The following is a 109,975-nucleotide window of genomic DNA, read 5'->3' as shown; positions in this document are numbered from 1 at the left end:
AAGCCGATCAGGCTTTCACCGGCCTGCACGTCACCGCCACCACCAAAACGCACCACCACGGTATCGATGGCATCGGCCACGCCTCGCTTGAGCGACTTGGACTTGATCGCGTCCTTCGGTATCGAGCCGGTGCCAATGGCGTTGATACGGCCGCACATGACGCGCTGCACGGTGTCGCGCGTGGCCTCACTGGTGACACCGGCGGCCCAGCCGACCACTGGCTTGGCGAACACGCGGCCCGGCCAGTCGTTCGGGTAGCGGCCAGTCAAGTGCATCGCGCTTTCAAAGCCAGCCGACCAGGTCTTGCCCAGCTGGTTGCCGGCGATCAGTAGGCGCTCGCGGAACGTTTTGCCAGCGGCATGAAACTCGGCTTGCTTTGCATAGGCTTGGTAGTTCGCCAGCTTGTTCTCGCTGCTGTAGCGCCGCTTCAACTTCAACAACTCCAGTGCGCGGCGGCGCTGATCCGGGCTCAGCCTGGCGATGTTGATGCCAGACAGATCGATGTCAGCCACCGCCACTGCCCAACAACAGGGCCAGCTCCTGGTCCACATCTTCTTGCGACTGCGGCGCTTCGGGCGGCTGGCCACGACTCAATGCCGCCAGGCGACCGGGCATCTCGCCCGATATGTTCGCCAACTTCTGCAGCGCGGCGAACGATTCAAGCTGCGCTCTGGTCTTCATCGGGTCAACTTCATCGACCAACTCGAGCTGCTGGTTCGCCATCCGCGACAAGCGGTGCGACGATGCGGCGCTGATTTCGGCGGCCGATGCCATGTGCTCGCTGGTGTTCGTCAGCTTGCGCGCCAGGTCGGAAACGATCTGTTGCTTAGCGAACGGCAATGCGCCGAGCTGTTCGGCAAAATGCTTTGCCTTAGCATCGACCTCAACCTTCATTTCAGCTAGAGCCTGCAACGATATCGAGGCTTTTTTCGGCTCGGCTTTATTCGGCTTTATTCTTCGGCGTAATGACGATTCGTTGACGCCGAACTCCTGCGCCAGCGCGTTAATCGAAATGCCGTCGACCAGGTGGCGCCGCTCGATCTCCACCCACTGGTCATCGGTCAGCGACGATTTGCGACCCATGACCAGTTCTCCTATGAAAAAAACACGCGCAGAATGCAAAAAGCCCGCGACCATTTCTGGTAGCAGGCTTATTTCCGGGCGCACGAAGCCCCGACAGAACGGAATATACGCGGCTTTTTTCTTGGTTGCAAGCCCCTTTCAGCAGACGATGCGGCTTTTCAGGCTCCCGAACAGCGATTCGATGGCCAGATCAAAAACAACTTCAAAGTCCGCGCGCCAGGCGTTGAACGTGTTCAGCCCATAGTGCGAAAGTACGGCCGTGCGCTGCAAAACAGGCAATTCCCACACGGCAGAATCGACTGCGCGCACTATGAGCTTGTCCACTTCGACCTCGATATCCTCGATGGAGTGGATACGGGCGTCGGGCGCGCCCAGGCACTCGCGGCGCGCTCCTTCGCCAACGGCGCCGCCGACGCTCATGCACTCAGCCCAGCGGTCGAGCATGTTTTTGATGCTGTCGTAGTGTTCTTGTCGCATCGAATTTCCTATTTTCAGTCTATTTTTAATTGCACTTTTCGCCATTTTCCATGGCGGTGCGCTGGATTTGTACCGATGACTACCGATAATCGTGCTATTCAGGTTTCATGCGGCTTTGCGGGGTGGCGTTCGCCAGTTTTTCGCCGGGCTGCTTTTCTTGCGGCGCGGTCATGATTTTCATTCTGGTTGCTCCGGGAAGGTGATATCGGCAGGCTTGCGCGGGGTTGGGTCGCCCACCAGGTAGATCGTCGTGTCGATGCCGCCGCCGTGCACCTGCGGGTGCATGCTGTGCAGGAAGTGCTGCTTGCCGTTGACCAGCACGGCCTGGCAGGTGTACAGCGCGCGCAGCAGTGCGCGATCGTGCTTGTAGGCGGCTTCGGCAGGGTTTTCTGGTTCAAGGTGCGGGTTTGGGTGCTTCATGTGGCTGCCGCCTCATCGGCGAAGCCGATCTTGTCGGCGATCTGCTGCTGCGCGCGCACGGCGATGTCGAGGTTCTTCTCCAGGTAGGCCATGGTGGTGCTGGGGCTCTTATGGCGCATCACCTTCTGGATGGTCTGGATCGGCACGCCTGCTTCCGACAGGAGGGTAGCGAAGCTGCCGCGCAGGCGATGCGGCGTGATGCCTTTTGTCTTGCAGTGGGCGTTAGCGGTGGCGATCGGGCGGCGGGCGAAGCCGGGCGGCTGCTGGCTGCCGTCCTTTCGCGCGGTGATCAGGCCTTCGGCTTGGCGCCGATGTTGCAGGTAGTCGACCAGCCAGGCGGGCATGGGCACGGGTTCGGCCTCTTTGCCCTTGGTGATGCCGGGCGTATAGGTGCGCCGCTCCCAGTCGATCCATTCCCAGCGTGCGCTGGCAGCTTCGCTCTCGCGCAGGCCCAGGCCGAACATGAAGCGGATGGCCGTGCTGACGGCGGGCGAGCGGCGGCCAGCGCAATCGATTGCGTCCAGCCACTGCATGGCGACGTCGAGCGGCAGGATCTTGCGCGGGCGTTTCTGCGTGCTGAGCATGGCCACGTTCCACGGCCGGCGCGTCAACATGCCTTGCTCGACGGCCCAGTTCGTGATCAAGCGCATGATGCGCAGCCAGTGGTTGGCGGTTGCCGGTTCGCGCGCTGCCAAGTGTTCGTTGCGGGCCAGCTCGATGTGGCGCGCAGTGATCTCGCTCACTGGCATGGCGCCAAGGTCGTACAGGTGCAGGCGCATGCAGGTATCCACGCTACGCACGTGGGCCGCGCTCGATACCGGGCCGCGCACCAGCAGCCATTCACGGAACAGCGCCGCCAGCTGCGGCACTGGCTTGCCACCGTTGGTGCGCACCACTTCCTCGTCGTAGGCCCGGGTGGCCGCCGCTTCGGCGCGCGCCTTGTTCCGTTCGCGGGTGCTGCGTTGGACGCGGGTGCCGGCCAACTGGAAGCGGTAGTGCCAGATTTTCTTGATCTTGAACAGGGCGAATGTCATGCAGGTAGTCCTTTTTGCTAGAGGTGCTCGGCCAGGCCGCGCTTGTAGGGCTGCGTCGGCGCCGCCGGGCGTGGGCGGTTGTTATCGGAAAAGCGGGTGTACATGCCCTCGTAGGACAGCAGCACGTCATCGATGCGACCCTGGCGGTTCTTGGCGACGAAAATATCGGCGCAGCCGCGCAAATGGCTTTGTGGGTTGTCCACCTCGTCGCGGTGCACGAAGATGACGATATCGGCGTCCTGCTCGATAGCGCCCGAGTCGCGCAGGTCGGATAGTTGCGGGCGCGCCTTGTTGGCGGCGTTGCGTGACAGCTGCGACAGGGCCAGCACGACGATGTTGAGTTCCTTGGCCAGCGCCTTCAAGCCGCGCGAGATTTCCTCGATCTGGCTGTTGCGGTTGTCGCCGGCGCCGCTCATCAACTGCAGGTAGTCGACCACCAGCAAATCCAGGCCATGCTTGCGCTTCACCAGCCGCGCCTTGCTGCGCACGTCAAGCAGCGTCAGCGCGGGCTGGTCGTCCAGGTGCAGGCCCATAGCATTCAGCTTCACGTTGGCCACGGTGAAATTGCTCCAGTCGGCGTTGTCGAAGTCGCCGCGGATCACCGTGCTGAGCGGGATGCTGCCCAGGGCGGCCACGGCACGGTCGAGCAGCTCGCCGTTCTGCATTTCCTGCGACAGGAACAGCACCGAGTGCGTCTCGGCTGCATTGGTGGCGATGTTCAGGGCCAGCGCGGTTTTGCCCATCGATGGGCGCGCGCCCAGGATCACCAGCGCACCCCGGTTCGGGCCGCCGTTCAGCAGCGCATCGATGTCGGCAAATCCTGTGGCAATGCCGGTGTACTTGCGCTCAGCGCGGTCCCCCAGCACGTCGATGTGCGCCATCATGGCGGCGCTGGCGGCAATTGGTTCGCGCAGCGTGCGTGTTTCGGCCAGCGTGGCCAGGGCAGATTGGGCAAGGTCAAGCACGTCGCCGGCGCTGCGCCCGTCCGGCTTGAAGGCCATTTCGGACATGTCGGCCGTGGCCGCCAGCAGCCCACGGCGCAGCGCGCGGTCGCGCACCAGGTCGGCGTAGCGCCCGATATTGGCCGCGCTGGGCATGCTTTGCGAGACCGAATTCAGGTAAGCCATGCAGTCCGGCATGGCCTGCGCCAGCGCAGTGCCTGCCGAGATCACGTCGCATTCGATGCCCAGCGAGATCTGGCGGATGATCTCCACGAAAATCGTACGGTGCTCGTGGCGGAAAAAGTGCGCGGCACGCAGGTCCCCCATGCGGTCCACGGCGCCGTTGTCGCGCAGCAGCGCACCGATGACCGACTGTTCGGCCTCGATGGCGGCCGGCATTGCGTGTTCTTCGGTCATGCTGCCTCCAGGGTTTCTTGAAATTTTTCTGCCTGCTTGCCGGTCGAGGTCAGGAAATACTGACCCTCACGGTCGATAGCCCACAGCTTGAAATAATTGTTTTCGACGTACTTGCGGAATGTGCCGCGCCAGTCTTTTTGGCGCTTGTCCGGCTGCGTGCCGCCAGGCAGGAAGCGACGGCGGAACTCGGCCCACGCCAGCGTCACCATGTCGAGCGGTAGCTTGGCGCCCTGCTGGTAGGTCCACAGCGGGGCGTAGTCGCGCAGAGGCCGTTCGCCCTTCGCCTGGCATTCGTCGAGAAAGGTCTGCAAAGCGATGGCCGATAGGCGAGGCTTGGCAGCAGGCCCCGCGTCAGCGGGGTTTGGGGGCTTTTCCTTTGAAGATGAAGATGAAGATGAAGATGACGGGGCTGCGCGTGACGCCTGCGCACACGAGAAAGGTGATGGGTTAGGTGAGTCCTTTGGTGATGGCTCGGGTGTATCCTTTGGTGTGGGCTTTGGTGCTTCACCAAAGGGGGGCTTTGGTGAATGGTTTGGTGAAGATTCTTGCAGCGCGTTTGGCACACCTCCGGCATCACCTCGCTGGATGCGCTTGTATTCATCGATCACCATGCGCGACGAATACCATAGCGGGCCTTCCTGGCCGGCCAACAAAGCGATGGGCGTGCCGTTTCTGCGGCCGGAGCGCGGCACATACACCAAGGGCGCTTCCAGCGCGCCAGCATCCACGCCCTTGAGCACGCCCTTGTTGATCAGGCCCTGCAGCTTCTGCTCGGTGCAGCCGACTGCCTGGGCGATCTCAGCCAGCGGCCAGCGGCAGACGCCGTATTCGGACTGGTCGTGCAGCAGGCACAGCACGTCCAGCCAGATACCCTTTTCCTCATGTGTACAACGACGCAGATTGCTGTTGGCCTGCCAGTCGGCCGGATAAAATTGAAACGACGGGCGGATCATGCGCAGCTCTCAGGGTGAATGGTTTCGGTTGTCTGCCCGGCGTGGACGGCGCGGCGCACAACGGTGACGGGCTGCGCCTCGCTCGGGCCGCGATGGTGCGCCGTGGCCACGCTACAGGCGCTTGGCGCCGGCTTGCCTTGCAGTGCCAGGCGCGCAGCCGTGGTCAGGGAATAGGTGATGTTGTCCAGCTTGATCTGGGCCAGAAGCAGGTTGCCGAAGGTCTCGCGCATGCGGCACTCCACATCCGGCTGCTCCAGGTCGGCGCCGATACGTTCGCAGATTTGGTAAAAGGTGCCAGGCGCTTCCAGCAGCGCGCGCAGCACCAGGTATGGGCGGGAGCCTATGCGATGCATCAAGCGCGCCGTCATGGCTGCACCTGTACGGCCAGGGGCTTCTTGGATAGCAAGGAGTATGTTATTCTTGGCATGTTCGTTTTATGTAGTGGTTTTGGGAAGCCCGCCTTGCTCGCGGGCTTTTTTTCGTCTCAAGGTACTGGCGCCGCTACGACGGCGGATCGGGCGTATCCATGTAGGCATCTACCGCTTGGCGCAGCTTTTGCGTCTCACGAAACAGCCTGTTACCCGCCCGCCATCGCGCCTTGGCATCCAGCTGCTTCTTGGCCGCCAGATCCACCTTGTCGCTCTGGCGCCACACGCATGCCGCCTGCAGCGCGTAGTCCGCTGCCGTCGTGCTCTGCTCTTTCTTCATCCTGTCCCTCGTCTTTCTGCGCCGGCTCAACTGGCCGGCCTATCGGTCTGATTTCGTACATCGGTTCCGCCTCTATTCCGTTAAACCCGCATGTGCATCTTGGGGATGACGCCAAAACTCGGGCGGCATGGCAGCAACTGGGACCGGCGGCGCGGGCCGCCATTGGGCCCTTCGCGGCGCTCGCCAGGCTGGCTACCATGACGTTGTTGGCGCGCCCAGTGCAACAGGCTCTGGCGGGCCTGGTCGCTGCGCGTGACGCCAGCTGCAGCGCATGCCTGCATGATGGTTTTCTCTTCCTCGGGGTCGAGGTAGGTTTTCAGCAACTTCGTGCGGGTGGTGGTGCTCATGGGTTTCCTTTTAAAAGTGGATCTGGACTACGGGTGATGCGGTACTAAAAAGGGTGGGAAATTCCTTCGTGCTACATTGCTATCTCCACAACAACAATTTGAAGGAACCTCCCATGGGCTATCCAATTGCTACAAATTTTGTTTCTATCGAACTAAGTCCCGAACCTCTCGAACACGGACAAACGGTTTTCAAAGCATCGGTGACGCTGCAAAGTACTGCTGGCCCTATTCCTGAGCATGTAATTTTCACCGTCGCGGTCAAGGCTGGAAATCGCACCATTGTGGAAATTCACAAAGAGGCCATCAGCCGTGCTGCCTTGATACTCGCGAGCGTCAGTGGGTTAGGCCATCCACACCCAGAGGACGCTGTGGCGGCATGGGCGCAGCTGGCTGAGGACCTTCCTCGAACGCAGATAAGCCAGCCTTAAAGGCAGCCGCTGCAGCTTTGGCTGTGCCTTCCGGATCTTTCACGAAGACGCAGCTCGAATTTGCGATGACCTGCGTCAGCAGCACTACCAGTGCGGCGCGGTCACGGTCCGGCTGATAAGCGCTCGAAGCGCATGCAGCGAACTGGTAGCCAACTTGGCCGCCGGTTATTTCTTCCGGGCGCGGCGGGTTGGCCAGCTGCGTGCGGTTCGAGCCAAAGGGCAGGCCTTCCACCTTGATCAGCACGCCGAACAGCTTGGCGACAAGGTGGACGGGGAGGATGCGCCAGCGCGCGTGGGTGGTGGTGCGGTTCATGGCTTTTCCTTTGGTTCGGATGAAGGGGCGCTGGTGGACAGCACGACGCAGTGGGCTGGCACGGTGTCCAGGATGTTGCTGGTGGAGGGGGGCTGGCGACCGGGGTGGCCGGGGGGCGGCACAGGGTCGGTGGTGCGGCGGTGGGCGACAAGTCCGGGCGACTGGCTTAGGCGCAAATATTCCCAATCAACCTTCGCATTGAGTGCCTCGCACCGTGAAGCACCATTTGAAAATTTTTCAATTTCAGGACATTTGTCCGCCGGAGCGTACCCGCGTTTGATCCACTCATAAACCGACACTGGACTGATCCCAAAATGGGCGGCCACTGCCGCAACACCCCCAGCGCGAGCAATGGCTTCTTTGACTTGGGCTTGAGCTTGTGTATTCATAGGCTAATTATCAGGTTAAACCTAATAATTAGTCAAGGTTAAACCTTCTTTATTTTTGATAGGCTATGCCTTATGAAATTTCCTGAAATATTGCGGGCGCGCCGTAAAGAACTGGGACTTACCCAGCAAGACATAGCCGATATCTGGGGCATAAAATCCGTCAACGTTTCCGACTGGGAGCGAGGAAAGGGTATGCCCGAAACGGCACGCCTCGGCGCACTAGCCAAACGCCTAGGAATGACCATCTCGGAATTGATGGGGGAAGCTACGCCTCGCCTTGACGTAAAGGATCGCACTGACGGCTTACATGGAGCATCAAAGGTCAATGCGATTCACCCTGACGACCCGATGGACGATGACGTGGTCTACGTCCCGGAGTCGCGGATTGAATTTGCTGCAGGCAATGGCCGTAATGCCGTGTATGAACTGATCGAGGATCAGGAGCCGGCAAGCTATCGCCTATCCTGGTTCCAAAAATACGGAATTAACCCCGAGCGCGTGCGTCGTTTCCGCGTTTCCGGCGAAAGCATGGAGCCGATGCTATTTGATCGAGATACCATCCTTGTCAATACAGACGAGGTCAATATTATTGATGGGAAAATGTACGCCATTCGATATGGCGACGAACTGCGGGTAAAGTATCTTTTTCGGAAACTTGACGGCACGCTGACGCTTCGCAGTGTCAATCCACTGTTTAAGGACGAGGAAGTACCACCGCAGCTTGCGAATGATCACATTTCCATAATAGGTAGGGTTCGCGACCGCAGTGGAACAGGCGGGCTGTGAAATTTTCCGCGACAATTCGATAGATTTCCACATGGAAATATTTCATATAATGCAGCGGTGTAACGTTGCGCCGAATGCCAAGCATAGGGAATGAGATGAGTAAATTATTCGTAGCAATCGCAGTGCTTTTTATCTCGGGATGTGCCACGCAGACGGGAGTCATATCCACCGGGCAGGATTCATATATGATCATCAACCAAGGCACAGGCTTCTGGGCATCGCCGAGCACGTTAGTTGCAAATGCCACCCGCGAAGCTGGAAATCATTGTGCGAACCAGCGCAAACAACTGGAGATTCTATCGACACAAGAGCGCCCCTTTGGATTACGACCTGGCGCCTACCCTGAGGGCGAAATTCGTTTCACCTGCAAATAAAAACACCATGCCCGTGCTAGTACGGACAAGGTACAACAGCACGTCACCATGTTGATAGCTAGAAAGTCAAAATGAAAATAATCGCTGTATTTCCGATTGTCGCCGTGCTCGTAGCCTGCCAGTCGGTCAGTGATGTTGTGCCAGCTGGGCAAGATACCTACTTGGTCGGCGCCACCGTCCGTGGTGGCATGAGCTCAGATGCCGAGGTAACTGCCATCAGCATCCGGCGTGCCAACGAGTTTTGTGTCGCCAAAGGGAGACGCTTCGAGATTATGAATGCCGCCAACTCCGGGACACAAGGATGGACGCCGCAGCAGTCGCAAGTGATGTTTCGTTGCGTGGATGCGCAGATAGGCAGCCCTCTATGAGGTCAGGAGCCTCTAAATAGTCGATTCATGAACCCACGCAATGTGGGTATTTTTTCGCCCATTGATTCGGGTGTGGAATTATTTTCAACAAAATTCCCAGCAAGCTAAGGCAAAACCTTAATTATTTTTAGGTTTGGCCTTGCAATTAATTAAGGTTTAACCTAATATCCAATCCATCGATGCACCACATCAACCGATGGAGAGAAAATGTCACACACCGCCAGCCCCACCGCCACACCTTCCACCGCCAGCGCCACGGCCGCCGCACCCGGCGCGCCATCCTCCGCCATCGATCTCGTTGCCGACAAGCTGCTCGACGCCGAATTGTGGCCAGAAGACGGCGAGATCGTCGCCGAGATCCGTGCCATGTTCATGCACAACTGGGGCATGGATGCCACCCAGGCCGACGCGCGCATGTCGCGCTTCGATTTCAAGGCCGCTCTGGCCAGCCTCGCCGCGGTGGAAGGTGGTGCAGCATGAAATTCAATATCTACCTCGTCATCGCCGTGGCCATCATCAGCGCCATCGCCGGCAGCCTGGCCATGAGCCTGGGCGAAATCGAGCCAGCGCTGACCGCAGCCATCATTCTGCTGTCCGTGCTGGTCCTGGGCTGGGGCGCCGGCGCCATGTCGTCGCAAGCCGAGATCGACCGCCTGACCAGCATCGAGGCTGGCGCCCGCATCCGGGCCAGCTGCCTGATCACCACACGCAACCGGCTGGAGCGTGAGCTCGAGCAGCTGCTGGACGTGAAAGGCGGTGTGCTGTGAGCGCCGCGATCCTTGCCCTGCCAGCTGAGCACGCGAACATCATTTTCGACGCCTTGATCGATTCCCGCTGCTTCAATCATGAAATGGGCCGCATGCCTGGCGCGGATCTGCGTTACTGGGAAGAGAAAAAGAAGGCCATCGACGCCGCCTACTTCGCCCTGCAGCTGGCTACCGGGGCACTGCCGAACGTCGCCACTACTGCCTCCATCACCATCGGCGCCGCATTCGCCGGCGGAATCTACGCCGGCATCAGCCGCGGCGTCGACGGCGCGCCAGACGAACACCTGGTGCTGCTGCCTGGCGAGGCTGTCGATATCGACTGGGAGGCCGCTGGCACCTTTGCTGCTTCCGCCGGCGGCGTGCTGCCGACCCGTGCCGAGCAGGCGCTGTTATACGAAAACCTGAAGCACGAGTTCGAGCCGAACTGGTACTGGTCAAGTGAGCAGGCCGGCCCCTCTGACGCGTGGTTTCAGTATTTCTACTATGGCTACCAGCTCAGCTACTACCGCTCGTACGAGGGCCGCGCCCGCGCCGTCCGCAGATTGCCAATTTAACGATTTATCAATTTATTTTTCTCGTCCGCCCGCAACCACTATAGGAGCCATCCATGAGCATCAGCACCGCAGCAGCAACTGAAACAGCCGTCACTGACATTCCCCATGCCAAGACCATCCCCGCCGCCATCGGCGCCGCATTCGCTGGCGGCACCTACGCCGGCATCAGCCGCGGCGTCGACGGCGCGCCAGACGAGCACCTGGTGCTGCTGCCTGGCGAGGCGGTCGATGTCGACTGGGATGCCGCCCGCGCCTTTGCCACCAGCATCGGCGGCGAGCTGCCGACCCGCGCCGAGCAAGCGCTGCTGTTCGGCAACCTGAAGGACCAGTTCCAGCGCGACTGGTATTGGTCCGGCGAGCAGGCCGGCCCCTCTAACGCGTGGGGTCAGGTTTTCTACGATGGCTACCAGTTCGGCAACGACCGCTCGTACGAGGGCCGCGCCCGCGCCGTCCGCAGATTGCCAATTTAATCCTTTATCAATTTCAACCTGAGAACCGCCATGTCGCTCGCAAATATTGTTTCTATTGCTGCTGCCGGCGCGCCGGCCAGCGCACCACTGACTGTCCGTCGTGTGGCCTTGGTCATGCCGGATCGGCGGCTGCGCCTGGCCGTCGGCCCGACGTTCAGTGTGACCAATGGCCGCGGCGAGCGCATCGCGCTGGTGTCGGTGGTGCAGCGCGGCTTGGGCAGCGCCCGTACCGCTGCGGCACGCATGGCGTTTTCCGCCGAGATCACCGGCGCGCTGCGCCTGGCGAGCATGGATTACGAGCAGACCGGCGCTGTGTCGCCTGAAACCATCAGCCTGATGCGCCGGCTGCTCGATGACATAGGTGCTGCATGAGCGCCAGGGACTTGCTCGACATGATCCGCCAGTGCGCCGTCGACGCGCGCATCAAAGAATCGGGCGATGTGGAGGCGCGGGCGCATGCCTTCATCGCCATGTTGTCCGGATCGCTGGAGCAGTACGACGCGATCGGCGCGGAGGTGGTGTTTTTGCTTTTGCAGCCCGCCGCCGGTGGTTCTCAATGATCGCCTTCATCGTGATCGTGCGGCGCGCCGGCCTGGTCGTGGCAACTTACAACGAAACCGCCATCGACAGCAGCACGGCGGTGATGAATGCGCAGGTACGTTACGGCGCCTGCGCCGTGTTCGTGCAGGTGGCATGACATGGCGCGCGTCGAGCCGGACCGCGCGGCGCTGCAGATTGCTCACAGCCTGTTGCGCAGCACCTGGTCCCTCGACGACATGCTCAAGGTTCCCAGCCTGAAATTGGTGCTGTACGTCACGGCGCGCCGCCACATGAAGCGCCGCGAACGGTTCGACCCGAAAAAAATGCAAGCGAACGACAACGACTGACCCATCAACTGAAGTAATTTTATGAAAGACCCTCTCATGGCACAGAAAGCATTCGCCGTGTTTTTGCAAGACCTGCGCGACGGCCGCGCTCATTCGGAACTGTCCAGCATGCTCGGCGAGCTGCTGGCCAAGGTGAAGGAAACCGGCAAGGGCGGCGCCCTGAGCCTGAGCATCAAGATCAAGCCCGCCGGCCGTGGCCAGGACGTCGACAAGGTCACGATCTCGGACGAGGTCAAGTTGACCCTGCCGAAACCCGAGCGTGGCGACGACTTCTACTGGCTCACCGAAGACAACGATCTCTCGCGCAATCACCCGAAACAAGGAAGCCTGGAGCTGCGCGAAGCTCCAGCTCCAACCCCATCCACCTTTAAGGAAGTCGCCAAATGAACCACAACACCACCTCGGGCGCTGACGCTGCGCCGACACCCGTTCCAGCCGTCGAGCATCTGCATATCGATTCGTCGGTGATCGACAAGCTGGGCGCGCTGACGGCGGCCGCCAGCGCCGTGCGGAACGTCGGCGACGCCAGTTATATCCTGGTGCCGGAAGGTTTCGAGTTGAAGGATGTCACCGCTGCGCTGGAAAAAGTGCAGGCGACTCCAAACCGCAAGGCTGGCACGGTCCACCTGGGCGACCTGGACAGTTTCCTGACGTTTGTGGGCGTGCAGGGCGCCGCCAGTGACTGCTATATCTATGCCGACCTGGACACCCGCACCCTTACTGCCGTGCTCAACGATCACCGCCATCTGGCCGACCATGAACAGCCGGGCTGGCGCGACTTCCGCGCCACCTACAAGGCCGAGCTGAGCCGCGAGGCCACCATCTGGCTGACGCACGACAAGAAGCTGAAAGAGCAGGAAGAGTTTGCCATTTTCCTCGAAGACAACATCGCCGACGTAGTGCCGGGCGAAGGCCTGCCTACCGGCGACACGCTGCTGGCGGTGGCGCTGACCCTGCAGGCAAAGACCGAGGTCAATTTCAGTTCGCACAAGCGTCTGGACAATGGGCAGACCCAGCTGGCCTATTCCGAAACCATCGACGCCCGTGCCCAGGGTGGCGCCATCGAAATCCCACGCGAATTCGCCGTCGGCGCGCGCCTGTTCAAGGGTGGCCACGGCTACCGCATCAAGGCGCGCCTGAAGTACCGCCTGGGTTCCGGCAAGGTGAAGTTCTGGTACGAGCTGGACCGCCCGGAAAACGCCATCGAGGAAGCGTTCAGCGAGTACGTCGAGCAGGCGCGCGCCAGCGGCTTTACCGTGCTGATGGGCAAGCCGTAACCAAGGCCTAGTGATGCGACGTCCACTTCCCGCAGGCAATGTGCCGATGATGACCGAAACCCAGCGACTACTGGCGCTGCAGCTGCGCATGGCTGTCGAGGCGATTATCGGCGCGCCATCGGTCGACACGTTCAACACGCTGTCGAAGATATTTGCCGCTCTCTGCGCATGCGGGATGGTGGGTGATGCAATCGATCTGGCCACCGAGACCATGTGCGTGATCTGCGATCGCTACGAGCGCGTGCAGCGTGTCGGCGTCAAGGATGACGAAGCGGCAGCGCTGCGCCTGGCCGCTGACGGCATCGACGCCAGGCTGTCGATGATCCCGATCAACAAGCTGCACCGCGCGATTGCGGAAGTAGAAATCTTTTGCGCCAGCGTTGGCGCGTGACATCAACCGATAGGACAACCATGAACACCACCACCGCAGCAGCACTTGCAACCATCCCGGCCGCCATCGGCGCCGCCTTCGCCGGCGGTATTTACGCCGGCATCATGCGCGGCGTCGACGGCGCGCCGGACCAGCACCTGGTGCTGCTGCCGGGCGCCGCCGAAGACGTGAGCTGGGAGGCCGCTGGCGAATGGGCCAAGGCCGAGGGCGGCGAGCTGCCGACGCGTCGCGAGCAGCGCCTGCTGTTCATCAACCTGAAAGACCAGTTTGAAGAGGACTGGTACTGGTCCAGCGAGCAGGCCGGCCCCTCTGGCGCGTGGTTTCAGGGTTTCCTCAATGGCACCCAGAACGGCAACCACCGCTCGTACGAGGGCCGCGCCCGCGCCGTCCGCAGATTGCCAATTTAACGATTTATCAATTTTCTTTCACTTCGAAAGCCCAGCATGAGCAAACAACAATTCATGGCCGAGAACCTGCAGAAAGGCGAGATCTACGCCGGCCTGGTCCTCGGCAAGGACGGCGCCGCCGACTACCACCTGTTCCTGCAGCCCGGAGCGGCTACCGGCGTGACGTGGCAGGCAGCCATGGACTGGGCCAAGAAGCTCGGCCACAGCCTTCCCTCGCGCGCTGAGCAGGCGCTGCTGTTCGCCAACCTGAAGGACCAGTTCGAGCCGCGCTGGTACTGGTCCAGTGAGCAGGCCGGCCCCTCTTACGCGTGGCTTCAGGGTTTCTACCTTGGCTCCCAGTTCATTCTTCAGCCGCTCGTACGAGGGCCGCGCCCGCGCCGTCCGCAGATTAGAAATTTAACCCTTTAACCATTTCAACATGGCCAACCATACCGACCTGCCGATTTCCAAAGTTGCATACGACCTGCTGGTCGTGGCGACCGAGCTGACCAAGAACATGCCCCGCGACTTCAAGGCATCGATTGGCAAGGAAATCCGCGACGAGTGCGTGCGATTGACGGTGCTGATCTTCCGCGCGAACGTCGCGGGCGACAAGACACCGTATCTCGACAATTTGCTCGAGCGCGCGCAGGTGATCGAGTTGCTGCTCCGGCTGTCTAGGGACTTGCGCTTTATCTCGGTCAAGCAGTATGCGGCGGCCATCGCACTGACCAGCATGATCGGCAAGCAGGCCGGTGGCTGGAAGAAATACACCGCATCGTCGCCTGCCGCATCCCGGTCAAGGCCGGGTTGACTGTGCGAATTTTTTAATCTGGTCGTGCCGCTGGCTCACAAGGCCACCGCTATGCGCACCATAGGAACCGACCGGCGGTGTCCGGACAGGCCTGGCGCAGTTTCCCCGCTGATCGGCATAGCCTTCGGTGGGGCGACGTAGATAGCACGAATTGACGCAGGCCGGCCCCTCTAACGCGTGGAATCAGAATTTCAACAATGGCAACCAGAACAACAACAACCGCTCGTACGAGGGCCGCGCCCGCGCCGTCCGCAGATCATCCCGATGCGCACTTTACGCTCGATCAGCTGGCCGTCGCGTATTTCGACTGCCGTCGCACCAAACGCAATACCCCCAGCGCCCTGGTGTTTGAGCAGCACCTGGAGCGCAACCTGATCAACCTGTTCGATGACCTGCAGGATGGCAGCTACCAGCCAGGCCAGTCGATCTGCTTCGTCGTCACGCGCCCCAAAGCGCGCGAGGTGTGGGCGGCCGACTTCCGCGATCGTGTGGTGCACCACCTGCTGTACAACAAAATCTCGCCGCGCTTTTACGCTTCGTTCATCAAGGACACCTGTGCTTGCATTCCCGGGCGCGGCACGATGTATGCGGCCAAGCGGCTCGAAGCGAAGATCCGCAGCGTCACGCAGAACTGGGCCCGGCCTGCCTTTTACCTGAAGTGCGACCTGGCCAACTTTTTTGTTGCCATCGACAAGGACGTGCTGCGCGGCCAGATCGCCGCGCGCGTCAGCGAGCCGTGGTGGTTGCGCCTGGCTGAAACAATCCTGTTCCATGACCCGCGCGAGAACTACCAGCTGCGCGGCGCGCCCGAGCTACTGGCGCGTGTGCCGGCGCACAAGCGCCTGGTCAATCAGCCGGCGCACCTGGGCCTGCCGATCGGCAATCTTTCGTCGCAGTTCTTCGCAAATATTTATCTGGATGCGCTGGACCAGCACGCCAAGCACCGCATCGGCGCCAAGCATTACATCCGCTACGTTGACGACTTCCTGCTACTGCACGAATCGCCGCAGTGGCTGGGCGCGGCGCTGGCCAGCATCAACGAGTTCCTGCCCCGCGTGCTGCACGCCAACCTCAATCCCACCAAGACGATCTTGCAGCCGATCGCGCGCGGCGTGGATTTCGTCGGCCAGGTCATCAAGCCCTGGCACTCGCGCACGCGGCGCCGCACCGTGCACGAGGCCACCAGCCGTATTGCCGGCATACCGGCCGACGACGTATTCGCGGCGGCCAACAGCTATTTCGGCCTGCTGCGCCAGGCGGACAGCAGCCATGCCGACCGTGCGGCGCTGGCGCGCGCGGTGATGCGGCGCGGGCATTGCATCAACGGAGCTCTCACAAAAACCTATAGGAAATCATCATGATGTACGACCTCGCACGCGTTGAACGCCAGCATTTGGCCAACAAAAAAGGGCCCGTATTTTCGCTGATCCGCAAGCTCTGCGCCTGTGGCAAGGCCAGCACTGCTAAGCATCTGGCCCAGCACGGCAAATGCGCCGCCTGCGCGCTGGCCGCCGTCCGTGACGCAATCCTGCCTGGCGACTTCGCAAAGCTGCAGCACATGCTGGGCGCCGTGAAGCAATACCCGAAATCCAAATGGGGCTGGCGTAATTACTTTGCCGCCGGCAGCGGTCAGCAGCACGAGGCCATGCAGCGCCTGGCGGCTGCCGGCCTGGCCACTGCTGGCCGCGCATGCGGCGACATTACCTATTTCTATGCCACCCGCCTGGGCTGCAAGGCTGCTGGCCTCGATGGCGCTGGCATCAAGCGCGCAATGGAGGATTGACGATGAACCAGTCCGATATTTTCTCCGCCGGCGCCCAGCGCCTGCAAATGACCGACTCGATCGATCTGACGATCCAGTCGCTGCTGGCCTACGGCGCTACGCACGAACACTGGGGCATTGCCTGGTCCGGCGGCAAAGATTCCAGCGCCACGCTGACGCTGATCACCTACTTGCTCGACACCGGCAAGATCGCGCGCCCGAAGTCGTTGACGGTGTTTTACGCCGACACGCGCCAGGAACTGCCGCCGCTGGCCATCGCGGCGCGCCAGATCATGGACGAGCTGGAAGAGCGCGGCATCCGCGTCGAGGTCGTAACGGCGCCGATGGACAAGCGGTTCATGGTCTACATCTTGGGCCGTGGCGTGCCACCACCGAACAACAACACGCTGCGCTGGTGCACGCGCCAGATCAAGATCGACCCGATGGAGCAAGCGCTACGCGACCGCCTGGACCAGCTCGACGGCCAGATCCTGATGATCACCGGCGTGCGCCAGGGCGAAAGCGCTATTCGTGATCGCCGCATCGAAATGAGCTGCAGCAAGGACGGTGCCGAGTGCGGCCAAGGCTGGTATCAGCAGGTGCTGCCGAACGCCAAAGGCCTGCGCGGCCGCCTGTCCACGCTGGCACCGCTGCTGCACTGGCGCGTCTGCCATGTATGGGAATGGCTTCGTCACTGGGCGCCACAGGCTGAATTCGGCGACTGGAGCACGGCGATCATTGCCGACGCCTATGGTGGCGACGAGGCAGAGGAGGTCAATGCGCGCACCGGCTGCATCGGTTGCCCGTTGGCGGCCGAAGACAAAGCGCTCGATACCATCCTGCTGAACCCACAATGGGCTTACCTGGCGCCGCTCAAGGGTATCAAGCCGCTGTGGCGAGAACTGCGCGAGCCGCAGCATCGCTTGCGCAAGGCTGGGCGCGAAATCCTCAAATCCGGCGCCGTGGCGGCCAACCCGCAGCGCATGGGGCCGCTGACGTTCGAGGCGCGGCTGATGGGCCTTGATCGCATCCTGACCATCCAGGCCACGGTCAATGCAGTGGCGCGCGCCACTGGCCGGCCGGAGATCGACCTGATCAACGCCGAAGAAGAAGCACGCATCCGCGAACTGATCGCGCTGGAAACCTGGCCGCAGGGCTGGGACGGTGACGAGCCGATCGCCACGACCATCATGGATACGGTCTATGCAAATGGCGCTGTGCAACCGCGGCTCTTTTCGGAAGCTGATATATGAAGATTTACATCGCGGGACCTATGACTGGTCGACCGCAGTTTAACTACCCGGCGTTTCACCAGGCGGCAGCACTCCTGCGCGCCGCCGGCCACGTCGTGATCAACCCGGCCGAGAACCCGGCGCCAGCGTGCGGCAGCTGGATCGGCTACATGCGCATGAGCGTGGCCCAGGTGGCCAGCGTCGACTGTCTGGTGATGCTGCCAGGCTGGCCACACAGCAAGGGCGCACGCATTGAATTCATCCTGGCCAAGCTGCTCGGTCTGGCCACCTACCCACTGAAGAAAAAAGGGAGCATTCCGGTATGAGCGCGACATTCCTTGAGCCAAATGAAATTTGCGAACTGACCGGCCGCAAGATGAAATCGAAGCAGATCGATGCGCTCCGGCGCGCCGGGCTGCCGTTCTTCGTCAATGCCACCGGCCACCCTATCGTGGCGCGCGCAATTATCGAGGGCCGCACTGCAGCACCGGCGGCGGCGCCAGCGCGAACAAAACCTGTACCACGTCTCTACATCGGAAATTAAGCATGGGTCGTACCCCCACCAGAAATAAAAACCTGCCATCAGGCATGCGCGCACGCCACCGCGGCGCCAAGACCTACTACTACTTGGACACTGGCGCGGTGCCGCGCAAAGAAATCCCGCTGGGGCAGGACTACGTGCTGGCGGTGCAGAAGTGGGCCGAGCTGACGGTCAGCAGTGCGCCACCTGGTGCTGTCATCACCTTTCGCCATGTGGCCGAGCGCTATGTGCGCGACGTACTGCCGGGGAAGGCACTGGCCACCCGCAAGGACAATCTGCGCGAGCTGGCCAACCTTTACCGCATCTTCGATGATCCTCCATTTGCGCTGGAGGACATCGACCCGGTCGACGTGAAGAAGTATCTCGATTGGAGGAAGGATGCGCCAGTGCGGGCCAACCGTGAAAAGGCCCTGCTTTCTCACATTTGGAATTTCGCACGCGAGACGGGCCTGACCAACCTGATGAACCCATGCGCAGGCGTGAAGGGATACCGCGAGACGGGACGCGACACCTATGTCGATGACGTCGTCCTGCGCGCGGTATGGGATGCCGCTGAGCAGCCGCTGAGGGACGCGCTGGATCTAGCCTATTTGACGGGCCAGCGGCCGGCGGACGTGCTGAAGCTGTCGAGGGATGATATTGCCGACGGTGCGTTGACTGTCGTGCAGAACAAGGGCGGCAAGCGCCTGCGCATTGCCGTGGAAGGTGAGTTGGCAGCAGCGATTGAACGTGCCACAGCGCGCCCGTCGATGGGCCGCACGCTGGTCAACACGATGGACGGCTATGCGATGACGAAATTCGAGCTGCGTGGCGCGTTTGACCGGGCCAGGCTGGCGGCGATCGAGGCGCGGCCCGAACTGAGCGCCAAAATCCGCGCCTTCCAGTTCCGCGACCTGCGCGCCAAGGCTGGCACCGATACCGAGGAACGATCAGGCATGGCGGCGGCAAAGGACCAGCTGGGACATTCTTCGGAAACGATGACTGCGCAGTATGTCCGGCACCGCCGGGGAAAGCTGGTCAAGCCCACAAAATGACCGAGAATCCGTTCCGCAAACACGGATATGGCGCGCGGTCCTCATAGGGAATTTAAACGTGTCGCACACACCTGTATGCGGAACGATATAAGCAGATAGCGCTTTGATTTTATTCAATATTGCCACGGACTCAAAATCCCGCGCTGGAAACAGCGTGCCGGTTCGATTCCGGCTCCCGGCACCATGATCATGTATTACACCGTCTTACCAAACATCAAAACCCGCATGCTTCCAAGCTTGGCGGGTTTTTTGTTGTCCGTGTTTGTCCGTCGGCGTACAGTCAAAGCCATGCACGTTGTTGGTACTTTTTGCTGGATTCAGGATTTTCTCTAAAAAGTACCATCAGGAAGTGCGCCATGCCACTGTCCGCCCTGTTTGTCCGCCGTGCTCTACGAGGGCACGCCCAGCAGCGACAAGTATCCCGGTTAGGTTGCCGTATCTGCACGGGACTATTTTCCCAAAAAAAACATTTCCTTTAATGTATGATCCTCGATGGGTCTGATACCGCGTCGATAACTTTCCGACAATGGAAAGAAAAGGCATCAGTCAACCGTCTGGCGCCTGGATTTGACCGGCATGCTCATGCCGAGCCGAATAAAATTGCAAATGAAAAGCAAGGTTGGATCATGAATAAGAAATTCGCTCTCTTTTTTCTTTTGAATATTTTCGCGTTTTCTGCCTCGGCTCAGTGGAAAGCGACGACGAAGCAGGAATGTACCAAAAGGTGTGTCGAATCGGATGCTGGCAATCCCAGGAAAACGGTATTTGAAGAGAAATTAAGGCAAATCCGCGAGAAGAAAAAAATAGAGCAAGATGACGATAAACTTCAAGGATTGCTAAAAGAGGAAAAGCAAGAGATCGAAAATTACAAGGACAACGTCGAAAAGATATGTACGTCCATTTGCAAAGGCAATCCTGAGGCCAGGTAATTGGCGCGTCACTCGTGGCCATGCTGGTTGCAAACAGACGGGTTCTGTTGGGCCTCGTTGTACACATCATCAGTCCCGGTGGCCGAGCTGTGCCATGCATCAGCGACACAGCATGACGTCTGTGACATATTATTTATCATCGTTTGGCTTGGCAACATGCCGCCGTCCGGCAATGCCGACCGTCCCGAGTCAGCCAAAGGCAGACCTCATCGCCATTTCACGACACACAGACCAAAAGGATGCGGCCAATATGAACTACGAAGAAATCGGCAAATTCATCTATGGGGCATGCCGCAGTGGCGCCGCACCGATGGATATCGAGAACTGGATGGCCGATGATTTAGGGATTGCCCGCATACCAAGCAGCGATAATGACGCCGCCGCCAGGCTGATGACTGCTTTTTTTGCCAAGTACGACGATAGCGAGAAGCTTCAGGCAAACTATGACCGTTTCGTAGCAGAACTAAACAATCGGCAATCATAACGCTACCGCCCCCCCTGCCTGGCGGGCAGGGGCATCATCGGCCGCGCGTCTGCGGCGGCTCAGGAACACTGCCTGACATCGACGGCAACCGGTCAAAAGCGGGCCGGGAGCCCAAGGCCGCCGGCGGCACCTGCGCTCAGCGGCGCGACAAGACCGGGATCGGCCGACTATTCCTTGCCATCAAGGAAAGATGATTTCCAAACCGAGCACCTTGACGAAGAAGAAGGTGGCGATCCCCAGGCCCAGCAGCAACAGCGTGAAGATTGCGACTACCTTGCCGCTTGCGCGCAGCACCGCGCGGTTCTGCTTCGCCTTGTTCTCATCCTTCTTACCTTGATCGTAATGCCACTTGATGGCGAAGAACATGCCCGTGACGAGCACGAAGGCCTTGAATGTCACGAAGACTATAGGAGTCCAATCGATCATTTTGCGTATTTCCAGTCTATTACTTGACACTATCTATCGTGAGGAGCACTGCCTCAATACGCTGCCTCAGCAGCTTCCGTGCAAACCATCCCCTCCGGGCATCCTGTTTGAATCTTGCATTATAACCAGCCATGGAATAAGCATGGCAGTCTGCAAAGTGATAGGGCGAAGACGATGAGCACGGGGAAAACGTCGGCGACCGTCATGCAAGAATGGTGTTGCTGCATGTGCTGATGCATACTACTTCAAAACAATTTCCATACATTGAGACAAAATGTCCCAGTTGAAAACCATGCAAGATGAACATTTGACTATCTGGCTGCCGCGCTTGTCCGTCCCGGTGCGCAAGCGGCGATCGCCGCATTGCTCCTTGCGCTGACGCCGCCTGGCGACGTGCTCCTCGCTTGCGTGCCGCAGCGCCCCAATTCGGCCGGCACATCATCGCGGCGGAAGCGGACCGGCCCCGGATGGCGCGCGACATCCTGGCGGGGCGCTGCACCGGCGCGGAAGACGGCCTGCATGTCAGGCTCGGCTTGCCGGCGTACTGGAACTCCCCGCAGCTGGCGCATCCGGCTAGCCGAACGGCCGCACGCCAAACAGTACCCCATGCAGCCAGAACGCCAGCAGCAGCCACAGCGCACAGCCCGCGACTATGGCGATCACGGTGCCTTGCGCGGTGCCGCCCTGGTAGCTGACGCCGGCCGCGCGGTCGCGCCGCACGGCGCAATACAGGTCCACTGACGACCAGGCAAGAAAGCCGCCGAACAGCAGCACGTCGGCCAGGCTGCCGTTGGCCAGCAGGTGCGCGACGGCCCAGAATTGCGTACCGAGCAGCATGGGATGGTGGACCCAGGTCTTGATGCGGTTGCGCGGCACGTTGGCCGCCGCCAGCAGGACCAGCGAAAACAGCATCAGCAGGCCGCTCGCGTGGCGCAGGCCCATGGGCGGCGTCCACAGCACCTGCGGCTGCTGGCGGGCCAGGGCGTAGCCCCAGATGATCAGGCCCAGGCCGGCAAACGCCACGAGCGAATAGACGCCCTTCCAGCGTTTTTCGCCCAGGCGCGCCAGCTGGGCGCTGCGCCAGCCGTCGGCGACGATGCGCACCGAGTGCAGGCCGAGAAACAGCAGCAAACCGAGTATCAGTACCGTCATCGTGTTCTCCCGCATCAATACCAGTTATCGAGCATAGACGACGCCATGGCCGGCGTCGTGGGCGCAGATCAACGTTCCTCGCGATAGTAGTCGCAGCCGTCGAACGTCGCGCGCAGCGCCTGCTGCAGCTGGGCGTAGCGCTCCGGCGAAAGATTAAAACGCACGTCGATCTGGCCGTCGTCGTCCATCTGCATGGCCGCTTCCGCATCCATCTGCACGGACAAGCGGTTCGGATGCAGGATCACGGCGTGCATGTGGCCATACCAGGCAAATTCCTGGCCGCCGTATTCAATATACGGCTCGTCCATGCCCATGGCCACGTCCTGCTCGTCGTATTCGTCGGCCCGCTGCAGCATCAGGTAGACGGGCTCGCCTTTGCCGGCTGGCGCGGCCAGGGTGGTGATCAGGGCGTCGTCTTCATGGATGACGGACAATTCGGTGGCGGTAAATTCTGCGGACATGGCGTGCTTTCAACAATTCAAGGGATGGCGCCACCATAGCGCAAAAGCGGCGCGCACGACATAGGGCGCGGCGAATAAAGCGTGCCGCCCCCAGCCGCGCTGGCCACCTATAATGGCCATTCCATCCACATTGCACAGGAGAACGCTTTGTCCGCAGCCGCGCCCTATACCACCCGCCTGGCCATTCCCGCCGTCGCCACCTACCAGCAGCTGCGCATTGCCGCCGGCCTGAGCGCAAAAACCGCGGAGGCGGCTGCCAAGGGCTTGCCGAATTCCCTGTTTGCCGTACAGGTGCTGCTGGGCGACGACGTGGTGGGCATGGGCCGCATCATCGGCGACGGCGGCTGTTTTTACCAGGTGGTCGATATCGCCGTGCTGCCGGCCCACCAGGGCAAGGGCCTGGGCAAGCTGATCATGCGCGAAATCATGCGCTACATCGACAGCGAAGTGCCGCCCAGCGCCTATGTCAGCCTGATCGCCGATGGCCAGGCGCAGGATCTGTACGCCCAGTTCGGCTTCCGGCACACGGCGCCCGCCTCCGTCGGCATGGCGCTGAAGCGCTAGACGCCCGATGTCTGCGTGGCTGCCATGCAGCATGGCGCTGGCACTGCTGCTGTCGGCCGGCGCCTGGCGCGCCGAGCGCGCGCGGCAGCGGCGCGGACGCGCGACGCGCTGGCCGTGGCTGGCGGCCATCGCCGCGTCCGTCATCGTGCCCCTGGCATGGCTGCCCGGCGTGCTGAAGGCCATGCCGGCGGAGCAGGCACAGCTTAAACTGGGCTGGTTTGTCCTATCGAGCGGCATGCTCTTGCTGCTGGCGCTGCGCAGCGTCTGGCTGCTGTCGCACCAGCGCCGCTGGCAAAAAACCACCTTGCTGGGCACGCCCGTGTTCCTGAGTGGCGGCATCGGTCCCTGCGTGGCGGGACTGCTGCGGCCCCGCATCGTCATGCCCGTGTGGCTGCAACTGATTCCTGCCCAGCAACAGGCGCTGCTGCTGGCGCACGAGCAATGCCGGCTCCGGGCGCGCGACCCGCAGCTGCTGGCCCTGGCCTACGCCTTGATCCTGCTCATGCCGTGGAACGTGCCGCTGTGGTGGCAGCTGCACCGGCTGCGCTTTGCCATCGAAGTCGATTGCGACGCGCGCATGCTGGCGCAGGGCCACGCGCTGCGCGACTATGCCTTCGTCCTGCGCCGGCACGGCCAGTATTACTCGGGCCTGACGGGCGCCTCGCCCATCGTGCTGGGCGACCCGCGCGCCCTGCGCCGCCGCCGGCGTATCATGGCCAGGTTTCCCCGGGACGGCGCGGCGAACTTGCTATAGTAGCGGCCATGGCGCACAGCGCGCCGCCGCCCCCGGCCCATCCCCCAAGAAATCAGAGAGATACCATGCTTTACCTGCTCGCCATCGTGATCGTCATCGCCCTGCTGTACTACGTCTTCAGCGGCCGCGCGCCCGCCCAGCCGCTGCACAAGCCGCTGCTGTCGATACGCCAGTACGTGCCGGCGATTCCCGCGGGCGCGCCCGCGCACCACTGGAGCGACGAGGGCCGTTTTGCGTCGGAAGTGGAAAACGAAGCGATGTACCAGAGCGCCATCGCCAAACTGGCCGGCGAACACGGTCCCGGCAACGCGGAAGAAAAATGCCTGGCCCTGCTCGTCTGCGACGACGCCAACCCCTTCCAGGACAAGGCCATCGCCGTCTTCATCGACGGCCAGCTGGTGGGCTACCTGTCGCACAACGACGCCCTGCGCCTGCGCCGCAACCTGGGCCGCATGGACCTGGTGGGCCAGCTGACCTCGTGCGACGCCGTCATCCGCGGCGGCGGCCTGTGGAACGGCAAGCGCCTGTCCTATGCCGTCTGGCTCGACTTGCAGCCTTACAACTAATGATCGCTATGCCGCGCGCGCCAGCCTGACGGCGCGCGTGGCGATAAAGCTGGGCAGGTATTTTTCAATTTCAAAGCGCGGGTGGGGATGCATTTCCTCGTGGTAACCCGCCAGCACGAAACCCGCCGCCAGCTGGCCGCCGATCTGGCTGTCCAGGCCGTGGCCGAAGACCAGTGCTTCGCCCCTCTCCATGCGCGCCGCCAGCGCATCGGCATCCATATCCTCCACATCCGAGTACGGCAGCACGAAACGGGGCCGTATCAAGCCCTGCTGCGCCCATTGCGGATCGCGGTCGCCGATGAACACGGCCGGATTGAAGAAACTGCTCAGCAACACGCCGCCCTCCGCCAGCACGCGCGCGCATTCGCGCCACACGGGGGCGATATCGGGCACGTACTGGTTCGACACGGGGTGGATGATGACATCGAAGCTGGCGTCGGCAAAACAGCCCAGGTCGCGCATGTCACCCTGCACCGTGGCCAGCTGCAAGCCATCGCGTTCGGCCACCATGCGGTCTTTCGCCAGTTGCTGCTCGGACAGATCGAAGACGGTCACGTGCGCGCCGGCGGCCGCCAGCACGGGCGCCTGTTGCCCGCCGGCGCCGGCCAGGCACAAAATGCGCTTGCCGTGTACCGCCTCCAGCCAGCCGGCAGGCAGAGGGCCAGGCGTCAAGTGGATTTGCCACTGCCCGGCGCGTGCCGCGGCGATGGTGGCGCTGTCGACAGGCTGCGACCATGGACTGTTCCGGGCAGCCTGGGCATCCCAGGCTTGCTGATTGTGCTGCAAGAAGTTGTTACCTAAAGGCATCGTCATCCTTTCAGAAAAAAGCAGGACGCGAATGTAGCATGGCATAAGGTACGACGTCGCACCTTGCAAAAAAACCACACAATTCCTGATCGCAACTTCCTCGCCAGCAGCGCCCTTCCATGGGCACGGCAAGCTGTGCGCCCCCCTTTCCCGCATGGCACGGTTTGGACGACAGGGAAAATAATTATAATTAAGATATTTGTTTCCAGAAATCTGGTAAGGTAATCCGCATCGATCACCCAGTGGCGCCCGGCCCGCGCGCCGGCGCCGCGATGCGCCCTTTGCCTACGATGATACCTGCCAGCGTACAACAGCTGTTCCGCCTGCCCGACGACCCGGCCCTGCTCCACGCCGGCCAGTATGCGCCGGGGCTCGTGCTGCTGTCGCTCGTGATCGCCATTTTCACCTCGTCGATGGCCTTCCAGATGACGGCCCACGGCCGCGCGCAAGCCAGCAGCAGCAGCCTGTTGCACCTGCTGTGTTTGCTGGCAGGCAGCCTGGCCCTTGGTTGCGGCGTGTGGGCCATGCATTTCATCGGCATGCTGGCCTTCGAGCTGTGCACCAGCGTCGGCTACGATCCGGGCCTGACCTTGCTGTCCGTCGTGCCCAGCGTGGCCGCCTCGTTCGTGGCCCTGGCCACCATCAGCCGTCGCGCCGTCACGGCGCCGCTGCTGCTGTGCGGCGGCTTGCTGGTGGGCCTGGGCATCGGCGCCATGCACTACACGGGCATGCACGCCATGCGCGTCGGCCTGGCGCTGCGCTACGACCCGCTGCTGTTCGCGCTGTCGCTGCTGCTTGCCGTGGTGCTCGCCACACTTGCCCTGTGGATACGTTTCGGCCTGCGCGGCTGGAGCGCCACCCTGGGGCCGTCGCAGCGCCAGCTGATCAGCGCCTGCGTCATGGGCGGCGCGATGAGCGGCATGCATTACATGGGCATGCAGGCGGCCCGCTTCGTGGGCACGATTCCACCAGGCAATGACTCGGATAGCCATCGGCCCATGCTGGTCATCGGCGTGACCGTGCTCACCGTCGCCCTGACCATCGTCGTCGCCTCGGCCGTGGCCATCCTGCGCTACCGCGAACTGTTCCGCCACCTGCAGCAGAGCGAAGACTGGATGCGCTCGCTGCTGACGAGCACCGTCGACGGCGTCATCACCATCGACAAGGCGGGCGATATCGTCGATGTCAACGGCGCCGCCGAGCGCATCCTGGGCTGGCGCCGGGCCGACATCGCCGGCCGCCACATCAGCGTGCTCGTCAGCGATGCCTTCCAGTCCAGCGCGGAAATCGTCTACCTGCGCAAGGACGGCGCCCCCGTGGCCGTGCAGCGCTCGATGGCCAGCGCGCGCCTGGCCGGGCAGGATGTCTCTGTGCTGTTCATAGCGGACATCAGCGAACGGCGCGCCATGCTGGCCGCCCTGCGCGACAGCGAACAGCAGTTGCGCTCGCTGATCGGCAACCTTCCCGGCATCGCCTTTCGCTGCGCCACGGCGGAAAACCAGCCCATGCTGTTCATCAGCGACGGCGTGGAAGCCATCACCGGCTACCCGCCCGCCGACTTCCTCGGCGCCGCGCCACGGCGCAGCATCACGGGCCTGATCGCCGTCGAAGACCGCGCCTACGTCATCGACGTCTTCCGGCGCAGCGTCGCCAGCGGCGAGCCCTACCTGCTCGAATACCGGCTGCTGCATGCGGATGGCCGGTCGCGCTGGCTGTGGGAGCGGGGCAGCGTCGTGCACGACCCGGTGGGCGCCGCGCGCTGGGTCGATGGCGTCATCCTCGACATCAGCGAGCGCCGGCAAATGGAGCAAGACTTGCGCATGGCCAAGGAAAAGGCGGAACTGGCGGCCGCCACGGGGGCCAGCTTCGTTGCCAACATGAGCCATGAAATCCGCACGCCGATGAATTCCATCCTCGGTTTCACGGACGCGCTGCTCGATTCGCCGCTGACGCCGGAACAGCGGCGCCACCTCGACACGGTACGCCAGTCGGGGCGCTCGCTGTTGCGCCTGCTCAATGAAGTACTCGACACGGCCAAGCTGGACAGGGGCGCCGTGGCGCTGGAGCCGCGCGACTACAGCCTGCGCGCGCTGCTCGACGAGCTCGCCTCCACGTATGGCATCCCTGCGCGCGCCAAGGGCTTGCGCCTGGACGTCGCGTACGACCCGCAACTGCCGGCCGTGCTGCATGGCGATGCCTTGCGCATGCGGCAGGTACTGACCAAGCTGCTCGACAACGCCATCAAGTTCACGGCCGCCGGCGCCGTCAGCCTGGCGGCCCGCCTCGACGACGGCCAGCTGCACCTGCTGGTGCAGGACAGCGGCATCGGCATCCCCGCAGAATGGCGCGACGCCATTTTTGATCCGTTCGTGCAGGCCGACGTATCGACCACGCGGCGCTTCGGCGGCACGGGCCTGGGCACCACCATCAGCCGGCAGCTGGTGAGCCTGATGCAGGGGCGCATCTGGGCCGACGCCGCCGTGCCGCACGGCAGCGTATTTCACGTGATGCTGCCCCTGAATCGGGCGCAGGCCGGCGATATCCTTACCGCGCGGCAAGCGGGCGCCACCTTGCTGCGCGCCCTGCGGCTAGGCAAGCGCGATGACGCGGCGCTCGCCCTGCTGCGGCACGCCATGGGAGCGCAGGCGAACGGACTGGCGCCGCTGCTGCGCGCCATCGACGACTTTGATTTTTCGCAAGCCCAATCGCTCTTGCACGACTTGCTGCAAGCGCTGCAGGGGGAAGTCCCCTGAGCGGGCCACGCCCATGCGTGACGTGGGCTAAGTAAGCCCCAATAAATTATTGTGATTTCTGACTTCCATAACCGGCCCTCTGCGGCGTTGCCCGCTGCCAGCAGTGCTCGCACTGCGTCGCAGCGGGCGCCTTGCATAGCATCCGGTTCTGTTCGTCATAAATTCACAATAATTTCCTGAGGATTGCTTAGCTGCGCGAGCAGCATGGGTCTTTTCGATACGCGCGCTGGGCGGAACAGGAGGAAAAGCACGCGGCCGCCTGAAAAGTGAACTCCCGCCACAACCAGCGTTGTTGCGTCACACAAGGAAGTACCGGACACGCTGGCGCCGGTGCCGATGCAGACCACTGGAAAGGCAAGGAGTTCGATGCCATTATCGGCGGCTGCTGAAGATGAACATTGATATGCATCAATGAACGCATACGAAATAGTGCAATTATTTTCACTCTCGACGCGAATGGCTGCAGTGAGCCATGGCCATTTCGTTAAGGCAATATTTCAATGGCGACATTTTCTATTTGGCATTAAAATCGGCTGCGAATTTTCGCCTGCCCATGTCCTCACCCATAGAAATGTCTACAGAATATGCGTAAAACCAGCTACTTCGGAGCAGCGCTCCTCGTGCTCATGCTGTTACAAGGATGTGCCAAAGGCATAGACCACCAACTCGATACCGGCCATGGCATGGAGCTCTACAAATCGTCCTTGCAGGAAGCGTTCAAGGACATGCCGCAAAAAGAGCAGCAGGCTTACGATTGGGCCGTCAGCGATTTCAATCTGCAACGATTGCATGCAAGCTATCCAAACGGCACGCCGAAAGCCATCATCCGTGCTGAACGCGACAAGATCATTCTCGAAGTGCCGGCAAAGCTGGCGCAACTGGAAACGGCCAGGGCGGCCTATGTGGCCGGCTATGCGGATCTATCGAAAATTACCGCCAGCGACGTGCGTTTTACGATGGAAAAGGATTATTTCGGCTTGCAACCGACTGTCGCCGCGACCATCCACAATGGCAGTTCGCACGACCTGAGCAGCGTCAAGTTTGTCGCTCGCCTGTATGTCGACGACAAGCCGGAACCGGTGGCGGAATCCGAACTCTTCAGCAATTACAACAACGATAGCGGCAACAGCACCGGCTTGCGCCGCGGCGATACCATCAAGACGCAGTTCCGCATCGGCTTCGTCTCCGGCGATGCCAACTGGAAAACCGTGGAAATCCAGCAAGCCGGAAAAACGCGGGCGGAAGTGACCGTCTTGCCGGACTCGGCCACCGACACGGGCAACCGCCGCATTCTCGACGACCAGGCCGCAAAGCAATCCAAAGCCCTGCAAAACGCATTGAACACGGCCAAAGGCATGGCAGATATCTGACACAACAATAGGCTGCACCTCGCTGTTTTTTTGACCGATATCAAGTCCGGCATAAGAAAACTGCCGTCCAGTACGGCAATGCTGGACTTAGCCGTGTTGCCGTTCTAGCCTTGTTGCCATCCTGACTAGCGAATGACACCATGGCTTACAAATCCATCCTCGTCCACGCCGACCTGTCGCGCCATGCGCCGCAGCGCATCGCCATCGCGGCGCGGCTGGCGCACGCGCACCAGGCGCACCTGATCGGCGCGGCGATGACGGGCGTGTCGCGCTTTACCCTGGAAAACAACCGCGGCATGCGCGGCGCCGCCGTGGCGGCGCAGATTGCCGCCCTGCACGGCCAGGCGCAACAGGTGCTGGAGCAGTTCGAAACGCTGGCGCGCCAGGCGGGCGCCGTGTCGATCGAGCGGCGCCTGATCGAAGACGATGAAGATGGCGGCATGGCCGTCAGCGCCCGCTACAGCGACTTGACCGTACTCAGCCAGCACGACGCCAGCGAGGCGCTGCCCGGCGCCATGAGCGACCTGGTGCCCTACGTGATGCTCAACGCGGCCCGCCCCGTGCTGATCGTGCCGCACAGCGGGCAATTTGCACAAGTGGACAGCACGGTGCTGGTCGCCTGGGACGGCAGCATGGAAGCGACGCGCGCCATCGGCCACGCCCTGCCGCTCTTGCGCGCGGCGCGCCTGGTGGTGCTGGCCCTGCTGCACCCGCCCACGGGCCACGCCCAGCCGGCCCGCCATCCGGGCGCCGACATCGCCGCCTACCTGAGCCGTCACGGCGTGCCCGTCGAAGTGCGCCCCGCCGTCACCACGGGCGACGTCGGCGCGGCGCTGCTGGCCATGGCGGCCGAAGTGCATGCGGGCCTGCTCGTGATGGGCGGCTACGGCCACGCGCGCTTCCGCGAAATTTTACTGGGCGGCGTAACGGAAACCGTGCTGCGCCAGATGACCTTGCCCGTGCTGATGGCACACTGACGTCAAAAAGCCGCGCCTCCTTGCGGATGGCGCGGCTTTCAATCAGCAGCTAGCGCTTAAACTTTGCGCTGTGCCACGGCGTCGACGACGCACAGGGCCGTCATGTTGACGATGCGGCGCACGGTGGCCGATGGCGTCAGAATGTGCACGGGCTTGGCGCAGCCGAGCAGGATCGGGCCCACGGCGATGCCGTTGCCGGCCGCCGTCTTCACCAGGTTGTAGGCGATGTTGGCCGATTCGATGTTCGGCATGACGAGCAGGTTGGCGTCGTTCTTCAGTGCCGAATTCGGCATGATTTTCTGGCGCAGCTTGCTGTCGAGGGCCGTATCGCCGTGCATTTCGCCGTCGATTTCCAGGTCCGGCGCGCGTTCCTTGATGATGGCCAGCGCGGCGCGCATCTTTTGCGCCGAGGCGCTGTCGCTGGAACCGAAGTTCGAGTGCGACAGCAGGGCCGCGCGCGGCGACAGGCCGAAACGGGTCATTTCTTCGGCGGCCATGATGGTGATCTCGGCCAATTGCCCGGCGTCCGGGTTTTCATTGACGTGCGTGTCGACCATCACCAATTGACGCTCAGGCATGATCAGCACGTTCATGGCCGCGTAGACATTGCTGCCGGCGCGCTTGCCCAGCACCTGGTCGATGTATTTCAGGTGCAGCTGGGTGGTGCCGAAAGTGCCGCAGATCATGCCGTCGGCGTCGCCCTTGTGGATCATCATCGAACCGATCAGGGTGTGGCGGCGGCGCATTTCCAGTTTAGCGTATTCCTCGGTGACGCCTTTGCGGCTGGTCATGGCGTAATACGTATTCCAGTAATCGCGGTAGCGCTCGTCGAAGTCCGGGTTGATGACGTCGAAATCGACGCCCTGCTTGAGGCGCAGGCCGAATTTCTGGATGCGCGCTTCGAGCACGGGCGGACGGCCCACCAGGATGGGGCGCGCCAGTTTTTCATCGACCACCACTTGCACGGCGCGCAGCACGCGCTCTTCTTCGCCTTCGGCGTAGACGATGCGCTTGAGTTCGGCCGGCGTGGACTTGGCCATCAGGAACAGCGGTTTCATGAAGGTGCCGCTGCGGTAGACGAATTGCTGCAGGCTGTCCGCGTACGCCTGCAAGTCCTTGATCGGACGCGTGGCGACGCCCGATTCCTCGGCCGCCTTGGCGACGGCGGGCGCGATCTTGATCAGCAAGCGCGGATCGAACGGCATCGGGATCAGGTATTCAGGACCGAACGACAGGTTGCTGATGCCGTAGGTGGTGGCGACGATATCGGACTGCTCGGCATGCGCCAGGTCGGCGATCGCGTGCACGACGGCGATTTCCATCTCGCGCGTGATGGTGGTGGCGCCGCAATCGAGGGCGCCGCGGAAGATGTAGGGGAAGCACAGCACGTTGTTGACCTGGTTCGGATAGTCCGAACGGCCCGTGGCGATGATGGCGTCGCTGCGCACGGCCTTGACTTCTTCCGGCAGGATTTCCGGATTCGGGTTGGCCAGCGCCAGGATCAGCGGGTTCGGCGCCATCTTGCGCACCATGTCCTGTTTCAGCACGCCGCCGGCGGACACGCCGAGGAAGATGTCGGCGTCCGGGATGATCTCGGCCAGGGTGCGCAGCGGCGTGTCTTGCGCGAAGCGTTCCTTGTCCGGGTCCATCAGTTCCGTGCGGCCCTTGTAGACGACGCCGGCCAGGTCGGTGACGTAGATGTTTTTCAGGGGGAAGCCCAGGTCGACGATCAGGTCCAGGCAGGCCAGTGCCGCGGCGCCGGCGCCCGACACGACCAGCTTGCAGTCCGCGATTTCCTTGCCGACGGCTTTCAGGCCGTTCAGGATGGCCGCGCCGACGATGATGGCGGTGCCGTGCTGGTCGTCATGGAAGACGGGAATCTTCATGCGGTCGCGCAGCTGGCGCTCGATGTAGAAGCACTCGGGCGCCTTGATGTCTTCCAGGTTCACGCCGCCGAAGGTCGGCTCCAGCGAAGCGATGATGTCGACCAGTTTATCGGGATCCGATTCGTTGATTTCGATGTCGAAGACGTCGATGCCGGCGAATTTCTTGAACAGCACGCCCTTGCCTTCCATCACCGGCTTGGCGGCCAGCGGGCCGATATTGCCCAGTCCCAGCACGGCCGTGCCGTTGGTGATGACGGCCACCAGGTTGCCGCGCGCCGTGTATTTATAGGCGTTCGCCGGATCGATGACGATTTCTTCGCACGGCGCGGCCACGCCTGGCGAGTAGGCCAGCGCCAGGTCGCGCTGGTTGGTCAGTTGTTTGGTGGGCGTCACGCTGATTTTGCCGGGGCGCGGGCACTCGTGGTACTCGAGTGCGGCCAAGCGCAATTGTTGACGCAATTCTTCTTTTTTATCAGATGACGAATCCATGCTGTGCTGCCTTCCTGTTTGGTCGATCGGGGTGCTTCCGATTTTATCAGACCGATTCTTTCAATTAGCTAGGTATTTTCCGCTAGCCACAGTCTGATATCACGAAAACGCATAACCTAGCATTGTAAGGCCGTCCGGCGGCACAAACGTCCTGAGCAGCAAAAACTATCGAATTGTAGATTTCAATTGATTTTTATGATGACCGGCCGGGCGCGCGCCACAGCGGCAGCGCGGCAACGGCGCGCTCGATATCGTCCATCTCGTCGTCGCCCAAGGTGGTGTCGAAGGGGGCGGACAGGAGGCGGCGCATCAGCGCCAGGCGCGTCGTGGCCTGCTCCTCGTCGATGAAGCGCGTCGTTTCCGCGCAATACCGTGCGCGGCGCTGGGCATCGGCGCCGTCATCGTCGCCGTCAGGATAATAATGGCGGCCGATGTGATTGAGCGATATCAACAAAAATTCGATCTCGCGCAGGATGCGCAGCGCATCTTCGCCGGACAGCACGATGCGCCGGTTGGCCGGCAGCAGGGACGGCGGCGCGGCCGGACTATTCAAAATTGTCCTCGATCAGGAAGCCGTAATTGTCATCGATCAGCATCTGCAGGTAGGCGTCGAAGCTGTCGGCGATGACCTGGTAATTGTCGGGATCGTGCAGGAAGCGCACGACCTGCCCCACCTTGCCCGACGCCGCGGGCGTGAAATCGACATACAGCCGCGAGGAGCCGCCATTGTTCATGCAATGCGAAAAACACAGGCGCTGGCCCTGCTGGATGCCCGCATCGATGCGGGCGTCGACGATGCCGGGGTCGTCTTCCAGGTAATGGCCATAGATATCGGCGATGCTGCGCTGGTTCGCCTGCCGGTCTTCCAGGATCTGTTCGACGGAGCTCAGGTAATACGGATACTCGAATACGTCCGAACCCAGCATGTATACCAGCACCGTGCCGCCCGCATACTTCTGATAATAGGTGCCGTTGTACTGAGCCAGCAAGCGCAGCAGGCTGTCAGGACACAGCGGATAGGCCTGGCGCAAGCTGTCCAGTTGCGCCGCGCTGGCGCCGCTGGCCAGCGCCAGTTCGGCCAGCGGCTCCGGCGGCATGGCCTGGCGCAGGCCGGCTAAATAGTGGTCGACGATGTTCATGGCCAAAATATATCAGCTGGCCGATGCGCCATGCGCACGCTAGCGTACAGCGGCCAGCCGCACCCCCGGCGCGAAGCGCGCGGCGATCAGCAATAACAGCACCACGCCTGCGGCCATCACCATCCACGCCTGGGCCAGGCTGGACGAATGCTGGCGGATCAGGCCGGCAATAAACGGCATGCTGCTGGCGATGATGTAGCCACCGCCCTGGACGAAGCCGAGCAGCGCGCCGGCGCCGGCCGGCTCAACCACGTGGTCCATGCTGACGATCAGCGACAGGGGAAACAGGGCGCCGATGCCGCAGCCGAGCAGGACCACGGCGGGCAGCGCCAGTTGCGTCGGCGCCACGATCAGGCAAGCGAGGCCCGCCAGCACGGCCAGCAAGACCGACAATAACAGGATGCGGCGGTCGGGGAAGCGGTGGATGATGCTGGAAATGAGCAGTCCCGCCAGCACTTCCACCAGGGTCAGGCCACCGAGCAGCAAGCCGCTGTCGGCCGCGCTCCAGCCCAGTTCCGTGTAAAACGGCGGCAGCCAGGCCAGCACCAGCGTGTACGCCCCTGTGCCGATGCCGAAAAACACCATCAGCAGCCAGGCGCGGGCGCTGCCCACGGGCAGGCTGGCGCTCGCGCCGCCGGCCGCGTCCACGCGCGAGGCGGCGGCGCGGCGCCACAGCAGCGCGGCGGCCACGGCAGGCAGCGCCCACAGGGCCAGCAGCGCGTTCCAGCCCCAGCTTTGCGCCAAGGGTGAGGCGGAGGCGGCGGCAATGGCTGCGCCGCCCATGATGCCCGTCGTATAAAAGCCCATCAGCTGGCCCGCCCGCTCGGGGAAATGGCGCTTGATGAAGGCCGGCAGCAGCGCCTGCACCAATGCGATGCCCAGGCCGCCCAGGGCCGCAGTGGCGATCAGGCCGCCGCTGCCATGCAAGGGCCAGCGCAGGGCGCAAGCGGCAGCGATGATGGCGATGCCAAGGCTGATGCCGCGCACCACGCCCAGGCGGCGCTGCAGCTGCGCGCCAGCCAGCGCGCACACGCCCATGGCGAACACGGGCACGGTGGTCAGCAAGCCCGCGTCGGCATTGCTGATGCCCGTGCTGGCCTGGATGCTGTCGAGCAAGGGACCGATGGCGGCCAGGATGGGCCGCAAATTCAGGCCCAGCAGGATGATGGCGGCCACCAGCAGGGCGGACGAGGGCAGTGGAGAAGAGACGGGGCGTTCAACAGGCATGGCAGAGTTGTCCTTGCCTCGCAGGGAGGCACATGGTTTAATGCGTGACATAATCACTTGATGAAAAGTATCTTAGCATAAAGATAGAAATCTATCTTGATGTCGAGATAAATGCCTACGCCATGACGGATACCCCGCAAGAACACGCGCGCGCGCAATTTGCCGCCGCACAATGGCAGCGCGAGCTGCCGCAGATGGATACCGGCGCCATGCAGCTGGTCGGCCAGCTGGGCACGGTGGCGCAGCTGATGGCGCGCGACTGGCTCAACCCGCTGTTCGCCGAACACGGCTTGCAGCCGGGTGAATTCGACGTGCTGGCGACCTTGCGCCGCTCGGGCGCGCCCTACAGCCTGACGCCGACGGCCCTGTACGAGGCGGCCATGCTGTCCTCGGGCGGCATGACCAACCGCATCGACCGCCTGGAAGCGGCCGGCCTGATCGAACGCCGGAAACACCCGACGGACCGGCGCGGCGTGCTGGTGGCCCTGACGCAAAGGGGATTGGAATTGATTGAAAAGCTGGTGCTGCTGCACGTGGAGAACGAGCGCGCCATGCTGTCGGCCTTGAGCGCGGACGAGCAGCGCCAGCTCGACCAGTTGCTGGCCAAGCTGCTGCACGGCATGGCGCAGGCGAAGAAGGTTTAAGCGAGCAGCTGCGCCAGCTCGCGCAGCGCCGCATTGCCGCGCCGGGCCAGGCGCCGCAGGTCGGCGGGATCGCGGCTGTCGTACAGGGCCAGCACATGGCCCACGCTGGCCGCGCGCAAGTCAATATCGCTGTCGCGGTCGGGAAGTTCGGCGTCGGCCACGTGCCCCTCGACCAGGGTCAGGTAGAAATGGCGGGGCTTGCCCCACAAGTTGGCGGCAAACTGCAGCACCAGGCCGCTGTCGAACAGCAGGGCGCCGCTGCGGCCGCCCTGCTCCAGCAGCACGCGAAACGCGGGCAGGGGCTGCCGCGCCGCCCGCAGGAAACCGGCCAAGTGCACCTGGTAACCGAGGCCCAGGCCATTCGCGCCCAGCTGGCCGCGCTGCAGATAGGCCTTGAACGAGGCTTGCACAGGACGCTTGCCCCTGCGGAACATACGCTCGTCCTCGTACAGGCACAGCTGGCCGCCGTCGCTGATGGCGTCGAAGCCATGCGCCACCAGCTCCTGCTCCTCGAAGGTGGCCAAGCCGACGGCTTGCGGGTCGCGCAGCCAGCCGTGGTCGAGCCAGGATTGCAGTAAAACGTGAATATCGGAAAGGGGCATGGCAAGTTGCTCGGCAGTGGCAAAGGCCCGTATTGTAGGCCAGCCTATAATAGCCGGGCCACACCATCATTCAACGAACAGACTACGCCATGGCCCCACACGACGCGCTTTCCGAATTCGACCTGATCAAACACTATTTCGTGCGCCAGCGCCCCGGCCGCGCCACCCTGGGCATCGGCGACGATTGCGCGCTGATGACGCCCGGCGCCGGCAAGCAGATCGCCATCTCCTCGGACATGCTGGTCGAGGACCGACACTTCTTTGCCGGCGCCGACGCCCGCATGCTCGGTCACAAAAGCCTGGCCGTGAACCTGTCCGACCTGGCCGCCATGGGCGCGCGCCCCGTGGCATTTACCCTGGCGCTGGCGCTGCCCCAGGCCGAGCGCAGCTGGCTGGCAGGCTTTGCCGAAGGCCTGTTCGCGCTGGCCGATGAATTTGGCTGTGAATTGATCGGCGGCGACACCACCAAGGGCCCCTTAAACATCTGCATCACCGTGTTCGGCGAACTGGCGCCGGGCCAGGCCCTGCGCCGCGCCGCGGCCGTGGCGGGCGACGATGTCTGGGTCAGCGGCACCCTGGGCGACGCGCGCCTGGCGCTGGCCGGCTACCGCATGGAACAGGAACTGTCCCCCGCCGACCTGCTGATGGCCGCCGCGCGCATGCACACGCCCACGCCGCGCGTGGCGCTGGGCTGCGCCCTGGCCGAAGCGGGCCTGGCGCATGCGGCCATCGACATCTCGGACGGCCTGGTCGGCGACCTCGGTCACATCTTGAAAGCGTCGCAAGTGGGCGCCACGCTCGACGTCGACGCCCTGCCGGCCGGCCCCGTGCTGGCGCGGCAGGAAACAGGCCTGCGCCGCCGCTACACGGCCGCCGGCGGCGACGACTATGAACTGTGCTTCACGGCGCCCGCGTCCTCGCGCGAAGCCATCGCCGCGCTGGCGGCCAGCTGCGGCACGCCCGCCACGCGCGTGGGCCGCATCGAGGCGCGATCAGGCTTGCGGCTGGTGGACGCGGCCGGGCAGCCGCTCGATCTGGCCTTGCGTTCCTTCGACCACTTCAGCGAGTAACTTCTAGCGCACCGCCGCCCGCGCCAGCCCCGGCTGGTTGACCATCCAGTAGTGCTGGAAGGCCAGGCGGATGTTGTCGCGCAGCTGGGTGTCGTCCCACGGCTTCGTGTAAAAACGGTAGATGGCGCCCCGGTTGATCGAGTCGAGCACGGCTTCGAGGCCCGTGTAGCCGGACAGGATGATGCGGATGGTTTCCGGATACAGCTCCTTGACCTTGCTCAAGAACTCCGTGCCGCTCATGCTGGGCATGCGCTGGTCGCAGACGATGACGTGGACCCTGTGCAGGGCCAGCATTTCAAAGCCTTCGGCCGGCGTGCTGGCCGTAAGGATCTGGTAGCCCTCGGGGCGGAACAGGCGGTGCAGGGACGACAGGACGTTGACGTCGTCGTCGACGATGAGCAGGGTCTGGGCCGGCTGGGCGGCCGGGTCGTGGCCGGGCGGCAGGCCGGCGCCGGCGACGATCATCTGCCCCAGCTCCAGCGCGGGCAGCGAGCGGCTGAAATAAAAGCCCTGGATCTCGTCGCAGCGGTTGCGCCGCAGGTATTCGAGCTGCGGGCGCGACTCAACGCCCTCGGCCACGACGCTCAGTTTCAGGCTGTGCGCCATGCTGATGATGGCCAGCGCGATGGCCGCGTCGTTCGGATTGCTGGTGATGTTGCGCACGAAGGCGATGTCGATCTTGAGCTTGTCGATGGGGAAGCGCTGCAGATACGCCAGGCTCGAGTAGCCGGTGCCGAAATCGTCGATGGCCACCTTCACGCCGATTTTCTTCAGTTTGCCCAGCACGACGATGGTGCGCTCGGCATTCGACATCAGCGCCGTTTCCGTCAGTTCCAGCTCCAGCAATTCCGGCGCCAGCTGATGCTGCGCCAGCGCGCGCGTCACTTCGCCTTCCAGGTCGCCCTCGGCAAACTGGCGGCTCGACACGTTGACGGCCACGTGCACGGGCCCCACTTCGCTGTCGCGCCATGCGGCGATCTGGCGGCAGGCGGCCTGGATCACCCAGGCGCCCACGCGCACGATCAGGCCCGTGTCTTCCAGCACCGGCACGAATTCGGCCGGCGCCACCAGGCCGTAGCCGGGGCGACGCCAGCGCAGCAGCGCCTCGACGCCGCTGATGCGGCCCGTGCGCAAGTCCACCTTGGGCTGGTAGTACAGGATGAACTGCTCGTGTTCGAGCGCATGGCGCAGCGCCAGTTCCAGGTCCAGGCGCGCCAGCACCTGCACGTTCATGCCGGCCGTGAAAAAACGGTAGCCGTCGCGGCCCGCCTGCTTGGCGCCGCCCATGGCCGTATTCGCGTATTTGATCAGCGTTTCCGGATCAAGCGCGTCGTCCGGGTACATGGCGATGCCGATGCTGGCCGTCAGGGTGGCCGCATGGCCGCGCAGGTCGAACGGCGCGCGCAGGGCTTCGCGCACCTGGTTGGCCACGGCCACGGCTTCCTGCTGGTTGCGGCTCATGGTGAGTATCAGCGCGAATTCGTCGTTGCCCAGGCGCCCCACCGTATCGCGCAGGCGCACGCATTCGACCAGGCGGTTGCTGAACTGGCGCAGCAGCTCGTCGCCCAGCGCCGCGCCCAGGGTGTCGTTGATGCCTTTGAAGCGGTCCAGCGCGATGAACAGCACCACGATGCGCCAGCTTTTTTCCTGCGCCAGCTCGACGGCCTGGGCCAGGGTCTGGTAGAACAGGCTGCGGTTCGGCAGCCCCGTCAAGCCGTCGTAGTGGGCCAGGTGCTTCAGGCGCTCCTGCGCCTGGCGCCGCTCGCTGATGTCGCGCGCGACGGAGATCAGCAGCAGGCCGCCCGTGGCATGGCCGCCAGCCACGGGCGACTGCGCATACCAGTGCCAGCCCAGCTCCACGGGCACCAGGCCCATATCGCGCCGTACCAGCTCGCATTCCGTCACTTCCGTCGCCAGGTGGGCCGGACCGCCCGGCGGCGCAAGCAGCGGCGCCGGCGGCGGCGACGGCAGCAGGGCCCCCGGCGACAGCGACAGCAGCTCGGCGCGCGCATAGCCGAGCAAACGGCAGGCGCCGTCGTTGACGTCGACCAGGGTCATGCCCAGCACGTCGACGAGGAAGATGGCGTCCGTGGTGGCGTCCATGGCGCCGCGAAAGCGCTGCAGTTCGGCCGTGCGCTGGCTCACCGTGCGTTCGAGCAGGGTGTTGTAGTGGCGCGCGGCGCGGTGCAGCAGCCGCACTTCGAGCATGTTGCGGATGCGCGTGAGCACTTCGAGCGCATCGAAGGGCTTGCTGATGAAATCGCGCGCGCCCGCCTCCAGCGCGGCCAGCTTGGCGTCCGGGTCGGCGGCGATCACCAGCACGGGCAGGTAGCCTTCCTGTTCCAGCGGGCGCAGCGCATCCATCACGGCATAGCCGCTCATGGCGGGCATCACCAGGTCGAGGATGATCAGGTCATACTGGTGCCGCTGGTGCAGCCCGGCCACGGCGCGCGCGTCGAGGGTGCTGGTGATGGCCGTGTAGCCGCCGCTGTGCAGCAAATGCTCGAGCAGGCGCAGGTTGACCTCCTGGTCGTCGACGATGAGGATTTTCGCGGCGTAGATGTCGGCCTGGCTGATCATGGGGCGCCTGTTCCCTTCTGCCGGCGCTGCTGCGCCACATAGGCCAGGGTGCTGTTGATCGCCTCGGTAAATTCCTCGAGGTTGATCGGCTTGGTCAGGTAGCGGTAGAAGCCCAGCGCCATGCTGCGCTCCACGTCGCCCGGCATGGCGTTGGCCGTCAGGGCGATGACGGGGATGTGCGCCGTGCGCGGATCGGCGCGCAGCAGCTTGAGCGCATCGATGCCGTTCACATTGGGCAGGTTGATATCCATCAAGATCAGCTGCGGCAGGTGCGTGCGCGCCATTTCCACGCCCAGGCGGCCATCGGTCGCCGTCAGCAGCTGCAATTGGGGGCAGTAGCGGACGATCTCCTCGACCAGGGTCAGGTTGGCGGGATTGTCTTCCACGTACAGCAGGGTGACGGGGGCGCTGTTGTCGAGCAGCGCCCCGGCCAGGTCCGGCCGCGGCTGGCCCGGCGGCGCAAGGCTGGGCAGGCTCTCGGCGGCGCGCAGCTCGATCCAGAAGGTGCTGCCCTCGCCCGGCACGCTGGCCACGCCGATGCTGCCATCCATCAGTTCCACCAGGCGCTTGGTCACCACCAGGCCGATGCCGCTGCCCTCCTCCGTGCCGCCTTCCTGTCCCAGGCGGTTGAAGGGCTGGAACAGCAGCGCTACCTGTTCGTTATCGAGGCCGCTGCCCGTGTCGCGCACGCTGATGCGCACCAGGCCGCCCGGGCGCGGCGCGCAGTCGATGGCCACGTCGCCGTGCTGGCGGTTGTACTTGAGCGCATTCGACAGCAAATTGAGCAGAATCTGCTTCAGGCGCGTGCGGTCGGCCAGCACGTTCAGCGTGCATGCCTCGGGAAAAGCCATGCCGATGCCGCGCTGGCTGGCCAGCGGCGCGATCATGTCGCGGCATTCCTGCAGGATGGCGTCCAGGCCCACCGGCTCCAGCGACAGGCTCACCGTGCCCGATTCGACCTTGGCCAGGTCGAGGATTTCATTGATCAGTGTCAACAAGTGACGTCCCGATTTCAGGATATGGCCGGCAAATTCCTTCTTTTGCTCCAGCGTCGACGGCAGCCGGTCGGAGCTGAGGATTTGCGCGAAGCCGAGGATGGCGTTGAGCGGCGTGCGCAATTCATGGCTCATCGACGACAGGAAGGCCGACTTGGCATAGTTGGCGCTGCGCGCCTCTTCCATCGCCATGGCCAGTTCGCCGTTCGTCATTTCCAGCTGCACCGTGCGTTCGTGCACGCGCACTTCCAGCTCCTGGTTCAGGCGCATGACTTCCTGCTGCGCCTGGGCGCGCTGCGCGCCCTCGCGCGCCAGCTCGCCGTTCGAGCGTTCCAGCGCCTGCGTGCGCAATTCGATCTCGGCCAGCATCTTGTTGAAGGAATCGACCAGCTGCGCCACTTCATCGGCGCTGAGCTTGCGCGCGCGGCGCGAATAGTCGCCCGTTTCGATCACCTCGCGCGCCACGTCGGCGATGTCGAGGATGGGCTGGGTGATCACGTGGTCGAGGCGGCGCAGCAGCAGCAAGGCCACCAGCAGCGCCAGCACCGTCACGCCCAGGGCGATGGCCAGGTAATCGGCCGTGCGGCCCGCCAGTTCATAGTCGGCGCGCAGGTAGACGGTGCCCAGCAGTTCGCCATTGTCGACGATGGGCTTGAACAGTTCGACGGACTTGCCCGCGATGCTGACGCCTTCCTGGCCCACCTGCGCCGGCAGCACGCCCACGCGCTCATTCGCGCGGTAGCTGGCAAACAGGCTGCCGTCGGCCTTGTACAGGGCGCCGGCCGTCACGCGCGGGCGGATGCGCATCAGGTTCAGGTTTTCCAGCGCCAGCCGCTCATCGTCGAAGGCCAGCGCGGCCGAGCTCATATGCCCGAGCAGCTCGGCCTGGGTGCTGATGTCGGCCACCAGGTTGCGGTGGTAGGCGCGCAAGTCGTAGACGACGATGGTGCCCAGCGAAATGACGAGCGCCACCAGGGTGGTCAGCAAGACCACGGACATCAGTTTGTGGCGTATCGAGCGCAGCCGTATCATCAGGCGCCCCCCGTCTGCACGCGGTAGGCGGCCAGCAGCATGCGCGCGCTGATGCGGATATGCGCCTGCGCCACGGGTTTCAGGGCCACGTCGAAGCGCACCTTGTCGTCGGCCATCACAAAATTGATCATGCTGCCCATCGCATACACCTCGTCCGAATCGGACACCGTCAGCAGCGCCAGGCCGCGGCTGGCCGCCAGCATCTCCTGCAGCGCCGCCTTGTCCAGCGCGCCCAGGTACAGCACGTGCAGCCCCGCCAGCGCCTCGCCGCGCCGCACCTTCCTGACCTGCACGCTGCGCCCGTTGACGCTGTGGCCGGCCACGCTCAGTTCGAGCTGCTCGGCCAGCGCATCGGCGCCGGCCACGCCGATCACCAGCGGCGAGTCGGGCCGGGCGAAACTGCCATCGGGCCAATCGACAAAACCGGCAAACTTGTACAGATACGCGGCCTTGACCTGGCGCTCCAGATCCGCCGGCACTTGCGCCCGCACCCCGGCGCACAGCACGCCCAGGAGCAGCAATAGCCAGCCCCAGCGGATGGGGCGGCGGAGGTCGCCGCGCAGGGGGCGACGCAGGGGGCCGGCATGCTGCCGCCAGGTCCAGTTCAGAAGTGCCATGACAACCGAGTAAAGATAATGCATTCGAAGGCGCGGCGCCATGCCGCGTCCCTATTCGGGCGATGCGAACCAGGGTGGCGCAGCGGCAGACCGCCTGCCGCCCATATTGGTAGCAAATGTATAAAAGAGTGTACGCATTTTCGCTGATACCGGGGAAAGTTTCTTTTACCGCAGGCCATGCTACAGTCATGCCTCCTTCCCCACCACGCGTGCAATCACCGATGAGCAAAGAACTCCTAACCCTCTCCACCGCCGTCGGCCAGGCCTTGCAGGCACGGGGCCTGCTGCTGGCCACGGCCGAATCGTGCACGGGCGGCGGCGTGGCGCAGGCCGTCACGGACGTCAGCGGTTCGAGCGCCTGGTTCGAGCGGGGCTTCGTCACCTATTCGAACGGGGCCAAGAGCGGCATGCTGGGCGTGCCGGCCGAGCTGATCGCCGCGCACGGCGCCGTCAGCGAGGAAGTGGCCGCCGCCATGGCAGAGGGAACGCTGGCCCACAGCGACGCCCAGGTGGCCGTCACGACCACGGGCATCGCCGGCCCCACGGGCGGCGTGCCCGGCAAGCCCGTCGGCACCGTCTGCTTCGGCTGGGCCATGGACGGACGCGTGCAGACGCAGCGGCTGGTGTTCGCGGGCGACCGGCAAGCCGTGCGCGAGCAGGCCGTCATTCATGCCCTGCAGGGACTATTGCGCTTTATCAAGTAGGCTCGGCCACGCAGGCGCGGTCGCGCCCCGCCTGCTTCGCCGCGTACAGGGCGCTGTCGGCGCGCATCAGCAATTCGTGGCGGCCGGCGCCGTGGCGCGGATACTCGGCGATGCCGGCCGAAAAAGTGCAGCCCGTCAAGCTGTGCGGCGCCTGCCGGATCAGCAACTGGCGGTAGCGCGCGGCGATGTCGTCGATCTTGTGCGCGGCGATGGCGCTGTCGGCTTCGCGCAACAGCAGGCAGAATTCCTCGCCGCCATAGCGGCACAGCATGTCGCTGCCGCGCAGCTGGCTTTCCACCAGGCGCGCGAACTGGATCAGCACTTCGTCGCCGAAGTTGTGCCCGTAGGTGTCGTTGACGCGCTTGAAGAAGTCCAGGTCGATGATGGCGATGGCCACGGGCGCGTTCGCGTCCGCTTCATGCAGGATGGCATTGAGGCAGGTTTCGAAATGGCGGCGGTTGTACAGGCCCGTCAGGTGGTCGCGCAGGGCCTGCTCCTTCAGGCTGTCCTGCAGCGAGTTGACGTGCAGGATCTGGTGCGCCAGTTCGCGGTTCAGGTGCTCGAGCTTGACGTTTTCCGATTCGCGCGCCGCCTGCAGCTCCAGCGCCTTGTCGCGCTCGGCCTTCAGGCTGTGCATTTCCTTTTCCAGGTTGCGCATCAGCAGGCGCGAAGCGCGCGCCGACTTGCTGCTGGCCTCGTACGCGGCCTGGTATTGCTGCAGGAAACCATATGCGGCCTGCCATTCGCCCAGCAGGGCATTGATATCGGACAAACCGCGCAAGATCTGCTGCTGGTGAAACGGATTGCGCGTCCAGCTCAGCAGGCTGTGCGCCTGCGTCAGCGAGGCCAGCGCCTGCGCCGCCTGCCCTGCATGCAAGTCCAGCTTGCCGCGCACCAGCCACGCGTGCATCTGCTCTTCCAGGTCCTGGCCCCGGCGCGCATACTCTTCGGCCCGCAGCAGCAGTTGCAGGGCGCTGTCGGGCCGCTGCAGCAGGATGGCCGCGTGGGCGGCGATGCAGAACAGAAAGGCGCGCACGGCCAGGTCTTCTTCCGGCCACTCGTAAAACGGTTCCACCAGCGCCAGCGCTTCGGCCGGCTTGCCCGTGGCTAATAAACACATGGCCAGGTTGGCCGAAACGATGGTTTGCTGGTATTTGAGCTTTTGCGTGCCGATGATGTCGAGCGCCTCGACCAGCAGGGGGATGGCGTCTTCATCATTGCCCAGGTCATGCTGCGACGAGGCCAGGTTCGACAGGCTGTTGACGCGGTGCGCGGGGCTGCCGAAGCGCTCGGCGATGTCGAGCGCCAGCAGGAAATTGCGCGGGCCGTCCTGCGTGTCGCCACGGTTCAGGGCGTCGACGCCCAGGCGCGCGTACAGCATGAACTTGTGCAGCGAGTCGGGGATCTGCGCGGCCTGACTGCGCGCCTGCAGGAAATGCTGCTCGGCATCGGCAAAGTCGCCGCGCCGGCTCGCATACGCGCCCTGCAGGGCGGCCACTTCCATGCCGCCTTCCAGGTCGCACGTCTGCTGGAAATACGCGCGCAAGTCCCCGCACGGCGGCTCGGCTTCGCCCGCATAATAGGCGAGCCAGCAATGATTGAGTTCCGCATATGCGCTGCCGCGCGCATACTGTTGTCGTTGCGCCGCCGCCAGCGCCATCTGCGCCAGCCGGCGCGCCTGGCGGCGGTTGCCGACCAGGCAGGACAGGGTCTGCTGATTGAGGCGGTCTATGTCGGCTTTATCGAGACTGGAGATCGGCACTGCGTCCTCATACACACGCTGGGGTGGATTTTTCGCACAAAACTTGCTCTGTATCAATGGTATCCTGATTAACATCATAACCAGATTCGCTGTCCCGCATGGCATCTTTGCAAAGGATTGTGGTAAAAATGCCAGTCGCGGCCACGCATGCGGCGCTCGCCGCTGTCACGGATCTTTGATTGTCACTGACGCAACAACTTGGAGTAGTCGCAATGCAAAACACGGTACATTTCATCCTGCAGGGCAAGGGCGGCATCGGCAAGACGCTCGTCTCGACCCTGCTGGCCCAGTGGATAGGCGGCAAGGACGACACGCCTTTGCGCTGCTATGACACCGACCAGGAAAACGCCACCTTTTCGCGCTACAAGGCGATGAACGTCAAGCATGTGCCCGTGATGACGGATGCGCGCAACATCGACCCGAAACGCTTCGACGCGCTGATGATCGATATCCTCGACACGGACGGCAACTGCGTGGTCGACAACGGCGCGAACACCTTTTCGCCGCTGATGGGCTACCTGCTGGAAAACGACTGCTTTTCGCTGCTGGAAGAATCGGGACGCAAGGTGTACATCCACACCATCGTCGGCGGCGGCGACACCCTGCACGACACGGCCACGGGCTTTGTCGCCACGGCGCAATCGACGACCGTGCCGCTGGTGCTGTGGCAGAACGAACACTTCGGCCTGCTGCAATCGGCGTCCGGCAAGCAGTTTATCGAATCGCAATCGTATGCCGACAACCGCGCGCGCGTGAAAGGCAGCATCACCTTGAGCCAGCGCAACCCGGACACCTTCGGCGCCGATGTCAAGAAAATGAACACGGCGCGCCTGACGATGCAGGAAGTGCTGCAGAACGACAAGTTCAACATCATGGAAAAGCAGCGCATCAAGGTCGTTTACCGCGACATCTTCGAACAGCTCGACAAGGTGCAGTGGTAGTGGACCGGCACACACTGCGCAGCCACGTATTCGACAAGACGGGCATCAAGATCGACGTCGATGACCCGATATTCGCCCTCGTGGCGCTGAACGAAGCCGTGCTGGCGGACACCGTCGGGCGCCAGCTGGCCCTGCTGGACGCCGCCACGCAGGCGCTGGCCGCGCAGGCGCGCGCCACGGGCGGCCTGCCGCCCGAACCGGCGCCCGCCATGGCCCGGCCCGCGCCGGAAGTCACCGTGCCCGCGCCAGCCGGCTTTACGCCGCGCGAATGGCGTTTGCTGGGCGCGGCCGCCCTCGTCTCCATCGCCTGCGCCCTGCTGGTGCTGGGCGGCGCGGCCCTGCTGTATCAACCGTAGCACCGACCGTAGCACCGTCGCGCTGGGCCAGCCACGAGCGGGCCGCAGCGTCTTCCCCCACCCTAGCCTGGAAGCATGCATGAAACCGATCAAACTGCTGGCCATTCCCGCCCTGATGCTGTCGCTGTACGGCGCCCCGCTCACGCTCGCCCATGCCGCCGGCGCCGCTGCCGCGACGGCAGCCACAGCCGTGCCAAATGTTGCCTACGAAAAATACACGCTGCCGAACGGCCTCGACGTGATCCTCGTGGAAGACCATAAATTGCCCGTCACGGCCGTCAACATCTGGTACCACGTGGGACCGGCAAATGAAGCGCCGGGCCTGACGGGCTTTGCCCATCTGTTCGAGCACATGATGTTTGCCGCCACCAAGCACGTGCCGCGCGGCATGGCCGACCAGCTGCTCGAAGGCGCGGGCGCCACGGATTCGAACGGCAGCACGGATTTCGACCGCACCAATTATTTCGACACGGTGCCGTCGAACCAGCTGGAACTGGCCCTGTGGGCCCATTCCGACCGCATGGGCTACCTGCTGGACGTGCTCGACCAGACGGCGCTGACGAACCAGCAGGACGTGGTGCGCAACGAGCGCCGCCAGAGCGTGGAAAACGCGCCCTACGGCATCGTGCAGGAAGCGCTGTACCACCAGCTGTTTCCGAAGAACCACCCGTATTACGCCAGCGTCATCGGTTCGCATGCGGATATCCAGAACGCGAAACTGGCCGACATCAAGGAATTCTTCACCCAATACTATGGTCCCAACAACGCCAGCCTGGTGATCGCGGGGGACATCGACAAGGCGAAGACCAAGGAACTGGTCAACAAGTACTTCGGCAGCTTCAAGAGCGGCCCCGCCGTACCGAAACCCGATGTCGTGACGCCGCCCATCACGCAGGAGCGCCGCATCGTGGTGCAGGACCGGGTCGAGCTGCCGCGCGTCTTCATGGCCTGGCTCACGCCGTCCGCCTACGCCAAGGATGACGCGGAACTGTCGATGGCGGCGCAGATCCTGGCCGGCGGCAAGTCCAGCCGCCTGTATAAATCCCTGGTGTACGACAAGCAGATCGCGCAGGACGTGGGCGCCAGCCAGAGCTCGAACGCGCTCACCTCCGTGTTTACCATCGACGTGACGGCCCGCCCCGGCCACCAGCCCGAGGAAATCGAGCGAGCCATGCAGGCGGAACTGGAGCAATTGCGCGCCAAGGGACCCAGCGACAAGGAAATCGAGCGGGCCCGCAACAGCATCGAGACAGCCATGTTGAGCCAGGTGGAAAAAGTGGGCGGCAATGCCAACATGATGAACCAGTACAACCAGTACCTGGGCGACCCCGGCTACCTGGGCAAGGATATCGCGCGCTATCGCCAGGTGACGGCGGCCGGCGTGCAGCGCGCCGTGGACACCTACCTGAAGAACCAGTCGCGCGTGGTCGTATATGGCGTGCCGGGCACGCCGGACCTGGGACCGGAAGTGGCGACGCCCGCGCCGGGCAAGGTCAAGCTGGCGCCAGGCACGGCCATCAATGCGGACGAGCCATGGCGCAACGCGGTGCCGAAGGCCGGTCCCGCGCCAAAGCTTGTTCTGCCGCAAGCGACATCCTTCACCCTGAGCAATGGCTTGACCGTGATCCACAATTACAACCCGGCCGTGCCGCTCGTGTCCAGCCAGCTGGTCATCAAGAGCGGCTCGGGCGCCAATCCGCTGGCGCAGCCGGGCTTGTCCAGCTTTACGGCGCAATTGCTGCAGGAAGGCACGAGTACGCGCAGCGCGCCGCAGATCGCCGATGACGTGGCGCAACTCGGCGCTTTCCTCGGCACCGGTTCCGGCGCGGACGCCTCGTTCGCCCAGCTGACGTCGCTGAAAACCACGTTCCCGCAGGCGCTCGACGTGCTGGCCGACGTGGTGCAGCACCCGCAGTTCCCGCAAGAGGAGGTGGAACGCCAGCGCGCCAGCCGCCTCGGCGAACTGGCGCAGCAGCGCGAAAACGCGGCGGCCGTGGCGGCCCGCGTGGAAGCGGCCGCCCTGTACGGTCCGCAGCATCCGTACGGCACCATCCAGCTGGGCACGGAAGCGGCCCTGAAAGCCACCAGCCGCGCCGACCTGCAGGCGTTCTGGCAGCAGCATTACGTGCCCAACAATGCGGCGCTGATCGTCTCGGGCGACATCGATGCCGCGCAATTGAAGAGCCTGGCCGAAGCGAAGTTCGGCAACTGGAAGGCGGGCGCGGTGGCGCCGTCCGTGACGGCGGCGCCGGCCACGACGAAAGCGCGGCTGATCCTCGTCGACAAGCCGGGCGCGCCGCAGACGGCCATGCGCCTGTCGACCATCGCCGTGGCCCGCGCCACGCCCGACTATGCACCGCTGCAAGTGATGAACGCGGCGCTGGGCGGCTTGTTTACGAGCCGGCTGAGCAATAACCTGCGCGAGGAAAAGGGCTACACCTATGGCGTGCGCTCGCAATTCCAGTACCGTAGCCAGCCGGGACCGTTCTCGATCGCGGCCGGCGTGCGCACGGACGTGACGGGTCCGGCCGTATCGGAAACCTTCAAGGAAATCCGCGCCATGATCGCCAAGCCGTTGACGGCCAGGGAATTGTCGAATGCGCGCAATTCGCAGGTGCTGTCACTGCCGGGCCAGTTCGAGACGAATGCCAGCATCAGCGCCAGCATGGCCAACACGTATATCTACGGCCTGGGCCTCGACTACTACGCAACCTTGCCGCAGCGCTTTGCGGGCGTGACGGACAAGCAGGTGCAGCAGGTGGCAAAAAAATACTTGCAGCCGGAAAAGCTGATCGTCATCGGCGTGGGCGACCAGGCGAAGATCGCACCGCAGTTGAGCAAGCTCAAACTGGCGCCCGTGGAACTGCGCGACGCCGAAGGTAACGTCAAGGAGGGTAACGTGAAGTAAGGACTAGCGGCGCTTGAACAGCGCCGCTTTATCCACCAGCGCCGCGATCGCCACGCCCGCCGTGTAGGCGACCAGGTCGCCCCAGGCGAAGGTGGAACCGAGCACCAGGTGCCCCAGCGGATGCGCGCGCAGCGCGACGAGCCAGGGCGCCTGGATCAGCTGACCGAATTCGACGGCAAAGCAGATCAGCAGCGCCGTCAGCGCCAGCTGCCACGTGCGCATGCGCGTGGCGAAGATGCCCAGCGCGAAGACGATCATCATGGCCCACAGGGCGTCGCCCGGATACTTGTCCAGCGCGGCGGGAAGGAATTGGGGATAGGCGCGCGAAGCCAGGCCCAGCGCGATGACAGCCACGGTTGCGCCCACCTGCAGCAGGCGGCGGCGTTCAGGTTTTACCAGGAACATATTTCCATTCAAAGGCACAATACGGGCCGAACCATTGCGGCCCGTCCGGTATTGTACTGCGCGGCCGAGTCCGCCTGCAGCCTATCGCATCAAGCCAGGTCCACATGCTGCGCCAGGAAATCGAGGAAGACGCGCACGCGCAGCGGCACATGCCCGCCCTGGCCCACGAAAACGGCATGCACTTCCTCGCTGTCGCCCGGATTGAATTCTTCCAGCACGGCCTGCAAACGGCCCGCCGCGATATCGGCGCGCACCTGGAAGGCAGCCAGGCGCGCCAGGCCCAGTCCCGCCAGCGCCAGCTGCCGCAAGGCTTCGCCATCGCTGGCCTGCGCATTGCCAATAACAGGCACGACAAGGTCGCCGCCTGACAGGCGCAGCGGCCAGCCCGAGCGGGCGCGCGCGTAATTGGCGTCGAGCAAGTTGTGCGACGCCAGCTCGGCCGCTGCCCGCGGCGTGCCGCGCCGCGCCAGGTAGCCAGGTGCCGCCACGATCGCCATGCGCGTCTGGCCCAGCTTGCGCGCCAGCAGGCTGGAGCTTTTCAGGGGACCGGCCCGCACGGCCACGTCCGTGCGCTGTTCGAGGATATCGACGACTTCATCCGTAAGCACGATGTCGAGCGTCACCTCGGCATAGCGTTCCAGGAACAGCGGCGCCAGCGGCAACAAGAAATGCTGGCCGAACGGCACGTTCGCATTCACCCTGATCTTGCCGCGTGGCACATCCTGCACGCCCGCGCAGCGCTCGGCCTCGTCCAGCGCGGCCAGCACCTGCCTGCCCCGTTCATACAGGCCGCAGCCTTCGGCCGTCAGCTGCAGCTGGCGCGTGGAACGGTTCAGCAGGCGCGCGCCCAGGCGCTCTTCCAGCCGGGACACGAGCTTGCTGACGGCCGACGGCGTCATGCCGCAGGCGCGCGCGGCGGCGGAAAAGCCGCCCAGCTCGACGACGCGCACAAACACTTCCAGTTCGCCGGAGCGGTTCACATCGAGTCTGGCCATTGTGAATTCATTTCATAAATGTTCTTCAATGAGATAGTCTAGTGCATAAATGGCTTTGCTTGCATCATGCGCCCATTCCCCCTGATGAAGCGAGCCGCCATGCAACGATATTTCCCCCTCCCCGCCGCCCTGCTGAGCCTGATATTCAGCACGAGTCCTGTCCAGGCCGCCAACGCCGATACCACTTGGCTGGCCAGCTGGACGGCCAGCCCGCAAGCCGTGTGGGGCAGCGACTTTATGTTTCCCGCCAACGTGCCCGCCGTGCTGCACGGACACACCGTGCGCCAGGTGGCGCGCCTCAGCGTGGGCGGCCCGCGCGTGCGCATCGTGCTGTCGAATGCGTATGGCAAGGTGCCGCTGCGCATCGGCGCGGCCACCGTGGCCCTGGCGGCGAACGGCTCGGCCATCGAAGCGGCCAGCCTGCGCACGCTGACGTTTGCCGGCCAGCCGGCGGCCAGCATGGCGCCCGGCGCGCCGCTCGTCAGCGACCCCGTCGACCTGGCCGTGCCGGACCTGGCCCGGTTGACGGTGAGCGTGCACCTGCCGCAGTCCAGCCCGACTGCCACGTTTCACTGGGATGGGCGCGAGACGGCGTGGATCGCCCCGCATGACCGGACGCGGGCCGCGCGCATTGACGAAGCGCAAACGGGCGTGCAGACCACCACGGTGCGCCTTTTACTGAGTGCCATCGAGGTGGAGGCGGCGCCGGGGGCGCAAGCCGTGGCCATCCTCGGCGACTCGATTACCGATGGCGCCAGCGCCAGCCTGGGGATGGATGCGCGCTGGCCCGATTTCCTGGCCGAACGCCTGGCGCCGCAGGGCGTGGCCGTGATCAATGCGGGCATCTCCGGCGCGAGGTTGTTGTCCGACGGCATGGGAGAGAACGCCCTGGCCCGCTTCGAGCGCGACGTGCTGGCGCAGCCCGGCGTGCGCACGGTGGTCGTGTTGTTGGGGATCAATGACATCAGCTGGCCCGGCACGGCGTTTGCGCCAAGGGAACAAAGGCCGACACTGGCGGAATTAAAGGCCGGCTATGCCCAGCTGCTCGCCCAGGCGCGCCGCCGCGGCGTGCGCGTCATCGGCGCCACTGTGACGCCGTTCGAGGGCGCCCTGCCCGGCACGCCCCTGAGCGACTATTATCAGCCGGAAAAAGAGCTGCTGCGCCAGCAGCTCAATGCGTGGATACGCGGCAGCGGCCAGTTTGACGCCGTGCTCGACTTCGACGCATTGGCGCGCGACCCGGCCCACCCGCTGCGCCTGCTGCCCGCCTACGACTCGGGCGACCATTTGCACCCGGGCGATGCGGGCAACCGGGCGCTGGCGGAAGGGATAGACCTGCCGCTACTGTTGAACGATCAGTCGCCCAGGCCCGCGTACAGAGGCGTGCTCAAGTAGCGCTCGCCGAACGACGGGATGATGGTGACGATGGTCTTGCCCGCGTTTTCCGGACGGTGCGCCACTTGCAGGGCGGCCCACAGGGCGGCGCCCGACGAGATGCCGACCAGCAAGCCTTCGTCGCTGGCGGCCAGGCGCGCCGTGGCGAACGCGTCGTCGTTCTTGACGCAGATGATTTCGTCGTAGATGGCCGTGTTGAGGATCTGCGGCACGAAGCCGGCGCCGATGCCCTGGATCGGGTGCGGCCCTTTCGTGCCTTTCGACAACATCGGCGACGCTTCCGGCTCCACGGCGATCACTTGCAGGCCCGGCTTGCGCTCCTTCAGCACTTCGCCCACGCCCGTGATGGTGCCGCCCGTGCCCACGCCGGCGACGATGATGTCCACTTGCCCATCCGTGTCGCGCCAGATTTCCTCGGCCGTCGTGGCGCGGTGGATGGCGGGGTTGGCCGGATTATTGAATTGCTGCAGCATCAGATAGCGCGGGTCGGCCGCCACCAGTTCCTCGGCCTTGCGGATGGCGCCCAGCATGCCTTCGCTGCCGGGCGTGAGCACCAGCTCGGCGCCGTAGGCGCGCAGCAGGATGCGGCGTTCGCGGCTCATGGTGTCGGGCATGACGAGGGTGCAGCGGTAGCCGCGCGCGGCGCAGACCATGGCCAGCGCGATGCCCGTGTTGCCGCTGGTCGGCTCGACGATGACGGTGTCGGGATGGATCTTGCCGGCGGCTTCCGCGGCGACGATCATGGACAGGCCGATGCGGTCCTTGACGCTGTGGGCGGGATTGTAGAATTCGAGTTTGGCCAGGATGGTGGCCACACTGCCGGCGGCGATGCGGTTGATGCGCACCAGGGGGGTATTGCCGATCAGTTCAGTGACGTCGTTGGCGATGTTCATGGGAATCTCCACAGCTATATCAGAAAATCCCAGTCTACCGCTTTTTCACGGCAGCGCACGTGGTGCGCTGCCGAAACTGAACAATTACTTCACGTCCAGCAATTCCACGTCGAAGATCAGTGCCGAGTTCGGCGGAATGTCGCCATTGCCGGCGCCGCGCGGACCATAGGCCAGTTCGCCTGGAATGATCAGGGTGCGCTTGCCGCCCACTTTCATGCCGGCCACGCCCTGGTCCCAGCCCTTGATGACCATGCCCTTGCCCAGTTGGAAGTCGAACGGGCCGCGGCCCACGGAGCTGTCGAACTTCTTGCCGCGCGAATCTTTCGCCAGCGGACGGTACAGCCAGCCCGTGTAGTGCACGACCACGGTATTGCCGGCCGACGCTTCCTTGCCCGTGCCGACCTTGTTGTCGATCAAGATCAATTTGTCGGCGGCAGGGCCGGGGCTCAGCGATACGGCGGAGGCGGGAACAGGCGCCGGCGCCTGTGCCTGCGCCAGCGACGCGGCGACGGAGCAGATCAGGGCAAACAAAACGGAGCTACGCGTCATGATGTATTCTTTCAGTGAGTTTCGGTGAGATCCCTGCCAATGCGAGTGGACAGGGAACGCCAATGATAGCAAACCGCCGCAACGATAGGAAAAACTTGTCGCCCGATACACACTCCCCCCGCCTGTTTTATGCCCTGTGGCCCGACGCGGCCACGCGCGCGGCCCTGGCCGCCTGGCAGGCGCGCCTGCAAGGCAAGCCCGTGCGCCCGGAAAAACTGCACCTGACCCTGGCTTTCCTGGGCCAGCGCCCCGCCGGCGAACTGCCCGCCCTGCTGGCTATCCTGGAACAATTGCCGGCGCACCCCGTGCCCCTGCTGTTCGACCACGTCAGCCATTTTCCGCAGCTGGCGCTGGCCTGGGCCGCCCTGGCGCAGCCCTCGCCGGCCCTGCAGGCCTTGCGCGCGGCCTGCATGCAGGCGCTGGCGCAACAGGGACTGGCGCCCCGCTTCGAGCACGACCGCTTTACGCCGCACGTGACCCTGGCGCGCCAGGCCCCGCCGCCGGCAGGCGAGGATGTCGCGCCCGTCGCCTGGCTGGCGGACGAACTGGTGCTGGTGGAATCGCTGAAAAGCAGCGGCGACTACCGCATCGTGGCGCGCCGCAAACTGGCTTAGGCGGCGTCCGCCACCGGCACCGCCGCTGGCTCGGCGGCCGGTTTGTCCTGGCGCAAGCTTTTCAGCGCATGGGCGGCCGCCACCATGCCGAAGCTGGCCGTCACCACCACGCTGGAGCCGAAGCCGGCGCAATTGAGGCCCGTCACGCCGGCGGACGTGCCATCGATGGCGCACGCTTCCGCACTCTCGGGCGTGCTCAACGGTTCCATGGAAAACACGGCGTCGACATTGAATTTGTTTTTGATGCCACGAGGAAAGCCATATTCGGTGCGCAACAGTTTGCGCACGCGCTTGAGCAGCGGCTCCTGCTCCGTCTTCGACAGGTCGCGCACGGCGATCAGGGTCGGGTCCGTCTGGCCGCCCGCGCTGCCGATGGTCAGCATGGGCAGATTGCGCGCGCGGCAATACGCGATCACGGCCGCCTTGGCCTTGGCATTGTCGATGGCGTCGACCAGGTAATCGAAATCGCGCCCGCCCAGCAACTGTTCGAGGTTATCGGGGGTAATGAAATCCTCGATCTGCGTGACCTGGCAGAAGGGGTTGATCAGTTCGATGCGCTCGGCCAGGGCCGTGATCTTGGCCTTGCCGATGGTGTCGCTCATGGCCTGGATCTGGCGGTTGATGTTCGATTCGGCAACATTGTCGAGGTCGATCAGGGTCAGGCGGCCGACGGCGCTGCGCGCCAGCGCTTCGACGATCCAGGAACCGACGCCGCCCACGCCGATCACGCACACGTGGGCCGCGCGGAAGCGGGCCAAGGCGGGGGCGCCGTACAGGCGGGCAATGCCGCCGAAACGCCGGTCAAAATCGATCTCGGTCAAGTCCATGGAAATTAGTTCATTGGTGGAGGTATGCATGCCGCCATTTTAACGGACACTGCGCTGGCGGATATTCTAAAATAGCCGGATTGACACAGCGACAAGGCCAGACTGTCGCCGCGCCCCCACACCGCCCACCACGAGAACTCGCCATGACTACTCCCCTGTTCGACTCCGTTCCCGGCTTTGACCAGCCTATCGCCGTCCTCAAGCATTGCCACGACAAGATCCGCAAGCAGCTGAGCACGCTGCAAAACCTGCTGGCCCACCTGGCGCAGCACGGCAACACGGCAGACGCGCAGCAGGCGGCGAAGGCAGTGTTGCAATATTTCAATAAAGCCGCCCATCTGCACCATGATGATGAAGAACAAGACCTGATGCCCATGCTGCAAGCGACCGCCACGGGCGAGGACGCGGCCCTGCTGGTCACGCTGGTACCCGAGATCCTCGCCGACCACCAGCGCATGGACCAGGCCTGGCTGAGCCTGCGCCCGGAACTGGACGCCATTGCGGCCGGCACGGGCGTGCAGCTGTCGGCCCACGGCGTGCGCGACTATGTCGCCGCCTACCAGGCCCACATGGCCAAGGAAGAAGGCCAGCTGGCACCGATGGCCAAGCGCCTGTTCAGCGTGCAGCAGATGGAGCAGCTGGGCACGGCCATGCAGCGCCGCCGCGGCATTGCGCCGGAGGCGCCGGAAGCCCCCGTGCAGGCAGACCCGGCCGCCTTGCTGGCCGCCATGCGCACCGATTACGTGCAATCGAGCCTGAGCGAGACCGATGTGCTGGCCGATCCCGTGGCCCAGTTCCAGAAATGGTTTGCCGAGGCCGTCCACGCCCAAGTGATGGAGCCGAACGCCATGGACTTGTCCACCGTCAGTGCCGAGGGCAAGCCCAGCTCGCGCATCGTGCTGATCAAGCAGTTCGACGAACGGGGCTTTACCTGGTACACGAATTACCACAGCGACAAGGGCCGGCAGCTCGAACACAACCCGCACGCGGCCCTGCTGTTCTTCTGGCGCGAGCTGGAGCGGCAAGTGCGCATCGAAGGCACGGTGGTGAAAACCACGGCGGCCGAGAGCGACGAGTATTTCAATGTGCGTCCCCTGCAAAGCCGGCTGTCCGCTATTGCCTCACAGCAAAGCGCGCCCATCGCCGACCGTGCCGCGCTGGAAAGCAATTACGAGGCCGTGGCCGCCGCCGTCGGCGACGCCCAGCCGCCGCGCCCGGCCCACTGGGGCGGCTACCGATTGCAGCCGGAACGCATCGAATTCTGGCAGGGGCGCCGTTCGCGCTTCCATGACCGCATCGTGTTTACACGCGGTGCCGACGGGCAATGGAGCATGCAACGTTTGCAACCATAAGCAGGAAAGCCGAGGCGGCGCAAAGCAAGCTGTGCAATATAGGTGTAGGCTATGAGGGTAGAAGTTACTAAATGACATTGTTTCTCAATTTGCGGCTGCCACGGCGGCCGCTTCATTGGAGGCCATTTTGTTTGTACAAAACCAACTCAAGTCCTGGATCGCCGGCATCCGCAGCAAGACCGCCTTGCCGCTGCGCATAGAATTATGGAACGGCCAGCACGTCGACCTGTCCAGCGAAGCACCCAGGGTCACCATCCGCCTGCCGACCGTCGCCTCGGCCCGCTATCTGCTGAACCCCTCGCTGGCCAACCTGGGCTCGGCTTATGTGGAAGGCAATATCGAGGTCAGGGGCACGGCGATGGACATGATTTCCATCTGCAATGCCCTGGCCCGTAACACCTTGAAACCGGAAGGCAAGCTGGCCCGCATCGTGCGCAGCTTTACGCACGACAAGAGCAAGGATGCCGAAGCCATCCGCTACCATTACGACGTGTCGAATGCCTTCTACGAGCAATTCCTCGACCCCGCCCTCGTGTATTCCTGCGCCTACTTTGAACACGGCGATGAAACCCTGGCGCAGGCGCAAGTCAAGAAGATCGACCATATCCTGAAGAAAATCCAGCTGCAGCCGGGCCAGACCCTGCTCGACATCGGCTGCGGCTGGGGTGCGCTCGTCATGCGTGCCGCGCAGCAATATGGCGTGCGCTGCGTGGGCGTGACCCTGTCGGAAAACCAGTACGCGCTGGCGCGCGAGCGCGTGGCGGCGGCCGGCCTGGCCCACCTGATCGATATCCGCCTGCAGGACTACCGCGACGTGACGGGCCAGTTCGACCGCATCACCAGCGTGGGCATGTTCGAGCACGTGGGCTTGAAACATTTACCCGAGTACTTTTCCATCATCAACAAGCTGCTGGCGCCGGATGGCATGGCGATGAACCACGGCATCACCTCGACCGACCCGGACAATGGCGAAACACCGTATGGGGGCGGGGAATTCATCGAAAAATATGTGTTTCCGCACGGCGAGCTCGCGCACATCGGCAATGTGCTGAAAACCATGCAGCAAGGGGGACTGGAAGTGCTGGACGTGGAAAACCTGCGGCGCCACTATGCGCGCACCTGCGCCCTGTGGACGGAGAATTTCGAAGCCAACGCCGAGCTGATCCGTCCGCTGGCGGGCGAGCGGCGCTTCCGCATCTGGCACGTCTACCTGGCCGGCTGCGCCTATGCCTTCGAGCAAGACCTGATCAGCCTGTACCAGATCGTCTGCGTGAAGGCGGGCCGGCGTTCATCGACCCTGCCATGGTCGCGCAACTACATGTACGGGACGGCCGCAAACCCGGCGCCCGTGCTCGCGGCCTGACAGGCGGACGCGCGCGGGGCGTTCATTTCAGGCGCCCCGCATACATGGCGCGGAACTTTTCCATCTTGGGCGCCACCACGAAGGCGCAATAGCCCTGCAGCGGATGCTGTTCGAAATAATTCTGGTGGTAATCCTCTGCCCGGTAATACGGCTGGGCCGGCGCCAGTTCCGTGACGATGGGCGCGTCCCACACGCCGGCCATCTCGGCCAGCACCTTGCGCGCCACTTTTTCCTGCTCGGCCGACTGGTAATAGATGACGGAGCGGTATTGCGTGCCGACATCATTGCCCTGCCGGTTCAGGGTGGTGGGGTCGTGCAGCGTAAAGAAGATTTCCAGCAAATCGTGATAGCTGATGACGGCCGGGTCGAATTCCAGGCGCACCACTTCCGCGTGTCCCGTCGCGCCCGTGCAAATCTGCTCATACGTGGGATCGGGCACGCTGCCGCCCGTGTAGCCGGACTCGACGCGCGTCACGCCGCGCACTTCCCCGTACACGGCGGCCAGGCACCAGAAACAGCCGCCGCCCAGTACCGCCACTTCCGCCTGTCCATTCATGATGCTCTCCCGCAACGCTTCTGCGACTTATCATTTCACCACTGTAACGCAAAGCGCCACGGCCTGCAGCGCCGCGTGAAACGGCGCGTGAGGCACCGCACGGAAGGGCATGCGGGCCACGATTGCGCTGGCATGGCCGATTTTTGGCATAATGGCAGCAAATAGACAGGTCCCCCATGAACACACGCTCTCCCCGCGCGCCAGCGCAAGAATTCGATACGAAACATTTTCGTCAGGCATTGTCGCAGTTTGCCACCGGCGTGACGGTGATTACCACGCGCCTGGCCGACGGCAGTTTCCGCGGCCTCACGGCCAGTTCCTTCAATTCCGTCTCGCTGTCGCCGCCGCTGGTGCTGTGGAGCCTGGGCACGGTGGCCAACAGCATGCCCATCTTCAGCGGCAACTCGCATTACGTCATCAATGTACTGGGCGCCGACCAGGCGGAACTGGCGACGCGCTTTTCGCGCCGCACGCCAAACCCCTTCGACGATGTCGAGTACGAACTGTCGCGCACGGGACAGCCCATCCTCAAAGGCGTATCGGCCTGGTTCGAATGCCACAACCGCAGCCGCTACCCGGAAGGCGACCACGTCATTTTCGTGGGTGAAGTGGAACAATGCGCGTTTACATCGCAAGCGCCCTTGATCTTCCACAATGGTCAGTTCAATATCCCGCCGGCCTGAGCCGCGGGACGAAAAAAAAATCCGCCGAGGCGGATTTTTTGTTTTACAGGGTAAATTTATACCCGATGCTGACACTCACGGCGAGCGGGTCGAGCTTGATGTCCTGCGTCTGCCCCGTCGAGAATTTTGCCTTGGTCTTCAGGAAGGTCTTGACCACGGCCACGTCCGCAAACCAGCGCTCGTTGATGGACAAGGTGCTGCCGACCACCAGGCTGCCGGCCAGCTTGTTATCCATGCGGTAGGTGACAGGCGAGCCACCCGGATCGAGCAAGGCCGTCATCTGGCCGGAACCAGTTTCCTTTTGGAAATAAGCATACGTCAAGCCCGCGCCCACGTACGGACGGATCATGGCATTGGGCTGGAAGAAACGGTACTGGATGAAGGCCGTCGGCGGCAAGGCTTCCGCCGTGCCCAGCTTGCCCGTGCCCTTGATGGAGCCATCGCCGATCAAATCATGCTTGTAGGGCACGCCCAGGATCATTTCAGCGGAAATATTGTCCGTGATCATGTAGGCAAAGGTCAGGATGGGCTTGGTGTCCGCCTTGACGTCGGCCTTCGTGCCGGGCAGTGCCGGTGCGGAAATGTCGCCACTGTCCACGTGCGGCGTGATCTTGTTGACGCCGACCTTGGCCATCCAGGTGCCTGCGCTCTGCGCCGAAGCGCCCGTCGCCACGGCCATCGCGGCAGCTGCGGCCAGCACGCGCACTGCGGTATTCAAACGATTCTTCATCTTGTCTCCTGTGTCATTGTGTGCGGAGTGTTCCGCTATCGAATCTTGTCGCTGCCGGCGCCAGCCGCGCCAAGGTGGCGCAGCCGGCGCGGCCATCCCTTACAGCCAGCCCCGCACGACCATGTCCTTGGCCACGTAGCGGGCCAGCAACAGGTTGTTGAACGGCGTAGGGTGCACATCGTCGGCATACGAGTAGTGGCTGACGTCGCCAGCCTTCAGGTTCGTGCCGTTGCACACCAGCGAACTGCCCAGGATGTTTTTCGCTGGCGTCAGGTCGCACGCCGGCTCGCTGACATTGGTCAAGCCATACGGACCGGGATTGACACCCTGGTCATGGCTGACGGCAAACACATCGACCAGCAGGACTTTCGCATTGCCATTCAGGCCGCCGCTCAGTTCGCCATTGAAGGCGCCGACCATGGCATTGATGAGCGCCTTGGTATTGGCATCCTTGCTCAGGCCCGACGGCGTGCCGGCCACGTCAGGCAGATTGTTGACGATGACATAGTTGGCGCCATTGGCGATGATCTTGTCCTTGACGAGCGCCACCAGTTCGGTACCAGCTTGTTTCATGGAGGCAACCAGCAATGGTCCCTGGGCGGCAGCGTAATCGGCGCCGGCCTTGGCGCCAGCAGCGTTGCCGGTGACAGTGGCGTCGGCCTTGGCCTTGGTTGCGGCGGCGGCCGCCAACGCTGGTGCATTCAGATTGCCCGCCATGTAAGCGGCAGTGGCAGCAGCAGTCACCACGGATGCGTCTGTATGGCCGGGATTGGCATTTTCCGCGATGATGGCCGCAGCGATGGCCTGCACCGCCGTCGCGGGAACGGTAGCGCCGGCGGCCAGCGCCGTCGCCAGATTGGTAACAAAGGCCTGCGCGCCGGCCGTCGCACCGGCAGCGTTGCCGGCGGCCGTAGCACCGGCCTGCAGTGCGCCCAGCTGGTACAGCACGTCATTGCCGCCGGCCATCACGAAGACGGCTTCCGTGCCGCTGAACTTGCCGCCAGTGGCTGCCAGGTGATTCTGAATCTGTACCGCCACGGGCACGGTCAGGGCCCCCAGCGCGCTGCCCGTTGCCGCGTTGTTCGGACCGATAGGGTTGGTCACGCGCGAACCGCCCATGGCGTAGCCGTAGCAGCCGGGATGCTTGACGCGCGGCACGAAGAAGCCTTGTGCCGCATTGCCTTCCAGCCCGGTCTCGGCCGCGCATGGCGCTGGCAGGCCGAATTGCGCGGCCAGGTGCTCGGTCCAGTTCTTGCCCGTCAGTTCAGGATTGATCTTGGTATTGTCGCCATTGATGGTGAACTTGCCTCCACCGAGCTTGGCCACGGTGCCCACGGCATACGAGCCGACGTCGGACAGGCTGTCGCCGAACGACACCTGGGCCGAATACTTGACTTTCAGGGTTTGATCGCCGCCGCTGGAACCGCCGCAACCGGCCAGGACAGCCGCAGTCAGCACGGCAAGCGCGAATTTGGTTTGATGCATTTTGTCTCCTCGGGTCTTTTTTCTGGTTTCTAAACGAACGGGCGTGCTATTCGCTACCCAACTAATATGCCATCGTTCATTGGGCTTGTATAGAAATTATGCTTGCAAAATCAACTAAATAACAACAACGGCCATACCCCTGTCACGCGAGGGAAATGGAGTCAATTATGGGGGATGATGTATGTTTCGTGGCAAGCATCTCTATTGCGCTGCATCAATAAAAAGCCCCTTGCGGGGCTTTTTATTATGCGGATAGAAATTGCTGCAAGATGCCACTTGAGCCGAAAGCGGCGCGCCGCAAACGGTCGTTGATGCCCAGCCACGCGGGGCCGGTGGGGGGCGCTTCGACGAGGATCAGCTCGGCGCCGACCTGGTCCATCGTGCGCAGCGAGGCGTACAGCGCATGTGCGTAGCTGTGCGGGTCGGCCGCCAGGCGCACGCTGGCGCTGGCCGGCGGCATGTCCGAGTAGTGGATCAGCGCCACGCGGCGCCCGTCATTGAGCAAGCGGTTCAAGGTCGCACCGAGCGCATCGCCGTGCTGCATCGCAACAGGCGTGTGTGGCGCGTAGTGCGATTCCAGCGTGCCCGAGGCGCGCGGCGCGGCCGCGTCGGCAACAGCCGGTGCGCGGCCGATGACGGCGGCGATCTGCTCGCTGCTGATATGGCCGGGACGCAGCAGCACGGGGCCGTGCGTGGCCAGGCGCGACAGGTCGACGATGGTCGACTCGATGCCCACGTCGCTCTGGCCGCCATCGAGGACCGCGCCCAGCAAGCCGCTGCCCAGTTCCGCGGCGAATTCATCGCGCACGTGCTGCGCCGTGGTGGGGCTGACGTTGCCGAACTTGTTGGCCGAGGGCGCCGCCAGCCCCCCCTTGCCGCCCTTGAACGTGCGTAGCAGTTCGATAGCCACCGGATGCGAGGGGCAGCGCAAGCCCACCGTATCCTGGCCGCCGGAAACGGCATCGGGAATGTGCGCGGCGCGCTTGACGATCAGGGTCAATGGCCCCGGCCAGAAGGCAGCCACCAGTTGCTGCGCCTCGGGCGGGAGATCATCGGACCAGTGCGCCAGGTCGGCGCCGGGCGCCACGTGCACGATCACGGGGTGGTCCGAGGGACGGCCCTTGGCTTCGTAGATGCGCGCCACGGCGGCCGGGTTTTCCGCATCGGCGCCCAGGCCGTACACCGTTTCCGTGGGGAAAGCGACGAGGCCGCCCGCTTCCAGTACGGCGGCCGCGGCCGCCAGGTCGTCTGCGGGCACGCTCACGGCGCGATTCCCAGGATCAGGCAAGCGTCGCGCAAGCGCTGCTGCGCCTCTGGCAAGCTGGCCGCGATGAAGGTCAGATGGCCCATCTTGCGGCCACGGCGCGGATCGCCCTTGCCGTACAGGTGCAAACACGCGCCCGGCAAGGCCAGGATGCGGTCCCAGGCCGGTTCACAGGCGACATCGCTGCCGTCGGCAAACCAGGCGTCGCCGAGGATGTTGAGCATCACGGCCGGCGAATGCTGGCGCACCTCGCCCAAGGGCAGGCGCGCCATGGCCCGCACCTGCTGCGCGAACTGGCTGGTGACGCAGGCATCCATCGTGTAGTGGCCGCTGTTGTGCGGACGCGGCGCCATTTCATTGACCACCAGGCTGCCGTCGGTGAGCACGAAAAATTCGATGCACAGCACGCCGACATAGCCGAGTTCGGCAACCATGGCCTGCGCCGCGCGCTGCGCGCGGGCGGCGCAGTCGTCCGACACGTTCGGGCCCGGCACCGTGGTGGTAAACAAGACGCCGTCGCGGTGCACGTTTTCGGCGATCGGATACACGACCGATGCACCGTCCACGCCGCGCGCCGTCAGCACGGACACTTCATACGCCAGCGGCAGCATCTTTTCCAGCAGGCAAGTTACTTCGCCCATTTCCGCGAACGCGGCGCGCACCTCGTCGCGCGTGCGCACGCGGTACTGGCCCTTGCCGTCATAGCCCATGCGCACGGTTTTCAGTATGCCTGGCAGCAAGTCATCGGCGATGCTGTCGATATCGTCCTGCGTGGCAATCACCATGTGCGGCGCCGGCAGCACGCCGGATTTGCTTGCACAGTCGACAAAGAAACGTTTTTCCGCGATGCGGTCCTGCGCCACCGACACGCCATGGGCATCCGGCGCCACGAAGACGCGTTCGGCCAGGCGCGACAGGCTGTCGGCCGGCACGTTCTCGAATTCCGTGGTGACGGCCAGGCATTGCGCGGCCAGGGCGTCGAGGCCGGCTGCATCGCTGTAGCCGGCATTGACCAGGCGCTGCGCCACCTGCCCCGCAGGGCAGGCGTCCGATGGTTCCAGCACAGCCACCTGGTAACCCATGCCTTGGGCGGCCTGGGCAAACATGCGGCCGAGCTGGCCGCCGCCCATCACGCCCAGCCACGCCGGTGGGTTGGCGGCAGGCAGCAATGGGGAAGTCGATTTACTATTCATTATTTTTCAAGCACATTATTCAGGCAAGACCATGGCCTTGGCGGCGGCCGTTTGCGTCACGCGGAACGCTTCCAGCTGCTCGGCCAGGGCGTCGTCGTTGGCGGCAAGCATGGCCACGGCCGTCAGCGCCGCATTCGCCGCGCCCGCTTCGCCGATGGCGAAGGTGGCCACCGGCACGCCCTTGGGCATTTGCAGGATGGACAGCATGGAATCTTCGCCGCGCAGGTATTTCGACGGCACGGGCACGCCCAGCACGGGCACGATGGTCATCGCCGCCACCATGCCGGGCAGGTGGGCGGCACCGCCGGCGCCGGCGATGATGGCGCGCAAGCCGCGCGCGCGCGCGCTTTTCGCGTACGCATACATCTCGTCGGGCATGCGGTGCGCGGAAATGACTTGCGCCTCGTATGGCACGCCAAACTGTTTCAGGATGGCAACTGCATTCTGCATCACGTCCCAGTCCGAGGACGACCCCATGATGACGCCGACCAGCGGCTTATTCTGCTCGCTCATCTCAGGCCTTCAGCTTCTCGCCCGTCAGGCGTTCGATGGCTTCGAAGTACTTGGCCTGGGTTTTTTCGATGACGTCGGCCGGCAGCGCGGGCGCCGGTGCGGTTTTGCCCCAGGTCAACGTTTCCAGGTAGTCGCGCACGAATTGCTTGTCGAACGACGGCGGCGAGATGCCTGGCTGGTAGGAATCGGCGGGCCAGAAGCGCGACGAGTCGGCCGTCAGCACTTCATCCATCAGGTGCATGACGCCGTTGTCGTCCAGGCCGAATTCGAACTTGGTGTCGGCGATGATGATGCCGCGCGTGGCCGCATACTCGGCGGCCGTCTTGTACAGGGCTATGGCCACGTCGCGCATCTTGGCGGCCAGTTCCGCACCGATGCGCTCTTCCATTTCCGCAAAGCTGATGTTTTCGTCATGTTCGCCCAGCTCGGCCTTGGCTGCCGGGGTGAAGATCGGTTCCGGCAGCTTTTCCGCCTGTTGCAGGCCCGCTGGCAATTTGATGCCGCAGATGCTGCCCGTGTCCTGGTAATCCTTCCAGCCCGAACCGATGATGTAGCCGCGCACGACTGCCTCGACCATGATGGGTTTCAGGCGCTTGGCCACGACGGCGCGGCCCTTGACTTGCTCCACTTCCTCGGGCGCCACCACGGATTCCGGCGCCACGCCGGTCAGGTGGTTCGGCACGATATGGCCCAGTTTCTCGAACCAGAAGTCGCTCATCTGGTTGAGCACCTTGCCCTTGCCGGGGATAGGCTCGTTCATGACGACATCGAAGGCCGACAGGCGGTCCGTGGTGACGATCAGGATCTTGTCGTCGCCAACGGCGTAGTTGTCGCGGACCTTGCCGTGGCCCAGCAATGGCAGGGAGTGGATGGAAGTCTGATAGAGGCTGTTCATAGCGGGGGGAATAGTTGGATGAAACGAAACCGGCAGGCAGGGAAGGCGCCCGCCGGTCGAGAAAATCGGGCACGGAGATACAGCTTCCGGCCCGTTCCAGACAGAATTTTACTTCACAATTTGCGCCAGCTCGCCGGCCTTGTAGCGCTCGGCCATTTTTTCCATCGTGATCGGCTTGATCTTCGACGCCTGGCCTTCGCAGCCGAAAGCCTGCATGCGGGCGCGCACGATTTGCTCTGCAGCAAGACGGGCAGGCTTCAGGTAGTCGCGCGGGTCGAATTTCGACGGATTTTCAAACAGGTATTTGCGGATCGCGGCCGTCATCGCCAGGCGGATGTCGGTATCGATGTTGATCTTGCGCACGCCGTGACGGATGCCCTCCTGGATTTCCTCGACTGGCACGCCATAGGTTTCCTTCATGTCGCCGCCGAATTCGCGGATGATGGCCAGCAGTTCCTGCGGCACCGACGAGGAACCGTGCATCACCAGGTGGGTGTTCGGGATGCGCGCGTGGATTTCCTTGATGCGGTCGATGGCCAGGATGTCGCCCGTCGGCTTGCGCGTGAATTTATAGGCGCCGTGCGAGGTGCCGATGGCGATCGCCAGGGCGTCGCACTGGGTGCGCTGCACGAAATCGGCGGCTTGCGCCACGTCCGTCAGCAGTTGCTCGCGCGTCATGGTGCCGTCGGCGCCGTGGCCGTCTTCCTTGTCGCCCTTCATGGTTTCCAGCGAACCGAGCACGCCCAGTTCCGCTTCCACCGTCACGCCGATGGCGTGCGAGAATTTCACCACTTCACGCGACACTTCCACGTTGTATTCGTAGGAGGCAACCGACTTGCCGTCCGCTTCCAGCGAACCGTCCATCATCACGGACGTAAAACCCGAGCGGATGGCGGCCATGCAGACGGCCGGCGACTGGCCGTGGTCCTGGTGCATGACGACGGGAATGTGCGGATACGCTTCGACGGCCGCGTCGATCAGGTGGCGCAGGAACGCTTCACCGGCGTACTTGCGCGCGCCGGCCGACGCCTGCATGATCACCGGGCTGTTGAGCGCATCGGCGGCAGCCATGATGGCCTGCACTTGTTCCAGGTTGTTGACGTTGAAAGCAGGAATGCCATAACCGTTTTCGGCGGCATGGTCCAACAGTTGACGCATGGATACGAGAGACATGGTAATACTCCAGATAACAATAGAAACCGTTGCGGCGCTTCGCGGTCGATGACCGCGCCGGCGCCTGAATTCTTACGTTTAGTCGAATTCGCCTACTTTGACAATTTTCAAGGCATTCGTACCGCCCACCTGGCCCATCGGCTCGCCCCAGGTGACGACGATCATGTCGCCCTTCCTGACGATGCCCTGCGCCACCAGCAGGTCTTCCGCCTGCTTCAGCACTTGCGCGCTGGGGGCGTTCTGCATCAGATGATACGCCCGAACATTGCGGTACAGCGCCGCTTTGCGCAAGGTTGTCACGCTTGGCGTGAGCGCGTAGATCGGCGTGTCGATGCTGTGGCGGCTCATCCACAAGGCCGTGGAACCGGATTCCGTCAGCGCCACGATGGCTTTGACGCGCAGGTGATGGGCCGTGAACAGCGCGCCGTAGGCGATCGACTGGTCGATGCGGGTAAACGTGACGTTGAGGAAATCGGCGTCGAGCTTGTTGTATTCGGACTGCTCCGCCTCGACGCAGATGGCGGCCATCATTTCCACCGTCTCGATCGGGTACTTGCCCGAGGCCGTCTCGGCCGACGTCATGACGGCATCCGTGCCATCGAGCACGGCATTGGCCACGTCGGACACTTCGGCGCGGGTCGGCACGGCGTTGACGATCATCGATTCCATCATCTGCGTTGCCGTAATAGCAAGCTTGTTCGACGCGCGCGCCATCTTGATCATGCGCTTTTGCAGGGCCGGCACGGCTGCATTGCCCACTTCCACGGCCAGGTCGCCGCGCGCCACCATGATGCCGTCGGAGGCATCTAAAATCTCTTGCAGGGCAGGAATGGCTTCCGCGCGCTCGATCTTGGCGATCATCATCGGCTTGTGGTGGTACGGTTCACCGGCGATATTGGCCAGCTGGCGCGCCATTTCCATGTCCGTCGCGCATTTCGGGAAGGAAATGGCCAGATAGTCGGCCTGGAAACTCATGGCCGTCTTGATATCTTCCATATCCTTGGCCGTCAGCGCGGGCGCGGACAGGCCGCCGCCCTGGCGGTTGATGCCCTTGTTGTTCGACAACTCACCGCCGATCTTGACGGTGGTATGGATTTCGCTGCCGTGGATGCGCTCGACGATCAGCACGATGAGGCCGTCGTTCAGCAGCAGCACGTCGCCCTTGTGCAGGTCGCGCGGCAAGGCCTTGTAGTCGAGGCCGACCCGTTCCTGGTTGCCCAGTTCGCCGTTTTCGCCCCACTTGGCGTCGAGGATGAAGCGCTCGCCCGCTTCGAGCGCGATGCGGGTGTTTTCAAACTTGCCGACGCGAATCTTCGGCCCTTGCATGTCGGCCATGATGGCCACTTCGCGGCCGCACTCGGCCGCCGCCAGGCGCACCAGCGCGGCGCGGTCGATATGGTCCTGTGCCTTGCCGTGGGAAAAATTCAAACGCACCACGTCGACGCCCGCACGTATCATCTTGACCAGGATATCGAAGTCAGTGGAGGCGGGGCCGATTGTTGCTACGATTTTTGTACCGCGTGGCATAGGAATCCTTGTGCGCGAGCGAAGGTGATCAAGGCCGGCTCGATGCTGCATCCGGCAAGGTAAAAGCGCAGCGGTCAGGCTGCGCTTGGTGGCACGACAGTCAGGCTGGATCAGCCTGCGCGTTGCATCAGGATCTCTACGGCGGGCAAAGTCTTGCCTTCCAGGAACTCCAGGAAAGCGCCGCCGCCCGTCGAGATATAGCTGATTTGATCGGTAATATCGTATTTGGCAATCGCCGCCAGGGTGTCGCCGCCGCCCGCGATCGAGAAAGCTTTCGATTCGGCAATCGCCAGGGCCAGGGTCTTGGTGCCGTTGCCGAACTGGTCGAATTCGAACACGCCGACGGGGCCGTTCCACACGATGGTGCCGGCGGCGGCGATCTGACCGGCCAGCAGGGCGGCCGTTTTCGGACCGATATCGAGGATCATGTCGTCGTCTGCCACGTCAGCCACGTCCTTGACGGTGGCGGCGGCCGTCGGCGAAAACTCCTTGGCGCACACGACATCGACGGGAATCGGCACTTGCGCGCCGCGCTTGGCCATGATCTCGATGATGGCTTTCGCTTCGTCGACGAGTTCCGCTTCCACCAGCGACTTGCCCACGTTCAAGCCAACGGCTTTCATGAAGGTGTTGGCGATGCCGCCGCCGACGATCAGGTTATCGACCTTGTCGGACAGGGCTTTCAGGATGGTCAGCTTGCTCGATACTTTCGAACCAGCAACGATGGCCAGCAGCGGACGGGCCGGCGCGTGCAAGGCCTTGCCCAGCGCATCGAGTTCGGCGGCCAGCAGCGGGCCGGCGCAGGCGACAGGGGCGAACTTGGCGATGCCGTGCGTGGACGCCTCGGCGCGGTGGGCCGTGCCGAACGCGTCATTGACGTAGATATCGCACAATTTGGCCATTTTTTGCGCCAGCTCATCGCTGTTTTTCTTTTCGCCCTTGTTGACGCGCACGTTTTCCAGCAGGACCACTTGGCCGGCAGCCAGGTTGTCCAGGCCGGCGCCATCGATCCAGTTTTGTTTCAGTGCAACTTCCTGGCCCAGCAGCTCGGACAGGCGCGCCGCCACGGGCGCCAGGCTGTCGGCAGGCTTGAACTCGCCTTCCGTCGGACGGCCCAGGTGCGACGTCACCATGACGGCGGCGCCAGCGTCGAGGGCGGCGCGGATGGCCGGCACCGAAGCGCGGATGCGCGTATCTTCGGTGATCTTGCCACTGTCATCTTGCGGGACGTTCAGGTCGGCGCGGATGAATACGCGCTTGCCTTGCAGTGCATTTTGGGCGATCAAATCTTGCAGACGGATGAAGTTGAGAACAGCTGACATGGCGATCCAGATGACGAGTGGAAGGAAGTGCGCTATTTTACCGCAATGACCAGCGCAAATCGCCGATTTGTCCTGCTTTACTGAAAAACGTGCAACAGTCGCAAGCCCGTGAAAACCAGCATGCCGAAGACGATGGTTTGCAGCATATTGCGGCGGACCACAAAAAAGACCGTGGCGGCAATACCAGCCAGGAGTTTCAAATTCGATAATTCGAAGTGCAGTTGCTGGCCTTCCATCAGCATGTCGGGCGCGATGATGGCCGCCAGCGCGCAGGCCGGCGCATAGCGCAGCATCTCGCCCACGCGGCGCGGAATGGTGATGTGATGGCCGACCAGCCAGAAGGTGCTGCGCGTGGCGGCCGTGGCCACCACCAGCACGGCGATGGCGATCCACACGTCGGCCCTGCCCCAGTCTATACCGTCAAACATGGCGTTTTGTCCACTTTTCTGTCAATTCTTCCACGGCCATGGCGCTGACCATGCCCGCCACCACGGCCACCAGCAAACCCAGCTTGTATGGCAGGCCAAAGGCCAGCACGGCCACCGTGCCCGCCACCAGCACGCCGCACAGGGCGGCGCGGCCGAGGATCAGCGGTATCGTCACGCACAGGATGGCCAGCGTGCCCGCAAAACCCAGTCCCCATTCGGCCGGCACGACGGCGCCCAGCACGATGCCGATGAAGGAACCGGTTTGCCAGGCCAGCCAGTTGGGGTAGATCAAGCCTTTCAGGAAAGGCAGCTTGGCCGGGTCCGGCGTTTCATGCGGGTAACGCTGCAGGAACAGGCCCACGGTGATGTCGCCCGCCACATAGCCGAGCGCAAAGCGCTGGCGCCAGGGCAGATGGGCAAAATGGGGGGCCAGCAGCACGGAAAAGATGACAAAGCGCAAATTGACGACGAGGGCCGTGGCGAAGATCACCCACACGGGCGCCTGCGCGGCCAGCAGGGGCAGGGACGCGAGCTGGGCCGAGCCGGCAAAGACAAACAGGGTCATGGCCCCCGCCTGCGCCACCGTCAGGCCGCTTTTCACCATGGCCACGCCCACCACCATGCCCCAGGCGGCGATGCCCAGCAGGCTGGGCGCGCCCAGTTTCAGGCCGGCGCGCCAGGCGTCCTTCAGCAAGGCATCGTCCTTGTCGGCCAGCACGGCGCTCACGCGGCGCTCCGGCAAGCTGGGTGTGGTAATTGCACAACAATGGTGCATGGCGACAAGGGCGGCAACGGTGATACCGGCAAGGCAAATCCAGTCAGTGTGGCTGTAACGCTGCCGCTGCGACGCAAAAAACGCGCCGCAACCGCAAATGATCGAGCCGTCATTTTAGCCATGATTTTTGCTGTCTGCCTGAATCCGTTAAAATCGTGCTTTTGGCAGCAGCCGACTTCCTTCCATACAGCCTCACGGAGCATGACAAGATGACAAAAACCACCCAGCCAGCGGTCGAACTCGACGGTAAAGACTTGCCAGCACACTGCCCTAACCCGGCCATGCCGCTGTGGTCGTCGCATCCGCGCGTGTTTCTGGAATTTAACAAAGACGGCATCGCCAAGTGCCCGTACTGCGGCACGGCCTACACGCTGAAGGAAGGCGCCAGCGCCGGCCACCATTAACCTGCCCAGCGGCGCGCCCCCAGCGCGCCGTTTTTATTTGCACCAGCCCGGAGTCGTCATGAAACGTCTGAAAGAACTCAATGGCAGCGCCGCCGAAGTCGAAGCGGCGTTCTACGATGCCTTGCACCGCGCCGACCTCGAAGCGCTGATGGCGCTGTGGGCCGACGACGAGGAAATCGTCTGCATCCACCCGGGCGGCGCGCGCCTGATCGGCCATGCCGCCATCCGCGCTTCGTGGGAAACCATCCTGGCGGGCGGCGGCCTGCACATCGTGCCCGCGCAGCTGCATGAAACGCACAACCTGATGAGCTCCGTGCATACGGTCATCGAAGGCGTCACCAGCGAAGATGGCGCTCCCGCGCACCTGCTGGCGACGAATGTGTACGTGAAAAGCCCGCGCGGCTGGCGCATCGTGCTGCACCACGCGTCCATCGCTCCCGGCGGCGCGCCGGCCGACAGCACGGGGACGCAGATCCTGCACTGATGCCTTTGTCTCTTTCCTACACCGCCCCATTCTGGCTGCCCGGCGGCCACGCGCAGACGATTTATCCCGCCGTGTGCCTCGCCAAGCCGGCCGTGGCCTTCCGCCGCGAACGCTGGCAAGCGCCCGATGGCGACTTCGTCGACGTCGACCTGGTCGACGGCCAGCCGGGCCAGCCCTTCGTGCTGCTGTTCCACGGCCTGGAAGGCTCGTCAGGCAGCCATTACGCGCGCGCCCTGATGGCCGAGGTGGCCGCGCGCGGCTGGTCCGGCGCCGTGCCGCATTTCCGCGGCTGCTCGGGCGAAGCCAACCTGGCCCCCCGTTTTTACCATTCGGGCGATGCGCAGGAAGTGGACTGGATCGTGCGGCGCCTGCGTCCGCGCGCCACGGGAAAATTCTACGCGGCCGGCGTCTCGCTGGGCGGCAACGCCCTGCTGTGCTGGCTGGGCCAGTCGCAGCACCAGGCCGATTTCATCGATGCGGCCGCGGCCGTGTCGGCCCCGCTGGACCTGGCGCAAGGGGGCAAGGCCTTGTCTTCGGGCGCCAACCGGCTGTACACACGCATGTTCCTGAACACCTTGAAACCCAAATGCCTGGCCAAGCTGGAACAGTTTCCCGGCCTGTTTGCGCGCGAGGCCATGCTGGCCGCGCGCGACTTGCACGCCTTCGACAATGTCGTCACGGCGCCCCTGCACGGCTACCGCGACGCCGACGATTACTGGCACCGCGCCAGCGCCAAGCACGTCCTGCGCGACATCACCGTGCCGACCCTGGTATTGAATGCGCAGAACGATCCCTTCCTGCCCGGGCGCTTCCTGCCGCGCAGCGCCGCGCCGACGGTCACGCTCGAGTATCCGCGCCACGGCGGCCACGTCGGCTTTGCGGCAGGTAAGTTGCCGGGCAGCACACGCTGGCTGCCGCAGCGCCTGATCCATTTTTTTGAAGGCGGCAACACGGCGCCATCGGCACTGCAAAGCTGTCACGCTGGCAGTTCACAAACGCACACGGAAAACGCTACACATGGATGAACTCGTCAAACAGGCCCTGGCCAAATGGCCGAACGTACCGCACTGCTACGGCTGGCTGGGCCTGGACGCGCGCGGCCACTGGCGCATGCGCGACCAGCATGCGCAACAGCAACAACTGCCTGGCGACAAGATTGCCCACGAAGCCCTGCTGGGATTTATCAACCGCAATTACGGCCATGACGAACGCGGCTGCTGGTTCTTCCAGAACGGCCCGCAGCGCGTGTATGTAAATCTGGAAGCGACACCCTACATCGCCCGCAGCGACCCGCGGCACGGTTTTGTCTTACAGACGGGCGCGGCGCTGGAACAGATCGAGCAGGTGTATTGGTGCGACAATGGCGTCTTGATCTTGCGCGACGATCATATCGTGGCGCAGGTCGATGACCGCGACATGGCGCAAGTGCTGGACGCCCTGCACGTCGATGGCCAGGTGGCCAGCGACGATGCCTTGCTGGCGTGGCTGGAAGAGCGCCGGGGCAAGCTGACCCTATTGCATGACGGCAAGGAAATCGCCGTGCAGCCGCTGCGCTACGACGCCGTGCCGCAAACCTTCGACTTCCAGCCGATGCCGCAAGCCGAATAAGGCTTATCCCTTCTGCTCCTTGATCTGCTCGCGGCGCTTTTCCTGCAATTCGCGTTCGCGCGCATCGATCACGGCCTGGTCATAAAAGGTCGCGTCCGTGGACTTGCGGGCGATCGTCAGCTGGTCCAGCGCGGCCATGGTGGCGCCCTGCAGCACATACGATTCGGCCAGCGCCATGTGCTGCAAGGTCATCTTGCCCTGGTCCGCATAGGCTTTCGCCAGTAAATCATACAGTTCCGGCTCTTCCTTGTAGAGCTGCACCTGGTCGCGCAGGTACAGCGTCGCCTGGCCAAGCTTCTTGTCCGCGATCAATGCTTCCGCATACTGGCGGGCAATGCCGCGCGACAGGGGAAACTGCTGGCGCGCCGCATCGGCCGCCTTCAAGGCCTGCGACGCCACCTCCGGCTTTTGCTCCGGCATCAGCAGCACTTCCAGCGCCATGGCCGCCAGCAGGGAATTCGGCCCCTGCGTGCCGCCCGAGGTAAACACGTTGGGTCCGGCCGGCTGGTGCAAAGCCGCGTTGGCCGCATCGAGTTCCTTCTGCGCCTCGACCGGCTTGCCCTGCTTGACGGCGACAAACGACAAACCGTAATGGGCGGCCGTCACCTGGAAGCGGCTTTGCTGTTCCAGCTGCGTCTTGAAGACGGCTTTCGCATTCAACAGGCCCTGCACGCTTTCATCCTGCAGCACGCGGGCGCGGGCGCGGGCCAGGTGGAAATTCAGGCTGTCCGGGCGCTGCTTGTACGGCTGCTCGCGGATGCGCGCCTGGATGTCGGCGATGCGCTCCGTCGTCAGCGGGTGGGTCTGCAGATAGGCGGGCATCAGGTCGCTGTACGAGCGGCTGGCCGCCTGCATGCGGCCGAAGAAGGCCACCATGCCGGTGGTGTCGAAACCGGCTTCGCCCATGATCTGGAAACCGATGCGGTCGGCCTCGCGCTCGGCGTCGCGGCCGAAATTGAGCTGGCGCTGGATGGCCAGGCCCTGGCCGGCCGCAAACACGCCCATGGCCACGTCGCCGCCCGCGCGCGAGGCGAGCGCCGCCAGCAGTATGGCCGCCAGCGGCATCAAGGCGTCCTGGCGCTGCTGGCCCAGCATGCGCGCGATATGGCGCTGCGCCACGTGGCCGATCTCGTGCGACAGGACGGACGCCAGTTCCGCCTCCGTTTGCGCCGCCAGCAGCAAGGCCGAGTGGACGGCGATGAAGCCGCCGGGCAAGGCGAATGCATTCAATTGCGGGTCGCGCACGGCAAAGAAGAAATAATCGTAGTTCGTTTCGCCGCGCACGCTGGGGCGCGCCGCCACGAGGGCGTTGCCGAAGGTATTGAGGTATTCGAGCAGGGGCGCATCATCGAGATAATCGCGGTCGCCGCGCAAGCCGCGCATGATTTCCTCGCCGATCTTGCGCTCCATCGCTGGCGACAGGTCTTCGCGCGCCGTATCGCCCAGGTTCGGCAGGTTCGGCGCCGGCGGCACGGCCGGCGGCGTCCAGCTGGAGGCCGGCTTGGCGGCTGGCGCCGCAGGGGCGGACGTATAGGTTTGCGCCAGCGCAAACGGCGCAGCCAGGCACAGCGCCGCCAGCGCGGCGACACGCCAGCGCCTGCGCGGCCATGCCGCACCGGCATTTTGAAGTACGATCGGAAGAGGAGTTTTTGAATTCACGGGTGCTATCATACCTTGTTAGCGGCGCCGTTTCCGCGCGACAGGCATGCGATATGCTTGTGGCACGGCTTTGCATTCCGGCATGCCGCACCCTCATTTCCCGACCCTATTTTGACGCCATGACAACAGCAGACAAGCAAGCCCCCGCCGGGAAACTGACCCATTTCGACGCCACGGGCCAGGCCCATATGGTCGACGTGGGCAGCAAGGAAGACACGCGCCGCAGCGCCGTGGCCGCCGGCACCATCCGCATGCAGCCCGCCACCCTGGCATTGATCATTTCCGGCAATGCGAAAAAAGGCGACGTGCTGGGCATCGCCCGCATCGCCGCCATCATGGGCGCCAAGCGCACCAGCGACCTGATTCCCCTGTGCCACCCGCTGGCGCTCACGCGCGTCACCGTCGACTTCGAAGTCGATGCCGCGGCCAACAGCGTGCACTGCCGCGCCCAGGTCGACACGACGGGCAAGACGGGCGTGGAAATGGAAGCGCTCACGTCCGTCCAGATCGGCTTGCTGACGATCTACGACATGTGCAAGGCCGTCGACCGGGGCATGGTCATGACGAACGTGCGCGTGCTGGAAAAGCATGGCGGCAAGTCGGGCGATTGGCACGCCGAGGTGTAACTATGCTGTCCGGCGCGCCAGCGGACCTCGGACGCGGCGCACGTCGCGCAGCAGCCACGCGGCGCACGCCAGGCACAGCCCGAGGATGGCCATCGACAGGGGCAGGTGGAACTGTTCCAGTCCCGCCAGCGCAAAGCCGGCGTGAATGAGAAAGGTGCCCGCGCCCAGCGCGGCGCACACTGCCGCATAGCGGGGGGCCAGCCGGGTCTCCAGCAGCACATGCCGGTAGCCGGCCAGCACCAGGGCAATCGCCGCCAGATTGAATATCAGGAAACCCTGTATGCCGCCCGGCACATGAAACATTTCCCATTCGCGCCAGTAAGCCGCATCGACCTGATGCAGGATCAATGACAACATCGTCCAGAAATAGCTGCGTGCCATAAGGTTTATATTCGTTAATATTGACGCAATTGTAAATCCTATACCGCCTACCGTCACGCACGGCATTTTTTGATAGCAATATCAATTTCATTGATCTACATGCTTTTTCATCAAGAAATCATGCATACTGCTATCCGACAACATTGAGATGAGCATCGCATGACAAGCAACAAGCCCGCCGCCGAAAGCAAGCTCCAGGACTTTGAATTCGAGGCGATGAATCTGCAGGTCGGCGGACGCATCCAGTTCATCACGCACCGCACCATCAAACCCATCCAGCACTTCTCGACCCTCATCGGCTATATGAAGGATGAGTATCTGATCGTCAAGATCCCGCTGGAAAATGGCGCGTCCATCGTGCTCAACGAGGGCGACAAGCTGACCATCCGCGTGTTTTCCGGCGTCACCGTCTGTTCGTTCGCCTGCAGCGTGCTGCGCATCTTTGGCCGCCCGCTCAATTATGTGCACCTGAGCTTTCCCGACGCCATCCAGGGCACCAGCCTGCGCACGGCCATGCGCGTGAAGGTGGACATTCCGGCGCAGCTGAGCTACCGCGACGTGGCGGCCGTGCCCGTGTTCATCGTCAACCTCAGCGTCTCGGGCGCGCTGATCGAGGCGCCCGCCATGCTCACGCCGGACGACGAGGGCGTGGCGCTCAGCTTTACCCTGCTGGTGCAGCCGAACAAGCACCAGATGCGCGTCAATACGCGCGCGCGCATCCAGAACGTCAGCGTGGGCAAGCCCTCGAACGGCAATGGCGCCGACACAGCGGAAATCTATACGTATGGCGTGCAATTCATCGACCTGGAACCGACCCACTACACCCTGCTGCAAAACCTTACCTATGAAGCGCTGATCGCGGACCGGCAAAAGATCGTCTGACGCCGCACGGACGGACTCACTCGGTCGCCGCCGGCGCCTGCGGCGGAGGATTGTTCTTCAGGAGGGCCTCGACCGCCGCGGCATTCGTGACGGTGGTGCTGTTGAGCCAGCTCAAGCTGCTGCTGCCCGGCTGCAAGCTCATCTTCACCACCTTGCCTGCCATGCCCTTGCCCAGGTCGGCCGCCAGGGTCAGCACGATATCGCCCTTGTCCACCTTGGCGCTGGCCACTTCGCGCGTCGCCGTAAAGGCGGGGATGGGGCCGGGAACGCTCTCGGTGGGCGTGCTGCAGGCGGCCGCCTCGCCCCCATTTTCCTGCACGCACAGGGCCACAGCCGTCTTCAGGGGCGCAGCCGCGGACAGCACGTTGCTGACCTTGGCCCGCATCGTGTAGTCGCCATATTGAGGAATGGCCACGGCCGCCAGGATGCCGGCGATGGCCACCACGATCATCAGTTCTATCAGGGTAAATCCGCTCTGCGCGCGCATCGTCTCCTCCCAAGGTGCTTTGCTCACGCCAGCCATGGTGCAAGCGCCATGCCAGCGGCGCGCCCGGGCAGCGGCGGCACGAGTGGAAAGAAAAGCGACACTTTTGGGCAGGCTCGGACGGGCGCCGTCGGCCCAGGCCGGGAATCGCCATGTCGTGCGAGCACCGTGTCGTGCGGACGAAAAAAAAGGAGCCGAAGCTCCTTTTTTGTGCTGCATCAATACCGAGCTGAAATTACAGCATGGCTTTCAGCAGACGCGCCATTTCCGACGGGTTTTTGGTCACGGTGATGCCGCAAGCTTCCATGATTTCCAGCTTGGCTTGTGCCGTGTCGGCGCCGCCCGAGATCAGCGCGCCGGCGTGGCCCATGCGCTTGCCTGGAGGAGCCGTTACGCCAGCGATGAAGCCGACGACCGGTTTTTTCATGTTGTCCTTGATCCAGTACGCCGCGTTGGCTTCGTCCGGACCGCCGATTTCGCCGATCATGATGACCGCGTCGGTATCTGGATCGTCATTGAACATCTTCATGATGTCGATGTGCTTCAGACCGTTGATCGGGTCGCCGCCGATGCCGACTGCCGACGATTGGCCCAGGCCCAGTGCGGTCAGCTGACCCACTGCTTCATAGGTCAGGGTGCCCGAACGCGAAACGACGCCGATACGGCCCTTCTTGTGGATGTGACCTGGCATGATGCCGATCTTGATTTCGTCCGGGGTGATCAGACCTGGGCAGTTAGGGCCCAGCAGCAAGGTCTTGCTGCCGGCTTTAGCCATGCGGTCTTTCAGGACCATCATGTCACGCACAGGAATGCCTTCGGTAATGCAAATGGCCAGATCCATTTCAGCTTCGACAGCTTCCCAGATCGCCGCTGCCGCGCCTGCTGGCGGCACGTAGATCACGGAAACGTTGGCGCCGGTTTCTTTTTTCGCTTCGGTGACGTTAGCGAAAATAGGAATGCCTTCGAAATCTTCGCCGGCTTTCTTCGGGTTCACGCCTGCCACGAAGGCGGCTTTGCCGTTCGCGTAGTCGCGGCAACCGCGGGTGTGGAACTGACCGGTCTTGCCGGTGATCCCTTGAGTAACGACTTTGGTATCTTTATTGATCAGAATGGACATGTTGATTCCTTAATTAAGCTTGACCGGCAGCAGCGGCAACGACGCTCTTGGCTGCATCTTCCATGGTGTCGGCTGCGATGATAGGCAGACCGGAATCGGCCAGCATCTTCTTGCCCAGGTCTTCGTTGGTGCCCTTCATGCGCACGACCAGCGGTACGTTCAGCGAGACGGCTTTCACCGCGGCGATGACGCCTTCGGCGATCACGTCGCAACGCATGATGCCGCCGAAAATGTTCACCAGGATGGCTTTCAGGCCTGGGTTTTTCAGCATGATCTTGAACGCTTCGGTCACTTTTTCTGCCGTGGCGCCGCCGCCGACGTCCAGGAAGTTGGCTGGCTCGCCGCCGAACAGTTTAATCGTGTCCATGGTGGCCATGGCCAGGCCGGCGCCGTTCACCAGGCAACCGATGTTGCCGTCGAGCGAGATGTAGGCCAGGTCGAATTTCGACGCTTCGATTTCAGCTGGATCTTCTTCGTCCAGGTCGCGCAGGGCGACGATTTCCGGATGACGGAACAGGGCGTTCGGGTCAAAGTTGAACTTGGCGTCCAGGGCGATGACCTTGCCGCTGCCGGTGACGATCAGCGGGTTGATTTCGGCCAGCGAGCAGTCGGTTTCCCAGTACGCTTTGTACAGGCCTTGCAGGTTGACGCGTGCATCGACGATGGAACCGGCAGGCACGCCGATTTTGGTCGCAATGTCGTCTGCCTGGGCATCGGTCAGGCCGACGCCTGGATCGATGGTGACGTGGTGGATCTTCTCAGGGTGGCTCTCGGCCACTTCTTCGATGTCCATGCCGCCTTCGGACGATGCCATCAGGACGATTTTCTGGGTGACGCGGTCGGTGACCAGCGAAACGTACAGTTCTTGCTTGATGTCGGCGCCTTCTTCCACCAGCAGGCGGTTGACTTTCTGGCCTTCGGCGCTGGTCTGGTGCGTGATCAGCTGCATGCCCATGATCTGGTCAGCGTATTCCTTGACCTGTTCCATCGATTTTGCCACTTTCACGCCGCCGCCCTTGCCGCGGCCACCTGCGTGGATCTGCGCCTTGACGACCCACACCGGGCCGCCCAGGGTTTCCGCAGCCTTGACGGCTTCTTCGACGGACATGCACGGAATACCGCGTGGTACCGTCACTCCGTGCTGCCGGAGGATTTCTTTGGCTTGATACTCATGGATTTTCATGCTGGCTTCCCTTCTGATACTGATTTGTAAAAATACGGTTAGTGGTGCAAAAAAAACAGGAAAGCGCCGGGGTCACGCTTTGGCTACCCAGCGCGGGTAATACTGTGCAACCGCCCCGCCATCGGTGCGCAGGGCATGACATTTGTCGAGTTGAAACGGCTTTTCATGCGGCAAATCAGCATTCGCGCCGTCGCGGGTCGACCAGACATCGCCGGCAAATGCCTGAACCGTCGCAGTCGGCAAGACTTGCGCCAGTTCGGTCAAATGGGTACAGCCAGCGATTCCCGCCAGGCGCTGTTTCAAGTCGCGGCGGAAATTCTTCAATAAATTCAGACCGATCAGCGCCCTGTAAGCGGGGCCGATGGTATCGCAAAAACCGGGATAAGGCACGGCATCGGAAGCAGCTTCGGCCTCGACGATGTTCAGTGCGTGATCGACGGTAATGCGCAAGTGGAGGTCATGCAGGGGAGTGCCAGCGGGGCGTGGGCCGGAGGCCAGGGCCGCGTCATAGCTTTTGATGTCGGTGATACGGGCGTCAATATCCCACAGGCCGTCGTCGCGCATATACGCTTGGACGTCGATAACGCGGGAGTGCCGTAGGGCGCGCCGGGATACGGGAGTTGACAGGGGCATAAGACCGATGCCGCTTGCGCGGCCAAAATTTAGTAAGCAGCCATGTGCATAAAGCACGCTGTTCGCAGCTTCTACGAACAGCAACCGCACCTGCGGCGCCGCAAAAACCCTAAAAGTGTAGCACATTGCGCGCAGGTTGCGCCGCAACATAATTTTTCATTGCATCGTTAAAAACATTTCAAATTATAAATACAATGCAGTGATTTTCGCAAAGTCATTTGATTTGTGAATGATTGATATCATAAAAATCATGCTTCGCATGGCGCCCCGTCCGGGCAGTTGGGCACGGCCTCTTCAGCCACGCCCAGCGCCAGCAGTATCGGCAGCACGCCCACGCCGAAGCTGCGCGCATGGATGGTGATTTCCGCCAGATTCTCGTCTTCGCCCGACAGCAATATGCCGTCGCGTACCATGGCCTGCTGCAAGCGACGCAATACCGGCCATGCAAATGCCGCCCATGCCTGCGCCGTCTGCTGCCCCTCCTGGCGGGCCAGCAGGAATAACTGTTGCAGATGCAACACACCTATGCCGCCGCCTGTCACCGGACTGGCCAACGCTGCCAGGTCGGTGCGGCCCAGTGCCTTTTGCAGCAGATGCCGGTTCAGCCTTGCCGTGGCCGGCCGCGCCAGTGCAATCGCCGCGTCCTCCTGCACCTGCACGATGCATGATTTATGGCACAGGACCAATATCATTTGCAGCAGAGCGCCAAGGTCGATGCCATTGCCGCGCAGGTCACCTTCGAGTCCGCCGATGCTGTGTGGCTCGTAATCACCGAACACGTCGAGCAGCGCGCCATAGGCAAGCGGATCGAGATCGGCCTCGCCCAGGGCACCGCTGGCCTTCATGCTGATCTGTTCCCTGGACGCGACCAGCATGAAACGCAGCGCGCGCAGGGCCGTGCCCTGTTCGTGGGCATTGAGCCTGCGCCCGCCCTTGACCCAGTAATCCTGCCGAAACTGGCGATTGAGCATGAAATCGCCCGTGGTTTCACGGAAACTGGCATCGGGAATACGCACCAGGAAGTCCAGTTGTTCCGGTGTCAAATTCAAGGGTAGGACGTGATCGACGTAGGCCGCCGAACCGGCAAACTCCAGCTTGGCGGCGCGCAATACGGGATCGATGACGGCAAATGAAGCGGGTTGCCAGTAATGATTGAAAAATTCGTGGGCCACGTAGTTCGCGTCCATCTCGCCGATCTGTTGCATGCGGACGGCGATACTGGGATTGACCTGCAAATAGCGTGGCTTGGTCTCCAGCATGCCTTTGACGAACGACAAGGCACTGCCGACGCGTGACAGCAGATCCTGTCCCGGCGCGCTCAGCACACGGCTGTGCTGTTCCATCAGGTCGCGGATGGGCGCCATTGCCGCCCAGCCCGCTTGAGTGTTGTAACTGATATACAGCACGCCACCGGGCTTGAGTTTGCGCGCCAGGAAATCGACGATACATGCCTGGTTTTCCGGTGAAATCCAGCTCCAGATGCCGTGCTGGGCAATAAAATCGAAGTCGGGCAAGTCGGTGCGGGCGCAAAATTGCTGGAACGAGTCGTCCGACAGCACCGCGCCGTTCCCCGACACCTGGGCCAATTCCTGCGCAAACGCTGTCTGGGCGGGACTGAAGTCCGTGCCATACCAGCGCGTGGTCCCCGCTGCCGCATGGATATTGACGCTCATGCCCTGGCCAAAGCCCAGCTCGCATGCGGTGCCGACCTTCGGCGGCTGGATGCCCCAGCTCAACAGCAACAGCTGCGTACGCAAGGGGTTCAATTCCGTGTAATAGCCGTAGGTATATTCGGTTTCAGCCGTGTAGCCATCATGCCAGTTGCGCATCAGGTGTCCCGTGTATTGAGTATAAGCTGGGACGCAACATGCGCAGCAGCAGTTGGGCAGAATAACTGATCCTTGCTGTCAAGCTAACAAATATTACTCATCCTCCGGCTCCAGCCCCTTCAGGGCCACCTGCACGGCGCGCTGCGAAAAGCCGCGCTGCATCAGGAAACGCATCTGTTTGTTGCGCTGTTCGGCATCCTGCGCCACTTGTCCGAATTTACGGCGCCACACCTCGCAGGCGCGCGCAACCTCCCCTTCGGCCAGGCCCGCCTTGAGTTCCTGCAGCGCTTCGCCGCCTATGCCATGGCTTTGCAGTTCCGCCATGATGCGGCTATTGCCGAAACGGGCCGAGCGGCGGTGGATCAGCGACTCGGAAAAGCGCTCCTGCGACAGCCAGTTGGCCTTTTCTAGGCTGTCGAGCAAGGCTTCCACGTCGTCGCCCTCCTGCGCATGCCGCTGCAGCTTGCGCCGCAATTCCATGCGGCTGTGTTCACGCATCGACAAAAAGCGTAGCGCCCTGCCCTTCAGACTTAGTTGTACTGCGGCCATACACCCACCTTGTCTTTCATTCCACGATCACATCACCCAAACACAATCGCCGCCCGGCGCAACAGCGCGGGACGGCGATCATGGTCACACCTTGCAGCAAGCCATGCGTAGGTCGGATTAGGCCCCTTGGGCCGTAATCCGACAACATTGTTGACGTCTGTGGTGTTGTCGGATTACGCGCGGCTTTGCCGCGCTAATCCGACCTACTCTGCCTTGGCTTCCGCAGCCTTGGCAGCCTTGTCGGCGGCCTTATCCGCTTTTTCCGGCTTTTCAGCAGCCAGCGGCGGCAGTTCGCGCACGCCCAGCGAAGCGCGGACCTTGTTTTCGATTTCGCGCGCCAGCGCCGGACGCTCTTGCAGGAAGGCGCGGGCGTTGTCCTTGCCCTGGCCGATGCGTTCGCCGTTGTAGCTGTACCACGAACCGGATTTTTCCACGATCTTGGCATCCGAACCCAGGTCCAGGATTTCGCCTTCGCGCGAGGTGCCGGCGCCGTACAGGATGTCGAAGTGCGCTTCCTTGAACGGCGGCGCGATCTTGTTCTTGACGACCTTGACCTTGGTTTCGTTGCCGATCACTTCATCGCCGGACTTGATCGAGCCGGTGCGGCGGATGTCCAGGCGCACGGAAGCGTAGAATTTCAGGGCATTGCCGCCCGTGGTCGTTTCCGGGCTGCCGAACATCACGCCGATCTTCATGCGGATCTGGTTGATGAAGATGACCAGGGTATTCGTGCGGTTGATGGAACCGGTCAGCTTGCGCAGCGCTTGCGACATCAGGCGGGCTTGCAGGCCCGGCAGGGAGTCGCCCATGTCGCCTTCGATCTCGGCGCGTGGGGTCAGTGCGGCCACGGAGTCGATGACGACGAGGTCGACACTGCCCGAACGCACGAGGGCGTCGCAGATTTCCAGCGCCTGCTCGCCCGTGTCCGGTTGCGAGATCAGCAATTCGTGCAGGTTCACGCCCAGCTTTTGCGCGTAACCGACGTCGAGCGCGTGCTCGGCATCGATAAAGGCGCAGGTGCCGCCCAGTTTTTGCATTTCAGCAATGGTTTGCAGGGTCAGCGTGGTTTTACCCGACGATTCCGGACCGTAGATTTCCACCACGCGGCCGCGCGGCAAGCCGCCCACGCCCAGCGCGATATCGAGGCCGAGCGAACCGGTCGACACGACTTGCACTTCTTCGATCGGTGCGCTGGCATCCATGCGCATGACCGAACCTTTGCCAAACTGCTTCTCGATCTGCGCCAGTGCGGCGGCCAGCGCCTTGGCTTTTTCCGATGCGGGTACTACAGCTTTTTTATCGTCCATATGTTCTTTCAGCCGTTCTACAGTTGCGGATTGACTGGAATCCTGCAGCCTGCGATGGCGCCAGTGGGTTAAATTCTTTACACAGACAGTACTGTATAAAAAAACAGTGATCAATGCAAGCGGAACGTGGATTTGTTTTGAAACAGATCAATACAACCCTGTTTTTCACAAAAACTCGCCACCTTGCGCAAAATGAAACACAATACAAGCTTCTATGCCGCGAGCCGAGGAAGTCTCACCATGCGTATTTTACTTGCCGAAGATGACAGCGTCCTGGCCGATGGCCTGACCCGTTCGCTGCGCCAGTCGGGCTATGCCATCGACTGCGTCAAAAACGGGCAGGAGGCCGATACGGCCCTGTCCACCCAGGAATTCGACTTGCTGATCCTCGACCTGGGCTTGCCGAAAATGTCCGGGCTGGAAGTGCTGCGCCGCCTGCGCGCGCGCGCCTCGCTGCTGCCCGTGCTGATCCTGACGGCCGCCGATTCCATCGAGCAACGTGTAAATGGCCTCGACCTCGGCGCCGACGATTATATGGCCAAGCCGTTCGCCCTGTCGGAACTGGAGGCAAGAGTGCGCGCCCTGACGCGCCGCGGCGCCGGCGGCGGCGCCACCATCATCAAGCACGGGCCGCTCAGCTATGACCAGGTGGGCCGCAGCGCCTACATCAACGACCAGATGCTCGACCTGTCGGCGCGCGAACTGGGCTTGCTGGAAATCCTGCTGGGCCGCACGGGCCGCCTCGTCTCCAAGGAACAATTGGTCGACCACCTGTGCGAATGGGGCGAGGAAGTATCGAACAACGCCATCGAAGTGTATGTCCACCGCTTGCGCAAGAAGATCGAAGTGGGCGGCGTGCGCATCGCCACCGTGCGGGGCCTCGGTTACTGCCTGGAAAAATTCTCGGAGGCGCGCCTGCACGCCGAGACGGCTGAGGCGGGCAACGCGGGCACTCCCGCCAACACGCCCGCCAGCAAGTGAAGGCGCGCGAGGCGCCTGCGGACGAGGCGGCGGAAGACGACTGGTTCGAGCCGCCCACGACGGAGCAGGATGACACCATCGAGCATTCGCTGTTCGGCGAAATCCTCGACTGGATGCTGGCGCCCCTGCTGCTGCTGTGGCCGATGAGCATCGCCATCACCTACCTGGTGGCCAAGAGCATCGCCAACCAGCCCTTCGACCATGCGCTGGAAGACAGCGTCACCGTGCTGACGCAGCAGGTAAAACAGGCCGATGGCCAATTGCAGCGCCGCCCGCCGGAAAATTCTGGCGGCAAGCAGGGCCGCGATTTCCTGCGCGGCGACGACGTCGACACCCTGTATTACCTGGTGGTGGGGCCGCGCGGCGAATACCTCGACGGCGACCGCGACCTGCCGCCGCCGCAGGACCCCGACAAATACCGCAGCGGCACGGTGCTGTTCCGCAACGACACCATCCACGGCACGCCCGTGCGCGTGGCGTTCACGTATCTCGACATGCCGTCCAGCACCGACGACGACCCGCGCCGCGCGCTGGTGCAGGTGGCCGAGACACTGGAAAAGCGCGCCCAGCTGGCCAATGAAATCATCAAGGGCGTGATTTTGCCGCAGTTCATCATCCTGCCCGTCATCCTCGCCCTCGTCTGGTTTGCCCTGGCGCGCGGCCTGTCGCCGCTGGCGCAGCTGCAGGAGCGCATCCGCGCGCGGCCGCCCGACGACCTGTCGCCCATCGAATCGGGCCAGGTGCCCGAGGAAATCACGCCGCTGGTCGGTTCGCTCAACGAGATGCTGGCGCGGCTGTCGTTGTCGATCGACATGCAGAAGCGCTTCATCGCCGATGCGGCGCACCAGATGAAAACGCCGCTGGCAGGCATGCGCATGCAGTCGGAGCTGGCCTTGCGCCAGACGGACCACGACGAAATCCACCGTTCGCTGCTGCAGCTGGCCAAGAGTTCCGAAGCGGCCACGCGGCTGGTGAACCAGCTGCTGGCCCTGGCGCGCGCGGAAAACCAGCCGCAGGCGGGCACGGCATTCGAACCGATCGAACTGAGCGAGCTGGCGCGCGGCGTGGTGCAGGACTGGGTGCAAGCCTCGTTTGCCCAGCATATCGACCTGGGCTTCGAGCAGCCCGGGTATTCGATCATGATTTCCGGCAACGCCATCATGCTGCGCGAACTGCTGAGCAACCTGATCGACAATGCCCTGCGCTACACGCCGGCCGGCGGCAGCGTGACCGTGCGCGTGCGCAGCACCCTGGAACTGGCCATCCTGGAAGTCGAGGATACGGGCCCCGGCATTGCACCGGCCGAGCGTACCCACGTCTTCGAGCGTTTTTACCGCATTCTGGGCAGCAATGTCGACGGCAGCGGCCTGGGCCTGGCCATCGTGCGCGAGATTGCCCAGCAGCACGGCGCCGAAGTCGACATTTTTCATAATCCGCGCGCGCACTCGCCGAAGCTGCCGGGCACCTTGCTGCGCCTGAGCGTCGCCCTGCTGCTGCCGGACCCGCCCGAAGAGGATGACATCACGTATGGATAAGCCCAGCCCTCCTGCCGCGCCAGCGCGGCCATCGCAAGCGCCCAGCCCCGAGCTGCAGCAGCGCCGCGATGCCCACTGGAAAAAAACGCGGCGCCTGACGGCCATCCTCCTGAGCATCTGGCTGCTGACGGGCTTCCTGACCGTGTTTTATGCGCGCGAGCTGCTGCACCTGAACCTGTTCGGCTGGCCCCTGCCCTTCTACATGGCGGCGCAGGGCGCCTCGCTGGTGTACCTGGCCATCATCGCCTTGTATGCCTGGCGCATGCGGCGCCTGGACCGGGCTTTTCATGCCGAGGAACAGGCATGAGCGGCCAGCGCACGTTCTTTGCGCGCCTGTGCCGCTACTACCTGCTGTTTGCCGGCGGTTTCGCCGCCTTCCTGCTGGCCCTGACCGTGCTGGAACAGGAAGGCATGCCGCGCGCCTGGATCGGCTACCTGTTCATGTTCGCCACAATCAGCCTGTACGCCACCATCGGCGTCATCAGCCGCACCTCGAACGTCACCGAATACTACGTGGCGGGGCGGCGCGTGCCGGCCATGTTCAATGGCATGGCCACGGCCGCCGACTGGATCTCGGCGGCCAGCTTCATCAGCCTGGCGGGCGGCCTGTACCTGAACGGCTTCGACGGCTTGGCCTTCATCATGGGCTGGACGGGCGGCTATTGCCTGGTGGCGCTATTGATCGCGCCCTACCTGCGCCGCTTCGGCCAGTACACGATTCCCGATTTTCTCGCCGCCCGCTATGGCAGCGGCACCGACAAACGGGGCGCCAGCGTGCGCGTGGTGGCCGTGGCCGCCACCATCATCGTCTCGTTCACCTACGTGGTGGCGCAAATCTACGCCGTCGGCCTGATCGCCTCGCGCTTCACGGGCGTGGATTTTTCCGTCGGCATCTTCCTGGGCCTGGCCAGCATCCTCGTGTGCTCCTTTCTTGGCGGCATGCGCGCCATCACGTGGACGCAGGTGGCGCAATACATCATCATCCTCGTCGCCTTCCTGATTCCCGCCATGTGGCTGTCCGTCAAGCATGCGGACAATCCCGTGCCGCAAATCGCCTACGGCAAGGTGCTGCCGCAGCTGAGCGCACGCGAACACGTGCTGGAAGCGGACCCGAAAGAAAACGAAGTGCGCGCCATCTTCCGCCAGCGCGCGCAAAGCTATCAGGCGCGCGTCGACGCCTTGCCCGCGTCCTGGGAGCAAGGCCATTTGGCCGCCCAGCGCCAGCTCGATGGTTTGCGCAAGCGCAATGCCTCGCTGTTCGACATCCGCAATGCGGAACGCACCCTGATTGCCTATCCGAAAAGCCCGGAAGAAGCGCGCGTGCTGTGGCAGGCGGCGCAAGTGCACAACCAGAAGCGCGCCGAACCGATCACGCCGCATGCGCTGCCCTTTCCCGCGGCTGATCGGGCGCAATCCGACATCAAGCGCAACAATTTTCTCGCCCTCGTGTTTTGCATGATGCTGGGCACGGCCGCCCTGCCCCACATCCTGATGCGATCGTACACCACGCCCTCGGTGCATGACACGCGCGTGTCCGTGTTCTGGACCCTGTTTTTCATCCTGTTGATCTACCTCACCATTCCCGCGCTGGCCGTGCTGGTCAAGTACGATATCTATTCCGCGCTGGTGGGCACGCAATACGCGAACCTGCCCACCTGGGTGTCGTACTGGGCCAATGTGGACAAGCTCAGCCCCCTGATCAGCATCGTCGACGTGAACCGCGACGGCATCGTGCAACTGGCGGAAATTTCCATCGATGCCGACGTGCTGGTGCTGGCCACGCCCGAGATCGCCGGCCTGCCCTATGTGATTTCCGGCCTGGTGGCGGCCGGCGGCCTGGCCGCCGCCCTGTCGACGGCGGACGGCCTGCTGCTGGCCATCTCCAACGCCCTGTCGCACGATATTTATTACAAGGTGGTCGATCCCACGGCCTCGACGCAAAAGCGCGTGACGATTTCAAAATTGCTGCTGCTGGCCGTGGCCTTCATCGCCGCGTATGCCGCTTCGCAAAAGCCGGCCGACATCCTGTCCCTTGTGGGCATCGCCTTTTCGCTGGCCGCCTCGACCCTGTTCCCGCCCCTGGTGCTGGGCGTGTTCTGGAAACGCGCCAATTTCCAGGGGGCGCTGGCCGGCATGTGCACGGGCTTTGGCGTCTGCCTGTACTACATGTTGCACACAAGCACCATGCTGGGAGGCAATGCGAGCGGACAATGGTTCCATATCGCACCGATTTCCGCCGGCATCTTCGGCGTGCCGGCCGGCCTGGCCGCCGCCGTGCTGGTCAGCTGGCTGACGCCGGCGCCGGGGCGGCGCAGCACGGGGCTGGTCGACCATATCCGCGCGCCGGAATGAAGACCTAAAAAATGACGTGTAGAAACATCCTGAGAGACTGCAGCAATGTTAATCTTGTGAAAATGGTACTCAAATGACTACCACATTTCGCAACACCATATGGAGCATGGATGCGGTCCAGTCTTGCCAGTCTTCTCTGCGCTATCGGCGCCCCGCTTTGCCTGCTACTGTCTGCCGCCAGCCACGCGAACGACGACCGGGCAACCGTCACCGTCACGGCAGCCTTACCTATGGAGCAATTTTTCGAGAATGCCGCGCTAAGCGGCGCCCTGCTGTCGCCCGATGGACGCCAGCTGGCCCTGCGCGTGGTTCCCGGCGACGGACACGACCGCCTGGCCGTGCTCGACCTGGCCAGCATGCGCATGCAGCCCGCAGCCGGCTTCACCGACGCCGCGATAGGTGATTTCCTGTGGGTCAATGAGCGGCGCCTGGCCTTCCGCCTGACGGACCGTTGGCAAGGCCAGGGACGCAGCCGCTACGGTTCGGGCCTGTACGCCGTCAACAGCGATGGCAGCGCGTTTCGCCAGCTTGCCGCGCGCCAAAGTACGCAGCAGTCGAAATCCGGACGAACCTTGCTGCCACCAAATACGATCTTGATGGAAAGTATCGGCGACGAGCGCGGCACCGCCATCCATGCGCTGCAAACCGAGCATGGCGAACACGGCGCCGTGCAGGCGGCAACGCTGCTGAGCCTCGATAGCGTCAATGGCAACCATACGGAAATCGACGCCCCCGCCGGTATCGGCTACTGGTTGTATGACCAGGGCGGCCAAGCGCGCATCGCCACGGCCCAGACCCATGACCAGAACCGCGTGTACTGGCGCGATCCCGCCACGGAACAATGGCAGTTACTGGCGCAATTCGATCCGCGCAGCAACGCAAAAGACGTCTTCGAACCTGCGTTCCTGACGCCGGACGGCCACTTCTATGTCAGCGCCAGGAATGGTGGCGACAAGGCGGCGCTGTACCGTTACAACCTGCAGACAAGGCAACGCGACGCGCAGCCTGCCGTGGCCTCGCCCGATCACGATATCCGCGCCAGCATGGTGCGCAGCAATACCCGCCTGCTGGGCATCCGCTACACCACCGACACGGAAACCACCGTCTGGCTGGATGAGGACATGCAAGCCGTGCAAAAGAGTGTCGACGCCCTGCTGCCCACCACCGTCAACACCCTGAGCGTGGGCACGCGCAGCGAAACGCCCTTCGTGCTCGTAGCCAGCCGGTCGGCCACCCAGCCCGCCATCTACCATCTGTACCAGCGCGACACGGGCCTGCTCACGGTCCTGGCCAAGTCGCGTCCCGGCGTCAACGCCGCGCGCATGTCTGCAAAGCAATTGCAGCACTACACGGCGCGCGATGGCCTGCGCATCCCCGCCTGGCTGACCCTGCCCAAGGCCGGCGCAGGCAAGCCACAGGCCGCGCGGCTGCCGCTGATCGTGTTCGTGCATGACGGTCCCTGGCAACGCGGCACTTGGGGCTGGAGCGGCGAGGCGCAGTTTCTCGCCTCGCGCGGCTACGCCGTGCTGGAACCCGACTACCGCGGCAGCGAAGGCCTGGGCGACGCGCATTTCCGCGCTGGCTGGAAGCAATGGGGGCTGGCCATGCAGGACGACCTGGCCGATGGCGTACGCTGGGCCATCGCTCAAGGCTACGCCGATCCGCGCCGCGTCTGCATCGTCGGCGCCGGCTATGGCGGCTACGCGGCGCTGATGGGACTGGCCAGGGATGGCGAGCTGTACCGCTGCGGCGTGGCCCTGTCCGCAGTTGCCGATCTGGAGACCATCGCCGACGGACGCTGGCGCGTCGGCGCCAGCCTGTACGAGCGCTACGACCGCTATCCCGCCAGCAGCCTGATAGGCGAGGCCCCCCGCGATGCAGCCCAGTGGCGCGCCAGCTCGCCCCGCCATGTGGCCGCGCGCATCACACAGCCCGTGCTGCTGGCGCATGGACAGCTCGACCGTCGCGTTGCCGCCAGCGACGCAGCCAGCCTGTACCAGGCCATCCGGCAAGGCAACCCGAACGCGGAATGGCTGCGCTATGACGATGAAGGCCAGGGCTTGACACTGCCCGGCAACCGCATCGACTTCTGGCGCAAAGTCGAGCAATTCCTGGCCCGCCACAATGGCCCTCGCTAACCCTGATCCTGCTCATCCATGACCTTATCGCATTTCCTGCGCGCCGCCCTGGCGGCCGTTTTCCTCGTCGCCACGAACGCCGGCGCGCAAGCCGCGCCGCCTTTGTCGGCCTTCTTTTCGAATCCCGAATTCAGCGGCGCCCTGCTGTCGCCCGAGGCGCGCTACCTGGCCGTGAAGGTCAACGGCCCCAACCAGCGCGACCGGCTGGCCATCGTCAATCTGCTCGATAACAGCATCAAGGTCGTGGCGCAATTCAGCGATGTCGACGTGGGCGATGTCGAATGGGTCAACAACGAGCGCCTGATCCTGAACACGCGCGACCGCCAGACGGCGCCCGGCGACCTGCGTTTCGGGCCGGGCCTGTTTGCCGTCAACCGCGACGGCAGCAACTTTCGCCAGCTGGCCGCCCGCAGCGCCATGCCCGATGCCTCCTCCTCCGTCTATAAATTGCTGCCCTGGCATACCTACCTGATGGGACAACGCGGTGCGCAGGATTCCCAGGCCGTGTATGTGCGCAGCACCGTGTACAGCTCGACGGGCGAAGTCGACTATGAAGGCTTGCGGCAACTCGATACGCTGACGGGCCGCAGCACGAGCGTCAAGCCGCCAGGCAAGGTGCGCCGCTGGCTGCTCGACCAGCATGGCGAACCGCGCCTGGCCGTGACCCGGGAGCGCAATATTGAAACCATCATGTACCGGGAACCGGACGGCGGCGGATGGCGCACGCTGGCGCAGTTCGACGCCTACCTCGGCGGCCCCGATGCCTTCACCCCGCTCTCCTTCGGCCCGGACGGCACCCTGTACGTGAGCGCCCGCCTGGGCAGCGATACGCTGTCCGTGCATGCCTACGACCTGGCCAACAGCCGCATCATGCCCACGCCCATCCTCTCGCTCGACGGCTATGATTTCAGCGGCAATCTGATCGTGCGGCACGGCAAGCTGCTGGGCGTGCGTCACCTCAGCGATGCGCGCGCCACGCGCTGGTTCGATCCCGCCATGACGGCGACCCAGGCGCGCATCGACGCCCTGCTGCCAGCGACCATCAACCTGGTCTCGCTGGCGGCCCGACCCGCCACCCCCTTCATGCTGGTGACCTCGTATTCCGACCGGCAGCCGGGCAAATTCTCGCTGTTCAATAGCGACACGGGCAAGCTGAGCATCATCGGCGAGACCCAGCCGCTCATCCAGCCGGCGCAGATGAGCGAGCAGCAGCTGGTGCGCTACACGGCGCGCGATGGCCTGGCCATTCCAGCCTGGCTTACCGTGCCCGCCACGAGTTCTGGCAAGCAGCTGCCGCTGGTCGTGCTCGTGCATGGCGGCCCGTATGTGCGCGGCAGCTCCTGGCAATGGAATGCCGAAGTGCAATTTCTTGCCTCGCGAGGTTATGCCGTGCTGCAACCGGAGTTTCGCGGCAGCACAGGCTTTGGCGCCAAGCATTTTCGGGCAGGCTGGAAACAATGGGGCTTGAAGATGCAGGACGATCTCGCCGACGGCGCGCGCTGGGCGATCGCAGAGGGGATCGCCGATCCGCGTCGCATCTGCATCGCCGGCGCCAGCTATGGCGGCTATGCCGCCCTGATGGGCCTGGTCAACGATCCCGACCTGTTCCGCTGCGCCGTCGACTGGGTGGGCGTGACCGACATTAACCTGCTGTATAGCGGCCACTGGAGCTTCAAGTCCGACCTCGGCGATGACTGGAAACAGTACGGCATGCCTGAGCTGATTGGCGACCGGACGGCCAACGCGGCCCAGTTCCAGGCCACCTCGCCCATCGCCCAGGCGGCGCGCATCACCCAGCCACTGCTGCTGGCATACGGCGCCGCCGACCAGCGGGTGCCGTTGTACCACGGCAAGCAATTTTATGCGGCCGTCACACAGCACAACCGCGATGTCGAATGGGTGGTCTACGACGAGGAAGGCCATGGCTGGACGCTGCCGAAGAACCGCATCGACTTCTGGGGCCGGGTGGAGAAATTCCTCGACAGAAATATCGGAAAAGACAGCGTCCCGCTAAAAAAGGAGTAGGCTGGAGGACCGTTTCATTTGCGAGGAAATCTCATGCCATCTGGAAAAATTCTTGTCGCCCAGGGAGGCGGCCCCACCGCCGTCATCAACCAGTCGCTGGTGGGCGTGGTACTCGAATCGCGGCGTTTTCAACATGTCACGCGCGTGTATGGCGCGCTGCACGGCGTACGCGGCATCATCAATGAAGAGTTTGTTGATCTGACGCAAGAAACCAGCCATAACCTGGAACTGGTAGCCGCCACGCCATCGTCCGCCCTCGGTTCCACGCGCGACAAGCCGGATATTGCCTATTGCCAGCAAATCTTCGAAGTGCTGCGCGCACACGAAATCGAGCATTTCTTTTACATCGGCGGCAATGACTCGTCCGACACGGTGCGCATCGTCAGCGAGGAAGCGCACAAGGCCGGCTATCCGCTGCGCTGCATCCACATCCCGAAGACCATCGACAACGACCTGGTGGGCAGCGACCACACGCCCGGCTTTCCCTCGGCCGCGCGCTTTGTTGCGCAGGCCTTCGCCGGCGCCAACCTCGACAACGCGGCCTTGCCCGGCGTGTACGTGGGCGTGGTGATGGGGCGTCACGCGGGCTTCTTGACGGCCGCCTCGGCGCTGGGCAAGAAATTCCCCGACGATGGCCCGCACCTGATCTACCTGCCCGAGCGCGTCTTTGCGCTCGATCAATTCCTCGCCGACGTGAAAGCCACCTATGCGAAATACGGCCGCTGCGTGATCGCCGTCTCGGAAGGCATCCACGATGCGTCCGGCGAGCCGATCGCCAGCCTGCTGGCCAGACAGGTGGGCAACGAAGTCGAGCGCGATGCGCACGGCAATGTGCAACTGTCGGGCACGGGCGCGCTGGCCGACCTGCTGTGCGACGAAATCAAGGCCAAGCTCGGCATCAAGCGCGTGCGCGGCGATACCTTCGGCTATCTGCAACGCTCCTTCATCGGCTGCGTCTCGGATGTCGATCAGCGCGAAGCGCGCGAAGTGGGCGAAAAAGCCGTGCAGTTCGCCATGTGGGGCGAGCGCGACGGTTCCGTCGCCATCAAGCGCACGGGCTTTTATTCCGTCGATTACGAATTGCTGCCGCTCACCGACGTGGCGGGCAAGACGCGCACCATGGAAGACGAGTTCATCAGCGCCAGCGGCACCGACGTGACCGATGCTTTCCGCCTGTATCTGCGTCCGCTGCTGGGCTCGGGCATGCCGGACGCCTTCCGCCTGCGGGCGGCCAAGGTGGCGAAAGTACTCAATCCTTGAATTTTTCTGAAGTTACCTACCTAAAGAAGGCACAAGAAAAACAGGCGGCGCATTGTTACGCCGGTGTCGAATTCCTTAAACTTCAGATTTACTTAATAAGCAAGTAATACCTCAAGATGCTTGGGTCAAGCAGAAGAGCAAAAAAAAGCGGCGATGCATTCGCATTCGCCGCTTTTAACAACCATTGTGATGCTGTTAGATCACAATGGTCTGGTGCTCGTCGCCGTTACGGGCGCGGATGGTGCCGATGCGCGAGACGGTTTCGCCGGCCGCTTGCAGCTGGGCAATGGCGGCGTCCGCGTTTTCCTGCGAGACGATGACGGTCATGCCGATGCCGCAGTTGAAGACGCGGTGCATCTCGGCGTCAGCCACGCCGCCGTGCTGTTGCAGCCACGTGAACAGCGGCGGCATGGTCCATGCCTTCGAATCGAGCTCGGCGACCAGGCCGGGCTGCAGCACGCGCGGGATGTTTTCCACCAGGCCGCCGCCGGTGATGTGCACCATGCCCTTCACTTCCATGGCGTCCATCAGCGCCAGCAGCGGCTTGACGTAGATGCGCGTCGGCTGCATCAGCACGTCAGCCAGCTTACGGCCGTGGAAATCGCCTTCCAGGTCCGGCTTCGCCACTTCGATGATCTTGCGCACCAGCGAATAACCGTTCGAGTGCACGCCCGACGAGGCCAGGCCCAGCACCACGTCGCCCGGGGCGATCTTGGTGCCGTCGATGATTTTCGATTTTTCCACGGCGCCGACGGCAAAACCTGCCAGGTCGTATTCGCCGGCCGGGTACATGCTCGGCATTTCCGCCGTTTCGCCGCCGATCAGCGCGCAGCCCGCTTGTTCGCAACCCTGGGCGATGCCCTTGATGACGTCGGTGGCGATGGCCACGTCCAGCTTGCCGCAAGCGAAGTAGTCGAGGAAGAACAGCGGTTCGGCGCCTTGCACCAGGATGTCGTTGACGCTCATGGCGACCAGGTCGATGCCGACCGTGTCATGGCGGTTCAGTTCGAACGCCAGGCGCAATTTCGTGCCGACGCCGTCGGTACCCGAGACCAGCACCGGCTCCTTGTACTTCTTGCTGATTTCAAACATGGCGCCAAAACCGCCCAGGCCGCCCATCACGCCTTCGCGCAGGGTGCGCTTGGCAAACGGCTTGATTGCTTCGACTAAAGCGTCGCCTGCGTCGATATCGACGCCAGCGTCACGGTAGGAAAGGGAAACATTAGAAGTCTGGTTCATGGTGTGGTGGCAGCGGAGGCGGTAAAATAGAAGGCGGATACCCGCTGGCACGCGCGCGCAAGCATGTTTTTCAACATCATGCGGCAGGACGCCAGCGGGTGAATTCGGTCGATCAAGACGCTATTTTATCAAACTGCCCCGCCATTTCGTAATTTACTGCCTTTTTTTAACGCACAAGCTCAAACCCCATGCCATTCGCCATCACCGCCGAACAGAAGCAAACAGCATTTTGGATCGCGGTCTGGCTGGCATTTTTGCTGCTGCTCGTCAGCCTGGGCCCCATCCTGACGCCCTTCCTGGCCGCCGCCATCCTCGCCTACGTGCTCAATCCGGGCGTGGACCGCTTGCAGCGCCTGCACTACAAGCGCTTTTACGTGCCCCGTCCGCTGGCCGTGCTGGTCGTCGTGGTGTTGTTTTTCCTCGCCATTACGGCGCTGGTGCTGATCGTCGTTCCCGTGCTGCAGAAGGAAATCCCCCTGCTGCAGGCGCAAATCCCCCAATTCCTGAGCAAGGCGAACGACTTCCTCGCGCCGAAACTGCGCGACCTGGGCATCCGCGTGCGCCTGGACGGCACGGGCATCAAGCGCATGCTGAGCCAGCAGATGGCCACCAGTGGCGATGAAATCTGGAGCACCGTGCTGGCCTCGGCCCGCATTGGCGGCACGGCCGTGCTGGGCTGGCTGGCCACCGTGGTCTTGATTCCCGTGGTGCTGTTCTACCTGTTGCTGGACTGGCATCCGATGCTGGCGCGCATCGCCGGCGCCGTGCCGCGCCGCTGGGTCGGCCGCACGGTGGGCATGGCGCAGGAAGTCGATACCCTGCTGGCGCAATACCTGCGCGGCCAGTTGCTCGTCATGCTGGTGCTGGCGACCTATTACTCGGTGGCCCTGGCCATCGCCGGTTTTGAGGTCGCATTGCCTGTGGGCATCATTACGGGCTTGCTGGTGTTCATCCCCTACCTGGGCTTCGGCCTGGGCCTGATGCTGGCGCTGATCGCCGCCCTGCTGCAGTTTGCCGACTGGAGCGGCGTCATCGCCGTGGCCGTCATTTACGGCTGCGGCCAGGTCATCGAAGGCTTTTTCCTCACGCCGCGCCTGGTGGGCGAGCGCATCGGCCTGAACCCGCTGGCCGTGATCTTCGCCTTGCTGGCGTTCGGACAACTGTTCGGTTTCGTCGGCGTTTTGCTCGCCTTACCCGCTTCTGCCGTCCTGATGGTCGCTTTTAAGCATCTAAGACGCCACTACCTCTCCAGCAGCTTCTATAATACCTAGTAAAAGCGGATATCATATCAACCTAGCAATACCACGATGCACATGCAGTAATGAAAAACAGGACAAGGCGTACGCCATGAAACAACTGGTGCTCGATTTAGGCACAGACCAGGCGCACAGCCTCGATACCTTCGAGGTGGGACAGAATGCCGAAGTGGCGCAGCTGATGCGCCAGTTCGCCGCGCGCACGTCGCGCGAACATTTTGCCTACCTGTGGGGCGAACTGGCCGCCGGCAAGAGCCACCTGCTCAAGGCCCTGGCCAGCACCGAGCGCGCGCGCTACATTTCGCCATTCTCGATCGAGTCCGAATTCGTGTATTCGCCCGACGTCGACCTGTACCTGCTCGACGACTGCGAAAAGCTGTCGCCGCTGGCGCAGATCGACGCCTTTGCCCTGTTCAATGAAATCCGCGCCAACAAGGCGTTCATGGTGTGCAGCGGCGCCGTGCCGCCCGCCGTGCTGCCCGTGCGCGAAGACTTGCGCACGCGCATGGGCTGGGGCCTGATCTACCAGATCCACGGCTTGACGGACGATGAAAAAATCGCCGCCCTGACCCAGGCGGCCACCACCCGCGGCTTGACCTTGTCGCCCGGCGTGTTACCCTATCTGCTGTCCCATTTCCGGCGCGACATGCGTTCGCTGTCGACGATGCTGGACTCCCTCGACCTCTACTCCCTTGAAACCCAACGCCCGATCACCTTGCCATTGTTGCGCGAGTTGCTGCAGGCGGAAGCGAAAGAATGATGAATCTGGCCCTGTTTGACCTCGACCACACCCTGCTGCCCATCGACTCGGATCACGAGTGGGGCGAATTCCTGGTACGCATCGGTGCCGTGGACGCCGCCGAATTCACCCGCCGCAATGACGAATTTTTCGCGCAATACCAGGCCGGCACGCTCGATCCGGTGGAATACCTGGAATTCTCGCTCGGCACCCTGGCGCAATTCCCGCGCGAACGCCTCGAAGCGCTGCACCGGCAATTCATGGCCGAAGTGGTCTTGCCGGCCATCCGCCCGGAAGTCGTGGCCCTGCTGAAACAGCACCAGGACGCGGGCGACCTGCTGGCCATCGTCACGGCCACCAACCATTTCATCACCAAACCCATCGCCGATGCACTGGGCGTCGAGCACCTGCTGGCCGCCATGCCCGAATATGACGAGCAAGGCAATGTCACGGGCAAGCTGCTGGGCACGCCGACCCTGGGCGCGGGCAAGCTGACCCACACCCACGCCTGGCTGGAAAAGATGGGCAAGGAACTGGGGCAGTTCGAGCGCAGCTATTTTTACAGCGATTCGCACAACGACATTCCCCTGCTGTCGGTCGTGACCCACCCCGTCGCGACCAATCCCAATGCCGCGTTGACAGCACACGCATCCCTCCACGGCTGGCCATCACTCCACTTATTCAATGATTAAAAAATTCATCCGCAAGATCCTCGGCGTTAAAAAAGAGGCAGCGCGCGACACCACGGCACCCATCGTGCTCGGTCCTGCGCAACACGGAATCGACCCGAAACTGGTGTCGTCGAATGCCATCCGCGTCACCAGCAGCCTGCAGGAAGCGGGCTTCGAGGCCTTTGTCGTCGGCGGCGCCGTGCGCGACCTGCTGCTGGGCGTCAAACCCAAGGACTTCGACATCGCCACCAACGCCACGCCGGAACAGGTCAAGCGCTTGTTCCGCCGCGCCTTCATCATCGGCAAGCGCTTCCAGATCGTGCACGTGATGTTCGGCCAGGATTTGCTGGAAGTGACGACCTTCCGCGGCGCAGGCGCCGACTCGGCGCCCAAGGATGAACATGGCCGCGTCCTGCGCGACAACACCTTCGGCCTGCAGCACGAAGACGCGCTGCGCCGCGACTTCACCATCAACGCCATGTACTACAACCCGGCCACGCAGGAAGTGCTCGATTACCACGGCGGCGTGGAAGACATCCGCGCCAAGACCTTGCGCATGATCGGCAAGCCGGAAGAGCGCTACCGCGAAGACCCCGTGCGCATGCTGCGCGTGGTGCGCTTCGCCGCCAAGCTGAAATTCACCATCGAGCCGCATACGGCCGCGCCGATTCCCGTCATGGCGCCGCTGATCAACAACGTCCCGGCGCCGCGCGTGTTCGACGAAATGCTCAAACTGCTGATGAGCGGCCACGCGCTGGCCTGCCTGCAGCAGCTGCGCAAGGAAGGCTTGCATCACGGCCTGCTGCCGCTGCTCGACGTGGTGCTGGAACAGCCGCTGGGCGCGAAATTCGTCACCCTGGCGCTGGACGCCACGGATCAGCGCATCGCCGCCGGCAAGACCGTCTCGCCGGGCTTCCTGTTTGCCTCGCTGCTGTGGCACCAGGTACTGGAAAAATGGACGGCCTACCGCGCCGCCGGCGAATCGACCATCCCCGCGCTGCACCTGGCGGCCGACGACGTGCTCGACTCGCAGACGGAAAAACTGGCCCTGCAGCGCAAGATCGGTTCCGACATGCGCGACATCTGGTCGATGCAGCCCCGCTTCGAGCGCCGGGTCGGCAAGGCGCCGTACAAATTGCTCGAACACCTGCGCTTCCGCGCCGGCTACGACTTCCTGCTGCTGCGCTGCGCCTCGGGCGAGATCGACGCGGACATCGGCGAATGGTGGACGGCATTCTATGAAGGCGACGAGGAAACGCGCGAAGCGCTGCTCGTCAGCGCCAATGCCGCGCCGGGCGCCGTCAAGAAGAAGCGTCCGCCGCGCCGCAGCACGCGCAGCAAGACGGGTGGCGGCACCACCACCGGCAGCACCAGCGGAGAATAATGTCAGTGATCGCTTACATCGGCATCGGGGCGAACCTGGGCGACGCGCGCGCCAACGTGCAGGATGCGATCGCGCGCCTGGCGCGCCTGCCCGGCGCCAGCTTGCTGGACGCCTCGGCCAGCTACCGCACGGCGCCCATCGATTCCAGCGGCGACGACTACGTCAACGCCGTGGCGCGCATCAGCACCACCCTGCCGGCGGAGGAATTGCTGCTGGCCCTGCACGCCATCGAGGCGGCGCACGGGCGCGAACGGCCCTACCGCAACGCCCCGCGTACCCTGGACCTGGATTTGCTGCTGTACGGCGATGCACAGATCGCCAGCGCCACCCTGACGGTGCCCCATCCCCGTATCACCGAGCGCGCCTTCGTGCTGGTGCCGCTGCTGGACCTTGCCCCGGCCATCGCCGTGCCCGGACTCGGGCCGGCGCAGGACTACCTGGCGGGCGTGGCCGACCAGGCCATCAGCCAACTCTGAGCGCCGCGCGGCATTGCTCTACAATGCCGCCCCTGCACGCCGCCATATAAAGTACTACACTAGCGGCGTCGCAATAGCATCACCCCCCTTTCACTCTAGAGAATACCTATGTCCGCTTATTTGCAAGGAACAGATCTGGCCGCAAAAGACAAGGCCGCCACACCGGCGCCGGCGCCATCCAAGCCTGTCGCCAACAAGGCCGTGACCATCCATACCCTGGCCACGTTGCGCGCCGCCGGCGAAAAGATCACCATGCTGACCTGCTATGACGCCAGCTTCGCGTCGCTGATGGACCGCTGCGGCGTGGAGATCCTGCTGATCGGCGATTCGCTCGGCATGGTCTGCAATGGCCACAACTCCACCCTGCCCGTCACCGTGGCCGAACTGGCTTACCACACGGCGTCCGTGGCGCGCGGCAGCAAGTCGGCCATGATCATGTCCGACCTGCCGTTCGGCGCGTATGGCACGCCTGAAACAGCCTATGCCAACGCCGTCATCCTGATGCAGGCGGGCGCGCACATGGTCAAGATCGAAGGCGGTGCCTGGCTGGCCGAGACGGTGCGTTTCCTCACCGAGCGCGGCATCCCCATCTGCGCCCACATCGGCTTGACGCCGCAATCGGTGCACCAACTGGGTGGCTATAAGGTCCAGGGCAAGAGCACGGAAAGCGCCGCCGAACTGAAAAACGACGCGCTGGCGCTGCAAAACGCGGGCGCCGCCATCGTACTGATGGAAGCCATGCCGTCGCAGCTGGGCAAGGAAGTGACCGACATGCTGACGATTCCCACCATCGGCATCGGCGCCGGTCCCGACTGCTCGGGCCAGGTCCTCGTCATGCACGATATGCTGGGCGTCTTCCCGGGCCGCAAGGCGCGCTTCGTGCGCAACTTCATGGAAGGCGCGGCCAGCATCGACGACGCCGTCACCGGCTACGTGAAAGCCGTCAAGGACGGCAGCTTCCCGGCGCTGGAACACTGCTTCTGATGTAGTTTGTTTTACGTCCAAGTCGGCTTACGCGCTGCGCGCTAAGCCGACCTACGAAACCATCCACGCTATAGGTCGGGTAGGTCGGGTAGGTCGGATTAGGCCGCAGGCCGTAATCCGACAACACCGCAGGCGCAAATCCCTACCCCACCTGTATCCACGTCGTCTTCAGCTCCGTGTACTTGTCCAGCGCGTGCAGCGACTTGTCGCGCCCGTTGCCCGACTGCTTGTAGCCGCCGAACGGCACGGTAATGTCGTCGCCGTCGTACTGATTGACGTGCACGGTGCCGGCGCGCAAGGCGCGCGACGTCTGGATGGCCTTGCTGATGTCCGAGGTCCACACGGCCGCCTGCAAGCCGTAGGGCGTGGCATTGGCCTGCTTTACCGCCTCGGCGATATCCGTAAAGCCCAGCACGGACAAGACGGGCCCGAAGATCTCTTCGCGCGCGATCGTCATGCCGGCATCCACGCCGAAGATGGTCGGCTGCACGTAGTAGCCGCCCGTATCTACGCGCACGGCCTCGCCGCCGCCCAGCAGCTGGGCGCCTTCGTTCTTGCCCGTCGCGATATAGCCCATCACCGTTTGCATTTGCGTGGCGTCGACGATGGCCCCCATGACGGTGGCTTCATCGAGCGGGTCGCCCGGCTGGAAGCGGGGCAGCATGGCCAGTGCCTTGGCGATGAATTCTTCCTTGATCGATTCTTCCACGAACAGGCGCGAGGGCGCGTTGCAGCTTTCGCCCTGGTTGAAAAAGATGGAACCGACGGCGGCCGCCACGGCCTTGTCCAGGTCCGGGCAATCGGCGCACACGATGTTGGCGGACTTGCCGCCCAGCTCAGTCCACGCCCGTTTCAGGTTCGACTGGCCCGCCATCTGCACGATCAGTTTCCCTGTGCGCGTGGAGCCCGTAAAGCCGATGCAATCGACATCCATGTGCAGCGCCAGCGCGGCACCGGCCTCGTTGCCGTAGCCGGGCAGCACGTTGAAGACGCCCGCCGGCACGCCCGCTTCCAGCGCGATGTCGGCCAGGCGCAGGGCCGTCAGCGGCGATTTTTCCGACGGCTTCAGGATCACGCTGTTGCCGGCCGCGAGGGCGGGCGCGATCTTCCAGGCAGCCATGATCATCGGGTAATTCCACGGCACGATAGCGGCGACGACGCCCACCGGTTCGCGCGTGATCAGGGCCAGGCTGTTGGCGGGCGTCGGGGCGATTTCATCGTAGACCTTGTCGATCGCCTCGCCATACCAGCGCAGGCAATTGGCCGTGGCGCCCACGTCCACGCTCTGGCTGTACTTGATCGGTTTACCCATGTCCAGGGTTTCCAGCAGAGCCAGCTCGGGACCGTATTTCTGTACCAGGTCGGCGAACTTGATCAATATCCGCTTGCGCTGCGCCGGCGACTTGCCGGCCCAGCGGCGGTCGTCAAAGGCGGCGCGCGCGGCCTGCACGGCCGCCTCCACGTCGGCGCCGTCGCAGCGGGCCACCTGCCCCAGCAAGCGCCCGTCGATGGGCGACAGATTGTCGAAGGTCCGGCCTGACCTGGCCGCGACCCGCTCGCCGTTGATGAAGGCGCGTCCATCGATCTTGATCTCTGCGGCCCGTGCATGCCAACTGGTGTTTTCCGTCATGGTCGTCTCCTGTGTCAGTTTACAAGCAGCTTACTCCTGGTCCGCCGAATACGCCGCGGACATCTGCTTGCGGCGTCTGCGGTCGGCACGCGCCAGCAGCACGGCATACACGATCACGGCAATCGTCACGACGAGGATGGTCAGCGCGGCGATGGCATTGACGCGCGGATCGAGCCCCAGGCGCGCGCGCGAGAAGATCACCAGCGGCATCGTCGTCGAACCGGGGCCGGACAGGAACGCGGAGAGCACCACGTCGTCGAGCGACAGGGTGAACGTCAGCAGCCAGGCCGAGGCCAGCGCTTGCGTGATGTTCGGCAGGGTCACGAGGAAGAACACCTGGTGCGCGCGGCAGCCCAGGTCCATGGCCGCTTCCGCCAGGGACTTGCTCATTTCCTGCAAGCGCGATTGCACCACCACGGCCGCATACGCCATGCCCAGCAAGGTGTGGCCGAGCCAGATGGTCAGCACGCCCCGCTCGGGAAAACCGAAGACCTTTTGCATGGACACCAGCATCAGCAGCAGGGACAGGCCGATGATCACTTCGGGCATCACCAAAGGCGCGCTGACCATGGCGGAAAACACCGTGCGGCCGCGGAAGCGCTGGTAGCTGGTCAAGGCAAAGGCGGCAAACGTGCCGAGGATGACGGAAGACGTCGCCGACATGAATGCGATTTTTAGTGACAGGCCGAAGCCCGAGATGATTTCCGCATCGTTCATCAACTCGCTGTACCAGCGCAGCGAAAAGCCGCTCCACACCATGTCCTGGCGCGAGCTGTTGAACGAAAAGACGATCAGCACGATGATGGGCAGGTAAAGGAACAAATAGCCCAGCGAGAGCCAGCCGCGCCCGAACCAGCGCTGCAGGAAGGTACGTCCGTTCATGTGCGCTCCTCCGCGTCCTGGTCGGTCTTGTATTTGTTAAAAACGGCCATCGGCACGAGGATCAGCAGGATCACCAGCACCGTCACCGACGAAGCCATGGCCCAGTCGTTATTCGTGAAATACTCATCCCACAGCACGCGGCCTATCATCAGGGTTTCCGGGCCGCCCAGCAGCTCGGGAATCACGTATTCGCCCACGGACGGAATGAACACCAGCATGGCGCCGGCGATGATGCCCGACTTCGACAGAGGCACGGTGATGCGCCAGAACGCCTGCAAGGGCGTGGCGCCCAGGTCTGCCGCCGCTTCCAGATAACGCACGTCCATTTTCACCAGGTTGGCGTACAGGGGCAGGATCATGAAGGGCAGATAGGCATACACCATGCCGACGACCAGAGAAAACGAGGTGTTCATCATGTGCAGCGGTTCGCTCACCACGCCCAGCGCGATCAAGAGATCGTTGAGCAGGCCGTGGTTGGCCAGGATGCCCTTCCACGCATACACGCGCAGCAGGAACGAAGTCCAGAACGGCAGCATCACCAGCATCATCAGCACGGGGCGGATCGATGGCCTGGCGCGCGCCATGAAGTAGGCGAACGGGTAGCCGATGAGGAGGCAGATGGCCGTGGTGATGGCCGCGTACTTGATGGAACTGAGGTAGGTGAGCAGATACAGTTCATCGGCGGCGATGAACAGGTAGTTGGCGATTTTGACCTTCAGCACGACGATGCCGTCGACGTACGACAGCAGGCCGCCGAACGGGCTGCCGGCCGTGTCCATGTCGGACAGGCTGATGCGCAGCACGATCAGGAACGGTATTAAAAAGGCGGCCGTCAGGAACAGCGCCGGCACGGCGATGACGGCGTTGCGCCCATTGACCCAACGCAGGGTGACGAGCTTGCGCAGCGATTGCAGAATGGACGTCATGATGGCCTCAGCTGGTCAGCACGACGATGTCGGCGCCATCCCACCACACCCACACGCGCTGCTCGCGCTCAAGGCGCGCGGCGTCGTGGCGGGCCGCGTTGGTGCGCGAGACTTTCACCACCGTGCCGCTGTCGAGGCGCACATGATAGCTGGTTTCATTGCCAAAATACGCCATGGCGACGATCACGCCCTGGGCGCAGTTGTAGCCGTGTTCCTTTGGTGAAGCCCGCTCTTCCAAAGCGGGCGGCGCGATCTGGATGCCGATCTTTTCGGGGCGCACGGCCACCGAGACATCCATGCCCAAGTTGCCCGTGATGCCATGCGCGACATAGTGGCGGCCGTCGGGCGTGTCGATGACCACGTGATCGGGTTCGTCTTCCGTGATGCGGCCATCGAACAGGTTGACGCTGCCGATGAAGTCGGCGACGAAGCGGCAATTCGGCGTCTCGTAGATTTCGCCCGGCGCGCCCACCTGCAGGATGCGCCCTTCGCTCATGACGGCAATGCGCGTGGCCATGCTCATGGCCTCGTCCTGATCGTGCGTGACCATCACGCACGTCACGCCTACCTGCTCGATGATGTTGACCAGTTCCATCTGCGTGCGTTCGCGCAGTTTCTTGTCGAGCGCGCCCAGCGGCTCGTCGAGCAGCAGCAATTGCGGACGCTTGGCCAGGCTGCGCGCCAGCGCCACGCGCTGCTGCTGGCCGCCCGACAGCTGGTGCGGCTTGCGCTTCGCGTATTGGCCCAGCTGCACCAGCGCCAGCATCTGCTCGACCCGCGCCGCCACTTCCGCTTTCGGCAAGCCGTCGCGGCGCAGACCGAAGGCGATGTTGTCCCACACGGACAAGTGGGGGAACAGCGCGTACGACTGGAACATCATGTTGATGGGCCGCTGGTGCGGCGGCACGTCGACGATGCTGTTGCCCGCCAGGGCGATGCGCCCCGAGGTCGGCGTCTCGAAACCGGCCAGCATGCGCAGCAGGGTCGACTTGCCGCAACCTGAACTGCCCAGCAGGGCGAAGATCTCGCCCTTGTTGATCGTCACGGAAATACCATCGACGGCGCGCACGCCATCGAATTCCTTGACCAGCTGATCAATCAGCAAGAAAGGCGCTTGGGCGTCGCTGGCCGACGCGGCAGGTGTTGCTATCGTCATGTGTGGGTAGCTTCTGGGTAAAAGGGTGTCAAAATGAAAAACTGGCCACTACAGGAGCGGCCAGGATGGAAGTTTAGCGGAACTGCCGCCATTGCGGTCCAAAAAATACGCAGATGGCGGCAAAATGGGGCAAAAACCTACACCCAGCCCTTCGCCTTCACCTCGTCATACGTCTTGTCCAGGCACAGCCGTATCAATGCGACCATCTCGTCGATCTGCGCGCGCGTCATCACCAGGGGCGGGGCGACGATCATGCGTTCGCCCACGGCGCGCATGATCACGCCGTTGTCGAACATGTGGCCGCGGCAGATCATCCCCACGCCCTGGCCCTCGTCGAACAGCTCGTTGTCGTGCACGGTGGCGCCCTTGCGGCGCACCAGGTTCAGGCCCGCGACGAGGCCGCAGCTGTCCGCATAGCCGACCAGCGGATGCTCGCCCAGGCTGGCGAAGCACTGCTTCAGGTACGGTCCCGTATCGTCGGCTACCTTCGCCACCAGCTGCTCTTCCTCGATGATGCGGATGTTTTCCAGCGCGGCCGCACAGGCCACGGGGTGGCCCGAATACGTGAAACCGTGCGTGAATTCGCCGCCCTGTTCGATCAATACCTTGGCCACCCTGTCGCCCACCAGCACGCCGCCCAGGGGCACATAGCCGGAAGTGACGCCCTTGGCAAACGTGATCAGGTCGGGCTTGATGCCGAACAGCTCGGAGCCGAACCAGCGCCCCAGTCGGCCGAAGCCGCAGATGACTTCATCGGCGATGAGCAAGATGCCGTACTTGTCGCAGATGCGGCCAATTTCGGGCCAGTAGGTCGATGGCGGGATGATGACGCCGCCCGCGCCCTGTACCGGCTCGCCGATGAAGGCGGCCACCTTGTCGGCGCCGATTTCCAGGATCTTGTCTTCCAGCCAGCCAGCCGCCTTCAAGCCGAAGGCTTCCGGAGACAAGCCGTGGCCCGACTCCAGGTAATTGGGCTGGCCGATATGCGCGATGCCCGGTATCGGCAAGCCGCCCTGCGCGTGCATGCCGTCCATGCCACCCAGCGACGCCCCCGCCACCGTGCTGCCGTGATACGCGTTGTGGCGGCTGATGACGGTATGGCGCTCCTTGTAGCCGAGGATGTCCCAGTAGCGGCGCACCATGCGCAAATTCGTGTCGTTGCCTTCCGAGCCGGAACTGGTGAAGAACACGTGCTGGAACTGCGGCGGCGATATCTGCGCCAGCTTGGCCGCCAGCTGCGCGGCCGGCACGTTCGTCGTGCCAAAGAAGCTGTTATAGAAGGGCAGCGTCTCCATCTGCCGGTACACGGCTTGCGAAATCGACGTGCGACCATAGCCCACGTTGACGCACCACAGGCCCGACATGCCATCGACGATCTTCCTGCCCTGGCTATCCCACAGGTAGACGCCGTCGCCGCGCACCATCACCCTGGCGCCCTTGCTTGCCAGGTCCTGGAAGTCGGTGAACGGATGCAGGTAGTGGGCCGAATCCATCTGCTGGATGGCGGCAGTGTCGTACACCTGCGGCGCCGCATTCTTTTGCGCCACGGACGATACAAAAGCGGCGCTCGGCGCCAGCGGATTGTTGGATGTGCTCATAGGTGATCCTTTATACGTGCAGTAAGAGATGCTCGCGCTCCCACGGACTGATGACGGTCATGAATTCCTGGTGCTCCAGGTCCTTGATGGCCGCATACACGTCGATGAAACGCTCGCCCAGCACCGTGCGCAGCTTGTCTTCCGCCCGCAGCAGCTGCAGGGCCTCGGGCAAGCCTTGCGGCAGCTCGAATTTCATGTCGTAGGCGCTGCCCACCATCATCGGCGTCGCTTCCAGCTGTTCCGTCATGCCGAGATAGCCGCAGGCCAGGGTGACGGCCAGGGCCAGGTAGGGATTCGCGTCGGCGCCGATGATGCGGTTTTCCACGCGGCGGTCCTGCACGCCCGACTCGGGCACGCGGAAGCCCACCGTGCGGTTGTCCAGGCCCCACTGGATGTTGATCGGCGCGGCCGTGTGGCGCACGATGCGACGATAGGAATTCACGTAGGGCGCAACGATGGCCATGGCCGACGGCATGTAGCGCTGCAGGCCCGCGATGTAATGCTTGAAGATGGGCGCGGCCGAACCGTCCTCGTTGCTGAAGATGTTCAGGCCCGTCTTGGCATCCGTCACGCTCTGGTGCACGTGCATGGCGGAACCCGGTTCGCCCGCCATGGGCTTGGCCATGAAGGTGGCGTACATATCGTGTTTTAACGCCGCTTCGCGCAGGGTGCGCTTGAAGAAGAAGACCTTGTCGGCCAGGCCCAGCGGATCGCCGTGCAGGAAGTTGATTTCCATCTGCCCCGCGCCGATTTCGTGGATCAGGGTATCGACGTCAAGGTTCATCAGTTCGCAGTAATCGTAGATATCCTCGAACAGCGGATCGAATTCGTTGACGGCGTCGATGCTGTACACCTGGCGGCTCGTCTCGGCCCGGCCGCTGCGGCCAATGGGCGGTTTCAACGGCAAGTCGGGGTCCGTGTTCTTCGCCGTCAGGTAGAACTCCAGCTCCGGCGCCACCACGGGTTTCCAGCCCTTGTCCGCATACAATTTCAGCACGCGCCGCAGCACGGAGCGGGGAGCAAAATCGACCAGCGCGCCATCGGCAAAATAGCAGTCGTGGATGACTTGCGCGGTGGGGTCGGTAGCCCACGGCACCATGGTGATGGTGGTGGGATCGGCCTTTAAAATCATGTCGCGGTCGGTGCTGGAAATGGCGCGGTCGTAGCCGCCGTCATCGACGGGATAATTGCCCGTCACCGTCATGCCCAGTACCGCTTCCGGGATGCGCATGCCGCGCTCCTGGGTGAATTTCCCGCGCGGCAGGATCTTCCCCCGCGCCACGCCCGTCAAGTCGGGCACCAGGCATTCGATTTCCGTGACGCGCTTTTCATTGAGCCACAAATCCATATCCGTATAGGTGAAATTTTCGCGTATTGCCATGTTTCCCTCTCGCTGGTCTTGATCAAACACCGCGTACTGCGGGCGGTGCGCCTGTCATTCTGTCTTTCTGTGCTGCTCCTGGTAATCGCGGCAAGCCTGGCCGAAGGCGCCGAACAGCCGCATCGACTGCGGATTGTCCTCGACCTGCCATTCGGGATGCCATTGCACGGCCAGCGCAAAGCCAGCGGCGCTGGCCACCGTGTACGCTTCCACCAGGCCGTCGTCGGCCAGCGCTTCCACCAGCAAGCCATCGGCCAGCCGGGCGATGCCCTGGCCATGCAGGGAATTGACCATCATTTCGCTTTCGCCGCCCAGCAGCCGCGACAGCATGCCGTCGGGCATCAGCTTGATGCGGTGCGCGGGCGCGTACTGGCGCGGCAGCGGGTCGAGCACGTTCTCGCGGTGGTCCATCATGCCCGGCACCGCCTGCACGGCCTGGTGCAGGCTGCCGCCCAGGGCCACGTTGACTTCCTGGAAACCGCGGCAGATGGCCAGCAGCGGCAGCTGCAACGTCAGTGCGGCGCGGATCAGGGGCAAGGTGGTGGCGTCGCGCGCGGGGTCTTGCGGCAGGTCGGGATGCAGGATGTCTTCGCCATACAGGCGCGCATCGACGTTCGAGGCGGAACCGGTCAGCATGACGCCATCGGCAATCCGCAGCGCCGCTTCCAGGTCGGCATCGGCGCCCAGGGCCGGCAGCAGCAGCGGCATGCAGCCGGCGCCGCGCAGCACGGCGTGCAGGTATTTATCCTGTGCCATGTGCCAGGCGTGGCTGCCCAGTTGGCGCTGGCAGGCGGGAACGAGAACGATGGGACGGCGCATGGTGCTACCTCGCTGGCGTGACGATCCAATGACAGCGCCATGACAGCGCTGCCGCTCGCTTCACTGTACAGCAGAGCCGGTAGAGTCGGCCACACCGATGGACGTGGCCAGCGGCGGCGCATATCGCCTACACTACGGCTTTGCAATATTGCCTTTATCAAAATCATCATATGCCCGTCCGGCGCCAAACACCAGTGCCGCAGGCACAGTTGCCTACTTTCCCATGCATCCACACCGTTTTCCCGCCCTCCCGAACACCTTTTCCCCCTTGCGGGGGCAGCCATGAAGACCATGCCGTGGCGCGACTTCTTCGCCCTCGTGGTCAGCATCGGCGTGGTGGGACTGGGCCTGGGCGCCACCATGCCGCTCACCGCCCTGACCCTGCACCAGCGCGGCGTGGGCACGGACATCATCGGCATGATCACGGCCGTCAGCGCCCTCGGCATCCTGGCCGCCTCGCCGTTCGTCTCGGGCTGGGTGGGGCGTTTCGGCGCGCGCGCCACCATGCTTGGCGCCGTCTGGGTGGCCTCGCTGGCGACGATCGCCATGCAGTTCAGCGACCACCTGCTGGCGTGGAGCGTGCTGCGCTTCCTGTTCGGCGGCGCCATGGGCGTGCTGTTTACCATCGGCGAAGCGTGGGTCAACCGCCTGGCGCCCGATAATTCGCGCGGCCGCGTGGTGGCCATGTACACCACCAGTTTTACCTTCTTCCAGCTGATCGGTCCCGCCCTCGTGGCCCTCTTCAACGACAAGATTGCGTGGAGCTTCGCCGCCTGCGGCCTGCTGTTCTTGCTGGCCGTGCCGGGCCTGATGCTGATCTCGAACAGCGGCCCGGAAAAGGAGCCGGAAGAACATGGCGTGAAATGGACCCTGATCCTGCCGCGCATGCCGATGATCGTGCTCGGCGCCGCCTTCTTCGCCCTATTCGACACGCTGGCATTGAGTCTCCTGCCGCTGTATGCGATGGAGCACGGCATCGGCACGGACCTGGCCCTGCTGTCGGCCACCGTGGTGCTGGTGGGCGACACGGGCCTGCAATTCGCGCTGGGCTGGATGGCCGACCGCTTCGGCCGCGCCAGGGTCCACGCGGGCTGCGGCGTGGCCGTCTGCCT

The 109,975-nt window shown here is 63.4% G+C and carries 121 protein-coding genes (2 of these 121 only partly in view); 62 read left to right on the top strand and 59 right to left on the bottom strand.

Annotation, left to right across the window (positions count from 1 at the left end):
* The 12 genes from BXA07_RS04700 to BXA07_RS04645 form a co-directional block, all read right to left on the bottom strand.
* Positions 1-518: the 5' end (the start) of a terminase large subunit domain-containing protein gene (locus tag BXA07_RS04700; RefSeq protein ID WP_083708037.1), read on the bottom strand. Its footprint begins 949 nt before the window's first position; the window shows 518 of its 1,467 coding nt (coding positions 1-518); it begins with the start codon at positions 516-518; the stop codon falls past the left edge of the window.
* On the bottom strand, positions 505-1,083 hold the full coding sequence (locus tag BXA07_RS04695; RefSeq protein ID WP_139335428.1) for a helix-turn-helix domain-containing protein: 579 nt from the start codon (positions 1,081-1,083) through the stop codon (positions 505-507). The genes BXA07_RS04700 and BXA07_RS04695 overlap by 14 nt, the downstream gene beginning before the upstream one ends.
* A 138-nt stretch (positions 1,084-1,221) precedes the next feature.
* Positions 1,222-1,560 carry a hypothetical protein gene (locus BXA07_RS04690; protein ID WP_076566092.1) on the bottom strand — a complete coding sequence of 113 codons (339 nt, stop codon included), beginning with the start codon at positions 1,558-1,560 and terminating at the stop codon, positions 1,222-1,224.
* Positions 1,561-1,737: 177 nt separating this feature from the next.
* Positions 1,738-1,980: a hypothetical protein gene (locus BXA07_RS04685; protein ID WP_076566090.1), complete on the bottom strand. Its 243-nt coding sequence runs from the start codon at positions 1,978-1,980 to the stop codon at positions 1,738-1,740.
* Entirely contained in the window at positions 1,977-3,014 is a 1,038-nt protein-coding gene (locus BXA07_RS04680; RefSeq protein ID WP_083708036.1) for a tyrosine-type recombinase/integrase, read from the bottom strand. Before BXA07_RS04680 ends, BXA07_RS04685 begins: the two co-directional genes overlap by 4 nt.
* 17 nt (positions 3,015-3,031) lie before the next feature.
* Positions 3,032-4,372: a replicative DNA helicase gene (locus BXA07_RS04675; RefSeq protein WP_076566088.1), complete on the bottom strand. Its 1,341-nt coding sequence runs from the start codon at positions 4,370-4,372 to the stop codon at positions 3,032-3,034.
* Positions 4,369-5,325 (bottom strand): hypothetical protein, encoded by a 957-nt coding sequence (locus BXA07_RS29955; protein WP_139335427.1) that lies wholly within the window; start codon positions 5,323-5,325, stop codon positions 4,369-4,371. Before BXA07_RS29955 ends, BXA07_RS04675 begins: the two co-directional genes overlap by 4 nt.
* Positions 5,322-5,693, bottom strand: a complete 372-nt coding sequence (locus BXA07_RS04665) for a hypothetical protein (RefSeq protein WP_076566084.1) — start codon at positions 5,691-5,693, stop codon at positions 5,322-5,324. The genes BXA07_RS29955 and BXA07_RS04665 overlap by 4 nt, the downstream gene beginning before the upstream one ends.
* A gap of 133 nt (positions 5,694-5,826) precedes the next feature.
* Positions 5,827-6,033, bottom strand: coding sequence for a hypothetical protein (locus BXA07_RS04660; protein WP_076566082.1), 207 nt, complete (start codon positions 6,031-6,033; stop codon positions 5,827-5,829).
* An 80-nt stretch (positions 6,034-6,113) separates the two neighbouring features.
* Positions 6,114-6,380: a hypothetical protein gene (locus BXA07_RS04655; protein ID WP_076566079.1), complete on the bottom strand. Its 267-nt coding sequence runs from the start codon at positions 6,378-6,380 to the stop codon at positions 6,114-6,116.
* A 333-nt stretch (positions 6,381-6,713) separates the two neighbouring features.
* Positions 6,714-7,121, bottom strand: coding sequence for a hypothetical protein (locus tag BXA07_RS04650; protein ID WP_076566077.1), 408 nt, complete (start codon positions 7,119-7,121; stop codon positions 6,714-6,716).
* The gene (locus BXA07_RS04645; protein WP_076566075.1) at positions 7,118-7,510 is read right to left on the bottom strand and encodes a YdaS family helix-turn-helix protein; all 393 of its coding nucleotides are present in this window, start codon (positions 7,508-7,510) and stop codon (positions 7,118-7,120) included. The genes BXA07_RS04650 and BXA07_RS04645 overlap by 4 nt, the downstream gene beginning before the upstream one ends.
* 72 nt (positions 7,511-7,582) lie before the next feature.
* Here BXA07_RS04645 and BXA07_RS04640 point away from each other — a divergent pair, with 72 nt between their 5' ends.
* The 25 genes from BXA07_RS04640 to BXA07_RS04530 all read left to right on the top strand — a co-directional run bounded on the left by BXA07_RS04640 (position 7,583) and on the right by BXA07_RS04530 (position 20,566).
* A complete protein-coding gene (locus tag BXA07_RS04640; RefSeq protein WP_076566073.1) occupies positions 7,583-8,296 on the top strand; it encodes an XRE family transcriptional regulator in 714 nt (237 codons plus the stop codon).
* A gap of 185 nt (positions 8,297-8,481) precedes the next feature.
* Positions 8,482-8,670 (top strand): hypothetical protein, encoded by a 189-nt coding sequence (locus tag BXA07_RS29950; RefSeq protein ID WP_139335426.1) that lies wholly within the window; start codon positions 8,482-8,484, stop codon positions 8,668-8,670.
* Between the two features lie 71 nt (positions 8,671-8,741).
* A complete protein-coding gene (locus BXA07_RS04635; protein WP_076566071.1) occupies positions 8,742-9,038 on the top strand; it encodes a hypothetical protein in 297 nt (98 codons plus the stop codon).
* 207 nt (positions 9,039-9,245) lie between these two features.
* Complete coding sequence (locus BXA07_RS04630) at positions 9,246-9,518, top strand: hypothetical protein (RefSeq protein WP_076566068.1); 273 nt, start codon at positions 9,246-9,248, stop codon at positions 9,516-9,518.
* On the top strand, positions 9,515-9,805 hold the full coding sequence (locus BXA07_RS04625; protein WP_076566066.1) for a hypothetical protein: 291 nt from the start codon (positions 9,515-9,517) through the stop codon (positions 9,803-9,805). Before BXA07_RS04630 ends, BXA07_RS04625 begins: the two co-directional genes overlap by 4 nt.
* Positions 9,802-10,359: a DUF1566 domain-containing protein gene (locus tag BXA07_RS31245; protein WP_244556185.1), complete on the top strand. Its 558-nt coding sequence runs from the start codon at positions 9,802-9,804 to the stop codon at positions 10,357-10,359. The genes BXA07_RS04625 and BXA07_RS31245 overlap by 4 nt, the downstream gene beginning before the upstream one ends.
* A gap of 53 nt (positions 10,360-10,412) precedes the next feature.
* The gene (locus BXA07_RS04615) at positions 10,413-10,829 is read left to right on the top strand and encodes an Lcl C-terminal domain-containing protein (RefSeq protein ID WP_139335425.1); all 417 of its coding nucleotides are present in this window, start codon (positions 10,413-10,415) and stop codon (positions 10,827-10,829) included.
* Positions 10,830-10,859: 30 nt separating this feature from the next.
* Positions 10,860-11,201: a hypothetical protein gene (locus tag BXA07_RS04610; protein WP_139335424.1), complete on the top strand. Its 342-nt coding sequence runs from the start codon at positions 10,860-10,862 to the stop codon at positions 11,199-11,201.
* A complete protein-coding gene (locus tag BXA07_RS04605) occupies positions 11,198-11,389 on the top strand; it encodes a hypothetical protein (protein WP_076566062.1) in 192 nt (63 codons plus the stop codon). The genes BXA07_RS04610 and BXA07_RS04605 overlap by 4 nt, the downstream gene beginning before the upstream one ends.
* Entirely contained in the window at positions 11,386-11,526 is a 141-nt protein-coding gene (locus BXA07_RS30740) for a hypothetical protein (RefSeq protein ID WP_170909607.1), read from the top strand. The genes BXA07_RS04605 and BXA07_RS30740 overlap by 4 nt, the downstream gene beginning before the upstream one ends.
* Position 11,527: 1 nt before the next feature.
* The gene (locus BXA07_RS04600; RefSeq protein ID WP_076566060.1) at positions 11,528-11,716 is read left to right on the top strand and encodes a hypothetical protein; all 189 of its coding nucleotides are present in this window, start codon (positions 11,528-11,530) and stop codon (positions 11,714-11,716) included.
* A gap of 36 nt (positions 11,717-11,752) precedes the next feature.
* Positions 11,753-12,103, top strand: coding sequence for a hypothetical protein (locus BXA07_RS04595; RefSeq protein WP_076566058.1), 351 nt, complete (start codon positions 11,753-11,755; stop codon positions 12,101-12,103).
* A complete protein-coding gene (locus BXA07_RS04590) occupies positions 12,100-12,993 on the top strand; it encodes a DUF2303 family protein (protein ID WP_076566056.1) in 894 nt (297 codons plus the stop codon). Before BXA07_RS04595 ends, BXA07_RS04590 begins: the two co-directional genes overlap by 4 nt.
* Positions 12,994-13,039: 46 nt before the next feature.
* On the top strand, positions 13,040-13,384 hold the full coding sequence (locus BXA07_RS04585) for a hypothetical protein (RefSeq protein WP_076566054.1): 345 nt from the start codon (positions 13,040-13,042) through the stop codon (positions 13,382-13,384).
* A 20-nt stretch (positions 13,385-13,404) separates the two neighbouring features.
* The gene (locus tag BXA07_RS04580; RefSeq protein WP_076566052.1) at positions 13,405-13,791 is read left to right on the top strand and encodes an Lcl C-terminal domain-containing protein; all 387 of its coding nucleotides are present in this window, start codon (positions 13,405-13,407) and stop codon (positions 13,789-13,791) included.
* Between the two features lie 36 nt (positions 13,792-13,827).
* Positions 13,828-14,199 carry a hypothetical protein gene (locus tag BXA07_RS04575; protein WP_076566050.1) on the top strand — a complete coding sequence of 124 codons (372 nt, stop codon included), beginning with the start codon at positions 13,828-13,830 and terminating at the stop codon, positions 14,197-14,199.
* A gap of 10 nt (positions 14,200-14,209) precedes the next feature.
* The gene (locus tag BXA07_RS04570) at positions 14,210-14,584 is read left to right on the top strand and encodes a four helix bundle protein (RefSeq protein WP_076566048.1); all 375 of its coding nucleotides are present in this window, start codon (positions 14,210-14,212) and stop codon (positions 14,582-14,584) included.
* A gap of 197 nt (positions 14,585-14,781) precedes the next feature.
* Positions 14,782-15,945, top strand: coding sequence for an RNA-directed DNA polymerase (locus BXA07_RS04565; RefSeq protein ID WP_170909606.1), 1,164 nt, complete (start codon positions 14,782-14,784; stop codon positions 15,943-15,945).
* Positions 15,942-16,367 (top strand): hypothetical protein, encoded by a 426-nt coding sequence (locus BXA07_RS04560; protein ID WP_076566046.1) that lies wholly within the window; start codon positions 15,942-15,944, stop codon positions 16,365-16,367. Before BXA07_RS04565 ends, BXA07_RS04560 begins: the two co-directional genes overlap by 4 nt.
* A 2-nt stretch (positions 16,368-16,369) precedes the next feature.
* A complete protein-coding gene (locus BXA07_RS04555) occupies positions 16,370-17,599 on the top strand; it encodes a phosphoadenosine phosphosulfate reductase domain-containing protein (RefSeq protein ID WP_076566044.1) in 1,230 nt (409 codons plus the stop codon).
* Positions 17,600-17,619: 20 nt separating this feature from the next.
* A complete protein-coding gene (locus tag BXA07_RS04550; RefSeq protein ID WP_244556184.1) occupies positions 17,620-17,904 on the top strand; it encodes a DUF4406 domain-containing protein in 285 nt (94 codons plus the stop codon).
* Positions 17,901-18,122 (top strand): DUF4224 domain-containing protein, encoded by a 222-nt coding sequence (locus BXA07_RS04545; protein ID WP_076566038.1) that lies wholly within the window; start codon positions 17,901-17,903, stop codon positions 18,120-18,122. The genes BXA07_RS04550 and BXA07_RS04545 overlap by 4 nt, the downstream gene beginning before the upstream one ends.
* A gap of 2 nt (positions 18,123-18,124) precedes the next feature.
* Complete coding sequence (locus tag BXA07_RS04540; RefSeq protein WP_076566036.1) at positions 18,125-19,153, top strand: tyrosine-type recombinase/integrase; 1,029 nt, start codon at positions 18,125-18,127, stop codon at positions 19,151-19,153.
* Between the two features lie 482 nt (positions 19,154-19,635).
* Positions 19,636-20,082 (top strand): hypothetical protein, encoded by a 447-nt coding sequence (locus tag BXA07_RS04535; protein ID WP_139335423.1) that lies wholly within the window; start codon positions 19,636-19,638, stop codon positions 20,080-20,082.
* A 250-nt stretch (positions 20,083-20,332) separates the two neighbouring features.
* Positions 20,333-20,566 carry a hypothetical protein gene (locus tag BXA07_RS04530; RefSeq protein WP_139335422.1) on the top strand — a complete coding sequence of 78 codons (234 nt, stop codon included), beginning with the start codon at positions 20,333-20,335 and terminating at the stop codon, positions 20,564-20,566.
* A gap of 180 nt (positions 20,567-20,746) precedes the next feature.
* Here the strand turns inward: BXA07_RS04530 and BXA07_RS04525 are convergent, their stop codons facing one another.
* From BXA07_RS04525 to BXA07_RS04515, 3 genes are all read right to left on the bottom strand, one after another.
* Positions 20,747-20,992 (bottom strand): hypothetical protein, encoded by a 246-nt coding sequence (locus tag BXA07_RS04525; RefSeq protein WP_076566028.1) that lies wholly within the window; start codon positions 20,990-20,992, stop codon positions 20,747-20,749.
* A 573-nt stretch (positions 20,993-21,565) separates the two neighbouring features.
* The gene (locus tag BXA07_RS04520; protein WP_076566025.1) at positions 21,566-22,144 is read right to left on the bottom strand and encodes an NnrU family protein; all 579 of its coding nucleotides are present in this window, start codon (positions 22,142-22,144) and stop codon (positions 21,566-21,568) included.
* A gap of 68 nt (positions 22,145-22,212) precedes the next feature.
* Positions 22,213-22,605 (bottom strand): Imm10 family immunity protein, encoded by a 393-nt coding sequence (locus tag BXA07_RS04515; RefSeq protein ID WP_076566023.1) that lies wholly within the window; start codon positions 22,603-22,605, stop codon positions 22,213-22,215.
* A 147-nt stretch (positions 22,606-22,752) separates the two neighbouring features.
* Between BXA07_RS04515 and BXA07_RS04510 the strand changes: the two genes are divergently transcribed.
* From BXA07_RS04510 to BXA07_RS04500, 3 genes are all read left to right on the top strand, one after another.
* On the top strand, positions 22,753-23,169 hold the full coding sequence (locus tag BXA07_RS04510) for a GNAT family N-acetyltransferase (RefSeq protein WP_076566021.1): 417 nt from the start codon (positions 22,753-22,755) through the stop codon (positions 23,167-23,169).
* Positions 23,170-23,200: 31 nt separating this feature from the next.
* On the top strand, positions 23,201-23,923 hold the full coding sequence (locus BXA07_RS04505; protein ID WP_076566019.1) for a M56 family metallopeptidase: 723 nt from the start codon (positions 23,201-23,203) through the stop codon (positions 23,921-23,923).
* 65 nt (positions 23,924-23,988) lie between these two features.
* On the top strand, positions 23,989-24,489 hold the full coding sequence (locus BXA07_RS04500) for a hypothetical protein (RefSeq protein ID WP_076566017.1): 501 nt from the start codon (positions 23,989-23,991) through the stop codon (positions 24,487-24,489).
* Between the two features lie 6 nt (positions 24,490-24,495).
* Here the strand turns inward: BXA07_RS04500 and BXA07_RS04495 are convergent, their stop codons facing one another.
* Complete coding sequence (locus tag BXA07_RS04495) at positions 24,496-25,302, bottom strand: class I SAM-dependent methyltransferase (protein WP_139335421.1); 807 nt, start codon at positions 25,300-25,302, stop codon at positions 24,496-24,498.
* A 266-nt stretch (positions 25,303-25,568) separates the two neighbouring features.
* Here BXA07_RS04495 and BXA07_RS04490 point away from each other — a divergent pair, with 266 nt between their 5' ends.
* The 3 genes from BXA07_RS04490 to BXA07_RS04480 all read left to right on the top strand — a co-directional run bounded on the left by BXA07_RS04490 (position 25,569) and on the right by BXA07_RS04480 (position 30,396).
* Complete coding sequence (locus BXA07_RS04490; RefSeq protein ID WP_244556183.1) at positions 25,569-28,049, top strand: MHYT domain-containing protein; 2,481 nt, start codon at positions 25,569-25,571, stop codon at positions 28,047-28,049.
* 683 nt (positions 28,050-28,732) lie between these two features.
* Positions 28,733-29,419, top strand: a complete 687-nt coding sequence (locus tag BXA07_RS04485) for a hypothetical protein (protein ID WP_076566013.1) — start codon at positions 28,733-28,735, stop codon at positions 29,417-29,419.
* Positions 29,420-29,559: 140 nt separating this feature from the next.
* Entirely contained in the window at positions 29,560-30,396 is an 837-nt protein-coding gene (locus BXA07_RS04480; RefSeq protein WP_076566011.1) for a universal stress protein, read from the top strand.
* A gap of 56 nt (positions 30,397-30,452) precedes the next feature.
* Here the strand turns inward: BXA07_RS04480 and BXA07_RS04475 are convergent, their stop codons facing one another.
* The 4 genes from BXA07_RS04475 to BXA07_RS04460 form a co-directional block, all read right to left on the bottom strand.
* Positions 30,453-32,771, bottom strand: a complete 2,319-nt coding sequence (locus tag BXA07_RS04475; RefSeq protein ID WP_076566010.1) for an NADP-dependent malic enzyme — start codon at positions 32,769-32,771, stop codon at positions 30,453-30,455.
* 193 nt (positions 32,772-32,964) lie between these two features.
* Positions 32,965-33,324 carry a hypothetical protein gene (locus tag BXA07_RS04470; RefSeq protein WP_212592270.1) on the bottom strand — a complete coding sequence of 120 codons (360 nt, stop codon included), beginning with the start codon at positions 33,322-33,324 and terminating at the stop codon, positions 32,965-32,967.
* The gene (locus tag BXA07_RS04465) at positions 33,317-33,910 is read right to left on the bottom strand and encodes an SMI1/KNR4 family protein (RefSeq protein ID WP_076566484.1); all 594 of its coding nucleotides are present in this window, start codon (positions 33,908-33,910) and stop codon (positions 33,317-33,319) included. The genes BXA07_RS04470 and BXA07_RS04465 overlap by 8 nt, the downstream gene beginning before the upstream one ends.
* A 39-nt stretch (positions 33,911-33,949) precedes the next feature.
* Positions 33,950-35,137, bottom strand: a complete 1,188-nt coding sequence (locus BXA07_RS04460) for an MFS transporter (protein ID WP_076566008.1) — start codon at positions 35,135-35,137, stop codon at positions 33,950-33,952.
* Positions 35,138-35,259: 122 nt separating this feature from the next.
* On the opposite strand from BXA07_RS04460, the gene BXA07_RS04455 reads away from it, so the two are divergent.
* A complete protein-coding gene (locus tag BXA07_RS04455) occupies positions 35,260-35,781 on the top strand; it encodes a MarR family winged helix-turn-helix transcriptional regulator (RefSeq protein ID WP_076566006.1) in 522 nt (173 codons plus the stop codon).
* Here BXA07_RS04455 and BXA07_RS04450 read toward each other — a convergent pair.
* Complete coding sequence (locus BXA07_RS04450; protein WP_076566004.1) at positions 35,778-36,383, bottom strand: hypothetical protein; 606 nt, start codon at positions 36,381-36,383, stop codon at positions 35,778-35,780. The two genes, BXA07_RS04455 and BXA07_RS04450, sit on opposite strands and share 4 nt — an antisense overlap.
* Positions 36,384-36,472: 89 nt before the next feature.
* Here BXA07_RS04450 and thiL point away from each other — a divergent pair, with 89 nt between their 5' ends.
* The gene (gene thiL, locus BXA07_RS04445; RefSeq protein WP_076566001.1) at positions 36,473-37,453 is read left to right on the top strand and encodes a thiamine-phosphate kinase; all 981 of its coding nucleotides are present in this window, start codon (positions 36,473-36,475) and stop codon (positions 37,451-37,453) included.
* A 3-nt stretch (positions 37,454-37,456) separates the two neighbouring features.
* Here thiL and BXA07_RS04440 read toward each other — a convergent pair whose 3' ends face one another.
* From BXA07_RS04440 to BXA07_RS04430, 3 genes are read right to left on the bottom strand one after another with little or no spacing between them, the layout of a single operon-like run.
* Positions 37,457-40,033: an EAL domain-containing protein gene (locus BXA07_RS04440; RefSeq protein WP_076566000.1), complete on the bottom strand. Its 2,577-nt coding sequence runs from the start codon at positions 40,031-40,033 to the stop codon at positions 37,457-37,459.
* Positions 40,030-42,060, bottom strand: a complete 2,031-nt coding sequence (locus BXA07_RS04435) for a sensor histidine kinase, YfiR-like protein-associated (RefSeq protein WP_076565997.1) — start codon at positions 42,058-42,060, stop codon at positions 40,030-40,032. Before BXA07_RS04435 ends, BXA07_RS04440 begins: the two co-directional genes overlap by 4 nt.
* Positions 42,060-42,677, bottom strand: a complete 618-nt coding sequence (locus BXA07_RS04430) for a TOL_0243 family YfiR-like periplasmic protein (RefSeq protein WP_076565994.1) — start codon at positions 42,675-42,677, stop codon at positions 42,060-42,062. The genes BXA07_RS04435 and BXA07_RS04430 overlap by 1 nt, the downstream gene beginning before the upstream one ends.
* 221 nt (positions 42,678-42,898) lie before the next feature.
* Here BXA07_RS04430 and BXA07_RS04425 point away from each other — a divergent pair, with 221 nt between their 5' ends.
* Positions 42,899-43,381: a CinA family protein gene (locus tag BXA07_RS04425; protein WP_076565992.1), complete on the top strand. Its 483-nt coding sequence runs from the start codon at positions 42,899-42,901 to the stop codon at positions 43,379-43,381.
* Here BXA07_RS04425 and BXA07_RS04420 read toward each other — a convergent pair.
* Entirely contained in the window at positions 43,374-45,143 is a 1,770-nt protein-coding gene (locus tag BXA07_RS04420) for a GGDEF domain-containing protein (protein ID WP_244556182.1), read from the bottom strand. The genes BXA07_RS04425 and BXA07_RS04420 overlap by 8 nt on opposite strands.
* A 212-nt stretch (positions 45,144-45,355) precedes the next feature.
* Between BXA07_RS04420 and BXA07_RS04415 the strand changes: the two genes are divergently transcribed.
* From BXA07_RS04415 to BXA07_RS04405, 3 genes are all read left to right on the top strand, one after another.
* Complete coding sequence (locus BXA07_RS04415) at positions 45,356-46,084, top strand: P-loop NTPase family protein (protein WP_076565989.1); 729 nt, start codon at positions 45,356-45,358, stop codon at positions 46,082-46,084.
* Entirely contained in the window at positions 46,084-46,440 is a 357-nt protein-coding gene (locus BXA07_RS04410) for a hypothetical protein (protein ID WP_076565987.1), read from the top strand. The genes BXA07_RS04415 and BXA07_RS04410 overlap by 1 nt, the downstream gene beginning before the upstream one ends.
* A gap of 79 nt (positions 46,441-46,519) precedes the next feature.
* Positions 46,520-49,348 carry a M16 family metallopeptidase gene (locus BXA07_RS04405; RefSeq protein ID WP_076565985.1) on the top strand — a complete coding sequence of 943 codons (2,829 nt, stop codon included), beginning with the start codon at positions 46,520-46,522 and terminating at the stop codon, positions 49,346-49,348.
* A gap of 3 nt (positions 49,349-49,351) precedes the next feature.
* On the opposite strand, the gene BXA07_RS04400 is transcribed toward BXA07_RS04405, so the two are convergent.
* Positions 49,352-49,753 (bottom strand): ribosomal maturation YjgA family protein, encoded by a 402-nt coding sequence (locus BXA07_RS04400; RefSeq protein ID WP_076565983.1) that lies wholly within the window; start codon positions 49,751-49,753, stop codon positions 49,352-49,354.
* Between the two features lie 89 nt (positions 49,754-49,842).
* Positions 49,843-50,748: a LysR family transcriptional regulator gene (locus BXA07_RS04395; RefSeq protein ID WP_076565981.1), complete on the bottom strand. Its 906-nt coding sequence runs from the start codon at positions 50,746-50,748 to the stop codon at positions 49,843-49,845.
* Positions 50,749-50,847: 99 nt separating this feature from the next.
* On the opposite strand from BXA07_RS04395, the gene BXA07_RS04390 reads away from it, so the two are divergent.
* Entirely contained in the window at positions 50,848-52,143 is a 1,296-nt protein-coding gene (locus BXA07_RS04390) for an SGNH/GDSL hydrolase family protein (protein WP_076565979.1), read from the top strand.
* Here BXA07_RS04390 and cysK read toward each other — a convergent pair.
* Together cysK and BXA07_RS04380 are read right to left on the bottom strand one after the other, a co-directional pair.
* Positions 52,104-53,036 carry a cysteine synthase A gene (cysK, locus tag BXA07_RS04385; RefSeq protein WP_076565977.1) on the bottom strand — a complete coding sequence of 311 codons (933 nt, stop codon included), beginning with the start codon at positions 53,034-53,036 and terminating at the stop codon, positions 52,104-52,106. The genes BXA07_RS04390 and cysK overlap by 40 nt on opposite strands.
* An 84-nt stretch (positions 53,037-53,120) precedes the next feature.
* A complete protein-coding gene (locus BXA07_RS04380) occupies positions 53,121-53,585 on the bottom strand; it encodes an FKBP-type peptidyl-prolyl cis-trans isomerase (protein WP_076565975.1) in 465 nt (154 codons plus the stop codon).
* A 95-nt stretch (positions 53,586-53,680) separates the two neighbouring features.
* Between BXA07_RS04380 and thpR the strand changes: the two genes are divergently transcribed.
* On the top strand, positions 53,681-54,199 hold the full coding sequence (gene thpR / locus BXA07_RS04375) for an RNA 2',3'-cyclic phosphodiesterase (protein ID WP_076565973.1): 519 nt from the start codon (positions 53,681-53,683) through the stop codon (positions 54,197-54,199).
* On the opposite strand, the gene tcdA is transcribed toward thpR, so the two are convergent.
* On the bottom strand, positions 54,196-55,056 hold the full coding sequence (gene tcdA / locus BXA07_RS04370) for a tRNA cyclic N6-threonylcarbamoyladenosine(37) synthase TcdA (protein WP_076565971.1): 861 nt from the start codon (positions 55,054-55,056) through the stop codon (positions 54,196-54,198). The genes thpR and tcdA overlap by 4 nt on opposite strands.
* 113 nt (positions 55,057-55,169) lie before the next feature.
* Here tcdA and pdxH point away from each other — a divergent pair, with 113 nt between their 5' ends.
* Positions 55,170-56,378 (top strand): pyridoxamine 5'-phosphate oxidase, encoded by a 1,209-nt coding sequence (gene pdxH, locus BXA07_RS04365; RefSeq protein ID WP_076565969.1) that lies wholly within the window; start codon positions 55,170-55,172, stop codon positions 56,376-56,378.
* A 127-nt stretch (positions 56,379-56,505) separates the two neighbouring features.
* The gene (locus BXA07_RS04360) at positions 56,506-57,741 is read left to right on the top strand and encodes an SAM-dependent methyltransferase (RefSeq protein WP_076566483.1); all 1,236 of its coding nucleotides are present in this window, start codon (positions 56,506-56,508) and stop codon (positions 57,739-57,741) included.
* 22 nt (positions 57,742-57,763) lie between these two features.
* On the opposite strand, the gene msrA is transcribed toward BXA07_RS04360, so the two are convergent.
* Positions 57,764-58,297, bottom strand: a complete 534-nt coding sequence (gene msrA, locus BXA07_RS04355) for a peptide-methionine (S)-S-oxide reductase MsrA (RefSeq protein WP_076565967.1) — start codon at positions 58,295-58,297, stop codon at positions 57,764-57,766.
* A 176-nt stretch (positions 58,298-58,473) separates the two neighbouring features.
* Between msrA and BXA07_RS04350 the strand changes: the two genes are divergently transcribed.
* Positions 58,474-58,980 carry a flavin reductase family protein gene (locus tag BXA07_RS04350; RefSeq protein WP_076565965.1) on the top strand — a complete coding sequence of 169 codons (507 nt, stop codon included), beginning with the start codon at positions 58,474-58,476 and terminating at the stop codon, positions 58,978-58,980.
* 43 nt (positions 58,981-59,023) lie between these two features.
* On the opposite strand, the gene BXA07_RS04345 is transcribed toward BXA07_RS04350, so the two are convergent.
* The 11 genes from BXA07_RS04345 to BXA07_RS04295 form a co-directional block, all read right to left on the bottom strand.
* Positions 59,024-59,710, bottom strand: a complete 687-nt coding sequence (locus tag BXA07_RS04345) for an OmpW/AlkL family protein (protein WP_076565963.1) — start codon at positions 59,708-59,710, stop codon at positions 59,024-59,026.
* 99 nt (positions 59,711-59,809) lie between these two features.
* Positions 59,810-61,195 carry an SGNH/GDSL hydrolase family protein gene (locus BXA07_RS04340; RefSeq protein ID WP_076565961.1) on the bottom strand — a complete coding sequence of 462 codons (1,386 nt, stop codon included), beginning with the start codon at positions 61,193-61,195 and terminating at the stop codon, positions 59,810-59,812.
* A gap of 244 nt (positions 61,196-61,439) precedes the next feature.
* The gene (locus BXA07_RS04335) at positions 61,440-62,459 is read right to left on the bottom strand and encodes an L-threonylcarbamoyladenylate synthase (protein WP_076565959.1); all 1,020 of its coding nucleotides are present in this window, start codon (positions 62,457-62,459) and stop codon (positions 61,440-61,442) included.
* Complete coding sequence (locus tag BXA07_RS04330) at positions 62,456-63,652, bottom strand: 5-(carboxyamino)imidazole ribonucleotide synthase (RefSeq protein WP_076565957.1); 1,197 nt, start codon at positions 63,650-63,652, stop codon at positions 62,456-62,458. Before BXA07_RS04330 ends, BXA07_RS04335 begins: the two co-directional genes overlap by 4 nt.
* 15 nt (positions 63,653-63,667) lie before the next feature.
* Entirely contained in the window at positions 63,668-64,165 is a 498-nt protein-coding gene (purE, locus tag BXA07_RS04325) for a 5-(carboxyamino)imidazole ribonucleotide mutase (protein WP_076565955.1), read from the bottom strand.
* A gap of 1 nt (position 64,166) precedes the next feature.
* Positions 64,167-65,060 carry a phosphoribosylaminoimidazolesuccinocarboxamide synthase gene (locus BXA07_RS04320; RefSeq protein WP_070220356.1) on the bottom strand — a complete coding sequence of 298 codons (894 nt, stop codon included), beginning with the start codon at positions 65,058-65,060 and terminating at the stop codon, positions 64,167-64,169.
* Between the two features lie 108 nt (positions 65,061-65,168).
* A complete protein-coding gene (fba, locus tag BXA07_RS04315; protein ID WP_076565953.1) occupies positions 65,169-66,233 on the bottom strand; it encodes a class II fructose-bisphosphate aldolase in 1,065 nt (354 codons plus the stop codon).
* Between the two features lie 78 nt (positions 66,234-66,311).
* The gene (pyk, locus tag BXA07_RS04310; RefSeq protein ID WP_076565951.1) at positions 66,312-67,760 is read right to left on the bottom strand and encodes a pyruvate kinase; all 1,449 of its coding nucleotides are present in this window, start codon (positions 67,758-67,760) and stop codon (positions 66,312-66,314) included.
* A 110-nt stretch (positions 67,761-67,870) separates the two neighbouring features.
* Positions 67,871-69,082, bottom strand: coding sequence for a phosphoglycerate kinase (locus BXA07_RS04305; RefSeq protein WP_076565949.1), 1,212 nt, complete (start codon positions 69,080-69,082; stop codon positions 67,871-67,873).
* Positions 69,083-69,159: 77 nt separating this feature from the next.
* Complete coding sequence (locus tag BXA07_RS04300; RefSeq protein WP_076565947.1) at positions 69,160-69,510, bottom strand: AzlD domain-containing protein; 351 nt, start codon at positions 69,508-69,510, stop codon at positions 69,160-69,162.
* Positions 69,503-70,237: an AzlC family ABC transporter permease gene (locus tag BXA07_RS04295; RefSeq protein ID WP_076566481.1), complete on the bottom strand. Its 735-nt coding sequence runs from the start codon at positions 70,235-70,237 to the stop codon at positions 69,503-69,505. The genes BXA07_RS04300 and BXA07_RS04295 overlap by 8 nt, the downstream gene beginning before the upstream one ends.
* 257 nt (positions 70,238-70,494) lie before the next feature.
* On the opposite strand from BXA07_RS04295, the gene BXA07_RS04290 reads away from it, so the two are divergent.
* From BXA07_RS04290 to BXA07_RS04275, 4 genes are read left to right on the top strand one after another with little or no spacing between them, the layout of a single operon-like run.
* A complete protein-coding gene (locus BXA07_RS04290; RefSeq protein WP_070220739.1) occupies positions 70,495-70,689 on the top strand; it encodes a zinc-finger domain-containing protein in 195 nt (64 codons plus the stop codon).
* Positions 70,690-70,747: 58 nt separating this feature from the next.
* A complete protein-coding gene (locus BXA07_RS04285) occupies positions 70,748-71,173 on the top strand; it encodes a YybH family protein (protein WP_076565945.1) in 426 nt (141 codons plus the stop codon).
* The gene (locus tag BXA07_RS04280; RefSeq protein WP_076565943.1) at positions 71,173-72,198 is read left to right on the top strand and encodes a YheT family hydrolase; all 1,026 of its coding nucleotides are present in this window, start codon (positions 71,173-71,175) and stop codon (positions 72,196-72,198) included. Before BXA07_RS04285 ends, BXA07_RS04280 begins: the two co-directional genes overlap by 1 nt.
* Complete coding sequence (locus BXA07_RS04275) at positions 72,191-72,781, top strand: DUF2946 family protein (protein WP_076565941.1); 591 nt, start codon at positions 72,191-72,193, stop codon at positions 72,779-72,781. Before BXA07_RS04280 ends, BXA07_RS04275 begins: the two co-directional genes overlap by 8 nt.
* 3 nt (positions 72,782-72,784) lie before the next feature.
* Here the strand turns inward: BXA07_RS04275 and BXA07_RS04270 are convergent, their stop codons facing one another.
* A complete protein-coding gene (locus BXA07_RS04270; protein WP_244556198.1) occupies positions 72,785-74,254 on the bottom strand; it encodes a M48 family metallopeptidase in 1,470 nt (489 codons plus the stop codon).
* A 305-nt stretch (positions 74,255-74,559) separates the two neighbouring features.
* Between BXA07_RS04270 and moaC the strand changes: the two genes are divergently transcribed.
* Positions 74,560-75,066, top strand: coding sequence for a cyclic pyranopterin monophosphate synthase MoaC (moaC, locus tag BXA07_RS04265; RefSeq protein ID WP_076565939.1), 507 nt, complete (start codon positions 74,560-74,562; stop codon positions 75,064-75,066).
* Here moaC and BXA07_RS04260 read toward each other — a convergent pair whose 3' ends face one another.
* On the bottom strand, positions 75,067-75,447 hold the full coding sequence (locus BXA07_RS04260; RefSeq protein WP_076565937.1) for a DUF6713 family protein: 381 nt from the start codon (positions 75,445-75,447) through the stop codon (positions 75,067-75,069).
* Positions 75,448-75,606: 159 nt separating this feature from the next.
* Between BXA07_RS04260 and BXA07_RS04255 the strand changes: the two genes are divergently transcribed.
* Complete coding sequence (locus BXA07_RS04255) at positions 75,607-76,329, top strand: flagellar brake protein (RefSeq protein WP_076565935.1); 723 nt, start codon at positions 75,607-75,609, stop codon at positions 76,327-76,329.
* A gap of 16 nt (positions 76,330-76,345) precedes the next feature.
* On the opposite strand, the gene BXA07_RS04250 is transcribed toward BXA07_RS04255, so the two are convergent.
* From BXA07_RS04250 to recA, 7 genes are all read right to left on the bottom strand, one after another.
* On the bottom strand, positions 76,346-76,816 hold the full coding sequence (locus BXA07_RS04250) for a pilin (RefSeq protein ID WP_083708029.1): 471 nt from the start codon (positions 76,814-76,816) through the stop codon (positions 76,346-76,348).
* 232 nt (positions 76,817-77,048) lie between these two features.
* Positions 77,049-77,930 (bottom strand): succinate--CoA ligase subunit alpha, encoded by an 882-nt coding sequence (gene sucD / locus BXA07_RS04245; protein WP_076565931.1) that lies wholly within the window; start codon positions 77,928-77,930, stop codon positions 77,049-77,051.
* 13 nt (positions 77,931-77,943) lie between these two features.
* A complete protein-coding gene (sucC, locus tag BXA07_RS04240) occupies positions 77,944-79,113 on the bottom strand; it encodes an ADP-forming succinate--CoA ligase subunit beta (RefSeq protein ID WP_076565928.1) in 1,170 nt (389 codons plus the stop codon).
* Between the two features lie 72 nt (positions 79,114-79,185).
* Positions 79,186-79,746 carry a DUF2889 domain-containing protein gene (locus BXA07_RS04235; protein ID WP_076566477.1) on the bottom strand — a complete coding sequence of 187 codons (561 nt, stop codon included), beginning with the start codon at positions 79,744-79,746 and terminating at the stop codon, positions 79,186-79,188.
* 248 nt (positions 79,747-79,994) lie between these two features.
* On the bottom strand, positions 79,995-81,575 hold the full coding sequence (locus BXA07_RS04230) for a methyltransferase regulatory domain-containing protein (RefSeq protein ID WP_076565926.1): 1,581 nt from the start codon (positions 81,573-81,575) through the stop codon (positions 79,995-79,997).
* A 93-nt stretch (positions 81,576-81,668) separates the two neighbouring features.
* The gene (recX, locus tag BXA07_RS04225; protein WP_076565924.1) at positions 81,669-82,124 is read right to left on the bottom strand and encodes a recombination regulator RecX; all 456 of its coding nucleotides are present in this window, start codon (positions 82,122-82,124) and stop codon (positions 81,669-81,671) included.
* Positions 82,125-82,327: 203 nt separating this feature from the next.
* Positions 82,328-83,431, bottom strand: a complete 1,104-nt coding sequence (gene recA, locus BXA07_RS04220) for a recombinase RecA (RefSeq protein WP_076565922.1) — start codon at positions 83,429-83,431, stop codon at positions 82,328-82,330.
* Positions 83,432-83,671: 240 nt separating this feature from the next.
* Between recA and BXA07_RS04215 the strand changes: the two genes are divergently transcribed.
* From BXA07_RS04215 to BXA07_RS04185, 7 genes are all read left to right on the top strand, one after another.
* Positions 83,672-84,412, top strand: a complete 741-nt coding sequence (locus tag BXA07_RS04215; protein WP_076565920.1) for a response regulator — start codon at positions 83,672-83,674, stop codon at positions 84,410-84,412.
* Positions 84,409-85,947 carry a sensor histidine kinase gene (locus BXA07_RS04210; protein WP_076565918.1) on the top strand — a complete coding sequence of 513 codons (1,539 nt, stop codon included), beginning with the start codon at positions 84,409-84,411 and terminating at the stop codon, positions 85,945-85,947. Before BXA07_RS04215 ends, BXA07_RS04210 begins: the two co-directional genes overlap by 4 nt.
* Positions 85,940-86,254: a DUF4212 domain-containing protein gene (locus BXA07_RS04205; RefSeq protein ID WP_076565916.1), complete on the top strand. Its 315-nt coding sequence runs from the start codon at positions 85,940-85,942 to the stop codon at positions 86,252-86,254. The genes BXA07_RS04210 and BXA07_RS04205 overlap by 8 nt, the downstream gene beginning before the upstream one ends.
* Positions 86,251-88,299: a sodium:solute symporter family protein gene (locus BXA07_RS04200; RefSeq protein WP_076565914.1), complete on the top strand. Its 2,049-nt coding sequence runs from the start codon at positions 86,251-86,253 to the stop codon at positions 88,297-88,299. The genes BXA07_RS04205 and BXA07_RS04200 overlap by 4 nt, the downstream gene beginning before the upstream one ends.
* A 230-nt stretch (positions 88,300-88,529) precedes the next feature.
* Positions 88,530-90,437, top strand: coding sequence for a S9 family peptidase (locus BXA07_RS04195; protein WP_170909605.1), 1,908 nt, complete (start codon positions 88,530-88,532; stop codon positions 90,435-90,437).
* An 18-nt stretch (positions 90,438-90,455) separates the two neighbouring features.
* Entirely contained in the window at positions 90,456-92,462 is a 2,007-nt protein-coding gene (locus tag BXA07_RS04190) for an alpha/beta hydrolase family protein (RefSeq protein WP_076565912.1), read from the top strand.
* A gap of 33 nt (positions 92,463-92,495) precedes the next feature.
* Complete coding sequence (locus tag BXA07_RS04185) at positions 92,496-93,722, top strand: 6-phosphofructokinase (protein WP_076565910.1); 1,227 nt, start codon at positions 92,496-92,498, stop codon at positions 93,720-93,722.
* 195 nt (positions 93,723-93,917) lie between these two features.
* Here BXA07_RS04185 and purM read toward each other — a convergent pair whose 3' ends face one another.
* The gene (gene purM, locus BXA07_RS04180; protein ID WP_034746051.1) at positions 93,918-94,961 is read right to left on the bottom strand and encodes a phosphoribosylformylglycinamidine cyclo-ligase; all 1,044 of its coding nucleotides are present in this window, start codon (positions 94,959-94,961) and stop codon (positions 93,918-93,920) included.
* A 188-nt stretch (positions 94,962-95,149) separates the two neighbouring features.
* Between purM and BXA07_RS04175 the strand changes: the two genes are divergently transcribed.
* The 6 genes from BXA07_RS04175 (at position 95,150) to panB (ending at position 100,471) form a co-directional block, all read left to right on the top strand.
* The gene (locus tag BXA07_RS04175; RefSeq protein ID WP_076565908.1) at positions 95,150-96,232 is read left to right on the top strand and encodes an AI-2E family transporter; all 1,083 of its coding nucleotides are present in this window, start codon (positions 95,150-95,152) and stop codon (positions 96,230-96,232) included.
* 76 nt (positions 96,233-96,308) lie between these two features.
* Positions 96,309-96,977, top strand: a complete 669-nt coding sequence (gene hda / locus BXA07_RS04170; protein WP_058048421.1) for a DnaA regulatory inactivator Hda — start codon at positions 96,309-96,311, stop codon at positions 96,975-96,977.
* On the top strand, positions 96,977-97,648 hold the full coding sequence (locus BXA07_RS04165) for a histidinol-phosphatase (RefSeq protein ID WP_076566473.1): 672 nt from the start codon (positions 96,977-96,979) through the stop codon (positions 97,646-97,648). Before hda ends, BXA07_RS04165 begins: the two co-directional genes overlap by 1 nt.
* Entirely contained in the window at positions 97,641-99,011 is a 1,371-nt protein-coding gene (pcnB, locus tag BXA07_RS04160) for a polynucleotide adenylyltransferase PcnB (protein WP_070311685.1), read from the top strand. The genes BXA07_RS04165 and pcnB overlap by 8 nt, the downstream gene beginning before the upstream one ends.
* Entirely contained in the window at positions 99,011-99,487 is a 477-nt protein-coding gene (gene folK, locus BXA07_RS04155; RefSeq protein WP_076565906.1) for a 2-amino-4-hydroxy-6-hydroxymethyldihydropteridine diphosphokinase, read from the top strand. The genes pcnB and folK overlap by 1 nt, the downstream gene beginning before the upstream one ends.
* 108 nt (positions 99,488-99,595) lie before the next feature.
* Positions 99,596-100,471 (top strand): 3-methyl-2-oxobutanoate hydroxymethyltransferase, encoded by an 876-nt coding sequence (panB, locus tag BXA07_RS04150; RefSeq protein WP_170909604.1) that lies wholly within the window; start codon positions 99,596-99,598, stop codon positions 100,469-100,471.
* Between the two features lie 142 nt (positions 100,472-100,613).
* Here panB and BXA07_RS04145 read toward each other — a convergent pair whose 3' ends face one another.
* From BXA07_RS04145 to BXA07_RS04115, 7 genes are all read right to left on the bottom strand, one after another.
* Positions 100,614-102,101 (bottom strand): aldehyde dehydrogenase, encoded by a 1,488-nt coding sequence (locus BXA07_RS04145; protein ID WP_076565904.1) that lies wholly within the window; start codon positions 102,099-102,101, stop codon positions 100,614-100,616.
* 30 nt (positions 102,102-102,131) lie between these two features.
* On the bottom strand, positions 102,132-102,983 hold the full coding sequence (locus BXA07_RS04140; protein WP_076565902.1) for an ABC transporter permease: 852 nt from the start codon (positions 102,981-102,983) through the stop codon (positions 102,132-102,134).
* Positions 102,980-103,909, bottom strand: coding sequence for an ABC transporter permease subunit (locus tag BXA07_RS04135; RefSeq protein ID WP_076565900.1), 930 nt, complete (start codon positions 103,907-103,909; stop codon positions 102,980-102,982). Before BXA07_RS04135 ends, BXA07_RS04140 begins: the two co-directional genes overlap by 4 nt.
* A 7-nt stretch (positions 103,910-103,916) precedes the next feature.
* Positions 103,917-105,065, bottom strand: a complete 1,149-nt coding sequence (potA, locus tag BXA07_RS04130) for an ABC transporter ATP-binding protein (protein WP_076565898.1) — start codon at positions 105,063-105,065, stop codon at positions 103,917-103,919.
* 137 nt (positions 105,066-105,202) lie between these two features.
* Positions 105,203-106,663 (bottom strand): aspartate aminotransferase family protein, encoded by a 1,461-nt coding sequence (locus BXA07_RS04125; RefSeq protein WP_076565896.1) that lies wholly within the window; start codon positions 106,661-106,663, stop codon positions 105,203-105,205.
* Between the two features lie 10 nt (positions 106,664-106,673).
* On the bottom strand, positions 106,674-108,044 hold the full coding sequence (locus BXA07_RS04120; RefSeq protein ID WP_076565894.1) for a glutamine synthetase family protein: 1,371 nt from the start codon (positions 108,042-108,044) through the stop codon (positions 106,674-106,676).
* Between the two features lie 54 nt (positions 108,045-108,098).
* Positions 108,099-108,863, bottom strand: coding sequence for a gamma-glutamyl-gamma-aminobutyrate hydrolase family protein (locus BXA07_RS04115; protein WP_076565892.1), 765 nt, complete (start codon positions 108,861-108,863; stop codon positions 108,099-108,101).
* Between the two features lie 282 nt (positions 108,864-109,145).
* On the opposite strand from BXA07_RS04115, the gene BXA07_RS04110 reads away from it, so the two are divergent.
* Positions 109,146-109,975, top strand: partial view of an MFS transporter gene (locus BXA07_RS04110; RefSeq protein WP_076565890.1) — the 5' portion only. 316 nt of this gene lie beyond the right edge of the window; only the first 830 of its 1,146 coding nucleotides appear in the window; it begins with the start codon at positions 109,146-109,148; the stop codon falls past the right edge of the window.

The organism is Janthinobacterium sp. TND4EL3 (genome assembly GCF_900156175.1).
Classification (GTDB): domain Bacteria; phylum Pseudomonadota; class Gammaproteobacteria; order Burkholderiales; family Burkholderiaceae_D; genus Janthinobacterium.
Note: the sequence above shows the minus strand (reverse complement) of the source record. Positions and strands in the feature narration are given on the sequence as shown.

What these genes read in the sequence shown, in the direction of transcription:
- BXA07_RS04545 (WP_076566038.1), top strand. Translation starts at nt 17,901, where the DNA reads ATGAGCGCGACATTCCTTGAGCCAAATGAAATTTGCGAACTGACCGGC.
- BXA07_RS04415 (WP_076565989.1), top strand. Translation starts at nt 45,356, where the DNA reads ATGCAAAACACGGTACATTTCATCCTGCAGGGCAAGGGCGGCATCGGC.
- pcnB (WP_070311685.1), top strand. Translation starts at nt 97,641, where the DNA reads ATGATTAAAAAATTCATCCGCAAGATCCTCGGCGTTAAAAAAGAGGCA.
- BXA07_RS04115 (WP_076565892.1), bottom strand. Translation starts at nt 108,863, where the DNA reads ATGCGCCGTCCCATCGTTCTCGTTCCCGCCTGCCAGCGCCAACTGGGC.
- purE (WP_076565955.1), bottom strand. Translation starts at nt 64,165, where the DNA reads ATGAGCGAGCAGAATAAGCCGCTGGTCGGCGTCATCATGGGGTCGTCC.
- BXA07_RS04280 (WP_076565943.1), top strand. Translation starts at nt 71,173, where the DNA reads ATGCCTTTGTCTCTTTCCTACACCGCCCCATTCTGGCTGCCCGGCGGC.
- hda (WP_058048421.1), top strand. Translation starts at nt 96,309, where the DNA reads ATGAAACAACTGGTGCTCGATTTAGGCACAGACCAGGCGCACAGCCTC.
- BXA07_RS04645 (WP_076566075.1), bottom strand. Translation starts at nt 7,510, where the DNA reads ATGAATACACAAGCTCAAGCCCAAGTCAAAGAAGCCATTGCTCGCGCT.
- BXA07_RS04140 (WP_076565902.1), bottom strand. Translation starts at nt 102,983, where the DNA reads ATGAACGGACGTACCTTCCTGCAGCGCTGGTTCGGGCGCGGCTGGCTC.
- BXA07_RS04185 (WP_076565910.1), top strand. Translation starts at nt 92,496, where the DNA reads ATGCCATCTGGAAAAATTCTTGTCGCCCAGGGAGGCGGCCCCACCGCC.
- folK (WP_076565906.1), top strand. Translation starts at nt 99,011, where the DNA reads ATGTCAGTGATCGCTTACATCGGCATCGGGGCGAACCTGGGCGACGCG.
- BXA07_RS04455 (WP_076566006.1), top strand. Translation starts at nt 35,260, where the DNA reads ATGACGGATACCCCGCAAGAACACGCGCGCGCGCAATTTGCCGCCGCA.
- BXA07_RS04660 (WP_076566082.1), bottom strand. Translation starts at nt 6,033, where the DNA reads ATGAAGAAAGAGCAGAGCACGACGGCAGCGGACTACGCGCTGCAGGCG.
- BXA07_RS04250 (WP_083708029.1), bottom strand. Translation starts at nt 76,816, where the DNA reads ATGCGCGCGCAGAGCGGATTTACCCTGATAGAACTGATGATCGTGGTG.
- BXA07_RS04200 (WP_076565914.1), top strand. Translation starts at nt 86,251, where the DNA reads ATGAGCGGCCAGCGCACGTTCTTTGCGCGCCTGTGCCGCTACTACCTG.
- BXA07_RS04590 (WP_076566056.1), top strand. Translation starts at nt 12,100, where the DNA reads ATGAACCACAACACCACCTCGGGCGCTGACGCTGCGCCGACACCCGTT.
- BXA07_RS04260 (WP_076565937.1), bottom strand. Translation starts at nt 75,447, where the DNA reads ATGGCACGCAGCTATTTCTGGACGATGTTGTCATTGATCCTGCATCAG.
- BXA07_RS04540 (WP_076566036.1), top strand. Translation starts at nt 18,125, where the DNA reads ATGGGTCGTACCCCCACCAGAAATAAAAACCTGCCATCAGGCATGCGC.
- BXA07_RS04595 (WP_076566058.1), top strand. Translation starts at nt 11,753, where the DNA reads ATGGCACAGAAAGCATTCGCCGTGTTTTTGCAAGACCTGCGCGACGGC.
- BXA07_RS04450 (WP_076566004.1), bottom strand. Translation starts at nt 36,383, where the DNA reads ATGCCCCTTTCCGATATTCACGTTTTACTGCAATCCTGGCTCGACCAC.
- BXA07_RS04285 (WP_076565945.1), top strand. Translation starts at nt 70,748, where the DNA reads ATGAAACGTCTGAAAGAACTCAATGGCAGCGCCGCCGAAGTCGAAGCG.
- BXA07_RS04680 (WP_083708036.1), bottom strand. Translation starts at nt 3,014, where the DNA reads ATGACATTCGCCCTGTTCAAGATCAAGAAAATCTGGCACTACCGCTTC.
- BXA07_RS04505 (WP_076566019.1), top strand. Translation starts at nt 23,201, where the DNA reads ATGGCGCTGGCACTGCTGCTGTCGGCCGGCGCCTGGCGCGCCGAGCGC.
- BXA07_RS04300 (WP_076565947.1), bottom strand. Translation starts at nt 69,510, where the DNA reads ATGTTTGACGGTATAGACTGGGGCAGGGCCGACGTGTGGATCGCCATC.
- BXA07_RS04535 (WP_139335423.1), top strand. Translation starts at nt 19,636, where the DNA reads ATGATCCTCGATGGGTCTGATACCGCGTCGATAACTTTCCGACAATGG.
- BXA07_RS04600 (WP_076566060.1), top strand. Translation starts at nt 11,528, where the DNA reads ATGGCGCGCGTCGAGCCGGACCGCGCGGCGCTGCAGATTGCTCACAGC.
- BXA07_RS04205 (WP_076565916.1), top strand. Translation starts at nt 85,940, where the DNA reads ATGGATAAGCCCAGCCCTCCTGCCGCGCCAGCGCGGCCATCGCAAGCG.
- BXA07_RS04400 (WP_076565983.1), bottom strand. Translation starts at nt 49,753, where the DNA reads ATGTTCCTGGTAAAACCTGAACGCCGCCGCCTGCTGCAGGTGGGCGCA.
- pyk (WP_076565951.1), bottom strand. Translation starts at nt 67,760, where the DNA reads ATGCCACGCGGTACAAAAATCGTAGCAACAATCGGCCCCGCCTCCACT.
- BXA07_RS04630 (WP_076566068.1), top strand. Translation starts at nt 9,246, where the DNA reads ATGTCACACACCGCCAGCCCCACCGCCACACCTTCCACCGCCAGCGCC.
- BXA07_RS04625 (WP_076566066.1), top strand. Translation starts at nt 9,515, where the DNA reads ATGAAATTCAATATCTACCTCGTCATCGCCGTGGCCATCATCAGCGCC.
- BXA07_RS04515 (WP_076566023.1), bottom strand. Translation starts at nt 22,605, where the DNA reads ATGTCCGCAGAATTTACCGCCACCGAATTGTCCGTCATCCATGAAGAC.
- BXA07_RS04345 (WP_076565963.1), bottom strand. Translation starts at nt 59,710, where the DNA reads ATGAAGAATCGTTTGAATACCGCAGTGCGCGTGCTGGCCGCAGCTGCC.
- BXA07_RS04230 (WP_076565926.1), bottom strand. Translation starts at nt 81,575, where the DNA reads ATGCGCAACTGGCATGATGGCTACACGGCTGAAACCGAATATACCTAC.
- BXA07_RS04650 (WP_076566077.1), bottom strand. Translation starts at nt 7,121, where the DNA reads ATGAACCGCACCACCACCCACGCGCGCTGGCGCATCCTCCCCGTCCAC.
- BXA07_RS30740 (WP_170909607.1), top strand. Translation starts at nt 11,386, where the DNA reads ATGATCGCCTTCATCGTGATCGTGCGGCGCGCCGGCCTGGTCGTGGCA.
- BXA07_RS04565 (WP_170909606.1), top strand. Translation starts at nt 14,782, where the DNA reads ATGGCAACCAGAACAACAACAACCGCTCGTACGAGGGCCGCGCCCGCG.
- BXA07_RS04580 (WP_076566052.1), top strand. Translation starts at nt 13,405, where the DNA reads ATGAACACCACCACCGCAGCAGCACTTGCAACCATCCCGGCCGCCATC.
- BXA07_RS04425 (WP_076565992.1), top strand. Translation starts at nt 42,899, where the DNA reads ATGAGCAAAGAACTCCTAACCCTCTCCACCGCCGTCGGCCAGGCCTTG.
- BXA07_RS04330 (WP_076565957.1), bottom strand. Translation starts at nt 63,652, where the DNA reads ATGAATAGTAAATCGACTTCCCCATTGCTGCCTGCCGCCAACCCACCG.
- BXA07_RS04350 (WP_076565965.1), top strand. Translation starts at nt 58,474, where the DNA reads ATGAACACACGCTCTCCCCGCGCGCCAGCGCAAGAATTCGATACGAAA.
- BXA07_RS04495 (WP_139335421.1), bottom strand. Translation starts at nt 25,302, where the DNA reads ATGACGATGCCTTTAGGTAACAACTTCTTGCAGCACAATCAGCAAGCC.
- BXA07_RS04290 (WP_070220739.1), top strand. Translation starts at nt 70,495, where the DNA reads ATGACAAAAACCACCCAGCCAGCGGTCGAACTCGACGGTAAAGACTTG.
- moaC (WP_076565939.1), top strand. Translation starts at nt 74,560, where the DNA reads ATGACAACAGCAGACAAGCAAGCCCCCGCCGGGAAACTGACCCATTTC.
- BXA07_RS04695 (WP_139335428.1), bottom strand. Translation starts at nt 1,083, where the DNA reads ATGGGTCGCAAATCGTCGCTGACCGATGACCAGTGGGTGGAGATCGAG.
- BXA07_RS04190 (WP_076565912.1), top strand. Translation starts at nt 90,456, where the DNA reads ATGACCTTATCGCATTTCCTGCGCGCCGCCCTGGCGGCCGTTTTCCTC.
- BXA07_RS04380 (WP_076565975.1), bottom strand. Translation starts at nt 53,585, where the DNA reads ATGACGCGTAGCTCCGTTTTGTTTGCCCTGATCTGCTCCGTCGCCGCG.
- BXA07_RS04485 (WP_076566013.1), top strand. Translation starts at nt 28,733, where the DNA reads ATGGAGCTCTACAAATCGTCCTTGCAGGAAGCGTTCAAGGACATGCCG.
- BXA07_RS04685 (WP_076566090.1), bottom strand. Translation starts at nt 1,980, where the DNA reads ATGAAGCACCCAAACCCGCACCTTGAACCAGAAAACCCTGCCGAAGCC.
- BXA07_RS04145 (WP_076565904.1), bottom strand. Translation starts at nt 102,101, where the DNA reads ATGACGGAAAACACCAGTTGGCATGCACGGGCCGCAGAGATCAAGATC.
- BXA07_RS04575 (WP_076566050.1), top strand. Translation starts at nt 13,828, where the DNA reads ATGAGCAAACAACAATTCATGGCCGAGAACCTGCAGAAAGGCGAGATC.
- BXA07_RS04490 (WP_244556183.1), top strand. Translation starts at nt 25,569, where the DNA reads ATGCGCCCTTTGCCTACGATGATACCTGCCAGCGTACAACAGCTGTTC.
- BXA07_RS29950 (WP_139335426.1), top strand. Translation starts at nt 8,482, where the DNA reads ATGATCATCAACCAAGGCACAGGCTTCTGGGCATCGCCGAGCACGTTA.
- BXA07_RS04340 (WP_076565961.1), bottom strand. Translation starts at nt 61,195, where the DNA reads ATGCATCAAACCAAATTCGCGCTTGCCGTGCTGACTGCGGCTGTCCTG.
- BXA07_RS04475 (WP_076566010.1), bottom strand. Translation starts at nt 32,771, where the DNA reads ATGGATTCGTCATCTGATAAAAAAGAAGAATTGCGTCAACAATTGCGC.
- BXA07_RS04635 (WP_076566071.1), top strand. Translation starts at nt 8,742, where the DNA reads ATGAAAATAATCGCTGTATTTCCGATTGTCGCCGTGCTCGTAGCCTGC.
- purM (WP_034746051.1), bottom strand. Translation starts at nt 94,961, where the DNA reads ATGAACCAGACTTCTAATGTTTCCCTTTCCTACCGTGACGCTGGCGTC.
- BXA07_RS04175 (WP_076565908.1), top strand. Translation starts at nt 95,150, where the DNA reads ATGCCATTCGCCATCACCGCCGAACAGAAGCAAACAGCATTTTGGATC.
- BXA07_RS04405 (WP_076565985.1), top strand. Translation starts at nt 46,520, where the DNA reads ATGAAACCGATCAAACTGCTGGCCATTCCCGCCCTGATGCTGTCGCTG.
- thiL (WP_076566001.1), top strand. Translation starts at nt 36,473, where the DNA reads ATGGCCCCACACGACGCGCTTTCCGAATTCGACCTGATCAAACACTAT.
- cysK (WP_076565977.1), bottom strand. Translation starts at nt 53,036, where the DNA reads ATGAACATCGCCAACGACGTCACTGAACTGATCGGCAATACCCCCCTG.
- BXA07_RS04195 (WP_170909605.1), top strand. Translation starts at nt 88,530, where the DNA reads ATGGAGCAATTTTTCGAGAATGCCGCGCTAAGCGGCGCCCTGCTGTCG.
- BXA07_RS04675 (WP_076566088.1), bottom strand. Translation starts at nt 4,372, where the DNA reads ATGACCGAAGAACACGCAATGCCGGCCGCCATCGAGGCCGAACAGTCG.
- BXA07_RS04665 (WP_076566084.1), bottom strand. Translation starts at nt 5,693, where the DNA reads ATGACGGCGCGCTTGATGCATCGCATAGGCTCCCGCCCATACCTGGTG.
- pdxH (WP_076565969.1), top strand. Translation starts at nt 55,170, where the DNA reads ATGACTACTCCCCTGTTCGACTCCGTTCCCGGCTTTGACCAGCCTATC.
- BXA07_RS29955 (WP_139335427.1), bottom strand. Translation starts at nt 5,325, where the DNA reads ATGATCCGCCCGTCGTTTCAATTTTATCCGGCCGACTGGCAGGCCAAC.
- BXA07_RS04555 (WP_076566044.1), top strand. Translation starts at nt 16,370, where the DNA reads ATGAACCAGTCCGATATTTTCTCCGCCGGCGCCCAGCGCCTGCAAATG.
- BXA07_RS04480 (WP_076566011.1), top strand. Translation starts at nt 29,560, where the DNA reads ATGGCTTACAAATCCATCCTCGTCCACGCCGACCTGTCGCGCCATGCG.
- BXA07_RS04585 (WP_076566054.1), top strand. Translation starts at nt 13,040, where the DNA reads ATGATGACCGAAACCCAGCGACTACTGGCGCTGCAGCTGCGCATGGCT.
- BXA07_RS04320 (WP_070220356.1), bottom strand. Translation starts at nt 65,060, where the DNA reads ATGAACAGCCTCTATCAGACTTCCATCCACTCCCTGCCATTGCTGGGC.
- BXA07_RS04215 (WP_076565920.1), top strand. Translation starts at nt 83,672, where the DNA reads ATGCGTATTTTACTTGCCGAAGATGACAGCGTCCTGGCCGATGGCCTG.
- BXA07_RS04135 (WP_076565900.1), bottom strand. Translation starts at nt 103,909, where the DNA reads ATGACGTCCATTCTGCAATCGCTGCGCAAGCTCGTCACCCTGCGTTGG.
- BXA07_RS04690 (WP_076566092.1), bottom strand. Translation starts at nt 1,560, where the DNA reads ATGCGACAAGAACACTACGACAGCATCAAAAACATGCTCGACCGCTGG.
- recA (WP_076565922.1), bottom strand. Translation starts at nt 83,431, where the DNA reads ATGGACGATAAAAAAGCTGTAGTACCCGCATCGGAAAAAGCCAAGGCG.
- BXA07_RS04430 (WP_076565994.1), bottom strand. Translation starts at nt 42,677, where the DNA reads ATGGCACTTCTGAACTGGACCTGGCGGCAGCATGCCGGCCCCCTGCGT.
- BXA07_RS04520 (WP_076566025.1), bottom strand. Translation starts at nt 22,144, where the DNA reads ATGACGGTACTGATACTCGGTTTGCTGCTGTTTCTCGGCCTGCACTCG.
- BXA07_RS04255 (WP_076565935.1), top strand. Translation starts at nt 75,607, where the DNA reads ATGACAAGCAACAAGCCCGCCGCCGAAAGCAAGCTCCAGGACTTTGAA.
- BXA07_RS04560 (WP_076566046.1), top strand. Translation starts at nt 15,942, where the DNA reads ATGATGTACGACCTCGCACGCGTTGAACGCCAGCATTTGGCCAACAAA.
- msrA (WP_076565967.1), bottom strand. Translation starts at nt 58,297, where the DNA reads ATGAATGGACAGGCGGAAGTGGCGGTACTGGGCGGCGGCTGTTTCTGG.
- sucC (WP_076565928.1), bottom strand. Translation starts at nt 79,113, where the DNA reads ATGAAAATCCATGAGTATCAAGCCAAAGAAATCCTCCGGCAGCACGGA.
- BXA07_RS04460 (WP_076566008.1), bottom strand. Translation starts at nt 35,137, where the DNA reads ATGCCTGTTGAACGCCCCGTCTCTTCTCCACTGCCCTCGTCCGCCCTG.
- BXA07_RS04305 (WP_076565949.1), bottom strand. Translation starts at nt 69,082, where the DNA reads ATGTCAGCTGTTCTCAACTTCATCCGTCTGCAAGATTTGATCGCCCAA.
- BXA07_RS04465 (WP_076566484.1), bottom strand. Translation starts at nt 33,910, where the DNA reads ATGAACATCGTCGACCACTATTTAGCCGGCCTGCGCCAGGCCATGCCG.
- BXA07_RS04525 (WP_076566028.1), bottom strand. Translation starts at nt 20,992, where the DNA reads ATGATCGATTGGACTCCTATAGTCTTCGTGACATTCAAGGCCTTCGTG.
- sucD (WP_076565931.1), bottom strand. Translation starts at nt 77,930, where the DNA reads ATGTCCATTCTGATCAATAAAGATACCAAAGTCGTTACTCAAGGGATC.
- BXA07_RS04605 (WP_076566062.1), top strand. Translation starts at nt 11,198, where the DNA reads ATGAGCGCCAGGGACTTGCTCGACATGATCCGCCAGTGCGCCGTCGAC.
- BXA07_RS04120 (WP_076565894.1), bottom strand. Translation starts at nt 108,044, where the DNA reads ATGGCAATACGCGAAAATTTCACCTATACGGATATGGATTTGTGGCTC.
- BXA07_RS04435 (WP_076565997.1), bottom strand. Translation starts at nt 42,060, where the DNA reads ATGATACGGCTGCGCTCGATACGCCACAAACTGATGTCCGTGGTCTTG.
- BXA07_RS04165 (WP_076566473.1), top strand. Translation starts at nt 96,977, where the DNA reads ATGAATCTGGCCCTGTTTGACCTCGACCACACCCTGCTGCCCATCGAC.
- BXA07_RS04125 (WP_076565896.1), bottom strand. Translation starts at nt 106,663, where the DNA reads ATGAGCACATCCAACAATCCGCTGGCGCCGAGCGCCGCTTTTGTATCG.
- BXA07_RS04655 (WP_076566079.1), bottom strand. Translation starts at nt 6,380, where the DNA reads ATGAGCACCACCACCCGCACGAAGTTGCTGAAAACCTACCTCGACCCC.
- BXA07_RS04550 (WP_244556184.1), top strand. Translation starts at nt 17,620, where the DNA reads ATGACTGGTCGACCGCAGTTTAACTACCCGGCGTTTCACCAGGCGGCA.
- BXA07_RS04615 (WP_139335425.1), top strand. Translation starts at nt 10,413, where the DNA reads ATGAGCATCAGCACCGCAGCAGCAACTGAAACAGCCGTCACTGACATT.
- fba (WP_076565953.1), bottom strand. Translation starts at nt 66,233, where the DNA reads ATGTCTCTCGTATCCATGCGTCAACTGTTGGACCATGCCGCCGAAAAC.
- BXA07_RS04610 (WP_139335424.1), top strand. Translation starts at nt 10,860, where the DNA reads ATGTCGCTCGCAAATATTGTTTCTATTGCTGCTGCCGGCGCGCCGGCC.
- BXA07_RS04395 (WP_076565981.1), bottom strand. Translation starts at nt 50,748, where the DNA reads ATGGCCAGACTCGATGTGAACCGCTCCGGCGAACTGGAAGTGTTTGTG.
- BXA07_RS04640 (WP_076566073.1), top strand. Translation starts at nt 7,583, where the DNA reads ATGAAATTTCCTGAAATATTGCGGGCGCGCCGTAAAGAACTGGGACTT.
- potA (WP_076565898.1), bottom strand. Translation starts at nt 105,065, where the DNA reads ATGACGATAGCAACACCTGCCGCGTCGGCCAGCGACGCCCAAGCGCCT.
- BXA07_RS04390 (WP_076565979.1), top strand. Translation starts at nt 50,848, where the DNA reads ATGCAACGATATTTCCCCCTCCCCGCCGCCCTGCTGAGCCTGATATTC.
- BXA07_RS04570 (WP_076566048.1), top strand. Translation starts at nt 14,210, where the DNA reads ATGGCCAACCATACCGACCTGCCGATTTCCAAAGTTGCATACGACCTG.
- BXA07_RS04275 (WP_076565941.1), top strand. Translation starts at nt 72,191, where the DNA reads ATGGATGAACTCGTCAAACAGGCCCTGGCCAAATGGCCGAACGTACCG.
- BXA07_RS04440 (WP_076566000.1), bottom strand. Translation starts at nt 40,033, where the DNA reads ATGATCAGCCAGGCCGACATCTACGCCGCGAAAATCCTCATCGTCGAC.
- recX (WP_076565924.1), bottom strand. Translation starts at nt 82,124, where the DNA reads ATGGCCGCAGTACAACTAAGTCTGAAGGGCAGGGCGCTACGCTTTTTG.
- BXA07_RS04235 (WP_076566477.1), bottom strand. Translation starts at nt 79,746, where the DNA reads ATGCCCCTGTCAACTCCCGTATCCCGGCGCGCCCTACGGCACTCCCGC.
- panB (WP_170909604.1), top strand. Translation starts at nt 99,596, where the DNA reads ATGTCCGCTTATTTGCAAGGAACAGATCTGGCCGCAAAAGACAAGGCC.
- BXA07_RS04500 (WP_076566017.1), top strand. Translation starts at nt 23,989, where the DNA reads ATGCTTTACCTGCTCGCCATCGTGATCGTCATCGCCCTGCTGTACTAC.
- BXA07_RS04530 (WP_139335422.1), top strand. Translation starts at nt 20,333, where the DNA reads ATGAACTACGAAGAAATCGGCAAATTCATCTATGGGGCATGCCGCAGT.
- tcdA (WP_076565971.1), bottom strand. Translation starts at nt 55,056, where the DNA reads ATGCATACCTCCACCAATGAACTAATTTCCATGGACTTGACCGAGATC.